Annotated in this window: 105 protein-coding genes, 1 tRNA gene and 4 pseudogenes (2 of these 110 running past the window's edge); 80 read left to right on the top strand and 30 right to left on the bottom strand. The window is 64.8% G+C overall.

Going from position 1 to position 114,517, the window contains the following annotated elements; all coding sequences use genetic code 11:
- Positions 1-419, bottom strand: the start of a protein-coding gene (locus D1610_RS07030) for a glycoside hydrolase family 32 protein (protein ID WP_245942055.1). Its footprint begins 1,327 nt before the window's first position; the window shows 419 of its 1,746 coding nt (coding positions 1-419); the start codon lies at positions 417-419; its stop codon lies beyond the left edge, outside the window.
- A gap of 389 nt (positions 420-808) precedes the next feature.
- Entirely contained in the window at positions 809-2,113 is a 1,305-nt protein-coding gene (locus tag D1610_RS07025) for a putative porin (RefSeq protein ID WP_118863416.1), read from the bottom strand.
- A gap of 262 nt (positions 2,114-2,375) precedes the next feature.
- Between D1610_RS07025 and D1610_RS07020 the strand changes: the two genes are divergently transcribed.
- The 19 genes from D1610_RS07020 (at position 2,376) to D1610_RS06930 (ending at position 23,946) form a co-directional block, all read left to right on the top strand.
- A complete protein-coding gene (locus D1610_RS07020) occupies positions 2,376-2,663 on the top strand; it encodes a PepSY domain-containing protein (protein WP_118863415.1) in 288 nt (95 codons plus the stop codon).
- A gap of 37 nt (positions 2,664-2,700) precedes the next feature.
- Complete coding sequence (locus D1610_RS07015; RefSeq protein WP_182466731.1) at positions 2,701-3,039, top strand: PepSY domain-containing protein; 339 nt, start codon at positions 2,701-2,703, stop codon at positions 3,037-3,039.
- Positions 3,040-3,705 carry a response regulator transcription factor gene (locus D1610_RS07010; protein WP_118863413.1) on the top strand — a complete coding sequence of 222 codons (666 nt, stop codon included), beginning with the start codon at positions 3,040-3,042 and terminating at the stop codon, positions 3,703-3,705. It abuts the gene before it with no gap.
- Entirely contained in the window at positions 3,702-5,057 is a 1,356-nt protein-coding gene (locus tag D1610_RS07005) for a sensor histidine kinase (protein ID WP_118863412.1), read from the top strand. Before D1610_RS07010 ends, D1610_RS07005 begins: the two co-directional genes overlap by 4 nt.
- Before the next feature lie 152 nt (positions 5,058-5,209).
- On the top strand, positions 5,210-5,869 hold the full coding sequence (locus D1610_RS07000) for a response regulator transcription factor (protein ID WP_245942022.1): 660 nt from the start codon (positions 5,210-5,212) through the stop codon (positions 5,867-5,869).
- Positions 5,866-7,248 carry a sensor histidine kinase gene (locus tag D1610_RS06995; RefSeq protein ID WP_222926953.1) on the top strand — a complete coding sequence of 461 codons (1,383 nt, stop codon included), beginning with the start codon at positions 5,866-5,868 and terminating at the stop codon, positions 7,246-7,248. Before D1610_RS07000 ends, D1610_RS06995 begins: the two co-directional genes overlap by 4 nt.
- A complete protein-coding gene (locus D1610_RS06990; RefSeq protein WP_118863409.1) occupies positions 7,245-8,321 on the top strand; it encodes an ABC transporter substrate-binding protein in 1,077 nt (358 codons plus the stop codon). The genes D1610_RS06995 and D1610_RS06990 overlap by 4 nt, the downstream gene beginning before the upstream one ends.
- A gap of 157 nt (positions 8,322-8,478) precedes the next feature.
- Positions 8,479-9,885, top strand: a complete 1,407-nt coding sequence (locus tag D1610_RS06985; protein WP_182466730.1) for a CitMHS family transporter — start codon at positions 8,479-8,481, stop codon at positions 9,883-9,885.
- 25 nt (positions 9,886-9,910) lie between these two features.
- Entirely contained in the window at positions 9,911-12,136 is a 2,226-nt protein-coding gene (locus D1610_RS06980) for a TonB-dependent siderophore receptor (RefSeq protein WP_118863408.1), read from the top strand.
- Between the two features lie 102 nt (positions 12,137-12,238).
- Positions 12,239-13,249 carry a PstS family phosphate ABC transporter substrate-binding protein gene (locus D1610_RS06975; RefSeq protein WP_222926952.1) on the top strand — a complete coding sequence of 337 codons (1,011 nt, stop codon included), beginning with the start codon at positions 12,239-12,241 and terminating at the stop codon, positions 13,247-13,249.
- Positions 13,250-13,293: 44 nt separating this feature from the next.
- Entirely contained in the window at positions 13,294-15,033 is a 1,740-nt protein-coding gene (locus tag D1610_RS06970) for a PstS family phosphate ABC transporter substrate-binding protein (protein ID WP_118863406.1), read from the top strand.
- Between the two features lie 2 nt (positions 15,034-15,035).
- On the top strand, positions 15,036-16,025 hold the full coding sequence (locus D1610_RS06965; protein ID WP_118863405.1) for a PstS family phosphate ABC transporter substrate-binding protein: 990 nt from the start codon (positions 15,036-15,038) through the stop codon (positions 16,023-16,025).
- Entirely contained in the window at positions 16,022-17,071 is a 1,050-nt protein-coding gene (locus tag D1610_RS06960; protein ID WP_118863404.1) for a PstS family phosphate ABC transporter substrate-binding protein, read from the top strand. Before D1610_RS06965 ends, D1610_RS06960 begins: the two co-directional genes overlap by 4 nt.
- Positions 17,072-17,132: 61 nt before the next feature.
- Positions 17,133-18,251, top strand: coding sequence for a PstS family phosphate ABC transporter substrate-binding protein (locus D1610_RS06955; RefSeq protein WP_222926951.1), 1,119 nt, complete (start codon positions 17,133-17,135; stop codon positions 18,249-18,251).
- Positions 18,252-18,274: 23 nt separating this feature from the next.
- Positions 18,275-19,498, top strand: a complete 1,224-nt coding sequence (locus D1610_RS06950) for a PstS family phosphate ABC transporter substrate-binding protein (RefSeq protein ID WP_147414284.1) — start codon at positions 18,275-18,277, stop codon at positions 19,496-19,498.
- Positions 19,495-20,694: a PstS family phosphate ABC transporter substrate-binding protein gene (locus tag D1610_RS06945; RefSeq protein ID WP_118863401.1), complete on the top strand. Its 1,200-nt coding sequence runs from the start codon at positions 19,495-19,497 to the stop codon at positions 20,692-20,694. The genes D1610_RS06950 and D1610_RS06945 overlap by 4 nt, the downstream gene beginning before the upstream one ends.
- Positions 20,691-21,878 (top strand): PstS family phosphate ABC transporter substrate-binding protein, encoded by a 1,188-nt coding sequence (locus tag D1610_RS06940; RefSeq protein ID WP_118863400.1) that lies wholly within the window; start codon positions 20,691-20,693, stop codon positions 21,876-21,878. Before D1610_RS06945 ends, D1610_RS06940 begins: the two co-directional genes overlap by 4 nt.
- A 197-nt stretch (positions 21,879-22,075) precedes the next feature.
- Positions 22,076-22,957, top strand: coding sequence for a PstS family phosphate ABC transporter substrate-binding protein (locus D1610_RS06935; protein ID WP_182466727.1), 882 nt, complete (start codon positions 22,076-22,078; stop codon positions 22,955-22,957).
- Positions 22,954-23,946 carry a substrate-binding domain-containing protein gene (locus D1610_RS06930; RefSeq protein ID WP_118863398.1) on the top strand — a complete coding sequence of 331 codons (993 nt, stop codon included), beginning with the start codon at positions 22,954-22,956 and terminating at the stop codon, positions 23,944-23,946. Before D1610_RS06935 ends, D1610_RS06930 begins: the two co-directional genes overlap by 4 nt.
- A 29-nt stretch (positions 23,947-23,975) precedes the next feature.
- Here the strand turns inward: D1610_RS06930 and D1610_RS06925 are convergent, their stop codons facing one another.
- Positions 23,976-25,034 carry a YncE family protein gene (locus D1610_RS06925; protein WP_118863397.1) on the bottom strand — a complete coding sequence of 353 codons (1,059 nt, stop codon included), beginning with the start codon at positions 25,032-25,034 and terminating at the stop codon, positions 23,976-23,978.
- Between the two features lie 183 nt (positions 25,035-25,217).
- On the opposite strand from D1610_RS06925, the gene D1610_RS06920 reads away from it, so the two are divergent.
- The 5 genes from D1610_RS06920 (at position 25,218) to D1610_RS06900 (ending at position 29,640) form a co-directional block, all read left to right on the top strand.
- A complete protein-coding gene (locus D1610_RS06920; protein ID WP_245942054.1) occupies positions 25,218-26,639 on the top strand; it encodes a dicarboxylate/amino acid:cation symporter in 1,422 nt (473 codons plus the stop codon).
- Between the two features lie 53 nt (positions 26,640-26,692).
- Positions 26,693-27,292: a hypothetical protein gene (locus tag D1610_RS06915; RefSeq protein WP_147414283.1), complete on the top strand. Its 600-nt coding sequence runs from the start codon at positions 26,693-26,695 to the stop codon at positions 27,290-27,292.
- Positions 27,293-27,521: 229 nt separating this feature from the next.
- Complete coding sequence (locus D1610_RS06910; RefSeq protein WP_147414282.1) at positions 27,522-28,217, top strand: hypothetical protein; 696 nt, start codon at positions 27,522-27,524, stop codon at positions 28,215-28,217.
- Positions 28,218-28,237: 20 nt separating this feature from the next.
- Positions 28,238-28,996 (top strand): hypothetical protein, encoded by a 759-nt coding sequence (locus tag D1610_RS06905; protein WP_118863393.1) that lies wholly within the window; start codon positions 28,238-28,240, stop codon positions 28,994-28,996.
- Positions 28,993-29,640: a hypothetical protein gene (locus tag D1610_RS06900; protein ID WP_118863392.1), complete on the top strand. Its 648-nt coding sequence runs from the start codon at positions 28,993-28,995 to the stop codon at positions 29,638-29,640. The genes D1610_RS06905 and D1610_RS06900 overlap by 4 nt, the downstream gene beginning before the upstream one ends.
- Positions 29,641-29,741: 101 nt before the next feature.
- Here the strand turns inward: D1610_RS06900 and D1610_RS06895 are convergent, their stop codons facing one another.
- Both D1610_RS06895 and D1610_RS06890 read right to left on the bottom strand, forming a co-directional pair.
- Positions 29,742-30,071 (bottom strand): helix-turn-helix domain-containing transcriptional regulator, encoded by a 330-nt coding sequence (locus D1610_RS06895; RefSeq protein ID WP_118863391.1) that lies wholly within the window; start codon positions 30,069-30,071, stop codon positions 29,742-29,744.
- A 4-nt stretch (positions 30,072-30,075) separates the two neighbouring features.
- Positions 30,076-30,414: a type II toxin-antitoxin system RelE/ParE family toxin gene (locus D1610_RS06890; protein WP_118863390.1), complete on the bottom strand. Its 339-nt coding sequence runs from the start codon at positions 30,412-30,414 to the stop codon at positions 30,076-30,078.
- A gap of 424 nt (positions 30,415-30,838) precedes the next feature.
- On the opposite strand from D1610_RS06890, the gene D1610_RS06885 reads away from it, so the two are divergent.
- The 4 genes from D1610_RS06885 to D1610_RS06870 are packed head-to-tail and all read left to right on the top strand — an operon-like array spanning position 30,839 to position 33,931.
- Positions 30,839-31,606, top strand: a complete 768-nt coding sequence (locus tag D1610_RS06885) for a helix-turn-helix transcriptional regulator (protein ID WP_118863389.1) — start codon at positions 30,839-30,841, stop codon at positions 31,604-31,606.
- Positions 31,607-31,662: 56 nt separating this feature from the next.
- Positions 31,663-32,280, top strand: coding sequence for an acyl-homoserine-lactone synthase (locus D1610_RS06880; protein ID WP_118863388.1), 618 nt, complete (start codon positions 31,663-31,665; stop codon positions 32,278-32,280).
- On the top strand, positions 32,231-33,157 hold the full coding sequence (locus D1610_RS06875; RefSeq protein WP_118863387.1) for a phytanoyl-CoA dioxygenase family protein: 927 nt from the start codon (positions 32,231-32,233) through the stop codon (positions 33,155-33,157). The genes D1610_RS06880 and D1610_RS06875 overlap by 50 nt, the downstream gene beginning before the upstream one ends.
- 24 nt (positions 33,158-33,181) lie before the next feature.
- Positions 33,182-33,931, top strand: a complete 750-nt coding sequence (locus tag D1610_RS06870) for a transcriptional regulator domain-containing protein (protein ID WP_118863386.1) — start codon at positions 33,182-33,184, stop codon at positions 33,929-33,931.
- On the opposite strand, the gene D1610_RS06865 is transcribed toward D1610_RS06870, so the two are convergent.
- Entirely contained in the window at positions 33,928-34,215 is a 288-nt protein-coding gene (locus D1610_RS06865) for a helix-turn-helix domain-containing protein (RefSeq protein ID WP_118863741.1), read from the bottom strand. The genes D1610_RS06870 and D1610_RS06865 overlap by 4 nt on opposite strands.
- 544 nt (positions 34,216-34,759) lie before the next feature.
- On the opposite strand from D1610_RS06865, the gene D1610_RS06860 reads away from it, so the two are divergent.
- The 35 genes and pseudogenes from D1610_RS06860 to D1610_RS06685 all read left to right on the top strand — a co-directional run bounded on the left by D1610_RS06860 (position 34,760) and on the right by D1610_RS06685 (position 74,575).
- Positions 34,760-35,908 carry an ArdC family protein gene (locus D1610_RS06860; RefSeq protein ID WP_281268961.1) on the top strand — a complete coding sequence of 383 codons (1,149 nt, stop codon included), beginning with the start codon at positions 34,760-34,762 and terminating at the stop codon, positions 35,906-35,908.
- Positions 35,820-36,980 (top strand): sensor histidine kinase, encoded by a 1,161-nt coding sequence (locus D1610_RS06855; protein WP_118863385.1) that lies wholly within the window; start codon positions 35,820-35,822, stop codon positions 36,978-36,980. Before D1610_RS06860 ends, D1610_RS06855 begins: the two co-directional genes overlap by 89 nt.
- Positions 36,977-37,354, top strand: a complete 378-nt coding sequence (locus tag D1610_RS06850) for a response regulator (protein ID WP_118863384.1) — start codon at positions 36,977-36,979, stop codon at positions 37,352-37,354. Before D1610_RS06855 ends, D1610_RS06850 begins: the two co-directional genes overlap by 4 nt.
- A gap of 270 nt (positions 37,355-37,624) precedes the next feature.
- On the top strand, positions 37,625-38,845 hold the full coding sequence (locus D1610_RS06845) for a site-specific integrase (protein ID WP_118863383.1): 1,221 nt from the start codon (positions 37,625-37,627) through the stop codon (positions 38,843-38,845).
- Positions 38,842-39,786, top strand: a complete 945-nt coding sequence (locus D1610_RS06840; protein ID WP_118863382.1) for a tyrosine-type recombinase/integrase — start codon at positions 38,842-38,844, stop codon at positions 39,784-39,786. The genes D1610_RS06845 and D1610_RS06840 overlap by 4 nt, the downstream gene beginning before the upstream one ends.
- Positions 39,783-40,775, top strand: coding sequence for a tyrosine-type recombinase/integrase (locus D1610_RS06835; RefSeq protein ID WP_118863381.1), 993 nt, complete (start codon positions 39,783-39,785; stop codon positions 40,773-40,775). Before D1610_RS06840 ends, D1610_RS06835 begins: the two co-directional genes overlap by 4 nt.
- Positions 40,776-40,883: 108 nt before the next feature.
- Positions 40,884-41,258 (top strand): annotated as a pseudogene (locus tag D1610_RS06830) (zincin-like metallopeptidase domain-containing protein); the annotation flags it as partial.
- Positions 41,255-41,692 carry a DUF2958 domain-containing protein gene (locus tag D1610_RS06825; protein WP_118863380.1) on the top strand — a complete coding sequence of 146 codons (438 nt, stop codon included), beginning with the start codon at positions 41,255-41,257 and terminating at the stop codon, positions 41,690-41,692. The pseudogene D1610_RS06830 and the gene D1610_RS06825, both read left to right, overlap by 4 nt.
- 84 nt (positions 41,693-41,776) lie before the next feature.
- Complete coding sequence (locus D1610_RS06820) at positions 41,777-43,570, top strand: ParB/RepB/Spo0J family partition protein (RefSeq protein WP_118863379.1); 1,794 nt, start codon at positions 41,777-41,779, stop codon at positions 43,568-43,570.
- Between the two features lie 851 nt (positions 43,571-44,421).
- A complete protein-coding gene (locus D1610_RS06810) occupies positions 44,422-44,745 on the top strand; it encodes a DUF736 domain-containing protein (protein WP_118863378.1) in 324 nt (107 codons plus the stop codon).
- 165 nt (positions 44,746-44,910) lie between these two features.
- Positions 44,911-45,132 (top strand): helix-turn-helix domain-containing protein, encoded by a 222-nt coding sequence (locus D1610_RS06805; RefSeq protein WP_118863377.1) that lies wholly within the window; start codon positions 44,911-44,913, stop codon positions 45,130-45,132.
- Positions 45,129-45,734: a S26 family signal peptidase gene (locus D1610_RS06800; protein WP_118863376.1), complete on the top strand. Its 606-nt coding sequence runs from the start codon at positions 45,129-45,131 to the stop codon at positions 45,732-45,734. The genes D1610_RS06805 and D1610_RS06800 overlap by 4 nt, the downstream gene beginning before the upstream one ends.
- Complete coding sequence (locus D1610_RS06795) at positions 45,727-46,359, top strand: lytic transglycosylase domain-containing protein (protein WP_118863375.1); 633 nt, start codon at positions 45,727-45,729, stop codon at positions 46,357-46,359. Before D1610_RS06800 ends, D1610_RS06795 begins: the two co-directional genes overlap by 8 nt.
- Before the next feature lie 222 nt (positions 46,360-46,581).
- On the top strand, positions 46,582-46,761 hold the full coding sequence (locus tag D1610_RS17360) for a hypothetical protein (protein ID WP_245942020.1): 180 nt from the start codon (positions 46,582-46,584) through the stop codon (positions 46,759-46,761).
- 451 nt (positions 46,762-47,212) lie between these two features.
- On the top strand, positions 47,213-49,186 hold the full coding sequence (gene rlxS, locus D1610_RS06785; RefSeq protein WP_118863374.1) for a relaxase/mobilization nuclease RlxS: 1,974 nt from the start codon (positions 47,213-47,215) through the stop codon (positions 49,184-49,186).
- A gap of 227 nt (positions 49,187-49,413) precedes the next feature.
- Entirely contained in the window at positions 49,414-49,953 is a 540-nt protein-coding gene (locus D1610_RS06780) for an RNA polymerase sigma factor (RefSeq protein WP_222926950.1), read from the top strand.
- Positions 49,946-50,896 (top strand): FecR family protein, encoded by a 951-nt coding sequence (locus D1610_RS06775; RefSeq protein WP_222926949.1) that lies wholly within the window; start codon positions 49,946-49,948, stop codon positions 50,894-50,896. The genes D1610_RS06780 and D1610_RS06775 overlap by 8 nt, the downstream gene beginning before the upstream one ends.
- Positions 50,897-50,990: 94 nt before the next feature.
- Complete coding sequence (locus D1610_RS06770) at positions 50,991-54,365, top strand: TonB-dependent receptor (RefSeq protein WP_222926948.1); 3,375 nt, start codon at positions 50,991-50,993, stop codon at positions 54,363-54,365.
- A gap of 312 nt (positions 54,366-54,677) precedes the next feature.
- Positions 54,678-55,652 carry a trypsin-like serine protease gene (locus tag D1610_RS06765; RefSeq protein ID WP_182466725.1) on the top strand — a complete coding sequence of 325 codons (975 nt, stop codon included), beginning with the start codon at positions 54,678-54,680 and terminating at the stop codon, positions 55,650-55,652.
- Positions 55,649-57,688 carry a S8 family peptidase gene (locus D1610_RS06760; RefSeq protein ID WP_222926947.1) on the top strand — a complete coding sequence of 680 codons (2,040 nt, stop codon included), beginning with the start codon at positions 55,649-55,651 and terminating at the stop codon, positions 57,686-57,688. The genes D1610_RS06765 and D1610_RS06760 overlap by 4 nt, the downstream gene beginning before the upstream one ends.
- A gap of 21 nt (positions 57,689-57,709) precedes the next feature.
- The gene (locus D1610_RS06755; protein ID WP_147414281.1) at positions 57,710-59,296 is read left to right on the top strand and encodes a hypothetical protein; all 1,587 of its coding nucleotides are present in this window, start codon (positions 57,710-57,712) and stop codon (positions 59,294-59,296) included.
- On the top strand, positions 59,293-60,651 hold the full coding sequence (locus tag D1610_RS06750) for a tyrosinase family protein (protein WP_118863367.1): 1,359 nt from the start codon (positions 59,293-59,295) through the stop codon (positions 60,649-60,651). Before D1610_RS06755 ends, D1610_RS06750 begins: the two co-directional genes overlap by 4 nt.
- Positions 60,652-60,914: 263 nt before the next feature.
- A complete protein-coding gene (locus D1610_RS06745; protein ID WP_118863366.1) occupies positions 60,915-62,945 on the top strand; it encodes a conjugal transfer protein TraG in 2,031 nt (676 codons plus the stop codon).
- Positions 62,946-62,948: 3 nt separating this feature from the next.
- Positions 62,949-63,362 (top strand): ribbon-helix-helix protein, CopG family, encoded by a 414-nt coding sequence (locus D1610_RS06740; RefSeq protein ID WP_118863365.1) that lies wholly within the window; start codon positions 62,949-62,951, stop codon positions 63,360-63,362.
- On the top strand, positions 63,359-64,348 hold the full coding sequence (trbB, locus tag D1610_RS06735) for a P-type conjugative transfer ATPase TrbB (RefSeq protein WP_118863364.1): 990 nt from the start codon (positions 63,359-63,361) through the stop codon (positions 64,346-64,348). Before D1610_RS06740 ends, trbB begins: the two co-directional genes overlap by 4 nt.
- A 2-nt stretch (positions 64,349-64,350) precedes the next feature.
- Positions 64,351-64,686, top strand: a complete 336-nt coding sequence (locus D1610_RS06730; RefSeq protein WP_118863363.1) for a TrbC/VirB2 family type IV secretion system protein — start codon at positions 64,351-64,353, stop codon at positions 64,684-64,686.
- Complete coding sequence (locus D1610_RS06725) at positions 64,683-64,967, top strand: VirB3 family type IV secretion system protein (protein ID WP_118863362.1); 285 nt, start codon at positions 64,683-64,685, stop codon at positions 64,965-64,967. Before D1610_RS06730 ends, D1610_RS06725 begins: the two co-directional genes overlap by 4 nt.
- Positions 64,968-64,974: 7 nt before the next feature.
- On the top strand, positions 64,975-67,440 hold the full coding sequence (gene trbE / locus D1610_RS06720; RefSeq protein ID WP_118863361.1) for a conjugal transfer protein TrbE: 2,466 nt from the start codon (positions 64,975-64,977) through the stop codon (positions 67,438-67,440).
- A complete protein-coding gene (trbJ, locus tag D1610_RS06715; protein ID WP_281268954.1) occupies positions 67,437-68,210 on the top strand; it encodes a P-type conjugative transfer protein TrbJ in 774 nt (257 codons plus the stop codon). Before trbE ends, trbJ begins: the two co-directional genes overlap by 4 nt.
- 118 nt (positions 68,211-68,328) lie before the next feature.
- Positions 68,329-69,633 (top strand): P-type conjugative transfer protein TrbL, encoded by a 1,305-nt coding sequence (gene trbL, locus D1610_RS06710; RefSeq protein WP_118863360.1) that lies wholly within the window; start codon positions 68,329-68,331, stop codon positions 69,631-69,633.
- Between the two features lie 3 nt (positions 69,634-69,636).
- Positions 69,637-70,458, top strand: a complete 822-nt coding sequence (trbF, locus tag D1610_RS06705; RefSeq protein ID WP_118863359.1) for a conjugal transfer protein TrbF — start codon at positions 69,637-69,639, stop codon at positions 70,456-70,458.
- Positions 70,455-71,339, top strand: coding sequence for a P-type conjugative transfer protein TrbG (gene trbG, locus D1610_RS06700; RefSeq protein ID WP_118863358.1), 885 nt, complete (start codon positions 70,455-70,457; stop codon positions 71,337-71,339). Before trbF ends, trbG begins: the two co-directional genes overlap by 4 nt.
- Positions 71,336-72,553: a TraB/TrbI/VirB10 family type IV secretion system protein gene (locus D1610_RS06695; RefSeq protein ID WP_118863357.1), complete on the top strand. Its 1,218-nt coding sequence runs from the start codon at positions 71,336-71,338 to the stop codon at positions 72,551-72,553. Before trbG ends, D1610_RS06695 begins: the two co-directional genes overlap by 4 nt.
- Positions 72,554-72,563: 10 nt before the next feature.
- Positions 72,564-72,791, top strand: a complete 228-nt coding sequence (locus D1610_RS06690) for a DUF2274 domain-containing protein (protein WP_118863356.1) — start codon at positions 72,564-72,566, stop codon at positions 72,789-72,791.
- 155 nt (positions 72,792-72,946) lie between these two features.
- A complete protein-coding gene (locus D1610_RS06685) occupies positions 72,947-74,575 on the top strand; it encodes a recombinase family protein (RefSeq protein WP_118863355.1) in 1,629 nt (542 codons plus the stop codon).
- Here D1610_RS06685 and D1610_RS06680 read toward each other — a convergent pair.
- From D1610_RS06680 to D1610_RS06670, 3 genes are all read right to left on the bottom strand, one after another.
- Positions 74,541-74,614, bottom strand: a tRNA-Gly gene (locus D1610_RS06680). The genes D1610_RS06685 and D1610_RS06680 overlap by 35 nt on opposite strands.
- A gap of 49 nt (positions 74,615-74,663) precedes the next feature.
- The gene (locus D1610_RS06675; RefSeq protein ID WP_118863354.1) at positions 74,664-75,266 is read right to left on the bottom strand and encodes a cytochrome b; all 603 of its coding nucleotides are present in this window, start codon (positions 75,264-75,266) and stop codon (positions 74,664-74,666) included.
- 72 nt (positions 75,267-75,338) lie between these two features.
- Complete coding sequence (locus D1610_RS06670; protein ID WP_182466724.1) at positions 75,339-75,977, bottom strand: TetR/AcrR family transcriptional regulator; 639 nt, start codon at positions 75,975-75,977, stop codon at positions 75,339-75,341.
- A 139-nt stretch (positions 75,978-76,116) separates the two neighbouring features.
- Between D1610_RS06670 and D1610_RS06665 the strand changes: the two genes are divergently transcribed.
- From D1610_RS06665 to D1610_RS06650, 4 genes are all read left to right on the top strand, one after another.
- Positions 76,117-77,292, top strand: coding sequence for an efflux RND transporter periplasmic adaptor subunit (locus D1610_RS06665; protein WP_118863352.1), 1,176 nt, complete (start codon positions 76,117-76,119; stop codon positions 77,290-77,292).
- Positions 77,293-77,302: 10 nt separating this feature from the next.
- Positions 77,303-80,479: a multidrug efflux RND transporter permease subunit gene (locus tag D1610_RS06660; protein WP_118863351.1), complete on the top strand. Its 3,177-nt coding sequence runs from the start codon at positions 77,303-77,305 to the stop codon at positions 80,477-80,479.
- On the top strand, positions 80,472-81,896 hold the full coding sequence (locus tag D1610_RS06655; protein WP_118863350.1) for an efflux transporter outer membrane subunit: 1,425 nt from the start codon (positions 80,472-80,474) through the stop codon (positions 81,894-81,896). Before D1610_RS06660 ends, D1610_RS06655 begins: the two co-directional genes overlap by 8 nt.
- Positions 81,897-82,114: 218 nt before the next feature.
- Positions 82,115-83,389 (top strand): methyltransferase family protein, encoded by a 1,275-nt coding sequence (locus D1610_RS06650; RefSeq protein WP_118863349.1) that lies wholly within the window; start codon positions 82,115-82,117, stop codon positions 83,387-83,389.
- Positions 83,390-83,488: 99 nt separating this feature from the next.
- Here the strand turns inward: D1610_RS06650 and D1610_RS06645 are convergent, their stop codons facing one another.
- Positions 83,489-84,862, bottom strand: coding sequence for a glutamate--cysteine ligase (locus tag D1610_RS06645; RefSeq protein ID WP_118863348.1), 1,374 nt, complete (start codon positions 84,860-84,862; stop codon positions 83,489-83,491).
- A 96-nt stretch (positions 84,863-84,958) separates the two neighbouring features.
- Between D1610_RS06645 and D1610_RS06640 the strand changes: the two genes are divergently transcribed.
- Together D1610_RS06640 and D1610_RS17245 are read left to right on the top strand one after the other, a co-directional pair.
- On the top strand, positions 84,959-86,149 hold the full coding sequence (locus D1610_RS06640; protein ID WP_118863347.1) for a DUF11 domain-containing protein: 1,191 nt from the start codon (positions 84,959-84,961) through the stop codon (positions 86,147-86,149).
- A 44-nt stretch (positions 86,150-86,193) separates the two neighbouring features.
- A complete protein-coding gene (locus D1610_RS17245; protein WP_118863346.1) occupies positions 86,194-86,520 on the top strand; it encodes a hypothetical protein in 327 nt (108 codons plus the stop codon).
- 27 nt (positions 86,521-86,547) lie between these two features.
- Here D1610_RS17245 and D1610_RS06630 read toward each other — a convergent pair whose 3' ends face one another.
- Together D1610_RS06630 and D1610_RS06625 are read right to left on the bottom strand one after the other, a co-directional pair.
- The gene (locus D1610_RS06630) at positions 86,548-87,309 is read right to left on the bottom strand and encodes a 16S rRNA (uracil(1498)-N(3))-methyltransferase (protein WP_118863345.1); all 762 of its coding nucleotides are present in this window, start codon (positions 87,307-87,309) and stop codon (positions 86,548-86,550) included.
- 46 nt (positions 87,310-87,355) lie between these two features.
- Positions 87,356-87,598, bottom strand: a complete 243-nt coding sequence (locus tag D1610_RS06625) for a hypothetical protein (protein WP_118863344.1) — start codon at positions 87,596-87,598, stop codon at positions 87,356-87,358.
- A 236-nt stretch (positions 87,599-87,834) separates the two neighbouring features.
- Between D1610_RS06625 and ubiA the strand changes: the two genes are divergently transcribed.
- From ubiA to D1610_RS06610, 3 genes are read left to right on the top strand one after another with little or no spacing between them, the layout of a single operon-like run.
- Positions 87,835-88,752 (top strand): 4-hydroxybenzoate octaprenyltransferase, encoded by a 918-nt coding sequence (ubiA, locus tag D1610_RS06620; protein WP_118863343.1) that lies wholly within the window; start codon positions 87,835-87,837, stop codon positions 88,750-88,752.
- A gap of 32 nt (positions 88,753-88,784) precedes the next feature.
- Positions 88,785-90,131, top strand: coding sequence for a TldD/PmbA family protein (locus D1610_RS06615; RefSeq protein ID WP_118863342.1), 1,347 nt, complete (start codon positions 88,785-88,787; stop codon positions 90,129-90,131).
- Positions 90,124-90,900, top strand: coding sequence for a 3'(2'),5'-bisphosphate nucleotidase CysQ (locus tag D1610_RS06610; RefSeq protein WP_118863341.1), 777 nt, complete (start codon positions 90,124-90,126; stop codon positions 90,898-90,900). Before D1610_RS06615 ends, D1610_RS06610 begins: the two co-directional genes overlap by 8 nt.
- 118 nt (positions 90,901-91,018) lie before the next feature.
- Here the strand turns inward: D1610_RS06610 and D1610_RS06605 are convergent, their stop codons facing one another.
- Positions 91,019-91,717: a hypothetical protein gene (locus tag D1610_RS06605; RefSeq protein WP_118863340.1), complete on the bottom strand. Its 699-nt coding sequence runs from the start codon at positions 91,715-91,717 to the stop codon at positions 91,019-91,021.
- A 1-nt stretch (position 91,718) separates the two neighbouring features.
- Complete coding sequence (locus tag D1610_RS06600; protein ID WP_118863339.1) at positions 91,719-92,912, bottom strand: toxic anion resistance protein; 1,194 nt, start codon at positions 92,910-92,912, stop codon at positions 91,719-91,721.
- 455 nt (positions 92,913-93,367) lie between these two features.
- Here D1610_RS06600 and typA point away from each other — a divergent pair, with 455 nt between their 5' ends.
- A complete protein-coding gene (gene typA / locus D1610_RS06595; protein WP_118863338.1) occupies positions 93,368-95,188 on the top strand; it encodes a translational GTPase TypA in 1,821 nt (606 codons plus the stop codon).
- A gap of 15 nt (positions 95,189-95,203) precedes the next feature.
- On the opposite strand, the gene D1610_RS06590 is transcribed toward typA, so the two are convergent.
- The 7 genes from D1610_RS06590 to D1610_RS06555 all read right to left on the bottom strand — a co-directional run bounded on the left by D1610_RS06590 (position 95,204) and on the right by D1610_RS06555 (position 99,266).
- Positions 95,204-95,395 carry a hypothetical protein gene (locus tag D1610_RS06590; RefSeq protein ID WP_118863337.1) on the bottom strand — a complete coding sequence of 64 codons (192 nt, stop codon included), beginning with the start codon at positions 95,393-95,395 and terminating at the stop codon, positions 95,204-95,206.
- A gap of 62 nt (positions 95,396-95,457) precedes the next feature.
- Positions 95,458-95,667, bottom strand: a complete 210-nt coding sequence (locus tag D1610_RS06585) for a cold-shock protein (RefSeq protein WP_118863336.1) — start codon at positions 95,665-95,667, stop codon at positions 95,458-95,460.
- A gap of 154 nt (positions 95,668-95,821) precedes the next feature.
- A complete protein-coding gene (locus tag D1610_RS06580; protein ID WP_118863335.1) occupies positions 95,822-96,268 on the bottom strand; it encodes a CHRD domain-containing protein in 447 nt (148 codons plus the stop codon).
- The gene (locus tag D1610_RS17020) at positions 96,265-96,873 is read right to left on the bottom strand and encodes a hypothetical protein (RefSeq protein WP_182466723.1); all 609 of its coding nucleotides are present in this window, start codon (positions 96,871-96,873) and stop codon (positions 96,265-96,267) included. The genes D1610_RS06580 and D1610_RS17020 overlap by 4 nt, the downstream gene beginning before the upstream one ends.
- A gap of 71 nt (positions 96,874-96,944) precedes the next feature.
- A complete protein-coding gene (locus D1610_RS06565) occupies positions 96,945-97,331 on the bottom strand; it encodes a hypothetical protein (RefSeq protein ID WP_118863333.1) in 387 nt (128 codons plus the stop codon).
- Positions 97,332-97,669: 338 nt separating this feature from the next.
- Positions 97,670-98,791, bottom strand: coding sequence for a helix-turn-helix domain-containing protein (locus D1610_RS06560; protein WP_118863332.1), 1,122 nt, complete (start codon positions 98,789-98,791; stop codon positions 97,670-97,672).
- Between the two features lie 208 nt (positions 98,792-98,999).
- On the bottom strand, positions 99,000-99,266 hold the full coding sequence (locus tag D1610_RS06555) for a hypothetical protein (protein WP_118863331.1): 267 nt from the start codon (positions 99,264-99,266) through the stop codon (positions 99,000-99,002).
- Positions 99,267-99,418: 152 nt separating this feature from the next.
- Here D1610_RS06555 and D1610_RS06550 point away from each other — a divergent pair, with 152 nt between their 5' ends.
- Entirely contained in the window at positions 99,419-99,694 is a 276-nt protein-coding gene (locus D1610_RS06550; protein ID WP_147414280.1) for a hypothetical protein, read from the top strand.
- 214 nt (positions 99,695-99,908) lie between these two features.
- Positions 99,909-100,133 carry a hypothetical protein gene (locus tag D1610_RS06545; RefSeq protein ID WP_118863329.1) on the top strand — a complete coding sequence of 75 codons (225 nt, stop codon included), beginning with the start codon at positions 99,909-99,911 and terminating at the stop codon, positions 100,131-100,133.
- A 54-nt stretch (positions 100,134-100,187) separates the two neighbouring features.
- Here D1610_RS06545 and D1610_RS16830 read toward each other — a convergent pair whose 3' ends face one another.
- From D1610_RS16830 to uvrA, 4 genes and pseudogenes are all read right to left on the bottom strand, one after another.
- Positions 100,188-100,640, bottom strand: a complete 453-nt coding sequence (locus D1610_RS16830; RefSeq protein WP_222926945.1) for a hypothetical protein — start codon at positions 100,638-100,640, stop codon at positions 100,188-100,190.
- A 58-nt stretch (positions 100,641-100,698) separates the two neighbouring features.
- The gene (locus D1610_RS16825) at positions 100,699-101,550 is read right to left on the bottom strand and encodes a hypothetical protein (protein WP_147414278.1); all 852 of its coding nucleotides are present in this window, start codon (positions 101,548-101,550) and stop codon (positions 100,699-100,701) included.
- Between the two features lie 24 nt (positions 101,551-101,574).
- A pseudogene (locus D1610_RS06540) lies at positions 101,575-101,757 on the bottom strand (hypothetical protein); the annotation flags it as partial.
- Positions 101,758-101,828: 71 nt separating this feature from the next.
- Positions 101,829-104,837: an excinuclease ABC subunit UvrA gene (gene uvrA / locus D1610_RS06535; RefSeq protein WP_118863327.1), complete on the bottom strand. Its 3,009-nt coding sequence runs from the start codon at positions 104,835-104,837 to the stop codon at positions 101,829-101,831.
- 154 nt (positions 104,838-104,991) lie between these two features.
- Here uvrA and D1610_RS06530 point away from each other — a divergent pair, with 154 nt between their 5' ends.
- Entirely contained in the window at positions 104,992-105,588 is a 597-nt protein-coding gene (locus tag D1610_RS06530; protein WP_118863326.1) for a septal ring lytic transglycosylase RlpA family protein, read from the top strand.
- A 19-nt stretch (positions 105,589-105,607) separates the two neighbouring features.
- On the opposite strand, the gene D1610_RS06525 is transcribed toward D1610_RS06530, so the two are convergent.
- The 3 genes and pseudogenes from D1610_RS06525 to D1610_RS17595 all read right to left on the bottom strand — a co-directional run.
- Positions 105,608-106,900: a surface lipoprotein assembly modifier gene (locus tag D1610_RS06525; RefSeq protein ID WP_118863325.1), complete on the bottom strand. Its 1,293-nt coding sequence runs from the start codon at positions 106,898-106,900 to the stop codon at positions 105,608-105,610.
- A 6-nt stretch (positions 106,901-106,906) separates the two neighbouring features.
- Positions 106,907-107,320, bottom strand: a pseudogene (locus D1610_RS17600) (transferrin-binding protein-like solute binding protein); the annotation flags it as partial.
- A 504-nt stretch (positions 107,321-107,824) separates the two neighbouring features.
- Positions 107,825-108,136, bottom strand: a pseudogene (locus D1610_RS17595) (transferrin-binding protein-like solute binding protein); the annotation flags it as partial.
- 740 nt (positions 108,137-108,876) lie between these two features.
- Between D1610_RS17595 and D1610_RS06515 the strand changes: the two are divergent.
- From D1610_RS06515 to D1610_RS06505, 3 genes are read left to right on the top strand one after another with little or no spacing between them, the layout of a single operon-like run.
- Positions 108,877-109,404 carry an RNA polymerase sigma factor gene (locus D1610_RS06515; RefSeq protein WP_118863323.1) on the top strand — a complete coding sequence of 176 codons (528 nt, stop codon included), beginning with the start codon at positions 108,877-108,879 and terminating at the stop codon, positions 109,402-109,404.
- Positions 109,405-109,440: 36 nt separating this feature from the next.
- Complete coding sequence (locus D1610_RS06510; protein WP_245942019.1) at positions 109,441-110,397, top strand: FecR family protein; 957 nt, start codon at positions 109,441-109,443, stop codon at positions 110,395-110,397.
- Positions 110,384-112,735 carry a TonB-dependent receptor gene (locus D1610_RS06505; RefSeq protein ID WP_425453204.1) on the top strand — a complete coding sequence of 784 codons (2,352 nt, stop codon included), beginning with the start codon at positions 110,384-110,386 and terminating at the stop codon, positions 112,733-112,735. Before D1610_RS06510 ends, D1610_RS06505 begins: the two co-directional genes overlap by 14 nt.
- On the opposite strand, the gene D1610_RS06500 is transcribed toward D1610_RS06505, so the two are convergent.
- Positions 112,732-113,238: an RHS repeat domain-containing protein gene (locus D1610_RS06500; protein WP_245942018.1), complete on the bottom strand. Its 507-nt coding sequence runs from the start codon at positions 113,236-113,238 to the stop codon at positions 112,732-112,734. The genes D1610_RS06505 and D1610_RS06500 overlap by 4 nt on opposite strands.
- A gap of 281 nt (positions 113,239-113,519) precedes the next feature.
- A complete protein-coding gene (locus D1610_RS06495; protein ID WP_118863739.1) occupies positions 113,520-114,425 on the bottom strand; it encodes an RHS repeat domain-containing protein in 906 nt (301 codons plus the stop codon).
- 10 nt (positions 114,426-114,435) lie between these two features.
- Between D1610_RS06495 and D1610_RS17240 the strand changes: the two genes are divergently transcribed.
- Positions 114,436-114,517, top strand: partial view of a hypothetical protein gene (locus tag D1610_RS17240; RefSeq protein ID WP_222926976.1) — the 5' end (the start) only. The gene runs 182 nt beyond the window's last position; 82 of the gene's 264 nt are visible here — the first part of the coding sequence; its start codon is at positions 114,436-114,438; the stop codon falls past the right edge of the window.

Genomic DNA, 114,517 nt, shown 5'->3' with positions numbered 1-114,517 from the left:
CAGCTCATATGGCCCCAGCGATCACCATGAGGATTATACTGATAAAACAGGTGATACTCACCGTCATAATAGACCAACCCATTGGGATCATTCATCCAATTGCGCTGGGGCGCGTAGTGAAAAACGGGACGCGGGTCGGCCATCGGCCACTGCGTGACGCCAGGCACGGCAGCGATCAAAGCCAAGGCGATAGCTACCAAGACGCGCATCGCTCGTTCCTTCTCCAAGCAGATTGGGTCGTAAACGCTCGCATCGCCGCTGGGCGAAAGCAACAGAAAGTCATTGCGATACAATGCTGTCGATTCTTGCTTCGGTAAGTGCGGCAATGAACAGCTGGGCCACGACACGACGGCCTTGCGTCCAATCGCGGTCATTTGCGCGGGTTGGCCAAGATCGCAAAAGCCGCCGTCGCAGTTCACCGTCAACTTGGCTTTATAGGATGTGAAGATCGTACGCGAAACCGCGCGCTCTTGCGTCTGGAGGCGAATCGCGACGTTCGTCAGTCAGCTCTGCCGCGCGGTGTCGGTCAATCGCGAAGATTGTCACCTACTGCGAATGCCCGCAAGTGGCGGCGTGAGCGGAATGATCGAATCGAGGCGGCCGTCATATCTGCTTTTCAGCCTCAGCCGGTCAAAGCTGACCGGCTGCAGTTGAAGATTGGGTATATCGATGACGGTAACTGATATTCGGACACGGGCGGCAGCCCCCGTCGAAGCGACGGGACAGCGGTTTGGCTTAGTGCTCGATCATGCCGAGCGACATGGAGCCGCTTACGCGCACAGGGAATTCTAGGCCAGCACAGCACGCATCAAAAATTTACGAGCAAATTGAGACGAACCCTATCCAGCCAATCCAAGGGATCATTGCTCAGCGAATATAGGGCATCCTTCGGACGGTAGCGATAATAGGTCGCATTGAGGATGAGATTGTCCGTCGGTACAAAGTCAATCGCCAGCGTGTGCTGGAGATAGTTTGTCGGAATATTGGTATTGTCGTGACTGAAGGCCGCCAGCACGGCGTCGACTTCGGTCTCTGCATATCCATAGCCGAAGCGCCAGTCGTTCGGCTTGCTCGCACGGCCAGCGAACAGGTCAACGCCAAACCCGGTGTCGGCATCCGTCGCCGCGCCCAAATTCTTCACATAGTTACCGACCAGGCGAACGGGCCAACGCTCTCCAAGACCTTGATAGGTGATGGCGGCGATACCATCGAGCAGGTCGAAGTCTGACAGATATCTGCCATCGGGGCCGATCAGATTGCTGCGGAAATCACCGCTGTCGGCCCCGGCGACGCTGCGCAGAGAATAATCATAATATCCGACGGCCAACTCCACGCGGAGCGGAGCGGCGGGGTCGCTCTCGAATCCGATCTGAACGCCCGCCATGTCGCTATTGGAGCCGGCCACGGATTCGTCGATGAGGAAATAGAGGCCTGTCGCCTTGATCGCGTGGCCACTCCCCAAGGGAAGCTTGTAGGCCGCGCTTGTGCCTTGGGGGCTGACGTCGCCGTCCCAGACTAGGTCGGTGCGGGCGAAAGGCAACGGGATCTTGCCGCCATACGCAACAAGGTTTCCCGACGCGATACGGACATAGGCCTGGTCGAGACTGAACTGCAGGTCGTCGTCGAAGTTCGACAGCGTGACATCGGTTGTGTTCGGATCGTCCGGATCGCCGGTTGCGATCTGACCGCCAACCGTGAGCCAGTCGTTGACTTCATAATTTGCTCTCAGCCGGGCGCGCAAAACCCCGCGGTCTCGGTTGCGCGCGTCCCGATCGCCAAAATTTGCCTCGTAGCGAAGCCGCACATCGCCCGAGACGTCCAACCTGTCCAGCAGACCGTCCGAACCACCGTTCGGTGTCGCCGCGGCCGATTGCGTCGCCACCGGCGGCGCGGGCTTGGCGGCTTGCCGCGCAAGCGCCGCCTCCAACTCGCTGATCCGCCGCACGGCGCTTGCCTGTTCTGCACGAAGCTGATCGAGCTGTTGGCGAAGGACTTGGATGTCCGATGGCGAACTCGATTGTGCGGCGACGGGACTCCATGCCGTCATCAGGGCAGCGACCGCGCCAGCCGCGAAAGTCCCGCGCCCCGCCATCAAAAAGCTGTCATGCCTCATCGCATCCTCCGCCTTGCCTGGTTCATTCGCCGGCGCCGTAGCGCTCGCTGCTTCACAGGCTTCAATTCAGCCTAGGCGGGAAACCTGTCATCAAACTGGCGGAACACGTCATCGAGGCGTCAGAATGAGGTCGATATCAGTGCAATCTGGTTCCGGCTCCAATTCATCGTTGAAGCTGACAATGGGCTGACATCACGCGTGACCTTCTTATCAGCGGCAAGCGTCTAGCGAGGACTGGTCATGAATTTGCAGGAGAACGCCCATGTCTCGCTTGATCACGCTTGTCGCCATCTTCGCGGCTTTGCCGGCCACCGCCGCGCTTGCCGGAACGCTGACCGACGCGCAGAAGGCGGAGGTGCGGGAAATTGCCGTGTCGATCGCGCAACCAATGGGCGTGACCGTTTCGGAGGTTCGCGCGGATGGCGCCGAACTGCACATCATTGGACGAGATCGCCACGGCGTTGCTACGGAGATCACGGCCAACCGAATCAGTCACATCGTGAGCGCCGTTGCGACATCTGGCGGTGAACAAGAACATGCCAGCCGCTGATATTGTCCGCCTGCGCGGTGAACACCGGGGACGAGAGATGATCAAGGCCATGTGCGCCGCTCTCATGATCGCGATCATGGCGACCAGCGCCGTGCCTCAGCCGGCGTTTGCGCAGGGGAAGCGCGACAAGAAGGCGCAGAAAGCCCGCGACCACGATCTTGCGCGGCAGGCGGTGCTGCGCGGCGAGGTGCTGCCGCTTGCTCGTATCCTGTCGATAGCGCAGCGCGCTGCACCGGGGGACGTTATCGAGGTCGAGCTGGAAAGCAAGAATGGGCAGCTCTTCTATGAGGTGGAGTTGCTCACACGTTCGGGCGTGATCCGGAAGCTCTCGCTGGATGCCCGAACGGGCGCGCTGCTACGGAGGAGGCCAAAATAGATGAGGGCGCTGGTGATCGAGGACGACCCTGATGTCGGTCCGGATGTCGTTCGGGCGCTCGAAGCCAGCGGCTTTCTCACCGATCTGGTGGTCAATGGCGAAGACGCCTGGTATCGCGGCGATGTCGAGGAGATCGACGTCGCGGTCCTCGATCTCGGCTTGCCAAGGCTGGACGGGATTTCCGTGCTGAAGCGATGGCGCGAGGCCGGGCGATCCTTTCCCGTGCTGATCCTGTCGGCCCGCAGCGACTGGATCGAGAAGGTCGAAGGAATCGAGGCTGGTGCCGACGACTATCTGGGCAAGCCATTCGAAATGGGCGAGCTCGTCACGCGCGTCCGCGCATTGGTGAGGCGAGCTTCCGGCCACGCAGCGCCGAGCATCGATCTTGGCGATCTGCGGATCGATACGCGGCGCAGAGCAGTGACCGTAGGCGGCGCACCGGCGGAGCTTTCGCAACTCGAGTTTCGCCTGCTCAACTATCTGGCGCACCAGGCCGACCGCACCGTCTCGGCAGGAGAGCTGGCCGACCATCTCTATGGTGCCGAGGAAAGTGGCGACAGCAACGCTATCGAAGCACTCATCCTCAGGCTTCGTCGCAAGATCGGGGCGGCGCGGATCGTCACCCGACGCGGCTTCGGCTATCAGGTCGTGCCGATTTCCCGATGAAGGCTTATTCGCTTCGCTGGCGACTGTTGATCGGCGGCGGTCTGGCGATCCTGGCGGCCATGGCGATCGCCTGGCTAACGATGATCCTGCTGTTCGACAGGCACCTCGAGCGTCGCGTCGAGTTCGAGCTTCGGCGGCACGCCAATCAGCTTGTCGCCGCCGTCGATGCGGATCCTCAGGGCGGTATCGCGCTCTCGAGAATGCCGACCGATCCCCAGTTCGAAACGCCCGCAAGCGGTCTCTACTGGCAGGTCTCGACAGCCGATCGAATCCTGCGATCGCGATCGCTCTGGGACCAGGCGCTTGCCCGTCCGACACGCTCGTCCCGAAGCGATTGGTACACGCGCCATGTCCAGGATGGGCCGTTCGCCCAGGACATTTTCCTCGTCGAACGCCTCGTTTCGCGGTCCGGCGATAATGACGCGGTGCTCATTCAGGTCGCGCAGGACAGGACAGGACTCCGGGCAGCGCGCCGTGAATTCGGGCTCGAACTTGGCGCCTTTCTGACGGTTCTTGGAATCGTGCTGGCCTTGGCCGCCTGGCTGCAGGTGTCGCTGGGGCTGCAGCCGCTCACACGGGTCCGTCGAGAGGTCATGACCTTGAAGCGCAATCCCGCCGAGCGCTTGAGCGAAGTCTATCCGGAGGAGGTCGAGCCACTGATTGATGCGATCAACGACCTTGCAGGCGCACGCGAAGCGGACCTCAGACGCGCGCGCCAGCGCGCCGCCGATCTCGCGCATGGCATGAAGACACCGCTCGCCGCGCTGTCGGCGCAAGCCAGACAGATCAAGGCCGCTGGCGGCGATACGAGCGGACTGGACAAGGCGGTTGCCGCGGCGGCGGCGGCTGTCGAGGCCGAACTCGCGCGCGCGCGCGCCGCAGCTACGCGGTACGCCGCCCAAGACCGACGAACCGCGGTGCTCCTGCTTTGCCAGCGACTGGTGGCGGTGCTCGAGCGGACCGAGGCCGGCGCTCGAATTGACTTCCAGTTCGATATTCCTACGGAGCTGGAATTGCCCCTTGCCGAGGACGACCTCAGCACGTTGCTTGGCGTCTTGCTCGAAAATGCCGTCCGGTTCGCCCGGCGCCTCGTGACCATCCGGGGCGGAGCGAGCGCAACCGGTGTTTCGATCATCATTGATGACGACGGCCCGGGCATGACGCCAGATCAGGTCCGTCAGGCGGTCGAGCGCGGAATCAGACTGGACCAACGCGGTGGTGGGCATGGCCTGGGCCTGTCGATCGCCACCGATCTGATCGACGCGACCGGAGGACGCATCACGCTCGAGCGCTCGCCGATGGGCGGATTACGGGCCGTCTTGGGCTGGACAGGGATCGAACGGCTCACCTGAGTTACCCGGTGCGGCCGGCAATGTAACCGTGCAAACGCGGTCGAGCGCGGCGCTTGCATAGACCCGATCTCGGCGTCATCGCTTGGCACCACGACAAGGCGAGGACTCCAATAGAGGGTCCGACATGGATGGAGGGGCGGACATTGAGGATAATGGTCGTCGAGGACGATCCAGATCTGGGCGATGCCATTTTGAGGCGGCTGCGCCGTGATGGCTACGCCGTTGATTGGCAAAGCGACGGCGAGGAAGCGGACGACGTCCTGCGTTATCAGGCATATGATCTCGTGGTGCTCGATATCGAGCTGCCGCACATGGATGGCTTCGCCATCCTGCGCGAACTGCGCAGGCGTGGGGCGCGAACCCCGGTGCTCATGCTGACCGCGAGGTCCAATATTGAAGATCGCGTGGGCGCGCTCGATGTCGGCGCAGACGACTATCTCTCCAAGCCCTTTGATTTTCGTGAGTTCGATGCGCGCTGCCGTGCATTGTTGCGGCGTTCGCAGGGGCTGGCCGCCGGCGTCATGCAGATTGGCGCGTTGACCTTCGACCGGGGCGCCAAGGTCGCGCTTCTGAACGGCGAGCCGCTGACGCTGCCCAACCGGGAATATCGTTTGCTGGAGATTTTCGTGGGCAACCTTGGCAGGGTGTTGAGCAAGGAGCAGATCGCCTCGCAACTCTTCGATTTCGACGACGAGGCAAGTGAGAATGCGATCGAGCTCTATGTCGGCCGGCTGCGTCGCAAGCTTGGTGATGCGCTTGTGATTCGCACGATGCGCGGGTTGGGTTATGTCGCCGAGGCAGGCTCCGGGTGACTCGCACCATCTCGCTGCGCCTGCGATTGGCCGGAACGATTGGCGCCTTGTTTCTCGGCGGGATGATCATCCTGTACCTTGCAGCCCGCGCCAACAGCCAGGTCGCAGCGGATCGATCCTATGATCGACTGCTGGCCGGCGCGGCGCTTTCCATTGCCGAAACGCTTTCCATCGATGCGGGAGAGGTTCGGGTCGACATCCCCTATGCGGCGCTCGACATGCTGTCCGCTGCGCCTGACGACCGTGTCTTCTACCGTGTCATCGGACCCGCGGGGAACACCGTGACCGGCTATTCGGACCTGCCGCGTGCGCGAACTCCAAGGCGCGGCGACAGAGGTGTGAATCCCAGCCAGTTCTTTGACGCCCGGTATCGCGGCGAGCTCGTCCGGTTCGTCGTGTTGCAACGTGAGATCGCACAATCCGGCGCGACCGGATGGCTGGCTGTACAGGTTGGCCAGACCAGACGCGCGAGGGATGCACTGGCGCGCGATCTGACGCTCGACGCGGTGGCGCCGATCGTGCTCCTCACCCTGCTTGCGCTCGCTTCGGTGTGGTTCGGCATCGGTCACGCGCTACGCCCTTTGACGTCGATCGGTGAGGATCTCGCTAGGCGCGAGCCTTCCGACCTACAGCCTGTCGCTGCCGCCGTACCACGTGAGGTGGCGCCTCTTGTGGATTCGATCAACGGGTTCATGGGGCGGCTTGGTGCGAACATCGATTCGCTTCGGGCATTCATCGCGCAAGCCGCCCATCAGATGCGCACGCCTTTGGCGGCACTGAGGGCGCAGGCGCAGGTCGCCAGCGAAGATGATCCCGACGAACTGCGCCACGCGCTTCGTGCGGTCGAGCGCAACGCTTCCAAACTCTCGCGGCTCCTCAATCAGCTGCTGAGCGACGCGACCGTCAATCATCGCTCCGACATGCGGGATTTCGCACCGTGCGACCTGAACCAGGTCATCAGAAACGCCATCCGGGAGTCGATCTCGCTCTCCGAGCACAGCGACGCGCATTTTTGCACGCCGCTCGACGTCGCCCCGTTCGTCGGCGATGCGCTGCTGATCGGGGAGGCGCTCAAGAACCTGATCGATAACGCTTTGCTTCATGGCGGCGCCAATGGGAGACGCGTCGATATCGAACTTGCCGCGACCGACGCGATTTATGTCCTGACGGTCAGTGATCGCGGACCGGGTATTGCCATCGATGACAGAGAACGACTGTTCGAAAGGTTCGCCAGGGGCACCGGACTGGTCCCCGGCGCCGGGCTCGGACTGGCGATCGTTCGCCAGGCCATCGCGAGCCATGATGGCAGCGTAAGCCTGCTCGATCGGCCCGGCGGCGGCCTGATCGTGATGCTGGAACTCCCCCGGAGGGGTAAATGAAGATAGGCGCGCTCCTCGTTGCCGCACTGACGATCCTCGGTCTCGGCGCCCTGGTCTGGCATCTGCGGCAAGGGGGCGACGACATCGCCGTATCGCGCGGTACGACGCTCACGATCTACAGCACCACGGACACCGGCGTCTTCCGGCCGGTCATCGCGGATTTTCGGCGCCTGCATCCGACCATCGCCGTCCGCTACGAGGAACTCGACGCCGCGCCGCTCTATCGACGCTATCTCGACGAAGCCAAGCGAGGCCAGCCGCGTGCCGACCTCCTGCTGAGCTCGGCGATGGATCTTCAGGCCAAACTGGTGAACGACGGCTATGCGGCACGCCATTCTTCCGCAAATGTTCGGGCGTTGCCCAGCTGGGCGCGCTGGCGCGATGAAGCGTTCGGCTTCACCTTCGAGCCTGCCGTCATGGTGTTCAACCGCGACGTGATGGCGGGGCGCGAGCTTCCGCTTTCGCGCGCGGAGCTGCTCGAAACGCTTCGCCGCGACAAGACGTTTTGGCGGAATCGCGTTGGCACCTACGACATCGAGCGTAGCAGCGTCGGCTATCTGCTCGCGTCGCAGGATGCCCGTCAGTCCAGCGATTACGGTGTCCTCGTCGAAGCGATGGCAGATACCGGCGTCCAGTTGGAAGACAATACGGCAACCCTGCTCGACCAGCTTGAAGCAAGGGAGCTGGCGATGGCCTATAACCTGCTCGGATCCTATGCTCAGGCGCGGGCGGACGCCAACAACAAGCTGGTGATCATCTATCCGCGCGATTACACATTGGCTGTATCACGCACTGCAGTGCTGCCGAAGGATGGACCCAACCCGGCTGCAGCGCATCTCTTCCTCGAGTATCTCCTGTCGATCCGCGGCCAACGGCTGCTGGCGAACGAAAGCCGCCTCAGCGCCGTGCGCGAGGAGGTGCCTGGCCGGCTGCACCAGGCCGGCATGGCCGAATCCCAGATAGGCCCGTTGCGCCCGATACCGCTGGGTCCCGGCCTGCTGGTCTATCTGGATGATCAAAAGCGCAGGCGCCTGCTCGCTAGCTGGCATGGCATGATCCATTCCGCCCGCTGATTTTGCTGCGCTGCAATGACAGTGTGGTGACAGCAAGCGCTGCCATTCCTCCCCTCACAGCAATCCCCTGAAGAGGGATGCCGGCGGTTAGGCGCCGAAACGGAACGTCCAATGCGAATCACCACCTGGTGGCGTGGACGTCTGACGGAGGGTATGAATGCAGGGCGCTGACATAACGCTGACACTGCTTGGATTCGGCATGGTCGTCACCTTCATGGTGCTGATCATGACCAAGCGGCTGTCGCCAATGGTGGCGCTGACGCTCATCCCCATCCTTTTTGCGCTGATCGGCGGTTTCGCGGGACCCGAGTTGGGCACGATGATGCTCGACGGAATCAGAACCCTCGCGCCTACCGGCGTGATGCTGATGTTCGCCATCCTCTATTTTGGCATAATGATCGATGCCGGGCTGTTCGACCCAGTCGTGCGGAGGATCCTCCGCGCCGTAGGCGGCGACCCGCTCAAGGTGGTGGTGGGCACCGCGATACTCGCGGCGATCGTCTCGCTCGATGGCGATGGCTCCACCACCTATATGATCACGGTCGCATCGATGCTGCCGCTATACAAAAGGCTGCGCATGGATGCGCTCAACCTGACCTGCGTCACCATTCTCGCGGGCGGGGTGATGAACCTCACGCCTTGGGGCGGGCCGCTGGCCCGGGCCGCGAGCGCGCTCCAGGTCGACCCGTCGGACGTGTTCGTGCCGATGATCCCATCGATGATCGTGGGGGTCGCAGGAGTGATTGGACTTGCCTATGTGCTGGGCAAGCGTGAGCGGGCGCGACTGGGGGTGGTTTCTCTCCAGCCGGTGGGATGGATGCCTGGCGGGATGCCTGCGCTCTCCGCCGCCGCGACATCCCCGCAAGCGCTGGCGGACGCCGAGCCGACGATCGAGGACACTGCATTGCTGCCGGATGCGGACGAGGCCGAGGCGCTGCGTCGGCCGAGGCTTCTGTGGGTCAATGCCACGCTGACCGCCGCACTCATGGTTGGACTGGTGCTCGGCGTCCTGCCGCTCCCCGTCCTGTTCATGATTGGCTTCGCGATCGCCCTGATCGTCAATTATCCGCAGGTCGAACTCCAGCGCCAGCGCGTTGCCGAGCACGCCAAGAATGTCATCGCCGTCGTCTCGGTGATATTCGCAGCCGGCATCTTTACCGGGATATTGAGCGGGACGGGCATGGTCGACGCCATGTCCAAGAGCTTGCTCGCGGTCATACCGCAGGCATGGGGACCATATCTCGCACCGATCACCGCCGTCGCCAGCTTGCCCTTCACATTCTTCATTTCGAACGACGCCTTCTATTTCGGCGTACTGCCGATCGTTACCGACGCCGCCGGCGCGTACGGCATCGCGCCGGTTGAGATGGCTCGAGCGTCGCTGATCGGCCAACCCGTCCACCTGCTGAGCCCGCTGGTGCCGTCCACCTACTTGCTGGTCGGCCTCGCCGGCGTCGAATTCGGCGACCACCAGCGGTTCACCATCAAATGGGCAGTGCTCATCTGCCTCCTGATGATGGTCACCGCTTTGATTTGCGCCAGCTTTCCACTGGTTGCGGGATAAAAATGAAGAACCGGAGGGGATTGTCATGAACACCAGGACCAGATTGCTCCTAGCCACCGCGCTGATTGTCTTTCCCGTGGCGCATGCCCACGCGCAAACGGCCGAGACCGCGCCCGAGGCCGCGGAGGTTCAGCAGGAAGAGGCCGCGCCCGATATTGTCGTCACCGGCCAGTTCTACGATAGCGGCGCCAAAAGCGCGATGAAGATGGACGTGCCGGTGCTCGACACGCCGTTTTCGGTGGCGAGCTACAGCGATGACTTCATCAAGTCGCTCGAGACCACCACGATCGATCAGCTGTACAACTACATGACCGGGGTGAAAAAGGCCGGCAATACCGGTTATGATATCACGCTGCGCGGTTTCAAGGCGGGCGGCGACGACCGCAACACGATCCTTGTCGACGGCCTGCCTGGCCTGACCGGCCGCTACGGCTCGCCACCGACGATCGGCGTCGAGCGGATCGAGGTCGTCAAGGGGCCGATGTCGGTCCTCTACGGGCAGAACCAGCCCGGTGGCTTCATCAACATGATCACCAAGAAGCCCGAAGCCAATCAGGCGACGCGCGTGGAACTGCGCGGCTCGACCTATGCCGGACACGGGATCGACCCGCTCGACCTCAACGGTTTTTCTATCGCCGCGGATACGACCGGCGCTTTCGACGATGGCGGAACCGTGCTTTATCGCCTGGTCGGAGAATATAGCAATCGCGATCAGTTCCGCGACTTCACCTATGACAAGGGCGTCTATGTTGCGCCCAGCCTGACCTGGAATATCGGCGCGTCAACCTCGCTCACCGCGCAGCTGGAATATCGCAAGCTTGAGATGAGCTTCGACAACGGACTGGTTGCGCCTGATCGCGATCTTTCGCGCGTCGCACCGATCACCACGCGCTATCAGGAGCCGGGCGATTCGCGCACCGAGGAGGGGTGGTCCGGCAGCTTCCACTTCTCGCACGAGTTCGCCAATGACTGGGAGTTGAACGCCTCCTATCGCTCGATCGACTATGAAAGCGGCCAGAAGGAGTTCAGCAGCCGCCCGCTGCGCGCCGACGACCGCACGCTGACGCGGCGCGCGCGCCAACTCGAAACCGCGCGCGGCTACGACTATCTCGATGCCAATCTGACGATGAAATTCGACACGGGGCCGATCAAGCATCAGCTGCTCGTCGGCTTCAATATCGGCAAGGACACGATCGACGAGGACCGGGTGAAGTTCGTCAACCCTGGCGCCTGCCCGGGGCCGTTCTGTTTCGATATCGATATCTACAATCCCGTCTACGGCCAGGTTCCCGATTTCGACAGCCTGCCGGCGACCAATCCCGGTCGCCCTGCCGACGCACAACAGCTCACCCATCAGCTGTTCACGTCAGAGACGATCGGCGCCTATTTTTCGGATCTGATGTCGATCGGCGACCATTGGAAGGTGTCTGTGGGCGCGCGCGCCTTCCGGGACAAGACAACCATCGAGGAGCTCCGTCAGGACACCCCAACGCAGACCAAGACCGCATCGCGTACTTTCCTGCCGAGCGTCGGCGTGATGTTCCAACCGACCGACAAGTTCACGCTCTATGGCAGCTATTCAGAATCCTACATCCCGGCGAGCCCGAGCGCCAACGACATCAACGGTCTCAATCCGTTCGATCCGGTCGAGGGCAAGCAATATGAGGTCGGCGCCAAGACGGAGAACCTGCTTGACGGCGCGCTGACCGCGACCCTGTCGCTATTCAGGATCGACCAGGTCAATTCGCTCAACCGCTTCGATTGTCCGATCGGTGTCTGCTACCAGCAGATCGGCCAAGCCCGTTCCGAAGGTATCGAGTTCGAGGCCAATGTTTCGCCGGTGCGCAACTGGCAGATCCTCCTCGGCTATGCCTATCTCGATGCCCGGATCACCGCGTCGCTCGATCCCGTCGAGGTCGGCCAGAGACTGGCCAATACCGCAGAGCATTCGGCCAATATGTGGACCCGGTACGACTTCGACAACGGCTTCGGCCTCGGTCTGGGGGTTTCCTACACGGGCGATCGCGCGGGGTTCATTCCCAACAGCGAGAACAGCCTTCCGCTCGAGCTGCCGGCCTACACGGTCGTCGATCTCGGCCTTTACTACAAGCAGGAGAATTACAGTCTGAACCTGAAGGTCGGCAATCTGCTCGACGAGACCTATTACGAAAGCGCCGGTTTCACCGCCGATCTGCAGATCGCTCCCGGCGCTCCGCGCTACATCGCGGTCTCGGCGAGCTTCGACTTCTAAAGGGAGGCTGGGATAATGCTTCGCTTCTCGATCGCTGCCTTGTGTCTGAGCTTGGCATGGCCGTTCGCCGCATCGGCGGAAACGGACGCGCCGGCTGACCCGGTGGCCCAGCTCCCGACCTACGTCGCGCAGCAACAGGTATCCGGATCGATCCGCAGTTACGGGTTCGGGCTGGGGGGCGTGCTTGAGCGCTGGCAGGCCGCATTCAAGAAGCTGCATCCCGGGGTCACGTTCGACAACACTTTGCCCACCAGCGATGCGGCCTTTCCGGCGCTGGTCACCAATGTGACCGATCTCGCCCCGAATGGCGGGGAACCGGCGATCACCGAATGGCTCAGCTTCTACGAGACGCACGGATATCACGCCTCGAGCGTCGTCGTGGCGACCGGCGCCTTCGATGTGAAGAGCCGGTCGAACGGCCCGGTCATATTCGTGCACAAGGACAATCCGATCGAGCGCCTGACCATCGATCAGCTGGACGGGATCTTCGGCGCCCAGCGTACCGGTGGAATGGAGGGTTTCGTCTGGACGCCGCGCGGCGCGCGCGGCCCGGAAAAGAATATTCGCACTTGGGGGCAGCTGGGTCTCACCGGCGAATGGGCGGACAAGCCCATCCAGACCTATGGACATGCCTCGTCGGGCACCACGCGCTTCTTCCAACTCCACGTGCTGGAGAACACCGACAAGTGGAATCCCAACTATCGCGGCTATGTCGAAACCGGGAGCAAGATGATCGCCGCCGAGGACACCGGGCAGACGCTCGGCATCCAGCACATGCTGCGCAATGAGCTGGCGAAGGACCGCTTCGGTATCGCCTGGACGATTATGTCGCAGGTCGAGGGGATTTCGGAGCTCAAGCCAGTGGCCATCGCCCCGCGCGGCAGCACCAACTACGTCGCGCCCAGCCGCGCCACTTTCCAGGACCGCAGCTATCCGCTTGCGCGCAAGATCTACATCTATTTCGACCGGCCACCCGGCAAGGCGCTCGAGCCCAAGCTAAAGGAGTTTCTGCGCTTCGTTCTGAGCCGCGAAGGGCAGCGCCTCGTCGGGGAGGGCGGCTACCTGCCGTTGCCGGCGCAATTCGCCGGGGAACAGCGCGCCTCGCTCGACTAGCTCACGCCTCAATTCAACGTCGCATCATGGAGCGGGAATTTCGTATGAACGCCATATCGGTAAGCACCTTCAGAAAGCTCTGGGCGATCATCGCCCTGCTGTTCTCCATCAGCGTGGCCACGCCGGCACTTGCTGAGCCCGCCTATGTGGTGGTCAAGCTTCCGGCAGGCGCCACGCCGCCGGCTGGCCTCGCCCAGTCGCTCGCTTCATGGCGCCAGTCGGGCCAGGTGTCCGACGTGCTCTGGCTCGACCAGGACCAGCGGGCAGAGGCCGGATTCGAGACGTTCGTCGCGCTCGAATTCCCCTCCGAGGTTCATTACAACGAGTGGCTGCGCGACGGACGCGCCGCGCTGGCGGCACCGCTTCAGGTGGTCCCGGTCGACGTGCTGACGCACGGCGAGAAGACACCGCGCGATTCCAACCGTTCGGTGTTCAAGGTCAACAGCTATCTGCCCAAGACGCCGCCGGAGCGGATGGGTGAGTATGCGCAAGGCTATATCAAGCCGCTGATGGACGGCCAGATCAAGGCCGGCGTGATGATGCGCTACACGATGTATCTCGAGCGCATTCCCAACGGGCAGACCTGGCTGGTGATGGAATATCGCGATCCTGTCGCCTTTGAGCGGTCGGAAGCGGTCAAGGGCGAACTGCGTCCTCGCCTGTTGCAGCAGAACAAGAGCTATGCCGCTTTCGATCGCATCAAGGAGACGCTGCGCGATGACGGGACCGAAACCGTCGCGGCCTACGCGGAACTCCCGCCTCCCGCGCTTCCCAACCTGCCAGGGTACAAGCCTGATGGTCAGTTGACCGGCAGCCTCAGGATCGTCGGCAGCGAACTCAAGAATGCTGTCGATCAGCTCGCCGAGGGCTTCATGCAGTTCCATCCCGGCGTCAAGGTCAGCACCAGCCACATTCCCAGTAGCGAGGGCGGCATCGCGGGGCTGTACCTGGGCGTGTCCGACGTCGCGCCGATGGGGGACGACGCCAAGATCACCGACATGATGCCGTTCTTCAACACCTTCGGCTACATGCCGACCGAAATTTCGGTGGCAACCGGCGGTTACGAAAAGCGCGGCTCGCTGTTCGCCTGGGCAATTGTGGTGAACAAGGACAATCCGCTCGAGGAGATCACGCTCGACGAGCTCGACAGGGTCTTCGGGGCCGAGCGCACCGGCGGGTGGGAGCGGATCAACAACAACTATCTGTACTCGGCCAAATATGCGCGGGGGCCCGAAACCAATATCCGTCGTTGGAGCCAACTCGGCGTCAAGGGCGACCTCGCCAACAAGGAAATCCAGACTTTTGGTTATGTCGCTCCGGGTTTCGCGGTGGCGATCGAGCGTCACCTGATGCACTGGTCGCACAAATATAACCCGAACTTCCGGGAGTTCGTCGAGGCGAAACAGGCGGCGCCAGGCTCGGAAGGATCGGTCGCGAGCACCGTCGCGCTCGAGCAGATCGCCAAGGACAAGAGCGCGATCGGCATCGCCGCGCTGATGCACGTCAAAAATCAGCCGAACCTCAAGGTGCTGCGCGTCTCCCCCGGCAAGGGCAAGCCGGCCGTCGCGCTCACGCCGGACGATGTCGCCAATCGGCTCTATCCCCTGATCCGTGATGCCTATTTTTACGTCAATAAGGCGCCGGACCGGCCGCTTGATCCCAATGTGCGCGAGTTCATGCGGTTCGTCTTGAGCCGCGAGGGCCAGGAGATCATCGCGCGGGTTGGATATTACTATCCGCTCAGCGCACCCTATCTTGCCGAACAGCGTAAGAAGCTGGACTGAGCATGCGCGCGCGCTCGGTCCTTATCCTTGCCGCGCTCGTCACCGCAGATGCGGTGGCCGCGGCAGCCGCCGGCGAGGGGTCCCCTTACCCTGCGCCGGCGGCAGCAGCGACGTGCGCGCTCGTTGCCTCCGGCAACCCTGCCGATCATGACCTCATCACGGCTCTGGAGGCGGGTTTCAGGAACGCCAACCCGCGCTTCTGCATCGACAAATGGCTGCATGGTCCGGAATCGACGCTAGCGCCCGTCTATACGGGGACCGCTGACATCGCTTTCATGGCGCGCGAGGTGCGCGAGCCGATGGAGCGGATGGCGTTCGAATGGGTGGCGCTGAGCAAGCCGTTCGCGATCGACTATGCTTATGCCGGGCTGAAGGACGATCGGCCGGGCACCCAGCTTGCGATCTTCGTCCACCGCGACAACCCGGTCAAAGGCCTGACACTAGCGCAACTCGACGCCATTCTGGGAGCCGAGCACAAGCGTGGCGACGGCAATGCGCGGGACTGGGGAGCGATCGGTCTTGCCGGAAGCACCGCGCGGCCGATCGAGGTGCTTGGACCGCCGGTCGACAGCATTCCCGCCTTGTTTATCCGACGGTTGGTGATGAAGGACAGCCGCAAGTGGAATCCCGCCTATCAGGAGGTGGCGGAAGCCGGTGCCATCCTTCCGACGCTGGCGGGCAGGCCGAATGGCCTGGCGATCGCGCCGGCGCATGCCGCGCATCCAATGACGCGGATGGTTCCTCTGGCGGCCGGGCCGGGTGATCCCTTCGTGCTGCCCGAGCCCGCTGCCATCCGGACAGGGATTTACCCGCTCACCCGTATCATTCAGGTCGTGGTCAAGCGCGCGCAAGGCGCAGCGCTCGAACAGGAACTGCGTGCTTTCCTCGAATATCTGCTCAGCCCCGCGGGGCAGGCGATCATTGCGCGCGATGGGAGTTATCTGCCGCTCGACCAAGCCCGGCTCGCGCAACAGCGGGCGCGACTGAAATGAGGGTCCTCGGAGCCCTTCTTCTCGCGGCTCTTGCGCTGGGCGCGCCGCTTCGCGCCCAAGCGCCGGCCGACCTTCCACCCGCCTATGAGCCGCGTGCGCAGGTGAGCGGCACCATCACGATCTGGGGTCATGGATCCTACGGCAAGCAGACCGACTTCGTCGAGGGACTGACCCGCGTCTGGCAGGAAGGGTTTATAAAGCACCACCCCGATGTCCGGTTCGAGAACCGGCTCCATGGAACGGCGTCGGCGATCGGCGCACTTTATACGGGTAAGGGCGATCTCGCTTTGATGGGGCGGGAAATATGGGATCCCGAAATCGCCGCATTCGCCGAAGTCATGGGCTATCCGCCGACCGGCGTGGATGTGCTGACCGGTAGTTTCGACGTGCGCAACAAGGGCTACGCCCTCGTCGTCTTCGCTCATAAGGACAACCCGCTGACGGGCCTGTCGCTGGCCCAGCTCGATGCCGTGTTCGGCATGCGTCGCCTGCGCGGGCACCCACCTGTGAAAACCTGGGGCGATCTCGGTCTGTCGGACGAATGGGCCGACAAGCCCGTCAACCTCTACGGGCTGCCGATCGCCCGTGGCTTTGCCGACTATTTTCAGGAAGCGGTGTTTCTCGGTAGCCCGTTCTGGAACCCGTCGCTTCGCGAGTTCGCGGACAGCCCGGGTTCAAAGGGCGGGGCGACCGACGGCGGGCAGAAGATGCTCAACGCGCTGGCGCAGGATCGCTACGGCATCGGCTATGCCGGGCTGCTCTACAGCCATCCCGACGTCAAGCCGATCGCGCTCGCGCACGGTCCTGGCGAACCATTTGTGTCCCCGACCGAAGCTACCGTGCGCGACCGCAGTTATCCGCTGACGCGCGTGATCACGATGTTCTTCAACCGTAGGCCCGGCAAGCCGGTCGACCCCAAGATCGCGGAGTTTCTGCGCTACATCCTGAGCCGGGAGGGGCAGGAAGCCGTGGAGCGGCACGGCGGCGGCTATCTGCCGGTCATAGCGCCGCTCGCGAAGATCGAACTCAAGAAGCTGGAGGATTAGGGAAATGGCACGGAGAGCTCGGATATCGGCACGGCTTCGAGCGGTTGCCTGCGCGATAGTGATGCTCGGGTTGGGCGCCACCGGCGCCGCGGCTCTGGCGCAGGAAAGCGCGACCGAAGCCGCTGCGGACAAGCTGCGCGCGGCGCATCTCAAGTCGGTGGGATCGCGTGCACACAAATCCTTCTACCCGAACGACAAATGGGATCTCTCGTCGCTACCAGCCTATCGACCCAAGCCCGGCCTGTCGGGCGTCATACGGATCGGTGGGAAGTATCTGACGACAGGTACGGTATTGAGCCAGTGGCAAAAGGCCTTCACTGCGCTCTACCCCGATGTCAGGTTCGAAGTGACGGATCAGGATCTCGAATCCGGTCTGGCCGATATCATCCAGAAGCGCGGCTATACCTGGTCCGAGCTGCACGCGTTCCAGGCCAAGTTCGGCTACTACCCGCTCGAAATTGAGATGGCGACGGGATCGTACAATGTGCCCGGATGGACGCCGGCCTTTGCGATCTTCGTCAACAACGACAACCCCATCCGCGGCCTGACGATCGACCAGCTCGACGGCATGTTCGGCGGACCGCGGCGTGGCGGCTGGAAGGGGACCGTTTGGAATCCCGCCGCCGCGCGCGGACGCGACCAGAACATCCGGACCTGGGGCCAGGTCGGGCTGACGGGCGCGTGGAAAGACCGCGAGGTCGTCCCCAGCGGACGACCGCTCAAATATCACATCCAGCTCTATTTCGAGCGTAAGGTTTTCGAGGGAGGCAGCATCTGGAACGAGAACCTGCAGGAGTTCGCGCATGAGCTGCAACCCGACGGGACCCGCGCACTTTCCAGCGTGTCGATCGTCAAATCGGTCCAGGAAAATCTGGGCGGGATCGCCTTTGCCGATCTCGCATCGGATATGGAGGGAGTAAAATATATCCCGATCGCCAGAGAGGCGGGCCAGCCCTTCGTGCCGCTGACGCTCGATACCCTGCGAAGCCGCGAGTACCCGCTGTTCCTCGAGGTGTTCCTCTACGCAAATCGTGATCCGGCGAAGCCGATGAATCCGCTCGTCCAAGAGTTTCTCCGCTTCGCGCTGAGCCGTGAAGGCCAACAGGCAATCCAGAATGACGGCAAGTGGCTGCCGCTGACCGAGACCGTCGCGGCCGAACAGCGCCGCAAGCTCGATTGAACATGCGATTTGGGAGAGGGATGATGAAGGCTACGCTGAAACAAGTGTCGTTGGCGCTGCTGCTGATCATCGGCATCGCCCCCGCCCATGCCCAGCAGGGAGAGGGGACTAAGCCCGGCGAGTCGACCGACGGCATGGCGATGCAGGACGCGCGGGCGCGGATGATGTCCGCGCGGGGGCAGCGCGTCGCCTATACGGAGAAATTCGATCTAAGCGGCCTGCCCGCCTACGCGCCAAAATCGAAGGTCAAGGGCACGATCCGCCTGTGGGGCAGCAACTATATCGTCGACGGCATGATCGGCGGCTATTGGGAAAAGGCGTTCAAGGCGCATCACCCCGATGTGATGTTCGACTGGAACATGAAGACCACTTCGGCGGCGGTGCCCTCGCTCGTCTTTGGCGTGAGCGATATCGGCATGGGCCGCAAGGTCACCTTCAGCGAACTCCAGATGTTCCAGCGTTACAAGGATCGCGATCCCCTGGAGATCGAGATCGCCACCGGCTCTTTCGATGTCCCGGGCTGGCAGCCCGGCTACGGCGTGATCGTCCATAAGGACAATCCACTCGCGAGAATCTCCATCGAGCAACTCGACGGAATCTTCGGTTCTGAGCGCGCGGGCGGCTGGGATGGCACCAGTTGGCGGCCGGAATGGGCGCGCGGGCCGGAAAAGAACATCCGCACCTGGGGCGAGCTGGGGCTGACGGGCGAATGGGCCGACAAACCGATCAACGTCTACGGTCTCAACCAGCGCTACCATCAGGCGGTCGAGATTTCGGACATGATCCTCAAGTCGAGTGACAAGTGGAATGAGCGCCTGCGCATCTACGCCAACTATGTGTCGGCCGACGGCAAGCTCGCGCGCGGCATGAACCAGGATCTTGCCGCCGACCGCTACGGCATCGGCATCCTTGCCGCGCCGACCACCAACCTGGGCGGCGGCGCGGCTCAGCCGACGCAGAAGATTCTGCCGGTCGGCGTGACCGACGCCGGACCATTCGTCCCCTATACGCTGAAGACCGTCCAGGACCGGACCTATCCGCTGCACGACGAAATCTTCGCCTATGTCGACGTTGATCCCGCCGCGCCGATAAATGCTGCAGTGATGGAGTTTTTGCGGTTCGTCATCAGTCGCCAGGGCCAGGAACTGGTGATGCGCGACGGCAAATATCTTCCCTTGACCGCCGAGGTCGCCCGCGCGCAGCTGGCCAAACTTGAGGCGGCGGCGTCGAGGGCGAAAGCGCGATGAAATATCGTGCGCTACTGCTCGCCCTGACGGTCTGCTGGACGCCGGCAGCGGCGCAGGACGTGCCGGTCAACTCGATCGACCTGCAGGTGGCGCGCGCCGATGCGCTCAAGACCAAGGGCTATCGGCGTGCCTATACGACCACGTTCGATCTATCCGGCTTGCCCGAATACCGACCCGCTCCTCCGATGAAGGGCACGATCCGGCAATGGGGCTCGAACTACCTCGCCGACAGTCCGCTCCAAGGCTATTTCGAAGCGGCATTCAGGAAATATCATCCCGAGGTCCGTTTCAAAAACAATCTGTCCAGCACCTTTGTCGCGATGGCTGGTCTCTACACCAGGCAGGCCGACCTCGCGCCGATGGGCCGCCGACCGACCTGGGACGAGTTGCAGGCCTATCAGCGCACCTTCGGCACGGCACCGGTCGAGATCGTCATGGCGACCGGCAGCTACGACGTGTCGGGATGGACCTATGCGCTGGTGCCGTTCGTCCACAAGGACAATCCGATCGCGCGGCTCAGCATCGATGATCTCGACGGCATCTTCGGGGCCCAGCGCGACGGCGGCTGGCACGGCAACAACTGGGACCCCACCGCAGCCAGGGGCGCGGACCGGAATATCCGGACCTGGGGTCAACTGGGGCTGACCGGCGAATGGGCCGACAAGCCGATCAACGTCCACGCCTACAATCTCAACTTCCACTTTCCGCGCGATTTTGCCGAGAAGGTCTTCAAGGGCGGGTATAAATGGAACGAGCGCCTCAAGGAATATAGTAACCGCGTGCGCGAAAAAGGAGGCGATTTCGGCAAGCTCTGGGTGGCCGGCGACCAGATGATGGATGCGCTTGCCGGCGATCGTTACGGCATAACCTATACATCGATGCTCTATCGCGACAAGCCAGACGTCAAGACCGTCCCGCTCGCCAAATCCGCCGAGGGACCTTATGTTTTTCCCACGCTGGAGAGCGTCCAAGACCGGACCTATCCGCTGTCCCGCGAGGTCTATTTCTACACCAACCGGCCGGTCGGCGGTAAGGTCGATCCGCTGATTGCCGAATATTTGCGCTTTGTCGTCAGCCGTGAGGGGCAGGCGCTGGTAATGAAGGACGGAAAATACCTTCCGATGACGGCGGCGCTGGCTCGCGAGCAGCTGCGAAAGCTCGACCAGATCGGCACAGCGACAGGAGAGCCTGAATGAGGATTTTTGCCGGACTGGCCGTGCTTGCGCTGCTGGTGGTCGCAGCCCCGGCCGACGCCCAGACGACCGATGCCGATGCACTCTCCAAGGCGCGGGCGATCGGCAACAAGGCGCGCTCGGAGCGCCGATTCTACGATCGCAAGTTCGATCTCAGCGGCTTGCCCGCCTATACGCCCGAACGGCAGGTCGCCGGTACGATCCGGCAATGGGGGAACAATTATCTCGAGGATAGCGGGCTCATGGCGGTGTGGGAGGCGGCGTTCCGCCGCTACCACCCTGGCATTCGCTTCGAGAACAATCTCTACAGCTCCTCGGTCGCATTTCCCGGCCTGATCGCCGGCGTCGCCGACATTGCGCCGATGGGCCGCCAGGCCCTGTGGGACGAACTCAAGGGACTGGAACGCGAAGGCGCCAAGGGCGGCGAGGAGGGCGTCGGCGAGACCGAGGTCGTCGAAATCGTCATGGCGACCGGCTCGTACAATGTTCGCGGGTGGACCTTCGCGCTCGGCGTCTTCGTGCACAAGGACAATCCCATTGCGCAACTGACGATCGAGCAGCTCGACGGAATCCTCGGCGCGCGCCGCGACGGTGGCTGGAACGGATTGACGTGGGACACGTCGGTCGCGCGCGGGCCGGAAAAGGACATCCGGACATGGGGGCAGCTGGGGCTGACCGGCGAATGGGCCGACAAGCCGATCATGGTCTATGGCTATAATGCCAAATATCATTTCAACGACGAGATCGACAAGAAGGTGTTGAAGGGCTCGGGCCGGTGGACCGAGCAGATGCGCGCATTCTCCAACGCCGCCGGTCTCAAAACGGACGGATCGCTGACCGCGGGCGGCGAACTACTGATGAACGGGCTGGCCAACGACCGCTATGGCATCGCCTATACGGGCATCCCGTTTCTCAATGATCGCACCAAGCCGATCGCACTGTCCGGTGATGATGGAAAGACGTTTGTACCGCTGACCCTCGAGACCGTGCAGGATCGCACCTATCCGCTGATCCGCGACGTCTACTATTACTTCAAGCGCGAGCACGGGAAGCCGGTCGACCCGAAGATCAAGGAGTTTCTCCGCTTCGTCCTCAGTCGGGAAGGGCAGCAGGCGATCCAGGCCGATGGAAAATATCTCCCGCTCACCCCTGCGGCGGCCAGGGCGCAGTTGAGCAAGCTGGAATGACTGGAAGGGTTCGGCTAACGCTTGCGCTCGCCGCGCTGGCGCTCGGCGCGGCAGGATTGGCGCATGCCTCGGAACGACCGATTGGGCGTGATCATCCGGCGGTTCGCTTCATCGAAGGCTTGCCGTCCTATGCGCCCGACGAACGCGTTTCCGGATCGATCAGCCTGTGGGGTCATGGCAGCTTCAAACGCGATTTCATGGGGGGGCTGGTCAAGGCGTGGATCGCCGAATTCAGGCGGCATCAGCCAGACGTGACGTTCGATTATCGGATGTACGGCACCGCCTCGGCGATCGGCGCGCTCTATACCGGCGCTGGCGATATCGCGATATTGGGGGAAGAAATCAGCCCAGCTGCCAAGCGCGCGTTCGAGCGGGCTCGCGGATATCCCCCCACTGGATTTGAGATCGCTACCGGCAGTGTCGACGCCAATTTCTACGACTATGCGCACATGATCTTTGTCCACAAGGACAATCCGCTTCGCGGGCTCTCGCTGGGCCAGCTCGAGGCGATTTTCGGTGTCGATGGGCGGCGCGGCCGCGAGCCTGTGCGCACATGGTCGCAGCTGGGCCTCACGGGCGACTGGGCGGATAAGGCCATCCAGCCCTATGGCTGGAAGACCGACGTGGATTTCGCGCTGTTCTTTCGCGAACGCGTTCTCGAAGGCAGCCATCGCTGGAATCCCGCCATCGTCGAGCTCGTTCATGGCAAGCATGCCGATGGACGCCAATATGATCACGGCCAGCGCATCATTGATGCTTTGGCGCGCAATCGCCACGGCATCGCCATTTCCAATGTCCGCTATGCGGTCCCCGACGTGCGTGCCCTGCCTTTGGCGTGGGATGATGACGGCCCGTATGTCCATGCGACGCCAGCGACTCTGATCGCCCAATCCTATCCGCTGACACGCGTCATTCCGGCCTATGTCGACCTGCCGCCTGGGGCGCCGCTCGAACCCGCCCAGCGCGAGTTTCTGCGATTTCTCCTGAGCAGGGAGGGTCAGCGCGCGCTGGTCGAGCATAGCGGCTACCTGCCGCTCGGCCCGGCGGTTCGCGCGCGCGAACTGGCGAGGCTGCGGTGACGGTGCGGTTCGCCTGCGTTGCCTGGCTGATCGTCGCGGCTACGCCCGCGATCGCGCAGATCGAACCACCGCCCTCCGCTTCGCCGCCCGGTATTTTGCGGATATGGGCCAACGCCCGGATGGCGACGGTCATCGAGAGTTGGGCGCGGGGGTTTCGCCAAGACCGCCCGGATGTGCGCATCGAGGTCATGCTCGCGGGAAGCGATGTCGCCATTGCCGGACTTTATACGGGCAAGGCGGATATCGCCTTGATGGGCCGGGAGGCTGCCGAAATGGAGGCCAAGGCGTTTGAATGGATCCATCGCTATCCGCCATCGCGCGTCGCGGTGATGACCGGCAGCGCCCGCGCCGCGGGAGAATCGCCGGCCCTGGCAATCCTGATCCATCGCGACAATCCACTGACCGAGATCAGTCTCGACCAGCTTCGCGATATATTCGGCCATGGCGAGCGCCGCCTCGCGACTTGGCGCGCGCTCGGTCTGAAAGGAGGCTGGTGCGACAGGCCCATCGCGCTTTACGGCCCGGAATCCGAAAGCGGCACCGGGCGATTTTTCCGCCACAAGGTGCTTGCCGACAGCAACAAGCTCGCATGGGACCGGCTGACCGAGTTTCCCGAACCGGTGAAGAAGGGCGTGCAGCCGGACACCGCGCCATCGGCCATCGCGCGCGCCCTGGCAGACGATCCGGCGGGCATGGCGATCGGCGTGCTGCCTGGCCCTGACGCACCGGTGAAAGCCATCGCGCTCGTGGGAGACACGGGGCCCGCGATTCCGCTTACCGTCGAAACCGTGCGCGACCACCGTTATCCCCTGACCCGCACGGTCTATGCCTATGTGAACAAGGTCCCGGGCAAAGCGCTCGACGAGGAGACCGCCGCATTCCTCGCCTTCGTGCATTCGCAGACTGGCCAGGCCATCGCCGAGCAGGAAGGCAACTATCTTCCTTTGCATCCCGCGATCGCCGCGGGGGAGGCGCGGGCGCCGCAATGACGCCCGCGCTATGCAGCCGCGATGACCAATCAGCTCGGCTTGTAGGTCAGGACGGTAAAGGAATCCGGGTGAAATGTCTGCGGGGTCGCAGAGCCGTCCGGATTGGGTGCGCCTAACGTCGCGCCCGCAGTGACCGTGAAAAGGCGGCCGGTTCGCGGATCGATCTGCATCACGCGAGCCTGCGGGCGCGTCTGGATATTGCCAAGCAGCTTGTAGCTGTCCGGCCCTTCCTGCGCGATGACCGAGATGGTCGCGTCACCGCCGTTGCTGGTGAGAATCCGGTGACGCGTCTCGTCAACCGCCATTCCGTCGATGCCCTTGCCGATCGGCAGCTTGGCGATCTGCCTCCCGGTGTTGGCGTCGAGCGCGAGGAACACCGGTTCGTCTCCGCGGCAACCGATCAACAGGCGATCGGTCTCGTGTTGATATTCGACCGCGACAACCTGCACGCAGTCGATATTCCACCGCGCCTCTTCCGCGAGCGTCTCGGCGTTCAGCTTCAGCAGAATATTGTCATAGCGCGCGGGCGCGAACAGATGGCCTTTCCCGTCGGGCGCGGGATCATCCATCTTGCGGAACGGAAATGTCTTTGTCCCGAGCAGCTTTCCCGTAGCGGCATCGAGCGTGTACCACGCCGATTGCTGTGGACGCGCGCCGACCACCGCATGGATCCGTCGTGTCGCGGGATCGAACACTACGCCGTTCAGGCCGCCATCGCTCGCCAGCTTGACGCGATCGATCACCTTTAGTGTCTTGAGGTCGAAGCTGAGCAAGCTGCCGTCGGTCATCGCGGTATAGCCGCGATTGAACTGCGGCAACAGCAAGGGACCGTTGGCGCCGGTCGAGTTGGCGACTTGGCCGACGACCTTTCCGCTGTCGACATCATACACCGTCAGGCCGTCCTTTCGCCTAGCGATGAACAGGCGGGATCCGCCCGGCTCCAGCTTGATATAATCCCAGTCGGAATCGGTGCTTGGCAGCGTGGCCGCCTTGTCCAGCACATAGAGTGGATCGCCCGCGATAGCGGGCGCGGCCAGCAGCGCCAGCGCGCCGATGGCTGCGCCGGTCAGCAACGTGTTCAGTGTCATTCCCTCTCCCCGGCGATCCTCGTCGCCCTTAGCCGGTAGCCCGACGGGCGAGCTTCCGAGAAGACAGCTGCCACGCCTAGCTGTCACGCCGCTGTCAGCCGGTGACAGCTTGGTGTCAGTCAACGCCGTTATTCCGGGTCCACAACTCGCAGCATGGCGAGACAGGCGAGGGGCACGGATGTGCTGATTGAACAGGAATACGCAGCGGCCGAGGCGCCGCGGCGCAGGCGGTTGCATCACCAACTCTATGTGCAGGTGTTGGTCGCGATCATAGCGGGCGTCCTCCTTGGCCATTTCTGGCCCGAGATCGGTGCCGCGATGAAGCCCCTGGGCGATGCTTTCATCAAGCTGGTCAAGATGATCATCGCGCCGGTCATCTTTCTGACGATTGTGACCGGCATTGCCGGCATGAAGGACATGGGAAAGGTCGGGCGCGTCGCCTTCAAGGCGCTCGCCTATTTTCTGTGCTTTTCCACGCTCGCGCTGATCGTCGGGCTCGTCGTCGCCAATGTCGTGCAGCCCGGCGCGGGGATGAACATCGACCCGGCCACGCTTGATGGCGAGGCAGTCTCAGAATACACCCAGAAGGCGCACGACCAGTCGCTCATCGCCTTCCTGACGAACATCATCCCAAGCACCTTTGCGGGGGCGCTGGCAGCGGGAGAGATACTCCAGGTCCTGTTCGTGGCGATCCTGTTCGGCACCGCGCTGACGCTGATCGGCGATCGCGGCGCACCGGCGCTCAGGGTTCTCGAATCGCTGTCGCAGGCGTTTTTCCGCCTGGTCGGGATTCTCATGCGCGCAGCGCCGATCGGTGCGTTCGGCGCGATGGCGTTCACCATCGGCCGCTACGGTATCGAGAGCCTCGCCAATCTCGCCTTCCTCGTCGCGACCTTCTACCTGACCTCGGCGCTGTTCATCTTCGTGGTGCTTGGCGCCGTCGCCCGTCTCAACGGATTCTCGATTTTCCGGCTGATCGCCTATCTCAAGGCCGAGCTGTTGCTTGTCCTGGGGACCTCCTCTTCGGAAGCGGCGATGCCGAGCCTGATGGAAAAGATGGAGGCGGCCGGCTGCCCCAAAGGTGTCGTCGGGCTGGTTGTTCCGACCGGCTATTCGTTCAATCTCGACGGCACCAACATCTACATGACGCTCGCCGCGCTGTTCATCGCCCAGGCGACCGGCATCGAGCTCAGCTTGGGCGACCAATTGCTGCTGCTCGCCGTGGCGATGCTGAGCTCGAAGGGTGCGGCCGGGATCACCGGCGCAGGCTTCATCACGCTCGCGGCAACGCTTTCCGTCCTGCCGTCGGTGCCGGTCGCCGGGATGGCGCTGATCCTAGGGATCGACCGCTTCATGAGCGAGTGCCGTTCGATCACCAACTTCATCGGCAATGCGGTGGCGACCGTGGTGGTGTCGCGCTGGGAGGGCGGCTTGGATCGCCAGCGGCTCGATACCGCCTTGCGGCGATCATCTCCGGGGGCAAACCGCGCAGCTGCGATGCCATCTGCGGCCGACGCGGACGACGCCGCATGGGAGCATCTTTCGCGCCCGACGCAGGCGGCCGGACGCACAGCCACAGCCACCTCCGAGCCAAGTCTTATCTAACCCGGCATATGTGTCGCGCCGTTCAAGCAACTCACTAGGAAGAGGAGATAATCATGTCGTTATTTGGGACCAAGCTGGCCATCGCCCTGGGGGCCGGACTCATGCTCGGGACCGCCGCATGTTCGCCGGGCGGACAGGCGGCGCCGGGCAACGCCGTCGAGGAAGTCGCGGTCGGCAATGACAGCATCCCGCGCGCGCCCTCGACGCCCGGCACGCCGAAGAACTGGGCAGGTCCGCAGCAGAAGATCCTTGCCCAGACCCTGGTCGATGAGCTCGCCGCGGCCCATCCCGAGGTGGTGAGCATCACAATTCACGCCGTTCCGCCCGGCCTGAGCGAATACAGCATGATTGCCGGCACCTTCCCGGATCGCATCGGCAATATGTCGTCCCCGGGCGACATCATCACCGCCAAGAAGGGGGCGACGCAGGTCGAATCCAAATGGGGCACCGAGAATTACGGCAAGAAGGTCTCGATCGTCCTGCCGCTCAAGAACAAGGTGGGCGACTACATTCCGGTGGCGATGGTCGTCGCCTTCAAGCAGTCGCCCGACAGCGGCAAGATCGATACCGACTTCATGCAGCCGGGCATCGTCATTCGCGACGGATTGAATAGCCGGATCGAGAACGCCGAGGCGCTGTTCTCACCCGTCTGAGCGAATTTCGGCGGTGGGAGCCACCAGGGCGCTTGGTCAGCTGGCGCCCTGGTGGTGATCTACGCGGCCACATGCGCATTGTGCGGCCGATGTGGGCGGCTGGTTGGGGCCGATCAGCGCTTCGTCGAACCAGCCCGGAAAGCTGATATTTTGCTGACGCGCGGCGACAGATGCCTGTCAGGCCCATGGTGTTAGCTCTGCTCTCCACAAGAAGACGGGAGAGAAGATCATGACACTCGCGAGACTGGTTATCGGTCTTGTTGGCGCGACTGCCGCGCCGCTTGCGGCGGAGCCGGTGACCGTCATCGTCACCCAGCAGGTCGGCGCCGAGGTCGAGGCCGACTATGTCGAGCGGCTCGAGCGGCTCGATGACGTCGAGGATGTCGATGTGCGGTTGCTGCGCAAGCATACCACCCAGCAGGATACGCCAGGCGTGGAATCGATAGCGATCGTCACCTTCGAGACCGATGCCGCCTATGCGAAATGGCGCACCAGCGGCGCTGGTGCCCTGGGCAAGGGCGTTCGCGTGCGCACCGCTTCGGTTATCCGGCAGGAGGGCGGCAAGGCCGAGGCAGGGCGCGGCGTGCCGGTCGTGTCATTCTACCAGCCCTTGGTGCGGCCCGCCCAGTATGCTGCCTACACTACCCGGTATATCGCGCCCAACATGAACGATCAGCGCGCCGCCGGGCTGATGGCTGGATACACGATGTATCTCGACCGCGAGGAAGGTGGATCCGATCCCGCCTTGTCGATGCTGCTCATGGAATATGTCAGCGATGCCGCCTATGCCGGCCGCGAGCCGATCAAGGAGCAGCAAAAGGCGAAGCGCCTGATCGAGAATGCCGAGTGGAAGCGGATTAACGATACCAAATCCACGATCAGGCGCGATATTGCCGAGACGGCGACACGCGAGGTCGATCTCTGAGTCGGGCGGCGAGGGCCGCCATGCTGTTCCCGAACCCCGGCCGCCCCGCCGCCATCCTGCTTGCCGGTCTGTGCGCGCAGGATGCGGTGGCGCAGGGCTACACCGTCGGCGGAGCAAGACCTTCGGCGGATACGAAACTCAAGCTGCACGCCGAGCTGACCGATACGCCGCATAAGGACAATCTGGTGTTGCCCAAGCTCGGCGCGGTGGTGCCGGTGTCGCCCGATCTGGAAATGGGCGTCGACGTCGCGCTTCGCCATATTCACACGGCCGAAGCACCGAGGTCATCGGGTGTCGGGGACGTCGAGCTCAAGGCGAAATTCGGGCTCGCGCGTGCCGCCGGCAGCGCACTCGGCATCGACGCGGCTGCGGAGCTCAAGATATCGCTACCGGTCGGCAGCGAACGTCGCGGTTTCGGCGAAGGGCGGATCGGGTTCAAGTTGCCGGTCACATTTGCCAGGCGCTTCGGCGCTATCGAAGTCGGCGCCCTGGTCGGGCTCCAGCACGTTCCCGCGCGCAACAAGGACATGGTGCTCGCCGGGCTTCTCATGACGCGGGAGTTTGGGGCGCGGTGGAAGGTCGGCGCCGAAGTCGCGACGGAAATGCGGATGCGTCGCCTCGGGGAGCAGGAGCTGATGGCGAACGCCGGGCTGCGCTTCGCTCCGAACGACAGGTCCGAGCTGTTCATTATCGGCGGACGTGCGCTGGCGTCCCGCGACGGCAAACCAATCATCAAGTTCAAGCTTGGCTTCGAAATCAAACTGAGGAGAGGGAAATGAACGGCAAAACGAAGGTCGGCATCGGCGCGGCGTTCGCGCTGGTTGCGATGACGGGCTTAACGGGGGTCGATGCAAAGAAGGGCGCAAGATCCGGCCAGGACTATTACGCCGCGCAGTTTCATGCCCCGTCATTGAATGGGAAGGTTCGGTATCTCCTCGTCAACCCGTTCGGCGAAACCGACGGCTTGCTTCTTCACTCAGGCCTGGTGGTCAAGTTCCCTGCGCATATGTCCGATCAGCTCGTCGACCATGTTCGCCGGGGAGAGTCTGTCACCGTTCAAGGGCGCGTCAGCCATAGCGGGCAGGAGGTCAAGGCGTGGTCGATTCACAATCTCGCGAGCGGCCGTCGACTGATCGCCGAAGCCAAGCCATGGGGCGACCTGAAGCCACCCAAACACATTCGCTATCTGGCGCTTACGCCCATGATCGTCCGCGGAACCGTGGCGCACGTGCTTGTCGGAAAACGCGGAGAGGTCAAGACGGTCATCCTGGATGAGGGGGTCACGGCGCGCCTGCCGAAACATCTGGCGCGGCCGTTCGCTGCGATCCAACCCGGAATGACATTATCCCTCTCGGGCCGTGGCAGCACCACTCGTGTCGGGAAGGGCATTGAGGTAGAAAGGGTGACATACATCGAACAATGATGCCTCCGTGCCTCATGGCCGCGAAGCGCGCCACCGCGCTGTTCGCCGACCTGGGGCCGCTCGGCCGACGCCGCCGGTCGTCGTCAGGCAACGAGAAGCGCCTATTTGCTATGCCGCCTCGACCGCATGCGCCTCGATGGCGAACCCAAGCGCTTACGCACCGCACCGAAGATGGCGGCGAGATTGTCCATGCTCGGATTGCCGTTCTCCGAAAGCATCCGGTGCAGGCTTTTGCTCGGGCGGGCGGTCTCACTCGCCAGCGCCTCGAATCCGACCGAGGCGTTGACGAGATCGCGCAAAATCAGGCGCGCGATCTGCGGCTCGCCATTGAGAAAGGCGGTCGCGGCCTCGTCGAGCATGGCCTTGGCGAAAGAGGGATCGCGCGCGGCGCGTTCCTTCACCGTCTCTTTGAAATCGCGCGTCAGCGCCATGTCGTCACCTCTTCGCCTTCCTCGCCGCAGCCTTGCGGGCCTTGTATTCCGCGAGCAGCTCGCCGGCCCGGTCGATGTCCGCCTGTTGCCGCTTCTTGGTCCCGCCCACGAACAGGATGATGAGTTCATCCCCATCGCGAGCAAGGTAGAGCCGGTAGCCCGGACCCCAGTCGATGCGATATTCGCCGAGGCTCCCGCCGATCCATTTGACATTCGACGTGTTGCCCAGCTCGAGCCGCACAATCGCCGTCGCCACTTTCGCCGCCGCATGCGCGTCGAGATCGTCGAACCAGGCTCGGAACGGGCACGATCCATCCTCGCGGACATATTCCTCAACGACCACCGAATCCGCTCCAAGTAGGTAACGTATATGTTACCATTTGTCGAGTCCTTTTAGAGGCGTCGATTCTCCATAGCCAATTCGCCAGCGCCGTCATGTTCAGCCCCTGCCGATGCGCGGGGATATCCGCTGCCGGTCCGGGAAGTCCGGCCTGCCGCTCCTTCAAACCATGATCCGCGCTTCGATAGTGGATACACATGCAACAGGACCCCAAGTGAATGTCCGTAATGGATTGGCGTTGTTCGCTATAATTCGTCGGAAATTCAGTTCTCGCGCATCTCTATATATGTGACACGGCATGATGACTCGATAAGTGACGCGCCAATATTCAAGAATCATTGTCGGAAATACCCGACAGACTGCGATCGTACTTTGTTTGTCTTTCGAACGTCCTGCGTCGGTCGCGGCGAGAAGCGGCAGCGGATAGATGCCCGAACCGCTGGTCTTTGAGAACGCCGCCGTCCGCGCGTTCCGTGAGCGCGCCGGCGAATGCGGCAGCGATCTCGCGCTGGCGACACTGCTCGACGATGCCGCCCGCGAGATCGGTTTCGAGCACTTCGCCCTGATTCACGCGCTCAGTCTCCAGCGCGCCGCACCGCAGCTGATCCGGCTCGACAATTATCCCGACGCCTGGACCGAACGCATCGTCGGTCGCCGTCTGTTCGTCGACGATCCGATCCTCCATGCCAGCCTGCGCACCAATTGCGGCTTTGCCTGGGACGAGCTGGCCGAGCACCTCGTTCTCCAGAAGCGCCACAGGGTGATCATGGCCGGCGCCGCGCGCGCCGGCCTGCGGCAAGGCTTCACCGTGCCCGCCAATGTCGCGTTCGAGCCGTCGGGATCCTGCTCGTTCGCCACCCGCGGCACCGGCGCCATCGCGGCGTGGCGGATCGAGTCCGCCGAGCTGATCGGCGGCCATGCCCTCAAGGCCGCGCGACGCCTCCACGGCTGGCCGCGCATGCCGCCCGTGGATCTTCATCTCAGCCCGCGCGAAACCGAGGTGCTCCACTGGGCCGCGCGCGGCAAATCCAACACCGATATCGCCGCGATCGTCGGTATCGGCGTCGAGACGGTCAAGACCTACATCGCCGCCACGCTGCGCAAGATCGGCGTCGGCGATCGCACCCAGGCCGCGATCCAGGCGGTGCGCTGGGGACTGATCGTGCCCGCGGAGTCCATTCCCCCACCCGAGTGAATACCGCTCTTCGGCCACGCCTGCTTGCTGTCCCGACCAGTAATCGGGAGGACGCGATGATTCACATCACCCACGGCTATGCGCTCGGCGACCGCGCCGCCGCGACCATGTTCGCAGACCGCAAGCGCCTGTTCGTCGACGAGATGGGCTGGGACGTGCCGGTTGTGGCGGACCGCTACGAGATCGACCAATATGACGGGCCGGACGCGACGTACATTATCGCGCGCGACGCGGACGGCGATCATATCGGCTCGCTGCGGCTGCTGCCGACGCTCGGGCCGCATATCCTCGGCGACCTGTTTCCCATGCTCACGGGCGGCGCGGTGCCGCGCGGCGCGGCGATCCGCGAAGCCACGCGGCTGTGCCTGCCGACGCGATTTGACGCTGCCGAGCGCACATTGCTGCGTAACCGCCTGATCAGCGCGATGGTCGACCACGCCCTCGACGCCGGCATCACCACGCTCACCGGCGTCGTCAGCCGGGCGTTCCGCGACAAGCTGATGAGGATGGGCTGGCGCGGGACCCCGCTCGGGCCGCCGGCGCCGATCGGCGAAATGGAGCTCGCCGCGTTCCGCATCGAGATCGACGCCGCGACCCCGGCATTGCTCGCCGCGACCGGCATCTATGTGCCCGCGACCATCACCGCCGCGGCGCCCGTCGCGGTGGCGGCATGAAGGAGGGCGTCATGACCGAGGCCCTCGATACCCTTGCCGGCCAGCTTCGTGCTCAGAGCCATGTCATCATCCGCCAGGCGATGCCGCCCGACCGGGTCGCCGCGCTCGACGCCGACCTCGATGCGCGCTTCGCCGCGACGCCGTTCTGCGACGGCGATTTCTACGGGCGCACCACCAAGCGCTTCGGCAGCCTGCTCAGGCGCTCCAAACATGCCGCCGCCTTCGTACAGCACGGCCTCATGCTCGGTCTTGCCGAACGGATGCTGCTGCCGTGGTGCGACCGCATCGCGCTCATCTCACCCAGGCGGTCGAGATCCATCCCGGCGCCCTCGCGCAGTATCCGCACCGCGACGAGGATATGTGGCAGGGGCCCAAGGGCGAGCTCGAATATCTCGTCAATGTGATGTGGCCGCTGACGCCGTTCACCGCCGATAATGGCGCGACGATGGTCTGGCCGGGCAGCCATTGCGGCGCGTCAGGCCCCGCCCGCGAAGAGGATGCCGTCGCCGCCGCGATGGACCCCGGCGATGTGCTCGTGTTTCTCGGCAGCACGCTCCATGCCGGCGGGGCCAACCGCACCGGCCGTCCGCGGCGCGGTCTGATCGTCAGCTACGGTCTCGGCTGGCTCAAACCGTTCGAGAACCAGTGGCTGGTCTATCCGCCCGAGATCGCGCGGACCTTCGATCCCGAACTGGCGGCGCTGGTCGGCTATGCCGAGCACCGGCCCAACCTCGGCAATGTCGAGGGACAATGCCCTTCGGCGCTGTTCGCCGGGCCGCTGCCCGACCATGTCGCGGCGACCGACGCGCTGCGCCCCGACCAGGCCGAGGCGCTGGCGGCGCATGTCGCCGAACAGCGCGCGGCCGGCGACCGCTGAGGCGCACGCGCCCGGCGACGGGGCATGTCGGTGGCCGACTGTCCTGCCGCCGACTGGCGCGATGCTGCGCTCTATGCGGCGTTGATCGGCTGTGATCGCGCCGGGTTCGCCTGGGAGTGGCTGCGCCGCGATCCGGCCTATCGCCGGGCATGGGCGGCGGGCAATGCTGTCGCTGCGCGCCGGTTCGGCTTGTGTCGGCTCGAACCCCCGGCGCGGGACATGATAACGGCGCGGCCGCTGTGGTGCGCCGAGATCGATAGCCATGCGCTTCGCGCCGACGCGGTGCCCGATGCCGCTGGCGATCCGTTCAATGTCGCGGCGCTGGCTGATCTGGCGGTCGTCCATATTGATGACGAAAGCGAGCATTGGCTGTTCTCCGATGGCTATCGTCACCTCCGGCTCGACATCACGTCGGGCACGCTGCGCGACGGGCCGGTCGGGCTGTGCTGGCGACTGTCGGGACTGCGCAATCTCCCGGTGCAGCTGGTTTCGCTGCGCCGGCTGGTCGCGCTGGCAAAGACCGGACGCTTTGCCGCATCGCTCCATCCGCCCGAGCGCCGCGCGGCGCGCTGGGTCGCGATGCTGCGTGTCCATGACGCGCTGACCGCCGGCGCCACCCATCGCGAGATCGCCGGTGTCCTGTTCGGGTCCGATAGCGCCGGACCCCGATGGCGGGTGCATGCGCCCGACGCGCGGCTGCGCGTCCAGCGGCTGGCGGTTCAAGTGCGGGGAATGGCGGCGACGGGGCCGGGTGGGTGGCTGTGCACAGCCTAGTGCGGTGGGGCGGGTTTGCCGCTGGTCGCCGCCGATGCGTCCGCATCCGCCTGTTTGCGTATCCGGTCGGCGGTCTGGGGATGGCACATTTCCCATGTGGCGACGCCGAGCGCGCCGGCCAGCGACTCGAGTCTGTCGATCGACGTGCCATATTTGGCGTTCTCGATATCGCTGATGAATGTGCGATCGATGCCCGCGATTGCCGACAGGTCTTCCTGTGACATTCCGCGCACGCCTCGCAGAATCCGAAGATTGTGCGACACGATCTTTCTGATCGTCGTCATCCGCACACAAGACGCGCGCCGACTGCATTGCGCCGTCGGAAATACCCGACAGGGCCGAGATTTTGCCAGTTCGCCGGCACCCTGAAGCAGTGAAAGATCTGAAGCGAAACCGGCAATTGACGGCTTGGTTATCCTGATCACCCGGTGCCAAGTTAGGGAAATTTCTTGAAGGGGGCGCCTCGCGCGCGCCTCCGGCGTCCGCGCGACCGCGCTCTATGGCTCCGCTGGCGCTCCGCCACCGAGCCCCGTGCCGGGCCTCGGCCTGACGGTGACGATCACTGGCGCGGGCCGGGCCGACGCCCGGCCTGATGGTCGCCGCTGACGCGGCGGCGCTGGTTGAGGCCACTCCCGGAAGCGGGATGGGCGGCGCTCCCTGCTAGACCCGCCGCGGCGGGCGACAAGCCTCACTGCGTTCGGCTGCTCCACTGCGTTGCGCCCTGCGGTGCCGCCCACCGCTCTTACGGGCCTCTCCGGTCGCATCTCGCCGCCCACCTCCGCTTCCGGGAGCGGCCATGCGTTTTTGGGGAGCGTCAGGAGCCGACCGATGGACGCAACCACCAGCCGCCGCGCAAGGGGAGGGGGCCGACCCGGAACCGGCCCGCGCCCGCATTCCGACGCTAGGCGGCCCGCTCAGGCGACCCGCGCCAATCTCTATGACGAGGTGACCGCCAGGATCATCGCCGAACTAGAGGCGGGCCGCTTTCCCTGGGTCCAGCCTTGGGGCCGCCCGCGCGCGGACGGCACCGGCGGCAGCAGCGGGGACGCGGAGAGCGGCGCCGTCGCCCCCGGTCTGCCGCGCAACGCGCTCACCGCGCGATCCTATTCGGGGGTCAACATCCTGATCCTGTGGGGCGCGATGATCGCCCACGGCTTCCCCTCGCAAAGCTGGCTGACCTTCAAGCAGGCGATCGCCGCCGGAGGCCGGGTCCGCAAGGGCGAGCACGGCACCACCGTCGTCTATGCCGACCGCTTCGTCCCCAAGGGCGAAGCCAAGCGCGCCACCCGCGACGGCGACGACGCCAAGGTGGTGCCCTTCCTCAAGCGCTTCACCGTGTTCAACGTCGCCCAATGCGAGGGACTGCGCCCCGGCCTCGCCGCCGATCCGGCCCCCTTGCCCGAACGCGAGATCGTCCCCGTCGCCGAAGACCTGATCCGGGCGAGCGGCGCGGACTTCCGCATCGGCGGCACCAAGGCTTTCTATGTGCCCTCGCACGATTTCGTGCAGGTGCCACCGCAGCCCGCATTCTTCGACCAAATCAATTATTACCGCACCGCGCTGCACGAGCTGACCCATTATGCCGTAAGCCGGATTATGCCGCATGGCCGCGCCCGACTGCTGTCACGGGTGCTTTCGACACTGCGGCAGTTCGGCATAATCGAGCTACCGGGAGCGGCGAAGTTTGGTGGGAGGGAGACGGTCCGTTTGTTCAAGATTTCTAGAAAGCTGACACAGGATGATCATCTTAAATGTCGCGATATTCCTTGCAGAGATGCCCGCGTACGTCCGAATTTTGCAACAAACCAAGCAATGTTGGACAAAATGGCAGGCTATGCCAATTTGGCCAAGCCCGGAACGGAACGTGGAGTAAGGGAAACGTACGGTTATGAGCAGCGAAGACGGTGGCAAACGGCAGGAAATGCTGCGCCAGCAGACGGTGCTGGCCAAGTTCGGCGAGCTCGCCCTCAAATCTGAAGATCTTGATGAAATCCTGACTGAGGCTTGCCGTCTGGTGGGTGAGGCGCTCGGTACCGATCTCGCCAAGGTGGTGGAGCTGCAACCGGACGGCCGAACCCTTATGGTGCGAGCGGGGGTCGGTTGGAAGCCCGGCGTGGTCGGTCACACCAAAATGCAAGTCGATAAAGGTTCCTCGGAGGGCCACGCCCTCGAAACCGGAGAACCAGTGATCTCGTCCGACATCGCGACGGAAACGCGCTTCCAATACGCGCCCTTTCTGATCGACAACGGCGTCAGGGCGATGGTTAACGTCATCATCATCGGCGCGAAAGAACGCCAGCCCTATGGCATTTTGCAGGTCGACAGCCGGACACCACGCGAGTTCGACGACCATGACATCAGTTTCCTGCGCACCTATGCCAATCTGCTCGCGGCCACAGTGGATCGGCTCAGTGCCCTGCTGGAGTTGCGTGAGAACGCGGCCCGGCAGAATGTGCTTCTGGCGGAGTTGCAGCATCGCAGTCGCAACATCTTGGCGGTCGTGAAGGCCATCGCCGCGCGCTCGCTCAGTGCCAGCCCCGCGCTTGAGGAGTTCAATGCTCGGCTATCCGCGATCAGCCGCGTGCAAGGCTTCCTTTCTCGCGGACAGAGCTGGTCGGTGGATCTCGGTGAACTCGTTCAAACCGAGCTGAAGGCGCACGGGGATGGGCAGGCTGACAAGGCTACGGTGGAAGGGCCACCTGTCAATCTGCCCGGCGACAAGGTGCAGACGCTGGCCTTGGTGCTGCACGAGCTTGCGACCAACGCGGTGAAATACGGCGCACTCTCGCAGCCTTCCGGCCGGTTGTCGGTGAAGTGGAGTGTGACCAGCGATGATAGTCCTCGTCTGATGTTCGACTGGCGCGAGAGCGGTGTGCGGATGCCGGCGGGGGACACGCCGCCGCGCCACGGCTACGGGCGTGAACTGATCGAACATGCGCTGCCCTATCAGCTCGAAGCCGAGACGCAGTTCGAGTTCACCGGAGACGGCGTGCATTGCGCAGTGGTTATACCACTCGCCATTTTGAAGCCGGAGGGCAAACAGCCATGACCGAAGCGGCGTCAGCCAGCCTCCAGGGCCTTCGCATCCTGGTGGTCGAGGATGAGTATCTCCTTGCAGAGGATCTGGCGCGCAATCTCAAGCGTGGGGGCGCCGAGGTGGTGGGGCCGGCCCCAAGCCTTGCCCGCGCCCGCCAGTTAGTCGAGACCGACAGCGCCATCGACGGCGCGGTGCTCGACGTCAATCTCAAGGGTGAGATGGTTTGGCCGATCGCAGATGCGCTGTTGGCCCGCTCGGTGCCGATCGTATTTGCGACCGGCTATGACGCAGCCATGATCCCCGAGCACTACGTCAATCTGCCGCGTTGCGAGAAGCCGGTTGCGGTGCACGACCTCGCTCGCGCGTTGGTGCAGGATCCTCTCTAATGCAACATTTTGTGGCCGTAAATCAGCGGAGATCGCGCTTTCGCAAATCTCCCTATTAAAACCCCGACTTTTGCGTCGTCGCAGAGTGATCAGTTCCGCGGATACCGGGAGGAAAACCTGCCGGAGATGAGCCTGACGTTCAACGTCCGCTTCGGAACGCGCCCGCAGCGGCTCTGAAGGGCTTGAAGAGGCCAGAAGCAGCCACAAGACTGGTCAAAAGGCGATCCCTAGTCGTGAAGATTGTCGCTCCAACAACCTGGAGCACAAGAAATGGAAATATCGGACCAGACTACCTGCCTCGACCCCTACTTTGCATCGTTCGAGGAAAGCCTTTCGTCGAAGAACTACAAGTTGGCTACGCTCGAGAATTATCGCTACCTGCTTCGACGCTTCGGCCGCTTGCTCGAAGCAGAGGGCATTGCGCCGTCGGCGTTGACGCCGGACCTCGCTGTCGGTCTGGGGCGTCGGTTGCCAACGACGCCAAAGAGCCAGATTAAAGTTCCCAACCTTGCCAGGCTGTTCGTCGCGCATCTCATTGAAATAGGAGTGGCGACAAGATCTCCTCTTACGCCTGCGCAGGCCGAACGTCACGAACTGCTGGGCGACTTCGAAACCTATCTACTGCGGCAACGAGGCCTCAGTCCACGCTCGGTCTATCATGTGCTGCGGTTCGCGGATCGTTTCCTCGATCATCGGTTCGGGGACAATATGCTCGATCTGCCTGCGCTGACCGCGCGGGATGTCGTAGCGTTCATGGAATATCTTCTGACGCGCAAGCGGCCGTTCCGCGACAAGACACCGGCAACGCATCTGCGCAGCTTCTTTCAGTATCTGTTCGCCCGGGGGCTCACCGCCACGAACCTGTCGCTCTGCGTACCCAGAGTACACAAACCTTGGGGCGCACGGCTCCCTCGTTATCTGTCGCCTGATGAGGTGGAGGCCGTCGTGGCCTCGGTGCGCACCAATCCACGGCGTGGCGCCCGTGACTACGCCATGCTGCTGTTAATGGCGCGCCTTGGCCTGCGAGCGCCAGAGGTGATGGCGATCCAACTCGACGATATAGACTGGCGCGTCGGCGAACTGCTGGTCCGCGGAAAAGGACAGCGTCATGATCGGTTGCCAATCCCGACAGACGTTGGCGAAGCGATCAGCCAATATCTGCGGGCTGAGCGGACCTCAACGATCACGCGCACGCTGTTCGTGACACATCGGGCGCCGAACCGCCCATTCAAGGACAGCCAGGTCATCAACTTCATATTGAAGGAGGCGTTCGCGAGAACGGGCGTCAAACCGCCGACACCCTATGTGGGATCGCATGTTCTGCGCCACAGCCTGGCAACGAACATGGTTCGTGCCGGCGCCTCGCTAGAAGAAATTGGCGATCTGCTGCGGCATCGGTCGCGCGCGACGACGATGATCTACGCGAAGCTCGACACAGAAGGTTTGCGGTCGATTGCCCAGCCCTGGCCTGTCGCGGAGGTGGCACGATGAGCTTCCTTTCCGAAATGGACCGATACCTGATTGTCAGAAGACAGCTCGGCGCCGATCTGAGCACCGACGAACGCATCCTACGCCGCTTCGCCACCTTCGCCGACCGCGATGACGCGGAGTACGTCGATACCAACCTGATTTTACGATGGCTCGAGAGCTTGCCATCTGCCAATTCCGGAACCCGGGCAACGCGCTTCAGGATAACCCGCCAATTTGCCGAGTGGCTGCATGGCCTGGATCCCAGGCACGAGGTTCCGCCCCGTGGATTGGTGCCGGGTCGCGTCCAACATGGGCGTCCGTACATCTATAGTGAGGCCGAAATCGCCGCAATTATCGAACATGCGCGAACGCTGCCATCGGTCTACGGCATGCGTGGCCTAACCTGCTCGACACTCTTTGGCCTGATCGCCGTGACCGGACTTCGGATCAGCGAAGCGCTCGGTCTCGATAATGCCGATCTCGATGTCGAGACCGGCTTGCTTTATATCCGGCAGGGCAAGCTCGGCAAGGAACGGTTGCTGCCGCTGGATCCAAGCGTCGTGCAGCGGCTGGAAAGCTACAGCAGCGAGCGGGATCGACTGCTCGGGCATAGGCCGGAAGCGTTCTTCGTGACGTGCGATGGGCGTCGCGTTGGGGATTGCGGCGCGCGTTACAACTTTGCGCATGTATGCCAGCAGATCGGGCTGCGAGAACCGCAGCCTTATCTTCGACACGGCCGTGGGCCGCGCATCCATGATCTCCGCCACACCTTCGCGGTGCGTACCATGCTGAGCTGGTATCGGTCGGGCAAAGATGTTGGCCGCGAGATGATCAAGCTCACAACATGGCTTGGTCATGCGAACCCCACCAATACTTACTGGTATTTGGAAGCGGTCCCGGAACTGCTGGAGCTGGCCTCGATCCGAATAACTGGCGTGGCGGCGGAGGCGGAAACCCGATGAAGACGACCAACTTCCCCGCGCTGATCCAGCGCTTCTTCACCGATCGGCTCTCTACGCAGATGGAGGCCAGCCGTCACACCGTCGCCTGTTACCGGGACACTTTCCGGCTCCTAATCCGGTACGCAAGTTCAAGGTGCGAAAAGCCGCCTACGAAACTGTCGATCGAAGATCTCGATGCCGATCTTGTTGCCGACTTCCTGACTCATATGGAAACGGCGCGCGGCAACACGGCACGCACCCGAAATACGCGTCTTGCCGCCATCCGCTCGTTCTTCCGTTACGTTGCATTGACCGACCCGAGCTGGCTGCTTCATTGCCAGCGCATTCTCTCCATGCCGAACAAGCGGTATGTGAAGCGGAGCGTGACGTTCCTTGACGCTGAGGAGATAGCGGCGCTGCTGGCAGCGCCGGATCGAACGACGTGGGCGGGGCGGCGTGATCATGTCCTCCTGTTGCTTGCACTTCAGACCGGTTTGCGGGCGTCCGAACTGATCAACGTCCGGTGCAAGGACGTGATCCTCGGTACCGGGGCCCATATCAGGTGCATCGGCAAGGGCCGGAAGGAGCGCAGCACGCCTCTTCGTCGCGATACGGCAAAACTGATTCAGGCCTGGATGGGCAACCGCCCTGACAGCGACGGGCCATTGTTCCCGTCGATCCGGGGCGAGCGGCTCAGCCGTGATGCTTTGGAGCACCTGGTCCGCAAGCATTGCCTGACGGCATCGCGAGTATGCCCGAGCCTCGCAGGCAAACGCGTCACGCCGCACACGCTGCGCCATAGCACGGCAATGGAACTGCTCCGTCACGGCGTCGACCAATCCGTGATCGCACTGTGGCTCGGGCACGAATCCGTGGAAACGACCCAGATCTACATCCACGCAGATATGCGGCTGAAGGAAAAGGCGCTCTCTCAGGTCGCCAGCCCCGAAACGCATCCTGGGCGATATCGCCCCAGCGATGAACTGCTTGCCTTCCTCGAGGCACTCTGACTATGCCGAATTGCCGCATGGCCGAAAGCAGGCGTGTCAAATGCCGAAATCCGGCCATGCGGCATAATCCGGCTTACGGCATAATGGCCGTTATGCCGATATCGGCATAACGGCCACTGGACCGGGCACAGCTCGCGGCTCGCCCGCGATCTCACCCACGGATTCGGCTCGTCCGGCTATGCCCGCGAGGAACTCGCCGCCGAGATGGGTTCGGCGTTCCTCTGCGCCGCGCTCGGCATCGTCCCGACCGTGCGCCATGCCGACTATCTTGGCAGTTGGCTCGACATGCTGCGCGAGGACAATCACGCGATCTTCCGCGCCGCCAGCGCGGCGAGCAAGGCCGCCGACTATCTGCTGGGGCTGCGCGACGGGACGCCCGCCGCGCCCGCGTCGCGCGCGCTACCGCCCGCGTCGCCCGCGCTACCGCCCGCGCCGCCAGCCGCGCAGTGCATTGTCGCGATGCACGGGGAGGCGGCGGCATGATCCTTCTGACACCCGAACTGCGCTTCGCGTTGCGCGTCAATGCCATGCAGGCGCGCGCCGCCGAGCGCGCCGATCCCGCGCACGACCATGACCCCATGCCGGCGGTCAAATTCTTCAATCCGTTGGGCGCTGGGACATGGCTCGCGACCGAACTCGACGCCGACTGCGACACGCTGTTCGGCCTCGCCGATCTCGGCTTCGGCAGCCCCGAACTCGGCAGCTTCTCGCTTGCCGAGCTGGCGGGCGTCCGCTTGCCCTTCGGCCTCGGCATCGAACGCGATCTGTCCTTCTTCACCCCCTATCGGTTGTCGACCTGGGCTTTGTGGGCGCGCCGCGCCGGTTCGATCGTCTGGGCCGAAACCCTGCTGCGCCGCGCCGCGTCGCAATCCGATCCCCACCCGCTTCCGCCAGATCCCGAGGGTGATGGCGGCTGACGCGCGGCGCGTTCCGCCGCCCACGAACCGGTCCGCCTTCTCAGTCACGAAAACGACGGACCGGCACTCACGAGGAGTAGAAAGATGAAACTCGACTTTATCGACCTTGGCAAGCTGACGGTCAGCAAGGCCAATATGCGTTACGGCAAGAAAGCCCCCGACGTTTCCGACCTGTTGCCGACCGTGCGCAAGCGCGGCGTCATCCAGCCGCTGATCGTGCGGCCCAATTGCGGACCCGACGCCTTCGAGATCGTCGCAGGCAGCCGACGCTTTCACGCCGCGAAGATCATCGCCGAGGAACGGCGCGACGAAGGCGAAGCCGCCGAACCGCTGCCCTGCGCCATTCTCGATCCCGGCGACGACGCCGACGCCATCGAGGCATCGCTGATCGAGAATCTCGCGCGATTGGACCCCGACGAGGTGACCCAGTGGGAGAATTTCGTCCGGCTGGTCAAGGAGGGCCGCAAGCCCGAGGAGATCGCCGCGACCTTCGGGCTGCCCGATCTGACCGTGCGCCGGGTGCTCGCGCTCGGCAATCTGTTGCCGCGTATCCGCGATCTCTACCGCGCCGAGAAGATCGACGGCGCGACCGTCCGCCACCTCACCCTGGCGAGCAAGAGCCAGCAAAGGGCGTGGCTGGCGCTCTACGACGATGCCGATTCCTATGTCCCGACCGGCCACCAGTTGAAGGCATGGTTGTTCGGCGGGCAGTCGATCAGCACCAAGCACGCGCTGTTCGACGTGGACGCCTATGCGGGCCAGACCATCGGCACCCTGTTCGAGGAGGACCGCTATTTCGCCGATGCCGATGCGTTCTGGACCGCGCAGAACGCGGCGATCGAGGCGAAGCGCACCGACTATCTCGATACGGGATGGAGCGATGTCGTGATCCTTCCGCCGTCCGAGCGCTTCCAGAGTTGGGAGCATGAACGCGCGGCGAAGCGCAAGGGCGGGCGCGTCTATATCGAGGTGCGCAACACCGGCGAGGTGACGTGCCACGAGGGCTATGTGACGCGACACGAAGCCCGCCGTATCGCCAGCGGCGCGCAATCGGCCAGTGAAAAGCCGAAGCGGCCCGAGGTGACCAGCACGATGCAGACCTATATCGATCTGCATCGCCACGCCGCCGTCCGCGCCGCGCTGACCGGCCACCCTGCGGTCGCGTTGCGCTTGATGGTCGCTCACGCCATTGCCGGCTCGCACCTGTGGAGCGTCAAGATCGAGCGGCAGGACACGCGCAACGAGGAGGTGCGTGAGAGCGTCGAGACGTGCGCGGCGGAAGCCGCGTTCGACGATCGCCGCCGCGCGGTGCTCGGCCTTCTCGGCTTCGATCCCGAAGCGCCGACCGTCACCAAAGGCAATGGCGATGCCTATGGGCTGGCCGGTCTGTTCCTGCGCCTGCTCGATCTCCCCGACGCTTGCGTCATGGAGGTGATCGCCATCGTCATCGGCGAAACCCTCGCCAGCGGGAGCGCCGCCGTCGAGGCGGTGGGGTTGCACATCGGCGTCCATATGGCGCGCTACTGGCAGGCCGACGACGCCTTCTTCGACCTCATCCGCGACAAGGAGGTGCTGACCCGCATCGTCGCCGAGGTGGCAGGCGAGGGCGTCGCCAGCGCCAATGCCGGCGAGAAGATCAAGACAATGAAGAAGATCGTCCGCGATCATCTCGGCGGCGAGAATGGCCGCGCCAAGGTCGAGGGCTGGGTGCCCAAGTGGATGGCCTTCCCGCCCTCGGCCTATACCGCACGCGGCGGTGTCGGCACGGTCGAGGCCAATGCCCTGGTCGAGGCGGCGCGGCTGCCCGACGACGCGCCGGACCCCGACGCGCCCGAGGGCGCAGGCGCGTCGGCCGAAACAGAGCGGCTTGCCGCATGACGACCGCGCGGGCGGCGAGCATCGGGTGATCAGCGCCCCGCGCTGATCAGGCCATACCGGAATATGGCCGACCCAATGCTTCGCCTCCCGCGCTTGCGCCATTCTGGAGATTCAGCCGCGCCCCTCCGCCCGCGTCAGGGCGACAATATTCCAGTGTGGACTGGCGACGCGGGGCGCTATTCACCCGCCGTTCGGCTTCGGCGCACGAATGGGATTCAGGCATCGTTGCGATCACCTTGCAGGCCGTCGCAACGATCCGTGTGCTATCGTGGGAACTGTGCCGAATGACCTTCTTGGTCGCCTCGCAGATCGCGCACCGCCCCACATTGCGCTCGAATCCGCCTGCGCCCGCTAGTTCACGCGTCTTGTGATTGGCGTGCTGCCGCACCGACAGATCGAGCCGCTCGGATGCAATCGTCGCAGATCGCCTCGGGCGACAGCCGCTCGATCAACCCGCTGACCTGGTCCAGTACCGTCATCTTGCCCCCCTATCATCTGACCATAGGCGGCCTCGCCGACGCGTGAAAGCCGACCTCTATACCCTGTTATCGTCGCCCGCGACGAGTGACGGATCGCTGCAAATTCGCCTTCGCAGACGGCCGCGACCCATTCCGGCTCCTTGGGCGCATGACCTGGAACGGCCACCGGTCCCGCAAAACCATCGCGGACGAACTGATTTCCCCGCCCGGCTGTGCCGGGCTCCTCGCGGCCGCTTCGCTCTCAAATCAGCCCGCCGCTCCGGTCCTCCGCTGATCGCTCCGGCCTTCGGTTCGCGAGCCCGTCCGAGGCCGTCCCCACGGTCCGCCCATCGCCCGGAAATGGTTCGGGCGAGTTCATCGAGGAGACGAAAAATGCCTGCAATCGGTTATGTCACCCGCGGCGAAGACGGCGGCTACAAGGGCGAGTTCGAATTGTTCTCGCAGCGCCGGCCCATCCAGCTCGTGCCCAACCGGCGCAAGACCACGCCCGAGCAGCCTGACTTCGTGGTGAACTCGGATCGGCTGGAGCTCGGCGGCGCCTGGGTTCGCACGAGCGAGATGTCGGGACGCGAATATGTCCGGCTCGCCATCGCCCGCCCCGAGTTCGGGCCGCATACGGTCTACGCCAATCTCGGACGCGCCGCCGGGCAGGACGATCCCGATGCGTTCGCGATCATCTGGAACGCAGTCAACTGAGCCGCTTCGCCCCGCGCCTTCACCGGCGCGGGGCATCTTCCCCGGCAGGTCCATGGGGGCTCGAAAATCCACCCCTCGATCTTCGAGCCTCTGCACGCGAAGGCTCGCGGGGCAGTCCCCGGCGAACCGCGCGGCCCCGCCGCGCTTCACACGCGGGAGACGCCGATGGAAGACGAGATCGCCGAGGCGCGCGCCGCCAAGCGCGGCAGCCCCTATCTGAGCGCCGATCAGGCCGCCGCCTATCTCGGCGTCTCGCGTCGCTATCTCCAGAAGCTCAGGACCGCTGGCGAGGGTCCGGTCTATCGCCGTCACAGCCGCCTGGTCCAATATCATATCGACGACCTCAAGGCCTGGTCGCGCGACCAAGCCAAGGGCGGCGGGCGATGAGCTGGCGTTCGCACCGGCCGGCCGATGTGCCGCTGTTCGATTGGGGCGACGCGCTACGCCGCGCGCGCATCGCGCGCCGCCAGCTGCGCCGCCGCGCTGCCGCGATCGCGCTCGGCACAGCGCTGCTGGGCGTCACCATCGTCGCGCCGCCCGCGCCGCGCTTCGTCTGGAACGCCAGTGCGAGCGCACCGATCGGGCTGTACCGCGTAATGCTTGGCGCGGCGGTGGAGCGCGGCGACATGGTGGTGGCGTGGGTGCCCAAGCCGTTCCGCCGGCTCGCCGCCGCGCGCCGTTATCTCCCCGAGAATGTCCCCTTGGTGAAGCGCGTCGCGGCGGTCGCGGGCGACGAGGTCTGCGCGCGCGGAAAGTTCATCTCCGTCGGCGGGCGGATGGTCGCGGTGCGCCGGACGAGCGACGGCAGGGGCCGGATCATGCCGCAATGGACCGGGTGCCGCATCCTCCGCGCGGAAGAGCTATTGCTGTTGATCGACGGCAGCCCGGACTCGTTCGACGGCCGCTATTTCGGGGTGACCGGGCGTGACGACATCATCGGCAAGGCGCGGCTGATCTGGACCAGGCCGAAGGACGCCAGCGATGCGTAAGCATTGCCGGAGCGCAGGCGGCGGCTCAGTGAAAGCGGGCGCGCTGTTGATCGCGTTGCTCATCGCCTCGCCGGCGCGCGCCGATAATGTTGCGCGCTGGCGGCTCTTGATCGCCGAGGCCTCGCAGCGGTTCGGCATTCCCGCGCACTGGATCGAGCGGGTGATGCGCGCCGAGAGCGGCGGCCGAACCGAGCAAGGCGGGCGTCCGATCCGGTCGCGGATGGGCGCGATCGGGCTGATGCAGATCATGCCCGAAACCTGGGCGGCGATGCGCGACGCCCATCGTCTCGGCGACGATCCTGACGACCCGCGCGCCAACATCCTCGCCGGCACCGCCTATCTGCGGCTCATGTACGACCGCTTCGGCTATCCGGGCCTGTTCGCCGCCTATAATGCCGGACCGGCGCGCTATGCCGCGCATCTCGCCACCGGCGCGCGCTTGCCCGGCGAGACGGTCGCCTTTCTCGCGGCGGTATCGGGGCGATCCGGGTTGCCTAAGCCGTCGTCCCCGCCGCCACGCCAGCGCCTCTTCGCCGTGCGCCACGACACGCCCGGGCATCCGCCATCCAAGCCAGCAGCAGCTCCGCCGCACGCGCTGTTCGCGCTACGCGTGACCGCGCCGTGACCGGGGGGCGGGGAGGGGATCGTCTCGGCTCTGTCCAGTGTGACGGGCGGCGGGGCGGCTATCAAGGCCCGCGGGTGCCCCCCAATTTGCTGCGCAAATCGGTTCCCCCCACGTCCGCTGCGCGGCGCGGGGCGATGCCCCGCGGCCCTGACAGCCGCCCCGCCGCCCGTCTCCTCGAAGGCGTCCTCGGATCGGAGGACGCGAACACGAAAGGAGATCGTCATGACCATAGCGTGCAGCATCGAAGCAGCGTCGGATCGCGTGATGGCGGCGTTGGTGGCCGGGTTGGAAATCGAGTTCGGAAGCGGCGCGGGTCGCGTGCTGGCGAAGCGGTTTCTGGAAGCGGAAGAGGCGGATTTTAACTGGGACGCACGCGTCGGAGCGCTGGCTCGGCAGCTATGAGGGCGGCGATGAAAACGAAATCGAGCTCGAACGGATAGCGATCCTGGGTCGGCTCGACGGCGAATGGTTCGTCGCAACGTGCATCGTCGATGGCGATGGCCAGGTGCACGGCATCATCGGACGGCGCAGCTTCGAGCGCGGGATCGACGCGCAACAGGCCTTCGCGGATGCCCGCTGAGAGGCCGGAATGCGCATCGGGGAAGCGGCGTCGTCACGGCGCCGCTTCCCCAGATTTTTGCAACGTACAGGGTCGGGAGGGACGAGAGAAGGGATTGCAAGATAAAGGCAATCCCTCGCCGGGCTTGCTAAGCTGTTGTCTGCACATCCCATTCTCGCGAGATAGCGTCTCGCGCGAGAGAGATAGGTGCGGCAGGTACGGCGGATATCGGTCGGTTGTCGGCCTTCGCGGCGAGACAGGACGGGCGTGCCTCCCTGCTCCGGCGGCGACGCCATGAGCGACGACGACTTTGAGCCGCGCCTTGGCCGGATGCGCGCTAGGGGCGGTAAGCGCGGCCGCAGCTATCTCGGCCAGGTGGTCGCCGCGGCGGCACGCGTGGGGATGGGCAGGGGGTGGCGCAATCGCCGCTTCGACGGCAGCCGGATCGGCCGCGGCGCGAGCATCGGCCGGCTGCTCGGCAGCCGCGATCGCCATGCCGGGCTGCGCGCGCGCCGCGCGGTGGTCAAGACCCGGCTGGTCAGGCTGGGTCAGAAGGGATTGTCGGGCGCGCGTGCTCATTTGCGCTATATCCAGCGCGATGGCGTCACCCGCGAGGGCACGCCCGGTGCGCTCTATTCGGCCGAGCGCGACCAAGCCGATGGCAAGGCGTTCCTCGAGCGCCAGGCAGGCGACCGCCACCAGTTCCGTTTCATCGTCTCGGCCGAGGAAGGCGATGAATATCCCGACCTCAAGCCGCTCACCCGCCGGCTGATGGCGCAGATGGAGCAGGATCTGGGCACCTCGCTCGACTGGGTGGCGGTCGATCATTTCAATACCGGTCATCCGCACACCCACATCATGCTGCGCGGCAAGGACGACCGTGGCGAGAATCTCGTCATCGCCCGCGAATATATCGCGCATGGTCTGCGGACGCGGGCGTGCGAGCTCGTCACGCTCGATCTCGGTCCGCGCAGCGACATCGAGATCGAGCGTCGGTTGCGCCACGACATCGGCGCCGAGCGGCTGACGAATATCGACCGGCAGCTGGTGCGCGAGAGCGACGAACACCGCACCGTTGCCGCCGCCCACCGCGACCCCTTCCAGCAGTCGCTCCGCGCCGGCCGGTTGCAAACGCTCGGCACGATGGGCCTGGCCGAGCATGTCGGCGCCGATCGCTGGCGCCTCGCCGATAGGCTTGAGGAGACGTTGCGGCGGGTCGGCGAGCGCGGCGACATCATCCGCATGATGCAGCGCGAGATCACCGCGCGGAAGCTCGATCGCCCCGGCGTCGATCATGTCATATTCGATCCCGCCGACGGAGACACCGCGCCGGTGATCGGGCGCGCCATTCTGCGCGGTCTGTCAGACGAACTGCACGACCGCCATTATCTGCTGGTCGATGGCGTCGATGGACGTCTCCACCATGTCGAGCTCGGCCGCGGCGACGCGACCGAGCCGACCACCGAGGGAGCGATCGTCCGCGTTGTGGCGCGCGTCCCTGTGGCGCGCGAGGTCGACCGGACCGTGGCCGCGGTCGCCGCGGCCAATGATGGGCGCTATTCGATCGACCTGCATCTGCGCCACGACCCCCGCGCCACCGAGGCCTTCGCCCAGACCCATGTCCGGCGGCTCGAAGCGATGCGCCGGCTGATGCGGAGCGTCGATCGCGCAGCCGATGGCAGCTGGACCGTCGCGGACGATCATCTGGCGCGCGCCTCGGCGTTCGAGGCACGGCAGGCGCGCGACCGCCCGGTGACGGTCGAGCTACTGTCGGCAATCCCGGTCGAGCGGCTCGGCCGTGCCGATGGTGCGACCTGGCTCGACCGCACGCTGGTCGGTACGGAGGCACCGCCATTGCGCGATGCCGGGTTCGGCCGCGAGGTGCGTGCCGTGCAGGCGGTTCGCCGGCAATGGCTGATCGAACAGGGATTGGCCGAGATCGAGCAGGGCTCCACGCGGTACCGCGCCAACCTCCTCGCCATCCTCCAGCGGCGCGAATTGTTGCGTGTCGCCGGACAGCTCTCCGACGAACTTGGCTTGACGTTCGTCGAGACCAAATCCGGCGCGCGGATCGAAGGCAAGGTGGATCGCCGTATCGACCTTGTCAGCGGACGGTTTGCGCTGATCGAGAAGAGCCGCGAATTCACTCTGGTGCCCTGTACGAAAGCGCTCGAACGCCAGCTCGGCAAACAGGTCGGTGGGATCATGCGTGGCGACGTGATCAGCTGGACGATCGGGCGAGGGCGCGGCGGACCGTCGATCTCCTGAACTCTCTGTTGTACGAATGCGGCGGGCAGCAGGGGGCATCCCGCAGGTTTTCGTCAGGCGTCTGGGACATGCGCAGCATATCCGGAATAGGCTCAGGATTTTTTTGGACAGGATCATAGGAAATCGGGCCGCCATGCATCTTGATATATGGCAGCATGCCGTAGCGAAAAATGGAACCAGGGTTGGTGCAGACTCGAGCCGAGATCGTTGCCTGGGTGGCCGGACATGTGATCCCGCATGAAGCCGCCTTGCGTGCGCGGCTGCTGCGAATGACCGCGTCGGCCCAGGAAATCGATGATATCGTGCAGGATGCCTATCTCAGCATCGCACGGCTGAAGAGCGTCGCCCATATTCGCGATGGCCGGTCCTATCTGTTCGCCACGGCTCGCATGGTCGTGCTGCAGCGGGTCCGCCGCGACCGGATCGTCCGGATAGACAGTCTGACAGATATGCAGGCGTTGACCCTCGAGGACGACGATCCCGGTCCCGAACGCCATGCCGGCGCCCGGCGCGAACTGGAACGGGTCCGTCGCCTGATCGACGCGCTTCCCGGGCGATGCCGTGAGATATTCGAACTCAGGCGCGTGCAGGGCGTGCCGCAGCGCGAGATCGCAGCGCGGTTGGGCATTCCCGAACACGCGGTCGAACAGCAGGCCACCCGAGGCCTGAAATTAATCTTGCAAGCGCTCGCCGGCGATGGCGACGACGCCCAACGCAACTCGAGAAAAGCAGATGCACGGACCAATGACAGTCACAACAATGGATGACGACGGCGCCGCGCGCTGGGCCATCCTGCTCGATTCCGGCTCACTCACGCCGGAACAGCAGGCCGAGTTCGACGCCTGGCTGGCGGCCGACGAACGCCGCGAAGGTTCGCTGCTTCGCGCCGAGGCGGCCCTGGTCTATCTCGACCGCGGCCGCGCTCTGGCTGGCGCTTCCCAAGCCGCGCCACCGCACCCGTCCGATACGCGATCGATATTCAGCCGCCGCGGATTTCTGGTCGGAAGTGCGTTGGCTGGGACTGTCGCGGTCGGCGTCACTGGTCTGTCATTCATCCAGCCGAGCGAGGAGATCGCTACCGCCGTGGGGGAGGTGCGCCGGTTGCCACTGGCCGACGGCTCGGTCGCGACCGTCAACACCGCCAGTCGCCTGGCGATCGCGATGCAACCCGAACGCCGTCAAATTACGCTCGAAGACGGCGAGGCATGGTTTGAGGTGGCGCACGATGCGGAGCGCCCCTTCGTCGTCGATGCCGGCGACGTCCGCGTCCAGGCGATCGGCACCGCCTTCTCGGTGCGCCGGCATGCCGACGGAGTTGATGTGCTCGTCACCAAAGGGATGGTCGAAACATGGCGGGTGGGTCGTGAATCCGAGCGGACCCGTGTCGGCGCAGGCGAGCGGACCTTCGTGGCGCGCGGTCCATCGCCCGTTTCCGTGCAAGCCGCCGGTCCCGAGATCGAACGCGCGCTGGCCTGGCGCAGCGGTGGGCTGGCGCTCGACGGCGAGCCCCTGGCCTATGCGGTGGCCGAACTGAATCGCTATAATCGGCACCAGCTGGTCATAGTCGATGCGGCGCTCGGCCGACGGCCGATCGTTGGCTATTTCAGGACCAGCGAGCCAGAGAATTTCGCACGTTCGGTCGCCGTATTGCTAGACGCGCAGATCGAGACTCGCGGCGAACAGACCAGATTGATTTCCAAAGCGCCGTAATTTTTTCTCGGCATCGGCATCGGAAGTCCACCGCCCAATCATCTTTACCTTTAACGGGGACGCACAAGCGTTCTCATATGGGGGAGGACGACAGATGCGGGGAATTATTGGGTCGGAATATCGTACGCATGCCATGGTGAGCGTCGCGGCAATCGTCGCGATGAGCGTCGCCAGTCCGGCGATGGCGCAAACACGCAGTTTCAATGTGCCCGCGCAGGCCGCATCCCAGGGTATACCGGCATTCGCCCAGCAGGCGGGTCTTCAGATCGTCGCCGACGGTAGTGTCGTCCAAGGCAAGCGGACCAATGCGGTGGTGGGCGATCTGCCCGTTGACGAGGCGCTGCGCCGGCTTCTGTCGGGCACCGGGCTGATCGTAAGCGGTGACGTGAATGCAAACGGGATCATTATCATCGTCGCGGCACCGCAGGTACAATCGGAAGCATCACCAATCCAATCTGAGCCGCGGTCGGACGACATCATCGTCACGGCGCAGAAGCGCGTCGAATCGATTCAGGACGTGCCAATCGCCATTACGGCGCTGTCATCGGAAGACCTCAACGAACAGAAGATCGAGGGCGGCCCCGACATCATGCGCGCGGTGCCGAACCTGACCTTCTCCAAATCGAACTTCACCAGCTACAATGTCTCGATCCGCGGCATCGGCACCAAGGCGGTGTCAGCTTCGACCGATCCGGGCGTGGCGGTCAGTTTCAACAACACCGCACTCATCCACAACCGCTTCTTTGAGCAGGAATTCTTCGATCTCGAACGCGTCGAGGTGCTGCGCGGGCCGCAGGGCACGCTCTACGGCCGCAATGCAACCGGCGGCGTCATCAACCTGATCTCGGCCAAGCCCGATCTCGATGAGTTCGAGGGCAGCATCAAGGGCGAGGTCGGCAACTTCAACAGCCGCCGTATGGTCGCGATGCTCAATGTGCCGTTGTTCACCGACCAGCTCGGCCTGCGCGTCGCCGGGGCGATGACTCAGCGCGACGGCTATGATTACAATTCGGTGACAGGGAACCGCATCAACGGCCGCGACCTCTGGTCGCTGCGCACGACCTTGGGCTTCGAACCGACGTCGTGGTTTCGCGGCAACGTCATCTGGGAACGCTTCCGTGAGGACGACAACCGCTCGCGCACCGGCAAGCAACTCTGCCACCGTGATGGCAGCCCCGACATGATCGGATCGACGCCAACGCGGCAGACAAATCCCGGCCCATCGAGTGTACGCTTTCAGGAGGCGCGCGCCGCCCTGTTCAGCACGGGCTGCAAGGCGGGGAGCCTCTATGACGATGATGCGTTCGGCACGCCCAACGGGCTCGCGCTGGCCTATGTGTCCGGCGCAATCACTGCGAATAATAACACGTTCGCAGGATACGCCCCGGATTCTGCAGGGGTATTCCGGCCGGCGAATATCGTCGACCCCATGACCGATCCATATGGCGGCATGATGCAATCACGCAATCTGCGCGAGGTGGCGTCCATTCGTGATCCCCGTTACCGCGCCAGTTCGGATATTCTGGAACTCAATCTCGACATCGATTTGTCGGATGGCCTGACTCTGTCATCCCAGACCGCCTACAACTGGGACGAGGTATACAGCTTTCAGGATTACAATCGCTTCAACACCGTCCCCATATTCAACGATACGTCGAACTGGGTGACATTTCCCGGGACATTGGGCAGGCCAAGCCAGTTTCGCGATATGGCTCCTAACGGAGTATTCTGCGATCCCCAAATCGGCTGTTCGGATCGGCTCGCAGTCTTCGATGTCTCGTCCGCCGTTTCCAAGCAGTTCGTGCAGGAGGTGCGGCTACAATCGGACTTCGACGGTCCTTTCAATTTCAGCATCGGCGGCAATTACACGCGGTTCAAAACGCAAAACGACTATTATGTCATGAGCAATCTGCTCACCGTGCTCGCTATGATGCCACCGTTTAACTACAGTGGAAATCAGACGACATGCAGTCAGGCTGCGTGGAATGACTTTTCAAACGGCGGCGCACAAAACCCAATTCGGGACTCGCTATGCCCTTATATCGACCCGAATCCGGTCGAGAGCATCGACGGCGATGGTCACAACTATTTTCGCAGTTCTAACCCCTATGAACTGAAAAGCTATGCTGCGTTCGGCGAGTTCTACTACAACATCAATCCCGACCTGAAGTTGACGGGCGGGCTGCGCTACACGCGCGACGAGAAGCAATTTACGCTGGTTCCCAGCCAGTTGCTGCTCGCGCCAACGATGCTCGCCGGCGGTCGTATCGGCACTGGCTATCCCGCTCTCGGCGACGTCAATCTGAAATGGGGCGAGTTCACCGGCCGCTTCGGGATCGACTGGAAACCCGATCTTGGCTTTACCGATCAGACGTTACTTTATGCCACTTACAGCCGTGGCTATAAGGCCGGCGGCGTCAATCCGCCCGTGCCGGATTTTCCTTCGGGTGAGGATTTGCTCGAATACGGGGCCATTTCGCAGGAGCTTTACGATCAATACAGCGCGCTCGGCTTCTTCCCGCTGCTCGAATTAACGGCTGTGAACTATGGTCAAACCTTCGAGCCGGAATTCGTCAACGCGTTCGAAATCGGTATGAAGAATTCGATGATGGGCGGGCGGCTGACGCTCAACGCCAGCGCCTTTTACTATGACTACAGCAACTATCAGGTTTCGCAGATCCGCGACCGCACCGCGGTCAACGAGAATTTCGACGCCAAGATTTGGGGCGCCGAACTGTCGGCGCTGTTCGAGCCGGTCGACCGGCTGCGCTTCAACGCTAACGTTGGTTATCTCAAGACGCGCATCGGAAATGGCGAACGGTCGATCGATCCGATGAACCGAAACTTAGGCGATGCCAATTACACGGTCTTCAAACCCTGGGTCCAGTTGCCGTCGAACTGCGTGGTGCCGACCGCAATCGCCGAAGCTTGGCTTCAACAGACTGCGCCGCCCCGAGCACCGTTCGGCAGCGTGGGCGAAGTTTGCGGTGGTCTTGGAGGCCTACAAGGCGTGCTCAATGCGCTGCTCATCGATCCCTCGACCGGTCAAGCATATGATCCTGCGAATTACCCGGAACTCAACGGCGGCGCGGGTCTCCATACCGACCTCTCGGGCAACGAGCTTCCCAACTCTCCGCGCTGGACCGTCAACCTCGGTGCCGAATATACCATCCCCTTCGATGGTGACTGGAGCGCGACGATCCGCGGCGACGGATACTGGCAGGCAAAAAGCTGGGCGCGCGTCTACAATCTGGATCCCTATGATCGGCTGCGCAACTGGTCCAACTTCAACCTGTCGCTGCGGGTCGAAGGTCCGGATGATCTGGCTATCGAAGCCTATGTAAAGAACCTCTTCGACTCGACGCCGATTACCGACGCCTTCCTCAACTCGGACGACAGCGGCCTCACCACCAATGTATTCGTGCTCGATCCGCGCATCATCGGCTTTAGCATTTCCAAAGCCTTCTGATCTTCCCCTCCCGGGGAAACTCAACCGCCTGCGTCTCTTCTCCCCACAAGAGGCGCGGGCGGCCTTTTCTCGAGCCTGCGATGTGAAGTTGGAGTCCGGTTCCGCGCTAACGGCACGTCCGATGTGCACCACGCCAGGTCTTCCTGCCGCATATGTTACGACGAAGTTCTCCACATGTTCAGCAAATACTGAACTGATCGACAGCCAGTGATGCGCAAGAGAATGGCCATAGCGGTTGTAGTAGAATTGCGCTTCGGCTTTTGATATCAAGTGGCTAACGTTTGCCGGCGGGGGGCTGCCATGAACGTGAGAATGCTTCATATTCATTGCTTTTTGGGCGCGTTATTCACGCTTGCCCTGACGCACGAATCCGTCGCTCAGTCGGTCGATGCCGACCAGCAAAGTGGCGTCGTGTTCAAGCCGACCTCCTCTTTCGGTGCGGGGAGCGTGAAGCTAATCAATGGGCAGGCCGTGGATGAGCAAGATTGGCGCGCGCTGTTTGTCGCGGTGATTGGCGAATATGTCGATAAGGACGGCAGGAAGATTCCAAAAACTTGCTCGGCCACGCTGGTCGGGCGCGGCGTCGCGCTAACGGCGGCACATTGCATCGACGCTAAAGGCAACAAGAGCACTCAGCGTAAGGCAGCGCTGCAGTTGCCGGGTTTGCCGACAATCGTGTTCGACTGCGCGATACCGGCTCAGTATCTCGAGCAGGAATGGGATCCAAGAGGTCCCCGACATCCTGACGACTTCGCGCTCTGCACCTTCACCGTGCCAGACCCGGTACCGCCTCGGATTGATGTGAGGTTTGAAGCACTTTCGTTTGCGCCAGTGGGCAAGGCTGCCTCGGTACTCATGACTGGTTTTGGCTGCAAGGTGTTGGCAATCGACGCCAACGGTCTTGTCGGTGTCGGACAAGACAATGTCCTAACAATCGGAGATAGTGTCGTCGAATCGGCATCGGATGGGCAGCGGTTCCTTACAACCCGCTCGAATTGGAAGACCCAACCAGCGCTTTGCCCCGGTGATTCCGGGGGGCCGCTTATGGTCGGTGCGACCACTGCAACGCCCACCGGGACCAGGCAAAGCCCACGACGCATAATTGGGGTCAACTCGAACGTCGTTCCTGTTGCGCGGACCTCCGATGGCTACGATCTGATCTCGCGTATGGCGCCGATGACATCGTCGGCGTTCGTCAAATTCATGGCCGATTGGCAGCAGGGCCGTTCTGGCTTCACCATCTGTGGTGCCCCTAACGCAAAGGCAGGCTATCCGTGTCGCGATTGACGATTGTCGCGGTAGGCGCGCTGGCGCTGGTCTCGCCGGCTGCTGCCCAGCAGGAGCCGCAAATGCTGCGCGCTGTTCGCGACCTGCCCGGTGATCTCGTGCGCGATATCGCGGCGGGAGCCGAAGTGAGTCAATTCGATCCCCAGCGCTTTCCAGACCTTCGCGAATTTAACGCGCGACGTGTGATTCAAGTGAAATGCGGCAGTGTAAGGGAAGAGTATTGGAGTGAGCTGCAACGTATCAACAACATATCGCTGACACTTGATGAATCACTTGGCGATAGAGCCTATACCATTCGTTGGCCTGCTTGTCTTTATTTGGAGCAGGATGTCGAAGCTGTAGTCCAGCCGAATGAAAGTGCTTTCAAGATCTACGAGCGTCTCTTGGGCGATAAACCGTCGAAGGCCATGGTTATTGACTTTTTTGGTGCCGATTCCCTCGACCAGATTAAGTCAGTCCAACCCGGAGATAAACTTCCAGTTAAGCGTAGGAGTCGAATCAGCACTATCCTGCCGGTGAACCCGTTCCTAGGTCGGAAGTTGACGATGATGACCGAGAGGGCCGGCCACTTTTCGGATCCGCAACTGCGTGCGGTGCAGGCGGCTGTCGCGTCCGTCCGGCAGCCCGAAATGGTAATTGCCGCAGGCTATACTGCCTCGACCGGAACAATCGAGGAGCCGTTAGAATGCGCGGATGCGATGGCGCCGACCGATCTGACCCGTCAACGTGTTGCATCAGCGTATCGTTACGCTCGAGAACGTCTTGCCGACCTTCAAAGCAGCCGCGTGCCGGTCGAAGTGATGATTGTCGACAACGGCTTTTTGGGAGGAGCGAAGACCTTTGCTGGCTTTATGGCTAACCCGGGATTCCCTGGAAAGCATTACGCTCGCTATACAGGTGGTGAGATTGGCCCAACGCTGTTCAATGGCACTGTGCCGCCGTGGATCGCAGCGCCCGAACCGTTCCACGCAGTGGCCGGCCATGGAACCCATGTCGCAATGCTAGCTCTAGGGGGCCCCGACTTTCTGCCGAAAGTCAGCGAACTTACCGCAGATGACACAAACACCTTTCTGCGCCTCTCGTTCATAAATGTGGGAAATGGCAAAGACGTGTTGCTTCCGAACTCATCCGGCGAGCTTCGCGATCAGCTTGCTTATTCGAACTTCCGCGTTGTCAATATGAGCATCGAATATCAGGACGATGCCGACGCCACCGTACGGGAGGATTTTCGTTACATCTTCACCAATCGCGCGAATGCCAACAAGCTTTTCATTGTTGCAGCTGGAAACGATGCGAAGGTTGCCAATGATCGCTTCCCGGCAGCCTTTGGCGGGGAGGGCAAGAGCAATGTCATCGCTGTCGGCGCAGTACGTCAAGACGGCGTCGTCGCGCAATTCAGCAACTGGGGACCGACCGTCGACTTTGCCGCGCCAGGCTGTGGCGTCGAGTCGATCATCAACCATCGTTACGAGCGGTTGAAGCTTAGCGGCACTTCGCAGGCGGCGCCGCAGGTCTCCTTTGTCGCGGCGATGCTTCACACACTGGGGGGTATGACGCCGAGCGAAATTAAGACCCGGCTGTTGGTTAGCGGCTCATTGCTCGCCAATCCCAAGGCTGCCGACCCAACGGGCGGGCGAAAGCCGACGGCAGTGCGCTCGCGGTCGCAGCTCGATGCGGAGCGGGCATTCTATCTCTTCGACGATGTCTTGGAGCTCGCCGACGGGCGCCGATATCTGGGAACTATCAAGGAAGTGAATAAGCTGACCTGCAAAATCGACGAGGCGCCCGTCCCGCAGGCAAAGGAGGCGCTATGGGCATTTAAGCGCGACGCGTCGCAGGCTTGGGTGTTTCCTGGCCGATCCTCTGCTTCTTTTCAGACGCCGTGTGCCTGGGAAGAATCGCCAGACGCCAGCGTGATCTTCGAAGCAACCAGACAAATCACCGAGAATGGGCCGAAACCGCTAGGCCCAGACGAAGAGGCTTTAATCCATAAGCCGCTCGGGGAGGTGTTTTATGTCGTCGCGCGACATCGGTGATTGCAAACTGAGGGGGCCGGAATGAGATATCTACTATTTTTGCCGCTCTTGGCGGCGTTGCCCGCGTGTACGACCAACCTTGAATCACGGATTGTCAGTACGAGCGCTGGGTCAGGGGCCGCGCCTACAAGCGGCTGGTCTTATCACCTTCCAAGACTCGATTATACGATCGAAATCGGGCGCACCCTGACGACATGCCCCAGCCCGGAAAATCCCGAGGTCGGAATTGAGATCGAGGCACTGGCTGCCTCGACCTACGGTGCGGGCGAAGAGGTCGTTCTCGACTATTCTCGTCTCACCAACGGTAATAAGACGACGAGCGTAACTTTCGAGAATCATCCAAGCGGCCTCCTGAAATCCATAAACGCGCAAGTCGCCGATCAGAGTGCCGCATCGGTGAAGGCGGGCGTGGGTCTCGCAGTGGGCGTCGCCAAGCTACTGATCGGGGTCCCGACTTTACCGGGGATGGGAACTACTCAGGCGGCCGACGTGCCACCTTGGAAAGCCACGCTGACATGCACGCAAATCGCCATCGACCGAACCAAATCGCTCAAGGCGCTCCAAGACGACCGTGACAGTAAAAGCAAGGCACGGGACGGAGCCGTCGCGGATCTTGCAGGCTACAATGCCGATTATCTTGGCGATACCGACCAGCCTGATTCGGTGAAGCAAGGCCGGAAGACAAAGGCCGAGGATGTGCGCAAGAAGACAAAGGCAGCCGCCGAGGCCGTGACGGCCTATGGTAAGGCCAAGGATCTACTCACGTTTCGCTCTCGATCCAATTTCCCTGCCGATGCCGCCTCGTTCGCACTTTTGGAAGCCACTCCTGCCGATGTCGGCGGGAAGCTTGCGGACATGTTGAAGATCGAGCTTTCGAACGGCGCAGCGGGCGTCGCGACCGAAATCTGGGTGATCTGCCCGAATCTACAGGTGCGCCCGACCGCCGCGGATTGCGGCAAGGATGCGAGTGGATTCCCGCTGGGCAAAATGACCACCGCGCAGGAGGAGATCGACAAGCTGCTTACAAAGGCAGCGGTCGCACGAGATTTTCGGCCAATCCGCAGGCGCACGACGATCTCGGGATTGACCTCGGCCAGCCAATGCAACGCGGACACGAAAAGCCCTTGTGGAGTGCTCTACCGCGTGCCGACCCCGGCGCGTCTCCAGCTCTGCAAGCTGACAGAGGCAAGCGATTGTGGCGGGTTGCTGCCGGGCAACGCCAACATAGTGCTACGCGAGGAACGCAACGCGCCCCAGCTCGGCGGCGTACGATCGTTGCCGCTACGCAACGACATGTTTGAGGGTAATAGCTTGGTTGCCGCTTTCGCACCGGACGGTATGCCGGTTTCGATGACCTACGCGAAGACCGGTGCGGAGTTGCCTGGCTTACTGGGGGCTGCAGGCGAGGTTGTGACAGGTGCGAGTGAGATTGACGCTTACAACCGGGCGCGAGGTCTCAGGGAGACTCAGAATGCGACTACGATCGCCAACGCGCAGACGGCGCTGGACCTGGCGCGGCGTAAGGAGATGGACGCGGAACGCGAGCGAATAGAAGCGCAGGCCAAGCTCGACGCATTGGTCGATGCGACGACGGGAAACATGCCATGATGCAAATGGTGGAGGTCGATCGGCGAGCGGTGCTGGCGGGCTTCGGCGTTGGAGCAGTGGCCGTTGCCGCGAACGCTCGAATTGGAGCGCCGTCGGCGCCGCACCCTCGTGTGCGGCGTGAGATTCGCGACCTAGAACGCTGGTTCCCCGACGATCTCAATCGGTTGAAGAATGCCGTCGCTGAAATGCGCAAAAGTCGGGCGGGGGCGATGGCATGGGACAAAAACGCGGAGATCCACTCGCGTAGATGTGGAGTGCCGTCCGGGGAAATCCATCGCACATTACATTTTCTGCCCTGGCACCGCGCCTTCCTGTGGGCGACGGAGCGTAATCTTCAGCATGCGATTGGCGATGAGACTGTGAGCCTGGCTTATTGGCACTGGCCTGTGCTTGGCGCGGTCCCGGCGTCGTTTCGCGCGACGCCACTGGCGCACGATCGGACTCGGCTTGATCTCTTTGCCCACGAATATGCTTTTCAATCGGCGATGGACTCCGCTGAGCATTATGTCGGCAAGATCGAAGAACGCGAGGGCTGGCCCGTAGTCACGCAACTGGGCTTTGGTGGCTATGATGTCGTCCCCGGGCCGTTGTCGGTGCTTGAAGGGACACCACACGGATCGGTCCATAATGCCCTCGGCAAAGACATGGGAAACATCAAGTGGTCGCCACGCGATCCGCTTTTCTTCGGCCATCATGCCAATCTCGATCGCATGTGGGAAACGTGGCGTGGCGCATCCCATTCGGCGCGTCGTAGAACTGAACCTTGGCAAGACCGCCTTTTTGCCGAAACGGTGTTTGAGTTTTTCGACTTGGCCACGGGCAAAACTCGGAATTTGCGTGTTGCCGAAGTAAGCGAAACCGCTGCGCTCGGGTATCGCTACGCACTTCCGGGCGAAGGGGTCGATGGCGGCCAGCCGGTCGGGACCAGCACATCCGGTCAGAACCAGAATGAAGTGCCAGATCCTGCGTTGCTGGGCGTGCCGCTCGCGAGCGGTGATGCACGTATCGGGCTGCCCACGGTCGCGGTGTCGATCGCCGAAGAGGGAAAGGCGAAGGCGATTCTGACCGTCCAAGGCATCCAAATACCGGCGAATCAGGGTGGTACGGTAGCCATCTATCTGTTTGATCGAAAGCACGGCGCCTTTTCGCCTAGGCGTGCGGCATTTGTTGGAACGATCGGACTGGTGCAGCAGGATACCGCGACCGAGATTGCGATCGCTCTAGATGTGACCACGGCGTTACGTCAGTTCCCCATCGAGAGTGGCAGGATCGGCGTGGCGATCGTTCCGGTCGGTCAGGATGACGCTCTTTCGCTCGCAGTATCCGGCTACGCGATCGAAATCGTCCCTCAATGAGAATGATTCTTCGTCACCTCCGCTGAGACAAACGGTCTGGCTGGAATGGTGAGACCCGTGTCAGCGGTTCTCGTATCCGGCGATGAGGCCGACCTGCCGAGCAAAGAACCAACTTATACCTTTTAGGCGGCGACGCCCGGCCTTCGTTGTGCACCTTGCGCCAGGAAACCTTTGGGTGCGCTGAGAAGGCCCTCCCGATTGGTCGGGTTTCCTCGGATGTTGGATCAGTGCCCCCGCTAATTCGGCGGCGGGCGGAGTCCCGCATGTCCCCAACCAAACTGCTCATCGGCCAGATCATCATTGTCTTTGCGATCGTCATCGCGGGCGTGTGGTTTGCTACCCAATGGGCCGCTGCCGAACTGGCTTATCAGTCCGAACTCGGCCAACCGTGGTTGGTCGTCGGCTCATTGCAGATCTATCGCCCCTGGGCCTTGTTCGGCTGGTGGTATCACTTCGATGCCTATGCGCCCGATATCTTCGACCGAGCGGGCGCAATCGCCGGTGCGAGCGGCTTCCTCGGCTGCGGCGCGGCGGTCTTCGGTTCGCTGTGGCGGGCGAGGCAAGCGCGCCACGTCACCACTTATGGGTCGGCGCGTTGGGCGGATGCGCGGGAAATTCGGCAAGCAGGATTGTTCGGCGATACCGGCGTCTTCCTTGGCCGGATCGGTTCGGCCTATCTCCGCCACAACGGTCCCGAGCACGTCATGGCATTTGCGCCGACGCGCAGCGGCAAAGGGGTCGGGCTCGTCGTTCCGACCCTGCTCGACTGGGGCGGCTCGGCGGTCATCCACGACATCAAGGGCGAGAATTGGGAGCTGACCGCGGGCTGGCGCGCGCGCTTTTCACATTGCCTGCTGTTCAACCCGACCGACGGCCGATCCGCCCGCTATAATCCCTTGCTGGAAGTCCGCCGCGGTGCCGAGGAAGTCCGTGACGTGCAGAATATCGCCGACATATTGGTCGATCCCGAGGGCGCACTCGAACGACGCAGCCACTGGGAAAAGACGGCGCATTCGCTGCTCGTCGGCGCGATCCTCCATGTGCTCTACGCCGAGGAGGAAAAGACCCTCGCACGGGTCGCAACCTTCCTGAGCGATCCGCAGCGCAGCTTCATTGCGACGCTCCGGCGCATGATGGCGACCAATCATATCGGCACCGACACGACGCCGATGGTTCATCCCGTCGTGGCCTCCGCCGCCCGCGAGTTGCTCAATAAGTCCGAGAACGAGCGCTCGGGCGTGCTGTCGACCGCCATGTCCTTCCTCGGGCTCTATCGCGATCCGACTATCGCCGAAGTCACCTCGCGGTGCGACTGGCGCATTGCCGATATTGTCTCAGCGGATGCGCCGGTATCGCTCTATCTCGTCGTGCCGCCGTCCGACATCTCCCGGACCAAGCCGCTGGTGCGGCTGATCCTCAATCAGATCGGCCGCCGCCTGACCGAGCACCTGCATGGCGCGACTGATGTGCGTCGCCACACGCTGCTGATGATGCTCGACGAGTTTCCCGCGCTCGGCCGCCTGGAATTCTTCGAGACGTCGCTGGCGTTTATGGCTGGCTACGGCGTGCGCGCCGTCCTGATCGCCCAGAGCTTGAACCAGATCGTCAAGGCGTACGGCGAGAACAATTCGATCCTCGACAATTGTCATGTCCGGATCGCTTTTGCCACCAACGACGAGCGCACCGCCAAGCGCGTGTCCGATGCACTCGGCACCGCGACTGAACAGCGCGCGATGCGCAACTATGCTGGGCACCGTCTCGCGCCATGGCTCGCGCATGTCATGGTCAGTCGCCAGGAGACCGCTCGCGCGCTCCTCACGCCTGGTGAGGTCATGCAGCTGCCGCCGGTGGACGAGCTTGTGCTCGTCTCCGGCCTCCCGCCCATTCGGGCGCACAAGATCCGCTATTTCAAAGACCGGAATTTTCGCGACCGCGTTCTGCCCGCGCCGGCGTTGGGTTCGACCCCCTATGCCGATCGTCCCGCACCACGAGGCGATGATTGGCAAGGCCGTCTGCGATTGCTCGATCACCGGCTTGCGCCGAATGCCGACATGGGCGGCGATGATGCGGCCGGCGGGCTTCAGCAGGAGCGCCATCCCAGCTTACCCGACGATCGTGCGCCGCTTCCGGTGGAACCGACGACAACCGATCCCCTCGGTCTGATCGAGGACGAAGGCGATCCCGCCGCCGACAAGCGCGCGATGGACCGGACACGGTCGCTGAGCGCCGTGACCGCCGCGCATGCCGTCAACGAATCCGCCGATCGCGGCGACGATCTTCTTCCGAGCTTCTGAGTCATGCGCACGCCCCGCATCCGCCACCAGCTGTTCTTGTCCGAGCCGCTCAGCGCCCGGCTCGACGCGCTCGCGGCTAAGCCCGGCGCGTCCAAATCGGCGATCCTCGCCGACGCGCTGGAGGCCTGGCTCAACCGGCGTGGCACAAGCGAACTCGAGGACCGGTTTGGGCTCCGGCTCGACCGCATGACGATCGCCCTCGGGCGGATCGAACGCGACAGCCTGATCCTGCTCGAATCACTGGCGCTGTTCGTCCGCTACGAACTGGCGATCCATGCCCCGCTCGCGGAGAACGACCAGGCTGGCCGCGCGATAGCACGCGAGCGCTTCAACGCCTTCGTTTCGCAGGTCGGTCGGCAGGTCGCCGGAGGCAGGCGCAGCCTTGGTTCCGGCATCCCGGACGGGGGCGGCCAATGACCGCTGCGCTCTCCGCAGATCGGCGCCGGGTGATGCTGCGCACCGCGATGGGCGGCGACATCGCCGCAGCGCTCGCCGACCGCCGCGTCGTCGAGATCATGGTCAACCCCGATGGTGCGCTCCGGCTCGACCGGTTGGGCGAGGGGCGGACCGACACGGGGGTGCGCTACGATCCCGCCCAGGTCGAACGGATCATCCGTCTCGTCGCGAGCCACGCGCGAACCGAAGTTCATGGCGGTTCCCCTATCGTCTCGGCCGAGCTGCCGCCGCACGGTGAAGGGGCGGGCGAGCGGTTCGAAGGCGTGCTGCCGCCCGTCTCGCTCGCCCCGTGTTTCTCGATCCGCAAGCCTGCGACGCGCATCTACACGCTGCTCGACTATGTGAACGACGGGATCATGTCGGCCGATGCCGCACGGCTGCTGTCGCTCGCGGTCGTTGACCGACGCAATATTCTCGTCGCCGGTGGCACCAGTTCGGGCAAGACGACGCTCGCCAACGCACTGCTGGCCGAGATGGCGCATCTCGACGAGCGGGTGATCCTCATCGAGGACACGCGCGAACTGCAGTCGTCGGCGGCCGACACGGTAGCGCTGCGCACCCGCGCTGGAGCGGTGACGATGGCCGATCTGGTCCGCTCGACGCTCCGCCTCAGACCCGACCGCATCATCGTCGGCGAGGTTCGCGGGCCGGAAGCGCTCGACATGCTCAAGGCTTGGAACACCGGCCACCCGGGCGGCATCGCCACCGTCCACGCCAACAGCGCCGCGTCCGCGCTCTACCGGATCGAGCAACTCGTCCAGGAAGCGGTGGTGACGGTCCCGCGCCGGCTGATCGCCGACGCCATCGACATGATCGTGTTCATCGCCGGCCGCGGCACCGCGCGCCGGGTGGGCACGATTACCCGCCTCGTCGGCCTCGATCCCGACGGTGACTACGCCGTCATCGACCTTTCCCCCGATTACTGTCCAGCATCCCAAGGAGACTGAGCATGCGCTTGCTTCGCATCCCCTATCGCCGTCACGCCCATCTCGTCGCGCTCGCTATCGCCGTGTCGGCGACGCTCTCTGTCCGGAGCTGGGCAGCTGGATCGGGCATGCCGTGGGAGGAACCTCTGCAGCAGGTACTCGAATCGGTGCAGGGGCCGGTCGCCAAGATCGTCGCGGTGATCATCATCATCACCACTGGCCTGACGCTCGCGTTCGGCGAGACCTCGGGAGGGTTTCGCAAGCTCATCCAGATCGTCTTCGGCCTGTCGATCGCGTTCGCCGCTTCGTCCTTCTTCCTCTCCTTCTTCAGTTTCGGCGGCGGGGCGCTGATCGCATGAGCGCCGTCCACTCCGGTTCCGGCCAGCCGATCCAAGGCTTCGAGGCGCCGATCCATGGCAGCCTCGGATCGCCCCTTCTGCTCGGCGGCGCGCCGCGTGGCATCGCGATCGTCAACGGCACGATCGCCGCCGCGGTCGGCTTGGGTCTCCAGCAATGGTTGATCGGCCTCGCGCTCTGGGTCGTCGGCCACAGCGTTGCAGTCTTCGCCGCCCGCCGCGATCCCGATTTCGCGCCCGTGTTGCTACGCCATCTCCGCCAGAAGGGGTATTTCGCATGCTGAGGCTGTCATGTTGAATCTGGCCGAATACCGCCAGCGCGCTGACCGGCTTGCCGACCATCTGCCCTGGGCGGCGCTGGTCGCGCCGGGCATCGTCCTCAACAAGGACGGCAGCTTCCAGCGCACCCTCGCGTTTCGCGGACCCGACCTCGAAAGCGCTACCGAAGCCGAGCTGGTCTCGTGCTGCGCGCGTGCGAACAATGTGCTCAAGCGCTTGGGTTCAGGCTGGGCGTTGTTCTTCGAGGCCGAACGGCGCGAGGCGATCGGCTATCCACACAGTGTTTTCCCCGACGCCGCGTCCTGGCTGGTCGACGAGGAGCGGCGCGCCGGTTTCGCGGCGGCGGGCCAGCATTTCGAGAGCCGGTTCCATCTGACTCTCACTTGGCTGCCACCGGCCGACAGCAGCGACGCCGCAGGACGCTCGCTGGTCGCACGTCCCGACGACGGCAAGGGCCGCGATTGGCGCGCAGCACTTGCCGGTTTCCTCGCCGAGACCAACCGGGTGCTCGACCTGTTCGCGGGTTTCATGCCCAAGGTTCGCGCATTGAGCGACGCCGAGACGCTGACCTATCTGCACGGCGTGATATCGGACTGCCGCCACGATGTGGCCGTGCCGGAAACGCCGATGTATCTCGATGGCGTGCTCGCCGACACGCCGTTGATTGGCGGACTCGAGCCGATGCTCGGCGACCTTCATCTCCGCCCGCTGACGGTGCTCGGCTTTCCCAACATGAGCCGTCCCGGCATCCTCGATGCGCTCAATCATCAGGATTTCGGCTATCGCTGGGTCACGCGCTTCATTTCGCTCGACAAGACCGACGCGACCAAGGTGCTGACCAAACTCCGGCGGCAGTGGTTCAACAAGCGCAAGTCGGTCACCGCGCTGCTGCGGGAGGTTCTCTACAACCAGCCCACCCAGCTGCTCGACAGCGATGCCGACAACAAGGTCGTCGATGCCGATCTCGCGCTCCAGGCGCTTGGCGGTGATCATGTCGCCTTCGGCTATCTCACCACCACCATCACCGTCGCCGATACCGACCGAGCGCATGCCGAGGAAAAAGTCCGCGCCGTCGAGCGGATTGTCAACGGGCTCGGCTTCACCGTGAAGCGCGAGGGCATCAATGCCGTGGAGGCGTGGCTGTCGAGCCTGCCGGGCCAAGCCTATGCCAATGTCCGACAGCCGCTGGTTCATACGCTCAACCTCGCTCACCTCATGCCGCTGTCGTCGGTATGGGCGGGGCCGACCGACAACCGACACCTCGCAGCACCTCCCTTGCTCCACGCCCAGACGGCGGGATCGACGCCGTTCCGGCTCTCCACGCATGTCGGCGATGTCGGACACATGCTCATTGTCGGTCCGACCGGGGCTGGAAAATCGGTGCTGCTGGCGCTGATCGCCCTGCAGTTTCGTCGCTACCACCAGGCTCAAGTGATCATATTCGATATGGGATTTTCCGCCCGGGCCGCCGTGCTCGCGATGGGCGGAAGTCACCACTCACTCGGGCCGCAACCCGAACATGGCGATGACGGCGGACTGAGCTTCCAGCCGCTGCGCTTCATTGAGGACGAGAGCGAGCGCGGATGGGCGGCGGACTGGATTGCCGCGCTCCTGTCGCACGAGAAGGTGGTCGTTACGCCCGAGATCAAGGAGGCGATCTGGTCCGCTCTGTGCAGTCTGGCAACCGCACCGGCGGAGGAGCGGACGCTGACCGGCCTCGGCATGGTGCTTCAGTCAAACATGCTCCGGACCGCGCTCAACGCCTACATGATCGACGGCGCCTATGGCGGTCTGCTCGACGCCGCCAAGGAGCGGCTGGCGCACGCCAGCGTGCAGTGCTTTGAAACCGAGGCTTTGATGCTGCGCAAGGGCGTCGTCGCGCCGGTGCTCACCTATCTGTTCCACCGCATCGAGAAGCGCTTCGACGGTCGACCGACCCTGCTCGTGCTCGATGAAGCATGGAGTCTGCTCGACGATCCCCTGTTCGCCGCACGCATCCGCGAATGGCTGAAGACGCTCCGCAAGAAGAACGTATCGGTCGTGTTCGCGACGCAATCGCTCGCCGACATCACCGAAAGCAGCATCGCACCGGCGATCATCGAAAGCTGCCCGCAACGCATCCTGCTGCCCAACGATCGGGCGATCGAGCCGCAGTCGCGCGCCGCCTATGAGCGCTTTGGGCTCAACGACCGACAGATCGAACTGGTCAGCCGGGCCACGCCCAAACGGCATTATTACCTGCAATCCGCACGCGGCAACCGGCTGTTCGAGCTCGGCCTGGGGCCGATCGCGCTGGCGCTATGTGGCGCCTCCGATCCCGCCAGTCAGGCGCGGATCGATGCGTTGCTCGCCGAACATGGCGCCACCGATTTCGCCGCGCACTTCCTGACTGACGCCGGTCTCGGCTGGGCCGCCGACCTGCTTGCCGAATTTGCCGATCCTCAAAGTGCAACCCGAGAGAAGGAGCTACCGCTGTGACCAGGCTGTCCCGCTTCGCGCGATCCACGACCGGCAAATATCTCATCGCATCCGCGCTCGCGCTGGCGGCAGCCGGATCACTCGGCATGGCGCTCACCGCGCAGCCCGTCCGAGCGCAGATCACCGTGTTCGACCCGACCAACTATTCGCAGAACATGCTGACCGCCGCGCGCACGCTCCAGCAGATCAACAACCAGATCCAGGCGCTGCAGAACCAGGCGGCGATGCTCACCAACATGGCGAAGAACCTCGAGCGGATCGACTTCCCTGAACTGCAGCGGCTCAATGCGACGATGCAGCAGATCGACCGGCTGATGGGCGAGGCGCAGGGCATCGATTTCCGGATCGACGGGATAGACGCGCAGTTCCGGCGGCTGTTTCCGCGGAGCTTCAACCGTGCGCTCACCGGAGACCAGCGCGTGATCGAATCCCGCGCCCGGCTGGACACCGCGATGGCGGCGTTCCATCGGACGATGCGCGTCCAGGCGCAGGTGGTCGGCAACGTCCAGGCCGATGCCGAGGCGCTGTCGGCGATCGTCGCCAGGAGTCAGGGCGCCGAAGGCGCGCTGCAGGTCGGGCAGGCGACCAACCAACTGCTCGCGCTCACCGCCAAGCAGCAGTTCCAGATCCAGCATCTGATGGCGGCGCAATACCGCGCCGAGGCGATCGAGCAGGCGAGGCGTGTCCAATCGCAGGCCGATGCGCGCGCCTCGACCACCAGGTTCCTCGGTTCCGGCTCGGCCTACACGCCATTGCCCCCTGGCCGATAGGCCTGGGCCGGACACGGGCGGCGCGGACTTCACCTCTCCGCTGCCGCCGCCGCGGGGTTGGTTTGCTCCCCTGGGCCAGCCCCGCGGCCACTTTCATCGCGTCAGGATCGTCATCGACATGAACGACCTCAATGTCATCGACCGCTTCATGGAGGCCTTCATCCGCTACATCGATAGCGGGTTCGGGTTGCTCGGTCCCGATGTCGCCTTCCTGACCGCGACGCTGATCGCGATCGACATCACGCTCGCCGGACTGTTCTGGGCGATGGGCGGCGAGCAGGACGTCATCGGCCGCTTTCTCAAGAAGATCCTCTATGTCGGCGCGTTCGCATTCATCCTGAACAGCTTTGCGACGCTCGCCGACATCATCTTTCGATCGTTTGCCGCGGCGGGACTGACCGCCGGCGGCGGCACCTTGTCGGCCGACGATCTGCTCAAGCCCGGTCGGCTGGCCGGAACCGGCTTCGAAGCGGCTTGGCCGCTGCTCGATCAGGTATCGAAGTTGTCGGGCTTCACCACCTTCTTCGATAATTTCCTGACGATCGCCGTGCTGCTGTTCGCCTGGGCGCTCGTCATCCTCGCCTTCTTCATCCTTGCGGTGCAGATGTTCGTCACGATTATCGAGTTCAAGCTGACCACGCTCGCCGGGTTCATCCTCGTCCCGTTCGCGCTGTGGAACCGAACCAGCTTCCTCGCCGAGCGGGTGCTCGGCAATGTCGTCTCGTCGGGGATCAAGGTGATGGTGCTCGCCGTCATCGTCGGCATCGGCGCCAACTTTTTCTCCGAGTTCGCCACAGCTCTGCAGGGACAGGAGCCGGATATCGGCCAAGCGCTGAGCCTGGTGCTGGCCTCGCTGACGCTGTTCGGGCTCGGCATCTTCGGCCCCGGTATCGCGTCGGGGCTGGTTGCCGGCGCGCCCCAGCTCGGCGCTGGCGCCGCGCTTGGTACCGCCGTCGGCGCGGCCGGCGTGACCGCGCTCGCCGGCGGCGCGGCGGTAGGTGCTGCGAGCGTCGCTGGTGGCGCGGCGCTCGGCGCGATCCGCGCCGGGACGGCGATGGGGTCCGCCGCATTGGCATCGTACCAGCTCGGTCAATCCGCCGCCGGGTCGTCCAGCGTCGGCGCCGGGATCGGCAGTATGGCGCGGGCCGCCGGGAACGCCGTCCGCCAGAAGGCAGGGAGCGCGCTTGGCATCTCCGCCGCCGTGCAATCCGGGCGCGATGCCGCTTGGTCGGCACTGAATGGCGAAGCATCCACACGCGGCGAGTCGCCGCAGGTTGGCGGCGACGCCGCCCCGTCGTGGGCGCGCTCGCTGCGGCGTCAACAGGATGCCCGTCACCACCGCCAAGTCGCCCTCCAAGCGCTTCGTGAAGGCGATCGCGGTGGTGCCTCTGCCGCCCCCGACATCAAGGAAAGAGAGGATTGATCCATGATCTTCAAGCGCAGCGTCCAGCGCTATGGACGCACTCCCGAACCCGAAACGCCTCACCAGCGCGCCGGCCAGCTGTGGGACGAGCGGCTCGGCTCCGCCCGCGTCCAGGCGCGCAACTGGCGCATGATGGCGTTCGGGACGCTGGCGCTCTCGACCGCGATGGCGAGTGCGCTGACCTGGCAATCGCTGCAGAGCCGCGTGACGCCCTATGTCATCGAGGTCGATCGGCTGGGCGAAGCGCGAGCGGTCACCGAAGCCGAGGCTGGCTACCGTCCGACCGATCCGCAGATCGCCTGGCATCTGGCGAAGTTCATCGAGAATGTCCGTTCGGTCTCGCTCGATCCGGTGCTGATGCGACGCAACTGGCTCGCCGCCTATGATTTCGTGACAGGGCGCGGCGCGCAATTTCTTGGCGATTATGCGCGTAGCGCGAAGCCATTCGCCGATATCGGTGAACGGACGGTGTCGGTGCAGGTGACCAGCGTCGTGAGGGCGTCCGACCGCTCGTTCCAAGTCAAATGGACCGAAACCGCTTACGAGCGTGGCAGCCAGGCCGGCGTGTCGCGCTGGACGGGCATCCTGACGGTGGTGACCAAACCGCCGGCATCGGCCGAGACGCTCAGAAAGAATCCGCTCGGCATCTATATCGAGGCGATCGACTGGAGCCGCGAGCTCGAACCGGCCGCCTTGTCGTCGCCTGCGGCGACGCCAGCGCCATCGCCACCGCCACCGCCGGCGAACCTGCCTCTTGGTTCGCCGCTCGATCCAAATCTCGCAATTCAGCCCAGCACTACCCCTGTCCTGGAGGCCCAACCATGACCCGCATCTTTGCCATCGCCGCGCTATCGACAACCGCATTCGCGTCGATCGTCGCTACTGAGCCATCGCTGGCGACGCCGGGACAAAGCGGCGGCGCGTCGCACGCTCACCCCACCGCGTCGGTCGCGAAGGTCGCCGCAGCAAACAAGGCGGCCACCGTTGAACCGGCACAGCAAAGTTTCATCAACGCCGTGCAGGTGTATCCCTATCACGAGGGCACGATCTACCGGGTCTACACCGCGCCTGAACGGGTAACCGACATCGCGCTCCAGCCCGGTGAAGTGCTCGGCGCGGTCGCCAGCGGCGATACGGTGCGCTGGGTGATCGGCGATACGACCAGCGGATCGGGCGACACCAAACGCACACACGTTCTGGTGAAGCCTTTCGCCGCCGGTCTGTCCACCAATCTGGTCATCACTACCGACCGGCGCAGCTATCATCTCCAGCTCACCAGTACTGGCAAGACCGCGATGGCGGGCCTGTCCTGGTCCTATCCGCAAGATGCGCTCATCGCCCTCGAGCGCGCCCAAGCCAGAGCGGAAGCTGCCGCACCTGTCGCAGCCGGCCTCCAGCTCGAGCAGCTCGACTTCAACTATGCTGTATCGGGCGATCGTCCCACGTGGCGGCCGCTCCGCGCATTCGATGATGGACGTCAGACCTTCATCGAGTTTCCGGCAACGCTCGCGGTCGGCGAAGCGCCGCCGCTGTTCCTCGTGGACGGCAACGGCGAGGCGCAACTGGTCAACTACCGCGTCAAAGGCCGCTTCTACATCGTCGATCGGCTGTTCGACGTAGCCGAGCTTCGCCTCGGAACCAAGGAGCAGACGGTCGTACGTGTCACGCGGATTGCGGCCGAGAAGCGCGCCCGGAGGGGCTCATGACCGGAGCCGCTAAGCCAGCGACGGATGAGCAGGCACCGCGCGCTCCCAAGCTCGACCCCGAGAGTTTCGCCCTGCGGGCCCCGCCGGCGCGCGCGATCCGGTTCAGGCGGGGCGCGGTGGTTGCCATCGCTGCAATCGCCTCGGTCAGCATCATCGCCACTACGTGGTTCGCGCTGACGCCAGCCGCGCGACAGATCGCGGGCCAGGCCGCCGACTCCAGTGTCACGGTGAAGGCACCGGCGGATACGCTGAGCGCGCTTCCGGCCAGCTATGGCGATGTTCCCAAGCTTGGTCCGCCGCTACCCGGCGATCTCGGACGGCCTATTCTCGAACATCAGCGCGCAATGGCGACCGAAACGGCGAGCGGATATGCCGGGCGCGCCGAACAGGCCGCCATCGCAGAGCGCGAGCAGCTCGTCGCCGAACTGAAGGTCGCGAGGGAATCCGGTCTGCTGGTTCAATCGGGAAGCGGCGCGCCTCCATGGGTCGAGCCCGCGGATGCTGTCGCGGCTGGAGCGACTGTCGCTTCCGCGCCCGCACCATTGGCCATCGATCCCAACCGTGATGCGAACGCCCGGCAACGGAAAGCCGATTTCGTCGGCGCCCAGGCAAATGGTGGCGACGTCAATCCGCAGGTCCTTCGACCGGCGTCGTCGCCTTACATGCTGTCTGCGGGCAGCGTGATCGCTGCTAGTCTGATCACAGGACTTCGCTCCGACATTCCTGGTCTGGTGACTGCGCAGGTCACCGAACGCGTGTTCGACAGCGCCACCGGGCGTATCGAACTCATCCCGCAAGGCGCCCGCCTGATCGGCAGCTATGACAGCGTCGTCGCCTTCGGTCAGCGCCGGGCGCTTGTCGTGTGGCAACGGATCATCATGCCCGATGGCAGTTCGCTGACGCTCGACAATGTCCCGGCGACCGATCCTTCGGGCTATGCCGGACTTGCCGACAAGGTCGATTTCCACACCTGGACCCTGCTCAAGGGTGTGGCGCTATCGACGCTGTTGGGTGTGGGCTCCAACCTGACTTTCAGCGGCGAGAGCGATCTTGTCCAGGCAATCCGTGAATCCACGCAGCAGAACGCATCGCAGGCGGGCGATCAACTGACATCGCGCAACCTGCAGATCCAGCCGACGATCACTATCCGACCTGGTGCCCCGGTACGGCTGGTGATCCACCGCGATCTGATCCTCGCACCATGGAAAGGATAGGAAAATCATCATGTCGGAATTGAAACTTCCGCGTTTGCCCGACCGAAAGCCTGTCAAACTGACCATCGCCGTGCTGCCCGAATTGCATCAGGCCCTGCTGGATTATGCCGGCGTGTATGCCGAGGTCTATGGTGAGGAGGAATCGGTGAGCGAACTGATTCCGGCAATGCTGGCAGGCTTCCTCGCGAGCGACCGTGTGTTCGCCAAGGCCAGAAAGACGGACCGAGCGAGCTCGTGAGCTTGCTTGTATGGGTGGCCTCGATCCCGAACTGGCTGAACTCATAAAAGCCCTTGCACGCGCCGCGGTATCGCGCGACCGTGCCGCTAGGAAAACGGCGCGGCGACCGCAAACGGAGCAATGTTCTCCTCCGTCACCGCGCGAAGGTGATCGGGATGCGCACGCTAATATACGCACGCTACAGCAGCCAGCTGCAAAACAGTCGTTCGATTGAAGATCAGGTCCGCGTCTGCATGGAGCGAGCGGCCAGCGAAGGCTGGCAGGTTGTCGACACTTTCAGCGATGCTGCAATCGGAGGCGCCGCAGGCACCTCCAAGCGCCAGCGGCCAGGGATGAGCGCGCTTCTGGCGCGCGTCGAGGTCGGCGATATCGAGCAGGTGCTCGCCGATACAACGAGCAGGATCGCGCGCAATCAGGGTGATGCCCATCACATCCGCGACCGGCTCAATTTCTGCGGCGCCCGGCTCTTCACGCTGGGCGATGGCGAGATTGATGCGTTCAAGGGCGCGATCAAGGGCCTCCTTGACGAGCAGCAGCGCAAGGAACTCGCCCACAACATCAAGCGGGCACAGCGCGGTCGAGTGGCCGAAGGCCGCGCGCCGGCCGGGCTCGCCTATGGCTATCGAACTGCCAATCGCATCGACGATCGCGGGCGCTTCATTCGTGGCTTAAGGGAGATCGATCCCGATGAAGCGGAGGTCATTCGGCGCATTTTTCGCGAGTATGCCGCTGGCCAGTCCGTGCGCGCGATCGCCGAACGTTTGAATTCCGATCGCATCCCCGGACCACGGGGCGGGCTTTGGAAAGGGTCGACGATCATCGGCGGCAAGAAGCGCGGTGATGGCACTCTGCGCAATCGGCTTTACGTCGGCGAACTCGTTCACAACCGGACGAGCAAGGTCGTCGAGCCGATGAGCAGGACGGTTCGCATCAGACCCAACGAGAACGACACCTGGTTGGTACAGGCAGTCCCGGAGCTTCGAATCGTCGAGCAGAACCTTTGGGATCGCGTTCAGGAACAACTTGAAGCTCGAACGATAATCCAGCCTGAGCAGCAGCGCCGACCGAAACATCTGTTGTCGGGAATGGGCAAATGCGGCGTTTGCGGCAGTGGGTGGATCAGAATCAGGTCCGGCTTCTGGGGATGTGCGGGTGTCCGCGACGGTGCCGGCTGCTCGAACACCCGAATTATCAGCGACGATCGTTATGAAACGCGCGTGCTCACAGGGTTGCAGGAGCGACTACTGGATCCGGATGCGGTGGATCTTTTTGTGCGTGAGTACCAGGAGGAGAGCATTCGGCGCGATCGCGAGGAGGGACGCAATCGCTTGAGGCTCGAGCGAAAGCTCGCGACGGCGCACCGACAGATGAACCGTCTTGTCGATGCTATCGCTGACGGCGGAAAGACTTTTCCGCAAGTGAAGGAGAAGATGTACGCCGCGCGCGAAGAAATCGCTGCCTGCACCGAGGGGCTGGCGGCGATCGAAGGTGAGCGCGTCATTGCCTTGCACCCAAAGATTGCCGCTGACTATCGGCGCGAAGTCGCGGCACTGAATCGCGCCTTGAAAAGCGACCAGACAGAGGAAACGCGCGAAGAAGTAATCCCCCGATTGCGCGCGCTAATCGACTCGATCGTCCTGACGCCGGCAGCGAAAGGCAGAGGAGTCGATATTGAGATTGGCGGCCGTCTCGCGAGAATGATCGAATTGGCCACGGGGCGACCTCTCGATGACCAAGGTATGTTAGCCATGGAGCGGGTGAGGGGAATCGAACCCCCGTCGTAAGCTTGGGAAGCTTCTGCTCTGCCATTGAGCTACACCCGCGCGCCGGATCAGCGCCATGCCCAATCCGGCGGTGCAGGTCAACGCCGTGCTAGCGGGGCGTTCGTTCCTCGTGCCGCGGCGATACGAAGGGAGGCATGCGGCCGGCGACGCGCGACCGGTCGACGAACTGGTGCTTCAGCGCAGCGCCGACATGCAGCACGACCAGCGCGAGAGTGATCTTCACCAGCAGCTCGTGCACCTCGCCCGACGCATCGCCGGCATCCTCGGACAGTCCCGGGATCAGCGGCAGACGCAGGCCGAGCGCCAGCCCCGTCGTCGCCGAATCCGCTCCGCCCGAAACGGCGGCGAGACCGGTCAGCGGCAGCGCGATGAGAAGGAAATAGAAAGCGCGGTGGTTCCACACCGCGGCGATCCGTTCCCAGCGCGGCAGCCCGGGCGGGAAGGGCGGGGGCTTGTGCATCAGCCGCCAGACGAGCCGCAGGATCGCGAGCAGCAGGATCAGCGCGCCGATCGTCTTGTGCCATTCGAACCATTGCCCGCGCTCCGGCCCGCGCTCCATGCCGTGGAAGGTGAAGCCGATATAGACCTGCGCGATCACCACCAGCGCGGTGATCCAATGGAGCGCGATCGCGACGTTGTTGTAGCGCAGCAATACATCCGGCTGCGGTTCTGCCTCGGGTACGGTCGCCATGCCTGCCTCCTCTGCCGGCGGATCAACGCCGCGCGCGCGCCTTTTTTCCCGGGCGGATGATTATCACGGCCGTCAGGCGATGCGGAAGTGGCTGAGGAAGGGGGCGAGCCGCCACTCCATCGGCCCGCAGCTGGTCTGCGCCGGCATCACGCCGAGCATCGACTTGATCGAAGCGTCGCACATGACGGTCGCGAAGAACAGCTGGACCGCCGATTCGGGATCGTCGATCGCCGCCTGGCCTTGCGCGGTCCATTCGCGGAAGCAGGCCGCGAGCTGCTCGGCCGCGCCCGAATTCATGTCCTCGTGAAACGCGCGGCCGAACTCGGGATGGGCCAGGCTTTCGCCGATGACGATGCGCAGCAGCGCCACCGAACGCGGATCGGTGACGAAGGCGTAGCATTGACGGGCGTAGCGCAGCAGCGTCTCCGCCGGCGTCTCGCCCTTGGGTATGTCGAGCAGCCCGCCCATCCCCTCGTCGCGCCAGCGATAGACCACGGCGCGCAGCAGACCCTGCTTGTTGCCGAACAGTTCGTAGACCGTCGCCAGCGACCCGCCCGACCGGCGCACGATCGCGCCAAGGCTGACCCGGTCGAACCCTTGTTCGAGGAACATCTCCTCGGCAGCGTCCAGTATCGCGCGGCGGCGTTCCTCGCGCCGTGTGTCGCTGGTCCGCGTCGTCTCGTCGCGTGGCGTGTCGATCTCGGCCTCCAAGCTTTCCCTCCCCCAACTTTCTATTTGACCTGTAATGTACGTTACATTACCGGCGCGCTGCAACTGCGAAATGAGTTGGTCGAACGTCTCCGTCATGCCTGACGTGACTCGAACGCACGCGAACAGGGAAGCCATCTTTATGCACCGGCCGACGACCTTCAGGACCCTTGGCCTCGCCACGGCCGGAGCGCTGCTGCTCGCCGGGTGCGGCGGGGCGGAAGCGCCGCCGGCGCCGCCCCCGCCCGAGGTCACGGTCCACACCGTCACCCCCGAGGACGTGACCAACGTCGTCGAGCTGCCAGGCCGCGTGCAGGCAATCCGCACCGCGGAGGTGCGCGCGCGCGTCAACGGCATCGTCCAGCGCCGGCTGTATAACGAGGGCAGCGACGTGCGCGCCGGGCAGGCGCTGTTCGCGATCGATCCGCGCGAGCTGCGCGCCAGCCTCAATGCGGTGCAGGCGACGCTGGCGCGCGCGCGGGCCAACGCGGCGAACGCGCAGCAGGTGGTCAATCGCTACAAGGGGCTCGTCGCCGATCAGGCGATCAGCCGCCAGGAATATGACGCGGCGATCGCCCAGCTGCGCACCGCCGAGGCCGATGTGGCGAATGCGCGCGCGCAGGTGCAGAGCGCGCAGCTGAACCTCAACTATGCGACCGTGACCTCGCCGATCGCGGGCCGTTCGGGCCGCGCGCAGGTGACCGAGGGCGCGCTGGTCAGCGCCGCAGAGGGCACGCTGATGACCACGGTCGAGCAGATCGACCGGGTATACGTCAATTTCGGCCAGTCGAGCGCCGATCTGCTCAACATCCGCCAGGACATCCAGTCGGGCAAGCTCAAGCTGCCCGACATCAACCGCGTGGCGGTGAACCTGGTCCTTGAGGACGGCAGCACCTACGCCATGACCGGCTATCTCGATTTCCTCGGGCTTTCGATCGATCAGCAGACCGGCACCGCCGCGCTGCGCGCCGAATTCCCCAATCCGCAGCGGTTGCTGGTCCCCGGCCAGTTCGTCCGCGCGCGGATCCAGGCCGGCACCCGGCCGGACGGGATGCTGGTGCCGCAGCGCGCCGTGCGCATCGCGCAGGACGGCGCGACGGTGATGGTGCTCGGCCAGGGCAACAAGGCCGAGGCGCGCAAGATCAAGGTCGGCGAGATGCAGGGCGGCGATTGGGTGGTGACCGATGGGCTGAAGGCCGGCGACAAGGTGATCGTCGACGGGCTGCAGAAGGTGCAGCCCGGCCAGCCGGTGAGCGTGGCCAAGCCCGGCGGGCCGCCCCCGTCCGCGCAGCGCCAGCAACCCGCACCGGCGCGCTGAGGTCCGGATCATGGCACCCCGCTTCTTCATCGATCGGCCCATCTTTGCCTGGGTGATCGCGCTCGCCATCCTGCTGTCGGGCTTCATCGCGCTGCGCTCGCTGCCGATCGAGCAATATCCCAGCGTCGCGCCGCCTTCGCTGACGATCGCCGTGACCTATCCCGGCGCCGACGCATCGGTGCTGGAGCAGAACGTCACCCAGGTGATCGAGCAGCAGCTGAACGGCGTCGAGGGCTTCCTTTACATGGCGTCGTCCAGCCAGTCGAACGGCACCGCGTCGATCACCGTCACCTTCGAGGCGGGAACCGACATCGATACCGCGCAGATGAACGTGCAGAACAAGATCAGCGCGATCGAGCAGCGGCTGCCCGAAGAGGTGCGCAGGCAGGGCATCCTCGTCACCAAGGCCAATGCTGGCTTCCTGATGATCATGGCGATCACCTCGAAGAGCGGGAACACGCCGACGCTGGAACTGGGCAATTTCGCCTCGACCCGCATCGTCGATGAGCTGCGCCGGGTGGAAGGCGTGGGCGACGTCCAGTCGTTCAGCTCCGAATACGCCATGCGCATCTGGCTCGATCCGGACAAGCTGGCGAGCTACGGCCTGTCGCCGGCCGACGCGCTCGCCGCGGTGCAGGAGCAGAACAGCCAGTCGCCGGGCGGCCAGCTCGGCGACCAGCCGCTCGCCGAAGGGTCGGAACTCAACGCGACGATCCGCACGCAGGACCGCTTCACCACCGCCGAGCAATTCTCCCAGATCATCCTGCGCGCCAATCCCGACGGGTCGTCGGTGCGGCTGGCCGATGTCGCGCGGGTCGAGCTGGGCGCCCAATCCTATCTGTTCAACACCGAGCTGAACGGAAAGCCGATGGCCGGCCTTGCCGTCCAGCTCACCCCCGGCGCCAATGCGCTGGCGGCGGCGGCGGGAATCCGCGAACGGATGGCCCAGCTCGAGCCGACCTTCCCGCCCGACATGACCTGGTCGATCCCCTATGACACCACGCCCTTCATCTCGGTGTCGGTCGAGGAGGTGGTCATCACCCTTATCGAGGCGATGGCGCTGGTCTTCCTCGTCATGCTCTTGTTCCTGCAGAATCTCCGTGCGACGCTGATCCCGACCATCGTCGTGCCGATCGCGCTCGCCGGCGCGTGCCTGGGGCTGTGGCTGTTCGGCTTCTCGATCAACGTGCTGACCCTGTTCGGCATGGTCCTCGCCATCGGCATCCTCGTCGACGACGCGATCGTCGTGATCGAGAATGTCGAGCGGATCATGCGCGACGAAGGCCTGCCGCCCTATGAGGCGACGGTGAAGGCGATGACGCAGATCACCTCTGCGATCATCGGCATCACGCTGGTGCTGATCGCGGTGTTCATCCCGATGGCCTTCTTTCCGGGATCGACCGGCGGCATCTATCGGCAATTCTCGGTGACGCTGGCGATTTCGATCGCGGTCTCGGCGCTGCTCGCGCTGACGCTGACGCCGGCCCTGTGCGCCACCTTCCTCAAGCCGCACGATCCCGCGCACGGCCAGGACCGCAACGTGGTGACGCGCACCGCCAACCGCTTCTTCGTCCGATTCAACACCTGGTTCGGCCGCACGACCGATCGCTACCAGTCTACCGTCGGGCGCATCCTGGCGCGGCCGCTCAGGTTCCTCGCGGTGTTCGCGCTGCTGTTCGGATTGACCGTGGTGCTGTTCAACCGGCTGCCGGGCGGCTTCCTGCCGCAGGAGGACCAAGGCTACCTGGTCACCGTCGTCCAGGCCCCGCCGGGCGCCACGACCGAGCGCACGAATGTCGCCATCGAGCAGATGAAGGACTTCTACGAAGCGCAGCCCCAGGTCGACAACATGGTCGTCGTGCGCGGCTTCAGCTTCTTCGGCCAGGGGCAGTCGAGCGCGATCTCGTTCATCTCGCTCCATCCCTGGGAAGAGCGCAAGGGCGAGGAGAACAGCGCGCAGACCATCGCCGGCAAGGCGATGGGCGTGCTGATGGGCATCAAGGAGGCGATGGTCTTCTCGCTCGCCCCGCCCTCGATCCCGGAGCTGGGCACCGCGAGCGGCTTCACCATGAAGCTGGAGGATCGCACCGGCCGCGGGCAGGAGGCGCTGCTCGCCGCACGCAACCAGCTGCTCGGCCTCGCCGCGCAGAGCAAGGTGGTGGTCGGCGTGCGGCCCGAGACGCAGGAGGATGCGCCGCAGCTGCGCGTCGATATCGATCGGGTCAAGGCGCGCGCGCTGGGTCTGTCGATCGCCGATGTGAACGCCACGCTCGCGATCACCTTCGGCTCGGCCTATGCCAACGACTTCACCCGCGATGGCCGCATCCTGCGCGTGCTGCTGCAGGCGGACGCGCCGGCGCGGATGACGCCCGAGGACATCCTCGACCTGCGCGTGCGCAGCGCGGACGGGCAGATGGTGCCGTTCGGATCGTTCACCACGGTCGGCTGGACCGCAGGCCCGCCGCAGCTGCAGCGCTATAACGGCTATCCGGCGGAGACCATCTCGGGTGAGGCGGCGCCGGGCTATTCGACCGGCCAGGCGATGGCCGAGATGGCGCGGCTCGCCGAGCAGCTGCCCGAAGGTTTCGGATTCGAATGGACCGGCATCAGCTATGAGGAGCAGCAGAGCGCCGGCCAGATCGGCCTGTTGCTCGGCCTGTCGCTGGTGGTCGTCTTCCTGCTGCTCGCCGCGCTCTACGAAAGCTGGGCGATTCCGCTGGCGGTGCTGCTGGTGGTGCCGCTGGGCGTGCTCGGCGCGGTGCTGTTCTCGATGATCCGGGGGCTTTCGGCCGACGTCTATTTCAATGTCGGCCTGATCACCATCATCGGCCTGTCGGCGAAGAACGCGATCCTGATCACCGAATTCGCCATCGAGGCCGAGGCGGAGGGCAAGTCGCCGCTGGAGGCGACGATGGAGGCGGTCAAGCTGCGGCTCAGGCCGATCATCATGACGTCGATGGCGTTCATCCTCGGCATGGTGCCGCTGGTGATCGCGAGCGGCGCGGGCGCCGCCAGCCGCATCGCGGTGGGATCGGGCGTGATGGGCGGGATGATCACCGGCACCCTGCTCGGCATCTTCTTCATCCCGCTCTTCTATCTGTCGGTGCGCACCTTCGTGTCGCGCAAGCGCCCGCCCGCGCCGAGCGAAAATCCCCATGAAGCGAGAGAGGCGGAAAGTCATGCGTAGGGCGATCCTCCTCGCCGCCACGGCGATGCTCGGCGGGTGCCAGCTCGCCCCGCCGCACGAGCGGCCCGCACTGCCGACGGCCGGCGGCTATCCGGCCGCCTATGCCGGCGACGTGACGCTGGGCGTGCGCGCGACCGAGATCGGCTGGCGCGATTTCTTCGCCGATCCCCGGCTCGACCAGCTCGTCGATGCCGCGCTCGAACGTAACCGCGACCTCGCGGTGTCGGTCGCCCAGATCGAGGAGGCGCGGGGCCAGTACCGCATCCAGGATTCGGCCCGGCTGCCCCAGCTAGGCGCGACCGCGGACGCGACGCGCAGCCGCGTGCCCGGCGCCGATCTCGGCGTGCCGGGGGCGGGGGCGATCACCGCCAACCGCTATTCGATCGGCGTAGGCGTGACCGGCTTCGAGCTCGATTTCTGGGGTCGGGTGCGCAACCTCTCCGAAGCCGCCCGTTCCGAATATCTCGCGACGATCCAGGCCGAACGCGCCTTCCGCCTCGCGCTGATCCGCGACGTCGCCTCGACCTATTTCGCCGCTCGCGAGGCGGAAGAGCGCATCGCGCTCGCCGAGGCGACGGTGAAGAGCCGGCAGGAAGGGCTGCGCATCGCCAGAAGGCGGCTCGATGCCGGCGTCACTTCCGCGCTCGACTTCCGCCAGGCCGAATCGCTCCTCACCCAGGCCGAGACCGAGCTGGCCGCCGTCCGCCTGTCCAAGGCGCAGAGCGACAATTTCCTGACCGTGCTGACCGGCGGCCCGATCGCCGAGCCGCTGCCCGCGGCGCTGCCGCTGGCGCAGCAGAAGAGCGGCCCGACGATCGCGGCGGGTCTGCCGTCGGACCTGATGGTGACGCGCCCCGACGTGCTCGCGGCGGAGGAGCGGCTGCGCGCCGCGCGAGCCAATATCGGCGCCGCGCGCGCGGCCTTCTTCCCGTCGATCTCGCTCACCGGCAGCGCGGGTTTCGCCTCCAGCGAACTCGACGGCCTGTTCGGCGGCGACAGTTTCACCTGGAGCTTCGGCCCCTCGATCAGCCTGCCGATCTTCGATTGGGGCGAGCGCCAGGGCAATTTGACCGTCGCCCGGGCGCGCGAGAACATCGCCGTCGCGACCTATGAGCGCACCGTTCAGGGCGCCTTCCAGGAGGTCGCCGACGCGCTCGCCGGCCGCCGCTTCCTCGCCGATCAGGTGGCGGCGCAGCAGCGCGCGGTCGAGGCGCAGCGCGCGATCGCGAACCTCGCGCGCATCCGCTACCGCGAGGGCGTCGCCAACTATCTCGAAGTGCTCGACGCCGAACGCAACCTGTTCGCCGCCGAACAGGCGCTGATCAGCGTGCGCCGCAGCGAGCTCGACAATCTCGTCTCGCTCTACGTCGCGCTCGGCGGCGGGCTGAACGAGACCGCGGCAGTACCCCTACAATAGAGCTACTCCCCTCCCTGCTGGCAGGGACGGGTTAGGGGTGGGTGCGCGCGTCTGCGCGCCCAAAAGACTCCCGCTCCCGCGACGCAGCGCCGATCGGGGCATCGAGCCCCGACCGGCGCTAGACCCACCCCTTAATCCCCTTCCTTGCAGGGAGGGGAAAGGTTGGTCCGCCAATAAGCTTCACGGCTTCTTGACCATTGCCGCGCTAGGCAGCGCGGATGTTTCAGGATTTGTCGATCGGACGCCGGGCCAGGGCCAAGGCCGATCCGCGCCCGGCTTCGGCCGTGTCGACCGGTGTCGGCGTCGCGGGGCTGATCGGATTTGCCGTCTGGCTGCTGATCGCCCGCCATTACGGCATGGACGGCCCCTTCGCCGGCCTTGCCAACCTGGTCGCGATCGGGCTGCCGATGGTCGCCTGGTCGCTGATCGTCGACAAGGTGCACCGCAATCCCTCGACCGGCATCGATTGGTCGCGACGCACGCCGCTCGCCGAAACGCTCGACATCTCGTTGACCAAGCTCGCCGGGCTGTGGGTGACCTGGGGCGCGATCGCCGTCTTCTACGCGGTCGGCCGCTGGTATTGGCAGGGCCAGTATGAATTCGCCATGTGGTGCTTCCAATGGGCGGCGCCGGCGGTCTTCGCCGTCTCGATCCCCTATGTCATCTGGCTCGACCGCAAGCTCGTCGAGCCGCGCGACGGCGCCTGGGCGCTGGGCGCGTGGCTGATCGGGCAGGGGCGCGCGGAGGAGCGCGAGGCGATCTTCAACCACCTGCGCAGCTGGGCGGTGAAGGGCTTCTTCCTCGCCTTCATGCTTTCGATCGTGCCCGGCGGCTTCGGCGACATCGTCCGCTGGAATCCGTCGGCGGCGCTCGCCGATCCCGGCCAGATGGCGATGTTCCTGATCACCACAATGTTCGTCATCGACGTCGCCTTCGCGACCGTCGGCTATATGCTGACGATGCGCCCGCTCGACGCGCATATCCGCACCGCCAATCCCTATGCCGCGGCATGGATGGCGGCGCTGATCTGCTATCCGCCCTTCATCCTGATGGGGCCGGGCGGGCCGCTCGACTATCATGTGGCGAGCGCCGAGTGGATCACATGGTTCGCCGGCAGCCCGCGCTGGCTGGCGCTATGGGGCGCGGTGCTGGTCGCGCTCACCGCGATCTACGCCTGGGCGACCGTCGCCTTCGGCCTGCGCTTCTCGAACCTCACCCATCGCGGCATCCTGACCCACGGCCCCTATGCCTGGACGCGGCACCCCGCCTATTGGAGCAAGAACGCCTTCTGGTGGATCGCCGGGTTGCCGCTCATCACCACCAACGGCAGCCTGGTCGACGCCGCGCGCAACACGATCATCCTCGCAGTGGTCAGCGGCGTCTATTACTGGCGCGCCAGGACCGAGGAGCGCCACCTGAACGCCGATCCCGCCTACCGCGAATATAGCGAGTGGATAGACCGCAACGGGCTGTGGGCTAGGCTGACCAAATGACCGTCGCCCCTGCGCAGGCAGGGGCCTCGGGCGGCATATGCGAGGGCGGATGTGCCACAAACCTATCGGCCCCTGCCTGCGCAGGGGCGACGATGGGGATCAGAACTTCGTCTCTTCGTAGATACAGCAGACATTGCCGTCCCACGGGCCGGCATAATGGTCGAGCAGCACCTGCGCGGGCACCTTGCCGCTGCGCACCACCTCGCGCAGCGGGTCGAGGAAGCCCGTCTCGCTGTCGCCCGATGCGTTCATCCGCCCGCGCGCGTTGAGGCCGCTGGCGGCGATGTCGAGCACCTCGCCGGCAATGTCCCTGAGCTTGCCGCCACCCGGCAGCGGCGCATCGAGCGCCAGCTTCGGCACCGCGTTCCTGAGCGCCTCGCGGTCCGCCATCGACCAGCCCTTGACCAGGTCCCACGCCGCGTCGAGCGCCGCGTCTTCGTAGAGCAGCCCGACCCACAAGGCCGGCAGCGCGCAGATGCGCCCCCACGGCCCGCCATCGGCGCCGCGCATTTCGAGGAAGGTCTTCAGCCGCACCTCGGGAAAAGCGGTGGAGAGGTGATCGGCCCAGTCGTCGAGTGTCGGTTTCTCGCCCGGCAGCACGCCCAGCCGCTCGTCGAGGAAATCGCGGAAGCTGAGGCCCGCCGCATCGATATAACGGCCGTCGCGATAGACGAAGTACATCGGCACATCGAGCGCATAGTCGGCATAACGCTCGTAACCGAAACCCTCCTCGAACACGAAGGGCAGCATGCCGGTGCGCGCCGGATCGGTGTCCGACCAGATATGGCTGCGATAGGAAAGGTAGCCGTTGGGCTGCTTTTCGGTGAACGGCGAATTGGCGAACAGCGCGGTGGCGAGCGGCTGCAACGCCAGGCCAACGCGGAACTTCTTCGCCATGTCGGCCTCGGACGCATAGTCCAGATTGACCTGGATCGTGCAGGTCCGAAGCATCATGTCGAGCCCAAGCGAGCCCACCCGCGGCATATGATTGAGCATGATGCCGTAGCGCCCCTTGGGCATCACCGGCAGATCCGCGCGCGCCTTGTCCGGCCACATGCCTAGGCCGAGAAAGCCGAGGCCCAGCCGCTCGCCCACCGCCTTGACCTGCTCCAGATGGCGCCCGGTCTCGGCGCAGGTTTCGTGCAGGTTCTCGAGCGGCGCGCCGGACAGCTCGAGCTGGCCCGCCGGCTCCAGGCTGACATTGCCGTCCGGTCCGGCGAGCGCGATGACGTTGCCGTTCTCCTCGATTCCCGTCCAGCCGAACTCGGTCAGCCCCAGCAGCAGATCGCGGATACCGCCGGGCTCGTCATAGGAAGGGGCGCGCCAGTCGCTGGTGCGATAGACGAACTTCTCGTGCTCGGTGCCGATGCGCCAGCGCTCGCGCGGCTTCTCCCCGCGCGCGAAGCTCTCGATCAGCTGGGCGCGGCTCTCGATGAGCGGAGCGTTCTGCTTCGCAACGGTCTTCGTGCTCATGCCGCCCCCTAGCTTCGTCGTTCGCCAAGCGCCAGCGGCGATGGTTTACGCGATATTTACCCTGTCAGGCGCATCAGATTGGGGGTGGGGACGGGTTTGGCAAGCAGGGCCGCGCTGGGCGCGGGCGCGATCGGGCTGGCGCTGCTGGGCGCGGGCACGGCGCATGCCGATTGCGCGGCGAACCAGCGCTACAATTTCAGCTTCGCCAGCCGTCCGGCGGCGACTCTCAACTACGGCTCCAGCTACAACTACACCGCGACCAACGGTCTTGGCGCAAGCCAGAATCTCACGATGGCGCTGGCGCAGAACGGTCTGAGCTCGACCGAGGTCAACAACCAGGACCTGCCCAATATCTCCACCCTGATCAACGACGGCAGCGGCCGCTCGCTGGTGCTGGGCGGCATCTTTGGTGGGCGCACCTCGGATATTTTCTCGAATACGCGCACCATTCGCGCGACCTTCACCTTCGCGACGCCCATCCGCGATTTCACCATGACGGTGCACGATATCGACTATGCCCATGACCAGTATCGCGACTGGTTCGCCGTGGTCGGCCGCAACGGCAGCGGAAACTATGTCGCGAGCATGACGACGCCCTTCGGCACCGCCAACGGATCGGGGGACCACAGCGACAATGATTCCGCGCTCAGGTTCGGGCCCGAAACAACCCCCTACGATATCGATGCGCGCGCGGCGGTCGGCACCGGGGCCAGCGACAACAACGGCAATGACGGCAACATCACGCTGAGCTTCGTCGAGCCGGTGACCAGCGTCGAGATCCGCTACGGCAACTATCCTTATTCGGGCTGGGGCGACAATTCGACCGGCCAACAGGGGGTGGGCATCGACGGTCTGAGCTTCTGCCCGATGCCCCAGCTGACCGTGGTCAAGAGCTCGACTCCCTATGTGACGGCGGGCGGCGACCCCAACCGCTTCAACATCCCCGGCGCGGACGTGATCTACGCCATCACGCTCGCCAACACCGGCGGCAGCGCCGCCGAGTTGAACGGCGTGGTGCTGACCGACATCCTGCCCGCCAACATGACCTATTATAACGGCGATTTCGACGGCGCCGGGCCGGTGGTGGGACCGTTCGACATCGCCTTTGGCGGCGGCACGACCGCCAGCACCGGCAGCGTCGAATTCTCCAACAACGGCGGGTCGAGCTATGGCTACATCCCAGGCGCGGGCTATGACGCCGCGGTGGATGCGATCCGCATGTCGGCCGTCGGCACCGTCCCTCCCGGCGGGAGCGCGACGGTGCGCTTTCGGGCGCGGATTGATTAGCAGCGAAAGTTGCGCACGTTGGTCTTTCAAGGCAATCTGCCCTCGTGAAGTTGTTGGAAAAAGAAAGAAGGCGGCTCAGGCGCAAATACCTGAAGAAGGTCGCTCATCGTGGATTCAACTATCATGCCTACGACAAATGGCTGGATTGGGAGTTTGCGAGGACGGGCATCCCGCTCCTGCCTGGGGCCATAGTCAGCTACGCGGATGGACTAACAACGGCGGCGACTATTCTCTTGGCTGCGGGCGCGCCTTTCAGCCTTTTCTGGTTCGGGTTCGTCATGTGGACGTGGCTGTCGGTCGCTGCACGCTTGAGCGATAAGCAATATATGCTCGTCACCCGGAAGCTATTATCCAAGGAGTACAGTCGGTAAGTGAGCTTCCGCTCTCGGAATTTCGGCTCAACCTTTACCGATCTTTGTCCAATCCCCCGCCGCGGCCATCCATAGCGTCACCGCTGCCGCCGCCGCGGTTTCGGCGCGGAGGATGCGGGGGCCGAGCGTGATGCCGACCGCATCGGTCAGCGCGCGGATTGCCTCGCGTTCCTCGGGATCGAAGCCGCCTTCGGGGCCGATCAGGATCGCGGCCGGGCCGCTCCGCGCGCGCATCGCTTCGAATGCCGGCTCGCCGCCGGTCTCGTCGGCGAAAAAGAGCGTCCGCCCCGCCGGCCAGGCTGCGAGCAGCGCGGAGAGCTTGACCGGCTCGGCCAGTTCGGGGATCGCGGTGCGGCCGCATTGCTCGGCCGCCTCGATCATGTGCGTGCGCAGCCGATCGGTATTGACGCGGTCGATCACCGTGCGGCGGGTCACGACCGGCGCCAGCCGCGCGACGCCCAGCTCGCAGGCCTTCTCAGCCACCCAGTCGATCCGCCCCTTCTTGATCGGCGCGGCGACCAGCCACAGGTCCGGCGCGCGTTCGACGTCGCGCAGCTTCGCCTCGACGCGCAGGACAAGGTCGCGCTTGCCGATCGTCTCGGTCACCGCCAGCCATTCGCCCGAACGGCCGTCGAACAGCTTGACCGGCTCGCCCGCCTTGGTCCTCAGCACCGACAGCAGATAGTGCGCCTGTCCGCCCGCCACCTGCATCATCGCGCCTTCGGCGAGCGGCTGCTCGACGAACAGGCGCGGGGTGGATTGCGGCGGCCAGGCGGGAACGGCGGTCATGCGCCCGGCTGTAGCGCGGAACGCGGCGAAAGCCGAATACGGACGGTCAGCCGTCCAGGATCGATCGGATCTCGCTCGCATTGGCCCGGTCCTCTGCGCGCTCGCTCCCTTCCAGCCGGGTGGCCTTGTTCACGATCTCGGCGCGGACCTCGCTGATGAAGTCGGGGCCATGCCGTCGCGCGAGGACGCGAAGCATCGCATAGGACAGTTCTAGCGCCGGATCGGCGCTGACCACATGCGGCTCCCCGAACACCTTGTCGAGCAGCGTCGCCAGCTCTTTCGTATTCATGGCCCAGTTCCCCACCAAGCCGCCAGAGCCTTGAATTTACAGCGGCGGCGCTGGCCAGGCAACTTGAGAATGACCGGCAAAAAGCGCTGTCCTACATGATCCGCCCTGTGCCATGGTCCTCGCATGGGCAGGCGCGGCGCATCGGCAATCTCATCGAGCATGGTTGCGATCCTGGCCCCCGGCGCGGCATGTGAAGAATCGTGCCAGACACTGAAGACACTGAAGTTCGTACGCAGATGACCGCCGCCGAGATCACGCCCGACAGCGAGCATCGCGGGCTGGTTGGCCATCTGCCGCCGCATATCCGCGCGTTCGCCCTGCTGGCCCGGTTCGATCGGCCGATCGGCTGGTGGCTGTTGTTCTGGCCCTGCGCCTGGGGAGTCGCGCTGGCCGGCGGCGCGGTCGCGCGCTGGGACCTGATCCTGTGGCTGCTGCTCGGCGCGGTCGCGATGCGCGGGGCGGGGTGCGTCTATAACGATATCGTCGACCGCGATCTCGACCGACAGGTTGCGCGCACCCGCAGCCGCCCGCTGGCGAGCGGCGCGGTGTCGGTCAAGGCGGCATGGGTCTGGCTCGGCCTGCTCTGCCTGATCGGCCTTGTCGTGCTGCTGCAGCTGACCCCCGCCGCCGCGGTCGTCGCGCTGGCGAGCCTGCTGCCCGTCGCCGCCTATCCCTTCATGAAGCGGATTACCTGGTGGCCGCAGGCGTGGCTTGGCATCGTCTTCTCCTGGGGCGCGCTGGTCGGCTGGATCAGCATCGCGCCGGATCGCATCGCGCCGATGCTGCTGCTCTACGCGGGCAGCATCGCCTGGGTGATCGGTTACGACACGATCTACGCGCTGCAGGATGTCGAGGACGATGCGCTGGTCGGCGTGCGTTCCTCGGCGCGGCGGATGGGCCGGCATGTGCGCGGCGGGGTCGCGGCCTTCTACGCCGTCGCGCTGGTCCTGTGGGGGTTGGCCTTCTGGCGGCTCCATCCGACCCCGCTCGCGCTCGTGCTGCTGCTGCCGGTGGGAGGGCACCTCGCCTGGCAGGTGCTGACGCTCGTCCCTGTCGAAGACGCGAGCGCGCTGGCCCGCTTCCGCTCGAACCGCTTCGCGGGGCTGCTCATGTTTCTCGCCTGTCTGGTGCTGGGATCGACGAGCGGGCTTTGACAGCGGCCCCACGCACCCTAGATGCGCTAGCCATGCAGACAGTCGATCAAGCCACCGGCCGCGCCGCCGATCTCGTCGCCGCGGCGCGCAACGCCGGCGCGGACGCCGCCGATGCGCTCTATTCGGGTTCGGCCTCGACCGAGGTGCAGGTCCGCCTCGGCGCGCTCGAGGACGTCCAGCGCAGCGAGGGCGAGGAGCTGTCCTTGCGCGTCTTCTGCGGCGCGCGATCGGCCAGCGTGTCGACCTCGGACTTCGCCCCCGCTTCGCTCGACGCGCTGGTCGAGCGCGCCGTCGCGATGGCTCGGCTCGCCCCCGAGGATTCGTGGGCCGGTCTCGCGCCCCAAGACCGGCTGATGCGCGGCGACGTGCCGCTGCTCGACCTCGACGATGGGGGCGAGGTCGATCCGCAGGCGCTGCGCGACCGCGCGCTCGCCGCCGAGGATGCCGCGCGCGCGGTGGAGGGCGTCACCAACAGCGAAGGCGGCTCGGCGTCGGCGGGGCGCAGCGTCGTCGCGCTCGCCACCAGCCACGGTTTCTCGGGCGGCTATGCGGTGTCCAGCCACGGCGTCTCCGCGAGCGTGCTGGCGGGCGCCGGCGCGGCGATGCAGCGCGACTACGCCTATCATTCGGCGCGTCATCTCGCCGATCTCGACGATGCCGCCGCGATCGGCGCCAAGGCCGGCATGCGCGCGGTCGAGCGGCTCAATCCGGCGAAGCTCGCCAGCGGCGCGATGCCGATCATCTTCGATCGGCGCGTCTCCTCCGGTCTGCTCTCCCATCTGATCGGGGCGATCACCGGCAGCGTCATCGCGCGCAAGACCAGCTTCCTGCTCGACGCGCTGGGAACACAGATCTTCGCCGGCGGCGTGCGCGTCCTCGACGATCCGCATCGTCCACGCGGAATGCGCTCGCGTCCGTTCGACGGCGAGGGGCTGCCGGTCTCGCCCGCCGCGATCGTCGAGAACGGCGTGCTCGAAACCTGGCTGCTCGATTCGGCCTCCGCCCGCCAGCTCGGGCTGGAGCCGACCGGCCACGCCACGCGCGGCAGCGGCGGCTCGCCGGGCGCGGGCAGCAGCAACCTCCACATGGCGGCGGGGACCACGACCCGCGCCGACATGATCCGCGGCGTGGCGAGGGGCGTGCTGGTCACCGAACTGATCGGCATGGGCGTCAACACGGTCACCGGCGACTACAGCCGCGGCGCCAGCGGCTTCCTGATCGAGGGCGGAGAGATCGCCGGGCCGGTCGCGGAGTTCACCATCGCCGGCAATCTGAAGGACATGTTCCGTGCGCTCACCCCGGCGGACGATCTCGAATTCCGCTACGCGACCAACGCGCCGACCTGCCTGGTCGAGGGCATGACGGTGGCGGGTGGCTGATCTGCTCGAACAGGTCGCGGCGGTCGCGGCGGAGGCCGGCAGGCTGGGCACGCGCCGCGCGGCCGAGGGGTTCCGCAGCTGGGAGAAGACCCCCGGAAGCCCGGTGTGCGAGGTCGATCTGGAGATCGACGCGCTCATCAAGGCGCGGCTCTCGGCGATCGACCCCACCGCCGGCTGGCTGTCCGAGGAGACCGCCGACGATCCCGTCCGGCTCGCCCAGTCGCGGCTGTGGGTGGTCGATCCGATCGACGGCACGCGCGACTATGTCCGCGGCCGCGCCGGCTGGGCGGTATCGATCGCATTGGTCGAGCACGGCCAGCCGATCATCGGCGTGCTCGACGCGCCCGTTCGCCGCGAGGTCTGGCTGGCCGAGGCGGGCAGGGGCGCGACGCGCAACGGCGAGCCGATCCACGCCAGCCGCCGCGAGACCTTTCCCGGCTCGCGCGTGCCGACCGACAGCCTGCCCAAGGTCGACCGCGATCTGGTCGCGGTGGAGAAACCCAACTCGATCGCGCTGCGCATCGCGATGGTCGCCGCGAACCGCGCCGATCTCCTCGCCACGCTGCGCTGGGGCTATGAATGGGACGTCGCCGCCGCGGTGCTGATCGCCCGCGAGGCCGGCGCGGCGGTGACGGACGCGCTGGGCGGCGAGCTCGCCTTCAACACGCCCAAGGCGCAGGCGTTCGGCGTGCTGGTCTCCGCCCCCGCGATCCACGCCGCCGCGGTCGAACGGCTGGCCGAGCGGGCGCGGGCGGCGTTGCGTACCTAAATTCTTCCCTCGCGAAGCGGGGGAGGGGGGACCAGCCGCAGACGATCCGCCGGCGGCAATCCCCCTCCACCACCGCCTTCGGCGGCGGTCCCCCTCCCCCAGACAAGCTGGGGGAGGATCAGACGCCCCGCTCATCCTTATAAGCGATCTCCAGATAGCGGCTGCGCGTGGCGAGCAGGTTCATGTCGCCTTCGGCCAGCTTGGCGGTCATCTCGGCGATCTCCTCGTCGATCAGCTTGAGGCCGTCGACCAGCTGGGCGTCGGGCGACTTGCCGTTGCGGGTGCTGGCGCGCAGCGACTGGGGAACGCGGGTGTAGCCCTTGATCAGCTCGGGCAGCTGCTCTCCGACCAGCCGCCGCACCTCCGCGGCCGCCGGTTCCTTTTCGTCGAGGCTGGCGAGCTGCGGCGCCAGCAGATCGAGCTTCACGCCGATATCGTCGGCCAGCCGCACCGCCGGCGCCGGCAGCAGCGGCCGCTGCGCGTCGAGCCAGCGCTCGGTCTGCCGCGGCAGCGCCTTCAGCTCGACCTGCGCGAGCTTCTCGGGGGCCGGCGCGCCCTCGGCGGGCAGCAACGCGAAGACGAGGGTGGCGATCACCAGCGCCAGCAGCACCAGCATCGCCCCGCCCATGCCGATCGGCGTGATGAAGCCCCAGACGATCGCCGCCAGGATGATCGCCGCATCGGCGACGACGACGCGCTTGATCCGCGTCGCCGCCTCGTTGATCCGCCGCTTCTTGCCGCGGCCCCGGCGATAGTCGTCGGACACCCGGTTCAGCAGCTCGGACGAGCGCGCGACCTGGCTGTCGACGTCGGTCATGTCATTCGGCCTCGATCTTGAACTGTTCGCCGCCGCCCTGCTGGGCGCCTTCGGCGCGGGCGATGTAGCCCTTCGACTTCTCGACCTCGCTCGACAGCGTGTCGACCGTCGTCTTCATGCTGTCGAGCGCCTTCAGCTTGAAGCTGTCGATCGCGTCCATCGTGTCGTAGACGTTCTGGAAGGCGCGCTTGAGCGTCTCCACCGGGATGGTCGAGCTCGCCGCCTGCTCATGGATGCGCGCGGTGTTGGTCTTGAGCATCTCGCCGGTCGAATCGATCAGCCCGGCGGTGGTCGTGTTGAGCGCGGTGATCTGTTCGAGCACCAGCTTCTGGTTGTTGAGCGCCTGCGCGACGGTGACTGCGGTGCGGAGCGCCGAGACGGTGGTGGTCGAGGCGCGGTCGACCCCCTTCACCAGCTCGACATTGTTCTTCTTGACCAGATCGAGCGCGAGATAGCCCTGCACGCTGACCGCCATCTGGGTCAGCAGGTCCTGGGTGCGCTGGCGGACGTAGAACAGGGCGGTCTCGCGGATCGCCTTGGCCTTGGCCGGATCGGTCGCGTCGAGCTCGATCGCCTTGGCTTCGAGCTTCGCATCCATCGTCTTGGAGACGTGGATCATCTGCTCCAGCCGGCCCATCGCCGCCCACAGATTCTGCCGCTCGACATCGATCGCGGCATTGTCCATCAACAGCTCGTGCTTGCCGTTGTCGAGCGCGCGGAGGATGCCGGAGATGTGCGTCTGCGCGGACTTGTACTTGTCGAAATAGTTGGTCAGCGCCGATCCGAACAGCTTGTCGAAGAAGCCGCGCTTGTTGAACATCTTGCCGTTGGCCGAGGGATCGAGCTTCTCGATCGTCCGGCGCAGCTCGATCAGGTCGGCGCCGACGCCCTCGTCCGCGCCCATCGCCTTGACCGGCCGGTCGAGGAAGCGGTTGGACTGGCCCGCCGCCTCGCGGATCTCCTTCTGCCCCATCGCGGTGATCGCATCGACGCGCTTGCCGAATTCGGGCGAGTTGACGTTCTGCGCGATCAGATCGGCGATGAACCCTTCGACCCGCTCGTCCAGCTTCGACTTCTTCTCGTCATCGACCGGCACCAGCCCGATCGCGCGCTCGGCCGAAACGACCGGCACCGGATCGGGCGCGTTGAGCACGAGATCCTTCTCGGCCGTCATCGTCTCGCTGGTCGTCGCCATCTACAACCTCCCACGGTTTCCTCGACTAGATGACCGGGAAACCTGCGGCGTTCAAGTGTATCGTCAAAATAATACACCTGATCGCATTTGCAAATCCGACGGGATCGGCTCCGTCTCCCCGGCGGCACAAATGATCGAGAATTTCCGGTCGCGAGACGAGGATTGGACCGGCGTCGCGCCGATTCGGCCACGCAGTTCAACGAACCGGACATTCCAAAGGTGAGGAAAGTGAGGACACGCCCACCATGCTTCTCCCCTCCCCGATGCTCGAATCGCCAGATCGACAAGGAGGAAAGGGAGATGGACATCGACCAGTGTAAAGCAGGCAAAATCCTACATTACCAGCATTTTCGAAGCGCTCGGCTTTTCCACCCCCCTCATCAGCACGCCCCCTTTCGCGTGCGCAGCAATTCGGCTATGCGCGCGCCATATTCCTCCAAAGCCAGAGCATTCGCATGAGCCTCCGCAACGTGGCGATCATCGCCCACGTCGATCACGGCAAGACCACCCTTGTCGACCAGCTGTTCCGCCAATCGGGCACCTTCCGCGACAACCAGCGCGTGGAAGAGCGCGCGATGGATTCGAACGATCTCGAAAAGGAACGCGGGATCACCATCCTCGCCAAGCCCACCTCGATCGAGTGGCAGGGCACGCGGATCAACATCGTCGACACCCCCGGCCACGCCGATTTCGGCGGCGAGGTCGAGCGCATCCTGAGCATGGTCGACGGCGTCGTGCTGCTGGTCGACGCCGCCGAGGGGGCGATGCCGCAGACCAAGTTCGTCACGGGCAAGGCGCTGGCGCTGGGGCTCAGGCCGATCGTCGTGGTCAACAAGATCGATCGGTCGGACGCGCGGGCCGAGGAGGTGCTGGACGAGGTGTTCGACCTGTTCGTCTCGCTGGAGGCGACCGACGAGCAGCTCGACTTCCCGGTGATCTTCGCATCGGGCCGCAACGGCTATGCCGGCGACAACCCCGATGTGCGCGAGGGGACGCTGACGCCCCTGTTCGAGAAGATCGTCAGCCATGTGCCGCCGCCCGCGCTCGACGCAGACGCGCCGTTCACCTTTCTGGTGACGCTGCTCGACCGCGACAGCTTCCTCGGCCGCATCCTGACGGGCCGCGTCCAGTCCGGCGTGGTCAAGGTCAACCAGCCGATCCATGCGCTGGACGACGCAGGCAACGTCATCGAGACGGGCCGCGCATCGAAGCTGATGTCGTTCCGCGGGCTGGAGCGCGTGCCGGTGGAAGAAGCGCGCGCCGGCGACATCATCAGCCTGGCCGGGCTGGCCGTGGCGACGGTCGCCAACACCATCGCCGATCCGGCGGTCTCCCAGCCGATCCACGCCCAGCCGATCGACCCGCCGACGCTTTCCATGCGCTTCGCGGTGAACGACAGCCCGATGGCGGGACGCGAGGGCACCAAGGTGACCAGCCGCATGATCCGCGACCGGCTGTTCCGCGAGGCGGAATCGAACGTCGCGATCCGGGTGACCGAGGCAGCCGACCGCGACAGCTTCGAGGTCGCCGGGCGCGGCGAGCTGCAGCTGGGCGTGCTGATCGAGACGATGCGCCGCGAAGGATTCGAGCTGGGCATCAGCCGCCCGCGCGTGCTGTTCCGCGACGGCGAGAGCGGCGGCCGCGAGGAGCCCTACGAGACCGTCGTCATCGACGTCGACGACGAGCATTCGGGCACCGTCGTCGAGAAGATGGCGATCAGGAAAGCCGAGATGACCGACATGCGTCCCTCGGGCGGCGGCAAGACGCGGATCACCTTCTCCGCCCCGTCGCGCGGGCTGATCGGCTATCACGGCGAGTTCCTGTCCGACACCCGCGGCACCGGCATCATGAACCGGCTGTTCGAGAAGTACGGGCCGTACAAGGGCAATATCGAGGGCCGCAAGAACGGCGTGCTGATCTCCAACGGCGGCGGCGAGGCCAACGCCTATGCGCTGGGATCGCTGGAGGAGCGCGGCATCCTGATGGTCGGCCCGGGCGAGCCGCTGTACGAGGGCATGATCATCGGCGAGAACGCCAAGCCGGATGACCTGGAGGTCAATCCGATGAAGTCGAAGCAGCTGACCAACTTCCGCGCCTCAGGCGGCAAGGACGACGCGATCCGGCTGACCCCGCCCAAGAAGATGACGCTGGAGCAGGCGATCGCCTATATCGACGACGACGAGATGGTCGAGGTGACGCCCAAATCGATCCGGCTGCGCAAGCGCCATCTCGATCCGCACGAGCGCAAGCGGGCGAGCCGGGCCAAGGCGGCCTGAGCGCGCCGCCGCCGGTCAGCCGCGGCTGATGACCGCGGCTTCGCGCTTGTCGCGGAGTTGCTGGGTGCGTTCGGCGCGATCGGCCATCGCGGTCCAGGCGGCCTCCGCGCGCAGGCAGCGCTCGCGGACATTGTCGAGGCTCGCCGTTTCGGCCTCGGCCTGGGCGAGCTGGGCGCGTTCGCGGTAGAAGATTGCCGGACTGGTCATGGCGGCCCTTTTCGTTCGAGGAGGTGGGGGCAGGCGGCCGCCCGCCCCCGGGATGGTCAAGATCAGTCGGCGGCCTGCAGGTTGCAGGCGGCCATCTTGCCGCGGCGATCGGGCTCGAGCTCGTACGACACGCGCTGGTTTTCGCGCAGCGTGCCCATGCCGGCCTGCTCGACGGCGGTGATGTGGACGAACGCGTCGTCGCCCGCGCCATCGGGCTTGATGAAGCCGAAGCCCTTGTCCGTGTTGAAGAATTTGACGGTTCCGGTGATCATTGCATTTTCCTTCTCTGGTTCGGCGGCCCGCGTGCCGGACCTCCGGCGCTGGTCGAGGGCAGGGAAAGAAGGAAAAAGGTGCCGCAAAGCGCCAGTAACCGTCGATTTGCGATCGTAGCGGGCCCTATATAGGCGCAACCCCCCTTTTTGGCAATCAGCGCCCCGCCGCCAGCTGGCCGCGGATAGCGCCCGCCGGATAATCGGCGGTGTGGATGTTGACGTAATAGCCCGCCGGATCGGCGATGATCGCCGCGGCGAGCGCCTTTTCGACGCGGAGGCACTGCTTGGCGGCGCCGTTCACCGGCGCGGGGAGGGTGAGCACCGGCGGCCCGGCTTCTCCGCGGCGGCCGCGATGAATGTGCGCGGCGGTGGGCCGGCTGATCGCGCGGACGCCGATATCGACGCAGACGGTGTCGGTGGTGGCGTCCGCCGTGACCTTGGCGGTGCCGGTGCCGTCCGGATCGCCGGGGCCGGGGACCTCCTGGTTGCCGACCAGCGCGGTCGACCAGCTTTTCCCGACCGCGCCCGCGACGGTGGCGCAGGCCGACAGCCCGGCGAGCACGGCGGCGGTGGCGAGCGCGGCGAGGGGGAGGCGCGTCATGCCGGCTTGCCGCGCCCGGGCGCCGGCTTGGTCGCGGGCTTCATCGCCTCGCGTTCGGCAGCGGTCGGCATGGCGGTGGGATCGGGCCGGAAATCGGCGGTGGCGCGATCGTCCGGGCCGGGGTGCGAGGCGCGCTTGAGATCGGTCGGATCATGGCCTTCCTTGCGCTTGCCGCGCGCCTTGTCGATCAGCTTGCGCGCGGACTTCCTTGCGCTGGCGGCGAGATCGGCCGCGCCCTTGCGCCCGCGCTTGGCGAGATCGGCGATGCCGTCCTTGCCCAGCCGGTTGGCCGCGACCGCGGCGCCGCCCGCGACGACCGCCACCGCCGCGCCGGCGGCGATCGCGCCGACGGGCAGATCGGACCTGGCGGACTTCTTCGCCGGGGCGCGCCTGGCGGCGGGCTTGGCCGCGGCGGGCTTGCTTCCCGCGGGTTTCTTCGCGGCGGGCTTGCTCGCGGCGGGCTTCTTCGCGGCGGGTTTCGACGCAGCCGGTTTCGTCGCGGCGGTCTTGGCGGACGCCTTCGCCGGGGCGGGCTTCTTCCCCGAAGGCTTCGCCCGTTCGTCCGAGGGGCCGCCGGAGCCGGATGTCTTGGGTGTCGTGGCCATGATCTTCCCCGTTATTGCGAGTGATGTGGTTGCATCAACGTAACGGATGCCGGGGTGTTCCCAAAGCCCGGTCAGGCGGGCGCGGCGCGGGCCGGCGAGGTCTTGCCGGTCTGCCGGTCCAGCCCGCGCGCGGTGACGACATCGAGGATGGTCGCGCCGACGACGAAGGCGATCGCGCCCCACACCGCGCGGTTGCGCGGCGCCCTGCGCGCGGCGAGCGCGAGCGCGCCCAGATCCATCGCGTCGCCGGCCACGCGGTTCCACACATTGGTGGCGTGCGCGGGCGCGGCGATGAGGTTGGCGCCCGCCAGCAGCTCTCGCGCGCCGAAGCCCTTGACCAGCCGTTCATGCCCCTCGGCGTCGAGCGCGCCCGCGACGCGCCGCGCGGCGATCAGCTCGGCAAGGCCGAGCGCGATCGAGAAGACGCCGAGGCCGAGGCCCAGTTTCTTGTAATCCATGGCCGATGTTCCGTGTGCTGGAGGGAGGGGACCAACGGATGGTGCGGGCGGGTGTTCCGCCGCGCCGGCGAACGAGCCGGCGCAGCCGGGACGAGCCTCAAGGCGCGCCCGGGGACCCGCCGCAACGTCCTGCCTTGCGGCGGGTCCAGGCCGGCGGCGCTGCGGACGCCGTCCGACGACGCGGCTTCGCCGCGGCGGTTCCTTGTCGGGTTGCGGCGCGACGGCTCGCTCCGCGAGCCGGCTTCGCGGCTGCATCCGCCCCCGGCAGATCGCTGGCCGCCGCTACGCCCCTCGCACGCGTTGCGGGGGAGGATCGGGCGAGCCGCATTCCCGTTCCGTCAGGCTTCCGGTGGAGCGTCGTCCTCTTCCTCCCCGCCATTCCCGCGATCCGCGACGGTTTCGTCGGTTTCGCCGCATTCCTCCGCCTCGGGCTCGGCAGGGAAGGGGATGCCGAACACCATCGGATAGACCGCGATCAGCTCGGCGCGCTTTTCCTCGCGTTCCTCGGCCTCGTAGGCCTCGATGATGGCCGCTTCGGTCTCGCTCAGCTCGCGGCTGTATTCACGGTCGCCGAATTCGCCCCATTCCAGGCCGTCGAAGCCCGGCGGGGGCGGCATGTCGGTGCGCCATTCGCGGCGTTCGCCATGCTGCCACAGCAGCATCCTGTCCCGGGGAAGTTCAGTGTCTTCAGTGTCCGGCGCGGTTTCGCCCTCGCCTTCCCCGGGCGCCGGCGCGGCGAGGGTGAGCAGGCCGGCGGCGTCGGCGCGGCGCCACTGTTCGGCGGTCCAGCCGGCGCGATCGGCGGGATCGAGATCGTCGGTCGCCACCTCCTCGGCCAGGCCCGCGCCCGCGCGATCGAAACGCTCGGCGCGGTCGAGCTGGTCGACCATGTCGTCGGCGGCGCGGCGGGCGAGGAACTGGCCGGCCCTGGCGGGGCCGGCGTCCCGCTCGACCAGATCGAGGAAGGCGTCGAACTCGCCGGCGATGCGCTGCGCGGCGCGCAAGGTCCCCTTCGCCTCGGCCTGATCGGCCATGCGATCGAGCCGGGTGAGCATGGCGTGGGCGAGGCGGTTGTCGTAGCGGCGGCGGACGACGATGCTGCCATCGGCGCGGGTGACGCTTTCGGTATACCCCTCCAGCGCGCGATCGAGCAGGATCTCCGCATGGCGATCGCGCGCGATGAGGTTCGCCGCCTGCCAGGCGAGCGCGAAGGGCTGCCCCGCGGCGCGGCGGCGCAGCTGATAGACGCCCGATTCGGAGAGGCCGAGCCGGCGGCACGCCTCCGCGACGGGAATGCCGTCCGCGATCATCTCCAGGAAGATGCGGCGGCGATCGGGCGTCCAGCCGTCATGCCGCTGGGGATAGGGATCGGCGAAATCGAGCGGGACATATTCGAACTCGCCGGCCTCCGCCCCGGTCGGCGTCCCATCGGCGGCGGCGATGCTGGTGTAGGCGTTCATGGCAATCCCTCCTTGCGAATCGATGAGAACAAAAGAGGGGTATTCAGATATACAGGTTGGTGGATGTAGGAAAGAGAAAAGTGCCGATTTGGTTATAAGGCGAGGAGGGTTTGCGGAGCAAATTTCGAGCGCACCAAGCCAGCTCGGCCAATGGCGGTGCGAGCGCCGACCGACAGAGGCGGGCTTTTCTCCCGCTTCGGCCCTCGGCTTACTGGTTGTCGAGCGGCCAGCGGCCGTGCCGGGACTTTTCGCCGAGGCCGATCAGATCATCGTTAGGCGCGTGGCGGCGGCCGCCATCGGCGCCGAGCCCTTCCTCCCAATGCTGCTCGCGCCGCTCGGGCTTGCTCTGCCGATAGGCCTGCGCGCGCACGCGCTTCATGCGCCGCCAAAGCAGCGGCATCGCGATGAACGGAAAGAGCATCGCGAGCAGGATCAGGAAATTGCCCAAGCCGCTTCCCCCGAAGTAGACGAGCATTTCTCGATGATATTGCAGGAGAATGCAAGCTGCGGTGCGGGATTTGGCAGGTCGGGTGGAGCGGGCGCTGTGATATTGCAGGTCGAAAAACTGGCCGTTTCAGCTAAAAGAGCGAAAGTGGCTAATTCGTCAGACCCATGAGATATTTCGCCATGCCAGAATCCCTGATCGAAGTCGCCGCCAAGGACGTCGCCAACCGCTTGGCTTTTACACTGACGAGGCAGCGGCCGGTGGGCATCCCGCGGCACGGGGTCACGCGGGTCGTGATGCTCTCACTCAAGGAATATGAGCGGCTGAAGCGGCGCGGCCGCGAGGCGATCAGGACGGAGGACCTGGATGACGAAACGCTCGACGCCATCCGGAAAGCCCAGCCCGGCAAGCGGTCTCGCGAAGCCGGGCGGCGGCTGGCCGATCCCTCAGCCGGGTGACGTCCTCTCCTATGCCTATCTCTGGCACAGCGAAGGGACCCCATCGAAGCAGTACTTCGATGGGAACCCGAGGCGGCGGCGGGAAAGGAAGAGGGGCTGAAGGACCGCCCGGTGGTGGTCGTCCTCGCCACCGTCAAGACGGGCGACACGGTGCAGCTGTTCGTCGCGCCGATCACCCATAGCGCCCCCTGATCGGGCAACGGACGCAAGCGCGATGCCCGCCAACTTCAAGCGCGACCTGGGGCTGGACCGCGATCGCAGCTGGATCGTCACCGCCGAGGTCAACCGCTTCGTATGGCCGGGGCCGGACATGCGGCCATTGGACGGCGGCGATCCGTTCTATGGCGCGATCCCGGATTGGTTGTTCGTGCAGGTGCGCGAGGCGATCGGCGGCAGGGCGGAGCGTGGGGTGATGAAGGTGACGCCGAGGACGGAGTAGCGAGTTAGGTATTGTGTCCCCGGAATTCCCTTGTCCCAGGAATTCCCCTGGAATTTATTCTTTTTCACGCTTTGTACGAAGATACTCAAGTAAACTAAGCATATTTGTGAAGTTAACTACTCCCCAGCACTCTCGAAGAGAAAGGCTAAGTAATGTGTAAAGTATGACGCCGGAAATTCTATTATCAGTATCCCGTCCAAGAACAGTGATTTCTACACCACCACCAGCCATCACTGAGACATAGGCAAGCATTATAATTATAACTAGAATTGAAAGCTGAAACGCATACACATAATCTTCTGGAGGCCGATCATCGTTGAATAGTGCCGCTCTCAAATCGCCTGTCTGTAAAATCGTAGCCGCCCGCGTACTCCAAGCAAGTGAGACGCCAATTAAAATGGATGCTGCAGGAAACAGCGCTTTAGCCGCGAAATCGAATGGATCAGACCGGATGAAGGTTGCGGTGATTACACCTACCGTAACATGGATAAGCAGATACCAGTTCAATACGTTGAAAATGCCCGGTGGTCCGCTTTGCGCACCCCGAAAAAGCCAACGCCAAAAACTAACCATTGATCTGCCGAAACGAATTTCTCACTCTATCATATGCCTCGCGAGTGTGGCCGAGAATTGCGCCTAGCAGCGAATTGCTTGTTTCGACATCAACCGGCTCAACAACCGGATTGCCTGAGAGATGGACCCGCTTGGTTCTTCCGCCACCCTCTGGGCGCACATTAGCTGCCGCGGTTTCACCGACGGCTGCAACGGCCTTGGCAACCTCCTCTATTATTTCTCGATCTAGGTCGTCGCCCTCGACCTCGACGCGAGTGCGCTCGCCACCAACCGCTTGCGTAAATTCCTCGGCAGGCCGTTGGATGAGTCTATTTACATCGGGGGGGTTGGGACGGCTGGCTGTGAAGCTGAAACGCGTTACGGCCTGTGCGTGGCGGATCGCTTCAAGAAAGGTCATCGGGTCTCGGATCGGATCGACCACGATCGTTGAATTACTCTCGCGTGCATAAGGGGCTGCATTTAGAAGAGTCTGCAGCTTAGCCGCGATTTCTGTTGAGCTCTGCGATACACCAGTCTTTCGGATTACGCCGCATGTTTGGTGCCTTTGGTCAAATACACCAATCGTAAACGGGGCTCTCATTGCCTCCTCTTCAAGAAAGTTGTGGCTCACACTGTCGAACTGAGGTGATTTCACCGCCATTGTTCGCCCCATTGCGAACGCAAGTCCGTCTGGTGTTACGGTCTCAATGTTACCGATGTGCCATTCGGACCCTCGCCCAACATTCGCAGTAGGCTTCGCTTCAATTGATTTGGTAATAATTTCTATAGGTTCTCGAGTGGGTCGTAAAAAATCTCCCTGAGGCAGCAGTTCACATTTGATGCGCAGAACATGGATATAAAACATCGACGCCCTCCCCCCTTGGGAAAGCTACTCAGCAGCGATGGCCTTGTCATTACGTTGTTTACCCAGCAAGGGCGCCAGATAGCGCCCGGTGAACGAGCCCTTCGCCTTCGCCACTTGCTCAGGGGTGCCTTCGGCGACCACCTCGCCGCCCTTGACGCCGCCTTCGGGGCCAAGGTCCAGCACCCAGTCGGCGGTCTTGATGACGTCCCGCTTCGCGTGTGTTCGATCGAACAGTCCCCCGGACTGTTCGGCCTGCGGCCACCACCACAGCGTCGTTGTCATTCGGCAGCCGCTGCAACGGGACGGCTCAAGAGCGGCGCGAGGTATCTGCCGGTAAATGAGCCCTTTGCCTTGGCAACCTGTTCGGGTGTCCCCTCGGCTACCACTTCGCCGCCCTTGACCCCCCCCTCCGGGCCGAGATCGAGCACCCAGTCTGCCGTTTTGATCACGTCGAGATTATGTTCAATGACAACGACGGTGTTGCCCTGTTCGACCAGCGCGTGGAGGACTTCGAGGAGTTTGCGGACGTCTTCGAAGTGGAGGCCGGTGGTGGGTTCGTCGAGGATGTAGAGGGTGTTGCCGGTGGCGCGGCGGCTGAGTTCCTTGGCGAGCTTGACGCGCTGGGCCTCGCCGCCGGAGAGCGTCGTCGCCTGCTGTCCGACCTTGATATAGCCGAGGCCGACCTCCGCCAGCATCGCCATCTTGTCGCGGATCGGGGGGACGGCCTTGAAGAACTCGACCGCGTCCTCGACCGTCATGTCGAGCACGTCGGCGATCGATTTGCCCTTGAACTTCACCTCCAGCGTCTCGCGGTTGTAGCGCGCGCCGTGGCAGACGTCGCAGGTGACGTAGACGTCGGGGAGGAAGTGCATCTCGATCTTCAAGACGCCGTCGCCCTGGCACGCCTCGCAGCGGCCGCCCTTGACGTTGAAGCTGAAGCGGCCGGGCTTGTAGCCGCGCGCCTGCGCCTCCGGCAGGCCGGCGAACCAGTCGCGGATCTGGGTGAAGGCGCCGGTATAGGTGGCGGGGTTGCTGCGCGGCGTGCGGCCGATCGGCGACTGATCGATGTCGATCACCTTGTCGAGATGCTGGAGGCCGGTGACCTTGTCGTGCTTCCCCGCGAGGATGCGCGCGCCGTTCAGCGCGCGCGCGGCGGCGGCGTAGAGCGTGTCGATGGTGAAGCTCGACTTGCCCGAGCCCGAAACGCCGGTGACGCAGGTGAAGGTGCCGAGCGGGATCGAGGCGGTGACGCCGCGCAGGTTGTTGGCGGTGGCGTTGTGGACGGTCAGCTCGCAGCCGTTTCCCTTGCGCCGGCGGGCGGGGAGGGGGACCTCTCGCGTGCCGTTCAGATAATCCGCGGTGATGCTGGCGGGGCTGGCGGCGACCTGATCGAAGCTGCCATGCGCGACGATCTCGCCGCCATGGACGCCCGCGCCGGGACCCATGTCGATGACGTAATCGGCGGTGCGGATGGCGTCCTCGTCATGCTCGACGACCAGCACGGTGTTGCCGAGATCGCGCAGGCGCCGGAGCGTCTTCAACAGCATGTCGTTGTCGCGCTGGTGGAGGCCGATCGAGGGCTCGTCGAGGACGTAGAGCACGCCCGACAGGCCGCTGCCGATCTGGCTGGCGAGGCGGATGCGCTGCGATTCGCCGCCCGACAGCGTGCCCGAGGTGCGATCGAGGTTGAGATAGTCGAGGCCGACATTGTTGAGGAAGCCCAGCCGCTCGTCGATCTCCTTGAGGATCGCGCGGGCGATCTCGCGCTGCTGGTCGGTCAGCTGACCGGGCAGCGCGGCGAACCAGGCGAGCGCGTCGACCACCGAGAGGCGGGTGACGCTGGAGATGTCGCGCATGGCGATCTTGACCGCCAGCGCCTCCGGCTTGAGGCGTGCGCCATGGCAGGTCTCGCAAGGGTGCGAGGCCTGGTATTTGGCGAGCTCCTCGCGCATCCAGGCGCTTTCGGTCTGGAGCATGCGGCGGTTGAGGTTGCCGATGACGCCTTCGAAGGGCTTCTTCACGTCGTAGGACTTGCGGCCGTCGACGAAGGTCAGCGTGACGGGCTTGCCCCGCGTGCCGTGGAGGATCGTGTCGCGGACATCCTCGGGCAGGTCGCGCCAGGGGGTGTCGAGCGAGAAGCCGAACTCGCGCGCCAGGCTGCCGAGCACCTGCATGTAATAGGGGCTGGGCGGGTTCGACCTGGCCCAGGGGACGACGGCGCCCTTCTTCAGGCTGAGATCGTGGTTGGGGACGACGAGGTCCTCGTCGAACAGCAGCTTCTCGCCCAGGCCGTCGCACGCCGGGCAGGCGCCCTGGGGCGCGTTGAACGAGAAGAGGCGCGGCTCGATCTCGGCGATGGCGAAGCCCGAGACGGGGCAGGCGAATTTTTCGGAGAAGACGATGCGGTTGGCGGGGAGGGTGGCGCCTTTCATGGCGCCGCCAATTCCGTTCGTGTCGAGCGCAGTCGAGACACCTTCGCCTGAGGCACGTTTCTCGACTTCGCTCGAAACGAACGGGGTTCTGGCTTCGGCTACTCCCTTTGGTCGCGCAGTGGCTTCCGCCACCGTCACATCCACGAGATCCACATAGGCCAGCCCATCGGCGAGCTTCAGCGCGGCCTCGAAGCTCTCCGCCAGGCGGGTGGCGATGCCTTCGCCCACGACGAGCCGGTCGACCACCACCTCGATGTCGTGCTTGTACTTCTTGTCGAGCGCGGGGGCCTCTTCGATGTCGTACAGCTCGCCGTCGATGCGGACGCGGGTGAAGCCGGCCTTTTGCCATTCGGCGAGCTCCTTCCGGTACTCGCCCTTCCTCCCGCGGACGACGGGGGCGAGCAGGTAGAGGCGCGTGCCCTCCGGCAGCGCCAGCACGCGATCGACCATCTGGCTGACCGTCTGCGCGGCGATCGGCTCTCCGGTCGCGGGCGAATAGGGGATGCCGACGCGCGCCCATAGCAGGCGCATGTAATCGTAGATCTCGGTGACCGTCGCGACGGTCGAGCGCGGGTTGCGGCTGGTCGTCTTCTGCTCGATCGAGATGGCGGGGGAGAGGCCCTCGATATGATCGACGTCGGGCTTCTGCATCATCTCCAGGAACTGGCGCGCATAGGCGCTGAGCGATTCGACGTAGCGGCGCTGGCCCTCGGCATAGATGGTGTCGAAGGCGAGGCTGGACTTGCCCGAGCCCGACAGCCCGGTGATGACCGTCAGGGTATCGCGCGGAATGTCGATCGAGACATCCTTGAGATTATGCTCGCGCGCGCCGCGGACGGAGATGTGAGTCAGCATATGGCACACCTATGCTGCGTGATACGGGTGAGACTCATAGGGGTGTGGTTCTAGCTTTGTTCTGGAGATGAGGCTAGAGGGGAGATAGGGAGACGCCGCCCGGGTTGCGAGGGGCGGGTGGCGCATCGCGCGCCGAGGCGTTAGCGACGCGCGGATGGATGCGGGGATCGGACGGGCGGGGCGCTGGGCGGCGTTGCTCGCGGCGGGGCTGGCGATGGCGGGCTGCGGCGGCGGCGCGCGCTATCGCCCGGTGAGCGACGCGCCGGTCAGGATCGGCCAGCCCTACACCGTCCGGGGGCAGACCTACGCGCCGCGCGCCGAGCCGTTCTACGACGCGCTGGGCTATGCCAGCTGGTACGGCGGCGAAAGCGGCGACCGGACCGCCAATGGCGAGCGCTTCCGGCCCGACTGGATGACGGCGGCGCACAGGACGCTGCCGCTGCCGACCTATGTCGAGGTCACCGCGCTCGACACGGGGCGGACCATCCTGGTCAGGATCAACGATCGCGGGCCCTTCGCGCGCGGACGCATCATCGACCTGTCGAAAGGCGCGGCGGAGGCGCTGGGCATCCGCGCGCAAGGCCACGCCGCGGTGCGCGTGCACCGCGTGGAGCCCGACGAACGCGAGCGCGAGCGGCTGCGCAAAGGGAAGGGCCCGGTGGTGCGGCCGCGCGTGCCGGAAGCGGTGCTGGCCAGCCTGCGCGCGGAACTGGCGAGCGGGGCGAAGGCGGGGGAGATGGGGGGACGGTAGGGGCGAGGATGTCGCCCCGTCAGAACGCCCGGGTAACGCCTGCCTCCATCGCCACGCGCGAATAATCGTAGAGCCCGACGGTCGAGCTGTTGCGCTCGACGCTCGCGCGCAGGACGGGGGCGAAACCCCATAAGGTGGCCTGACGGAAGGTGGCGCCGGCCGTGGCGCGGAGCAGCCAATCCTTGCGCCGTTCGGGAAACAGGAACAGCCGCGCGTCCCCCTCCAGCCGGCGGACATCGGCGGTGACAAAGCCGGTGGTGCGGCCGAAATCGCGCCAATAGACCGCGCCCACCCCGCCCGATGCGGTGGCGTAGCCGGGATCGCGCGCGGTCTGGCGCAGGCCGCTCAGCGTCAGGCTGCCGCCCGAGCGCGCATCGAAGGCGCGTTCGATCGAGGCGCTCAGCGAATAGAGCCAGCCGTCCTGCAGATCGTTGAGCTTGTAATCGGCCCTGGCGACGCTGCCGTCGAGCACCAGTTGCGCCCGCTTGCTGACCGGATGCTGCCAGTTGACTGAGGCCGAGTGGGTGCGCGCGTAGAAATCGCCACCATACCATCGCCAGGTGGTGCCGATCGACGGGCGGATGCGGTCGCGCCCCGCCGCCCATTCGAGGCCGAGCTGGGCGGAGCTGGAGATGTCGTTGAACGCGCCCTTGCCGTAGAGCTCGGCCTGTCCCGACAGACGGGGCAGCAGCGACAGGCTGGGCGTAAGCGCGACGCGGGCATAGCCCTGGCCGGCGAGCTTCACGCCCAGGCCCGAGGTCTCGCGCGCGTCCTCCGACAGCTCGAGCGGGGCGATGATCGTGTCGAGCGTGGTGTCGTCGGTGGCGCGGTTGATATTGCTGTCGGGTGCGAGCGCGATCTCGAAGCTGCCGCCGAGCGTCTTGCGCGAACGCAGCGCGGTGGCGAACTGATCGACCACCAGCGACACCTCCGGCGGCAGCCCGCCCGCCTGGACCTGGCGCAACTCGCGCCTGGCGGCGCGCTCGTCGCCCATCAGCGCGAGGATGCGGGCGAGTTCGAGCCGGACGCGCGCGGCGTCGGGCTTTTCATCGAGCAGCGCGCGGAAGAGGACGGCGGCGTCGGTGTAACGCTTCTGATCCGCCAGCATCATGCCGAGTCGGAAACGCGCCTCTGCGCGAATCTCGGGATCGGGATCGGCGGTGAGCGCGCGGTAGATGGCTTCGGCATTGGCCAGTTGCCCCGCCGCGCGAGCCTGATCGGCGAGTTCGAAGAGCTGGGTGGCCGAATAGTCTAAACCCTGCTGGGCTCCGGCCGTAGCAGCAAGGACGATAATCGCGGCTCCTGGCATCATGCGCGATCAAGGCGTTCGCTTGGCGACTGCAATTCCGCTGAAATAGTGTAGCTGATAAGGAGCAGTAACCTCATTGTTGAGAGGCGTTTGAAAAGAGAAAGCGCCGGCAATTTCGGATGCATCCGGTCCATAGAGATTGCCGTGAAAGCCTCCTAGTACTTGGTCATTTCTCATGATCGCGGCGCTCATCGCTCCACTGCTAATTCTGCCATCATCGATAACATATGTCCCGAAATCCCGCGGATTGCCTGTATTTCGAGCCGTTCCGGCAAGGTTGAGCGAACCTGTGAAGCCTTGAGATTGGAAGGAAACGTCGAACCGACTAGTGCCGGTGATGTCCCACAAAGTGCCCCCCGCTTCCGGTTGGTTGGCAATGCCGTATGCGACCCCCTCGAAATGCGCATTGCCGGTTCGAGGCATTTGATCGACCGCTGTTCTAACTCCATAGACGAATGCAGCTTCTCTCGTGAATTCAGCAGTCGGCAGTCCGTTCTCCGGTTCTATCTGTTCCCACCGCCCAAAGCTGGCATAGCTGAGGGCCAGCTCATCGTTTCCGCCGCCGGGATTGTACATCGTAAGTCTGTTTGTGCGATCACCTTGCACTGTTTCATATACAGTAAAAAGGTTGTTCGATTTAGACTCAACACGAGAAGATGGATGGAACTGATCAATATTATCGAATGACCCAGTCAATGTATATCCGTCAGTCTGAACGTCGTAGCCCAGCTCAAGACGCGACGTGCCGAATCTGTCCGCCCTGACAATAACACCATCTGAATCAAGTACATAATGGAATGATGCAAACTGGGTAGAGAAGTTTTCGCTAAAGACAAGGTCAACAAGTGTCTGATTGCGTCCAGGCAGCGTATTGTCCTGTCGGCCGGTAATCGTACCAACAATAACGCTTCCGTAGTCACCGCTGCCAACAAAGGTCGCGCCTACTTCCTCGGCGGCAGGCCCATAAAATCGTCCATTGAGCTGTCCTGAAAATTGCTCAAAAACATTTGTACGAAATGTTCCCTCAAACCGATTGGCTCCCCCAATCTGGGCGCTTGCTGAAAAATCATACAAAAATGGATTTACGACACCTCCATCGAGAATCTCTTGAAAATCGACGTCCATCGAGAGCCGACTGCTTGCGAAATCCGCGGAAAGCGAACCAGCGCCCGAGTAGGTCGTCAGTCCCGATGATCCGATAAGGTCAATCGAGTATACGGCGCCCCCCGACCGGGGCATGGCGGCATCGGGCGTTTCCACCCCATAGGTAAACGCATCGACGCCAAGCGTATAAGATGATGAATTTTCTGAAACCCGTTGCCAGAAGCCCGAGCCGACATAGTTGTACGTAAGCGGCCCACTGCTGCCAGGCCGCGTCAATGACAACGCATCCTGTGTCGATCCATTAGTTCTGTAATAAACGTCGAAGAATGCGCTGCTGTCGCTGGCGCTGCGATCCGCTGGAGCAAATGTCTGCGAACGGCTGCCGCTGGTGATCGTGTAGCTGCGCGCGGCGGCGTCGTATCGTACGGTTACGGTGGAGCGTGCCGCCGTCGCCGAGCCGCCGCCATCCGATTTGCGGATTGTGCCGCTGCCCGATGCCGCATCGTTGGTGAAGTTTTCGCTGTACTGCAAATCCGCAAGCGACGTGTTGGTCGGCGTCGGTCCGGGCGTTGGCCCCGGAGTAGGCGTCGGCGTGCTGCCGATGCCGCCGCCGCCGCTGGTGCTGCCGCCGCCACAGGCTGCGAGCAGGGTGCAGGCCGCGATCGCGGGCCAAAGCCGAGCCGTCTTCATGTTGAAATAATCCCCCCCGGAACAATCCGTTATCGCTATGCGAGCGGTAGCATCGGGTCAATCCGGTTTGGCGCTGTTGATCCATTTCGGATGGATTCCGTGGTTGCGCCGCGCGTTCGGCACTGCTTGCCTCCGCCACGCCGCGCCCCTAACCACGCGCTCCATGCTTTCCGGGTCGTGCCACCATGTCCGCTGACGGGCTCGAGGCGGTGTTCCTCGCGCAGCGCGACGTGCTGCTGCGCTTTCTGCGCGCGCGGGGCGGGGGGGAGGCGGCGGAGGATCTGCTGCAGGAGCTGTGGGTGCGCATCCATGAGGCCGGGGCGCGGGGGCTGGGCGGGCCGGTCGCGCAGCCGCTGTCCTATCTCTACCGCATGGCCGACAATCTGATGCGCGACCGCTATCGGTCGGAACGGCAGGCGACGCTGAGGGACAAGAGCTGGACCGAGGATCATTCGGGAGCGATGCCGGGCGTGTCCGACGCGCCGTCTGGCGAGCGCGTGCTGATCGCGCGCGAGCGGCTGGCGCGCGCGGTCGCGGCGATCGACGCGCTGGGGCCGCGGGCTGCTGCGATCTTTCGCCGCCACCGCATCGACGGGGTGACCCAGCGCGCGATCGCGGGCGAGATGGGGGTGAGCGTCAGCACCGTCGAGAGCGACCTGCGCACCGCCTATCGCGCGCTCGCCGATCTTCAGGAGCGCGAAGATGAGGCATGAGGAAAATGGCTACGTCTATACGCTGAAGGGGCGATGATGGACGAACGGCGGGTGAGAATGCGCGATGAGGCGGTGGCATGGGCGGTCAGGGTCGACGACCCCGGCTTCGCCGACTGGGACGGCTTCACCGCCTGGCTGGAGGCGGACGCGCGCCACGCCGAAGCCTATGACCACGCCGTGCTCGCCGCCGAGGCCGCGGACGCCGGGCTGATCGTTCCCGCCTCGACGCCCGTGATCCGCCCCGCGCCCGCGCTTCGCCAGCCGCTGCCGCGCCGCCGCGCGCTCGGCTGGCTGGGCGGGGCGGTCGCCGCCTCGTTGGTGGCGGTGGCGGGCGTGCAGGTGTTCCAGGACCGCGCGCAGCCCTATGCGGTCGAGACGGCGGCGGGCGAGACGCGGGTGATCGCGCTCGCCGACGGATCGCGCGTCGCGCTGAACGGCGGCACGCGGCTGACGCTCGACCGCGCCGATGCGCGCGAGGTGACGCTGGAGCGCGGCGAGGCGCTGTTCACCGTCGCGCATGACGACAGAGACCCGTTCACGGTGCACGCCGGCAATGCGGAGATCGTCGACCTGGGCACGGTGTTCAACGTGGTGCGTGAAGGCGGCGAGACGCGGGTCGGCGTCGCCGAGGGGCTGGTCGCCTACAATCCCGATGCCGAGAATGTCCGGCTGGAGCCGGGCGAGACGCTGGTCGACGCCCAGGGCGTGATCCGCCTGGGCCGCGCGGCGACGGGCGATATCGGCGGCTGGAAGGCCGGGCGGCTGGTCTATGAGGGCGCGCCGCTGACGCAGGTGGCGGGCGATCTCGCGCGCGCGACGGGCACGCGCGTCGCGGTCGCTCCGGCGATCGCAGCGCGGCAGTTCACCGGCGTGATCGCGCTGCCGGAGAAGCGCGCCGGCTTCGTCGCGGAACTGGGGCCGCTGCTTGACGTGGAGGTCCAACCGGGCGAGCAGGGCGTCACCCTGAGTCCCCGAAACCGTGTCGCGCCATAGCCTGATCCCACTCTTGATGCTGCTTGCCTGCGCCGCGCCCGCGCAGGCGGGCGACGTGCGGCCGATCAACCTGCCGGCGGGCAAGCTGGGCGACGCGGTCGCCGCGCTGGGGCGGCAGGCGGGCGTGAGCGTCAGCGTGCCCGACCGGGCGATCTGGCGCGCGCGCGTGCCCGCCGTGCGCGGGGAGATGACCGTGCGCCAGGCGCTCGACCGGCTGCTCGCGGGGACAAATGCGCGCGCGGTGGCGCTCGACGCGCGCAGCTGGCGGATCGCCAGGGCGCCGCCGCGGGCATCGCGCCCCGCCCCGCCGCCGCCCGCGCCGCCGCCGCCGGCCGAGGAGCCGCCCGAGGCCGACATCATCGTCGTCGCCAGCAAGCGCGAGACAACCTTCGGCGGCTATGCCGGACAGGTCAGCCGCGTCGAGGGCGAGGACCTGGCGCTGGGCGCGCCCGCCGGCACCGAGGCGGTGGCGACGCAGGTGGCGAGCGTCACCTCCACCCATTTCGGAGCGGGCCGCAACAAGCTGTTCGTCCGCGGCATCGCCGATTCGAGCTTCACCGGGCCGACCCAGGCGACGGTGGGGCAGTATTTCGGCGATGTCCGCCTGACCTACAACGCGCCCGATCCGGGGCTGAAGCTGCTCGACGTGGCCGCGGTGGAGGTGCTGGAGGGGCCGCAGGGCACGCTCTACGGCGCAGGATCGCTGGGCGGCATCATCCGCGTGACGCGCAACGCGCCGCAGCTGCAGATCACCGGCGCGGAGATCGGCGGCGGCGTATCCTTCACCGAGCATGGCGAGGCGGGCGGCGATCTGAGCGGGGTGATCAACCTGCCGCTGGTCGAGGATGCGGTGGCGCTGCGCGCGGTCGGCTATCTCACGCGCGAGGGCGGCTATATCGACGACGCCGGGCGCGGGATCGCCGACGTCAACCGGACCGACATCCATGGCGGGCGGGTGATGCTGCGGCTCGCGCCCGGCGACGACTGGACGATCGACATCGGCGCGACGCTGCAGGACATCGACGCGCGCGACAGCCAGTACGCCGATCGCGACGCGCCCGAGCTCGCCCGCCGCAGCAGCATCGCCCAGCCCTATTCGGACCAGTATCGTCTGGCCGAGCTGGTGATCGCCAAGCAGTGGGACGATCTGCGCTTCGTCTCCTCGACCGGCTATGTCCGCCAGACGGTGACCGAGCGGTTCGACGCGACCACCGATCCGCAAGAGCCCCGCGCGTTCGACCAGATCAACGAGATCGAGCTGATCTCCACCGAGAACCGCCTCGCCCGGCCGATGGACGAGGGCTATGGCTGGATCCTGGGGATGAGCCTGCTGCGCAACGAATCCGAGCTGCGCCGCGCGATCGGCCCGATCGGCGAGCCGCGGCCGGCGACCGGCGTGCGCAACCGCATCGACGAGGCGACGCTCTATGCCGAGGCGAGCGTCGAGCCGGTCCGCGGCCTGACGCTGAGCGCGGGCGGGCGCGTCACCCATTCGCGTCTCTCGGGCGAGGGGCTCGACGTCGGGCGGATGCTCAACTTCGCCGATCGCCAGATGCAGGCCGACCGCGACGAGACGACGGTGCTGCCCTCGGTCTCGATCGTCGCCGAGCCGATCGCCGATGTCAGCCTGTTCGCGCGCTATCAGGAGGGGTTCCGCCCCGGCGGCCTCGCCGTCAGCGACGATTTCATCCGCCAGTTCGCCAATGACGAGGTCAGATCGATCGAGACCGGCGTTCGCTACGGCGTGCCGGGGGTGGATGGGCTGACGCTGGCGGCGACCTTCGCCTATACCCGCTGGAACAACATCCAGGCCGATTTCGTCGACGGCGCGGGCCTGCCGACCACCGCCAATATCGGCAACGGCCGCATCTATTCGTGGGATTTCCGCCTCGGCTGGCGGCCGCTGCCGGGGCTGTCGCTCGATGCGGGCTTCGTCGTCAACGACGGCGAGATCACCGATCCGCAGCCCGCCTTCCGCCTGGCGACGCTGGCAGAGCTCCCCAATGTCGCCGAGACGGGCGGGCGCTTCGGCTTCGACTGGCGCACCTTCCTGTCCGACACGGTCGACCTGCGCGTGGCGGGATGGGCGCGCTATATCGGCAAGTCGCGCCTTGGCGTGGGGCCGATCCTGGGCGGGCCGCAGGGCGACTATGTCGATACCGGCCTCACCGCGCGCATCGGCTTCGGGCGCTACGGCGTGACGCTGGGCGCGACCAACCTGACCGACAGCGTCGGCAACCGCTTCTCGCTCGGCTCCCCCTTCGACCTGTTCCGCGCCGACGCGATCACCCCGCTCAGGCCGCGGACCTTCCGCATCGGGCTGGATACGCGGTTTTAGGGGGGGGCTGGCGTCGCAGCGCCTGATGTCTGGTAGAGCCGGAGCAGCGGGTCGTAGGCGAGGGTGGTCCCCGGCCCCGATGTGAGCAGGTTCTCGCTCGAGTAGCCGTAGCTCGCCGCGCCCATGCCGCTGATGTTGCCGCGCGCGTCGTGGGTGAGGCTGGTGCTCCCCGCCGCGGTCAGCTGGTTCAAGCCGTTGGCGGTGTAACCCCGCGTGACGTTGCCGTGCCCGGTCCAGGCATAGAGGTCGTTGCCGCGCGTGCTGGTGACGATCTGCGAGGCCGGATTGTAGCTGAACGCGAGCGTCAGGTCATGTACCGTGCCCGACAGGTCCTGGGTCAGGCTGGAGAGCCGCGAGGTCGGATCGTAGGCGTAGCTCGTCACCGCGCCGTTGCCGCGCGTCAGGCTGGTGCGACGTCCCAGATCGTCATAGGCGAACGTCGCCAGAACCCCGGCGCCCGACGTTGCGCCGTTCTCGCGGATGTGCGTCACCTCGCCCGTCACCAGATGGTCGTAGGTGACATGGAACGCATCGGGCCAGGTCAGCCGCGTCCGCCGGGATCGTATTCGTAGGAAAGAACGGGAACTAGCGCTTTCACGCTAATTCCCGCAGTCGATATACACCCGGGGATTTCGTGGACTATTTCAAATAGACAATTCTAAATACAATTCCAACTATAAGAGTTATGGCTGCCAATATACTAAATATGGATTGATCTGTCAAGTAATATAATACCAGCATTACAATAGAAAAAAGTGCAATCAAAAAATAAAAAAGTCTATTTTTATTCACAGCTTATTTCCTTAATTATATCGTTTCGTATGGTAAAAAATTCCAAAGCTATGCCGATAGCTCCTAAAAGCTTTCCACCTTTTATCATGGAAAGCAAGGCTAAGCCGTGAGTTGGCCACGTTATCGCATCTGAAGCTCCACTAGAAACTCTACACCACTCTTGCGTGGACAAAGTCCTACAACTCGGCGGAGCGCTACCGGGGTTAATGGGTGCATCGCATATCGTCATCAATCCGCGGTCCGGATTGCTGGCGCTGTTCTTTTCTTCGCCAAGCGAAGCGCAAATTGGGCTTCCATCGCTTTCGGAACCAGTAAAAAATGTTCCTTTTGGACATTCTGATAGTATCGTTTTCGAGCTAGCTGCGCCCCCGGCGCTACCACACCATACGGGCGCTAAGGTGGCTTTCGGTGTCTTCCTGCAAACCTCCTGTACTGCGCTTGGAGCGACACCATTCTGTCGATGTCCGATAACCACGATGCCTGGTTCAACGGGCGGCGGATTGCTTGGAAGTGCCTGCAGCCCGAGCGGATCGGTGAAGTTGACCGGATCGCCTTTGACATAGGCGTAGAGGTTCATGCCCGCCGCGTAGCCGATCGGGTCGGTCTGCATGAACCGGCCGAGGGTGGGGGCGTACATGCGGGCCTTATAGTGGTACATGCCAATCTCGGGAAGCCAGGCCTGGCCGGTATATTGGAACCGGCCCATGTTGGTCATGGCGGGGACGCCATATTCGTCGTAAGCGTTGATCGCGGTCACCGCGCCTCGGGCATCGTAGGCGTACTGGATCTTGTTGCCTTCCGGCGCGGTCGCTTCGGTCAGCCGCCCGAGGCCGTCATAGGTGTAGCTGGTCGTCTCGCCCAACGGATCGGTGATCGCGATGGGGCGGTATTTCGTCATATCCGAGACTATGGTCGTCTGGTTCGACAAGGCGTCGGTCACCACCATCGTGGCGGTGCTGCTGTCAGGATCGGGGCCGCTTTCCCGAATCG

The sequence above is a fragment of the Sphingomonas gilva genome (genome assembly GCF_003515075.1).
Classification (GTDB): Bacteria; Pseudomonadota; Alphaproteobacteria; order Sphingomonadales; family Sphingomonadaceae; genus Sphingomonas; species Sphingomonas gilva.
Note: the sequence above shows the minus strand (reverse complement) of the source record. Positions and strands in the feature narration are given on the sequence as shown.

Bases quoted from the DNA above. Each gene is read 5' to 3' on its own strand.
- D1610_RS07000 (WP_245942022.1), top strand. From the start codon at position 5,210: ATGGTCGTCGAGGACGATCCAGATCTGGGCGATGCCATTTTGAGGCGG.
- D1610_RS06665 (WP_118863352.1), top strand. From the start codon at position 76,117: ATGCACCGGCCGACGACCTTCAGGACCCTTGGCCTCGCCACGGCCGGA.
- uvrA (WP_118863327.1), bottom strand. From the start codon at position 104,837: ATGCTGACTCACATCTCCGTCCGCGGCGCGCGCGAGCATAATCTCAAG.
- rlxS (WP_118863374.1), top strand. From the start codon at position 47,213: ATGAGCGACGACGACTTTGAGCCGCGCCTTGGCCGGATGCGCGCTAGG.
- D1610_RS06860 (WP_281268961.1), top strand. From the start codon at position 34,760: ATGGACGCAACCACCAGCCGCCGCGCAAGGGGAGGGGGCCGACCCGGA.
- D1610_RS06740 (WP_118863365.1), top strand. From the start codon at position 62,949: ATGCGCACGCCCCGCATCCGCCACCAGCTGTTCTTGTCCGAGCCGCTC.
- D1610_RS16825 (WP_147414278.1), bottom strand. From the start codon at position 101,550: ATGTTTTATATCCATGTTCTGCGCATCAAATGTGAACTGCTGCCTCAG.
- D1610_RS06770 (WP_222926948.1), top strand. From the start codon at position 50,991: ATGCGGGGAATTATTGGGTCGGAATATCGTACGCATGCCATGGTGAGC.
- D1610_RS06765 (WP_182466725.1), top strand. From the start codon at position 54,678: ATGCTTCATATTCATTGCTTTTTGGGCGCGTTATTCACGCTTGCCCTG.
- D1610_RS06820 (WP_118863379.1), top strand. From the start codon at position 41,777: ATGAAACTCGACTTTATCGACCTTGGCAAGCTGACGGTCAGCAAGGCC.
- D1610_RS06560 (WP_118863332.1), bottom strand. From the start codon at position 98,791: ATGAACGCCTACACCAGCATCGCCGCCGCCGATGGGACGCCGACCGGG.
- D1610_RS07010 (WP_118863413.1), top strand. From the start codon at position 3,040: ATGAGGGCGCTGGTGATCGAGGACGACCCTGATGTCGGTCCGGATGTC.
- D1610_RS07025 (WP_118863416.1), bottom strand. From the start codon at position 2,113: ATGAGGCATGACAGCTTTTTGATGGCGGGGCGCGGGACTTTCGCGGCT.
- D1610_RS06810 (WP_118863378.1), top strand. From the start codon at position 44,422: ATGCCTGCAATCGGTTATGTCACCCGCGGCGAAGACGGCGGCTACAAG.
- trbB (WP_118863364.1), top strand. From the start codon at position 63,359: ATGACCGCTGCGCTCTCCGCAGATCGGCGCCGGGTGATGCTGCGCACC.
- D1610_RS06645 (WP_118863348.1), bottom strand. From the start codon at position 84,862: ATGAGCACGAAGACCGTTGCGAAGCAGAACGCTCCGCTCATCGAGAGC.
- D1610_RS06545 (WP_118863329.1), top strand. From the start codon at position 99,909: ATGCCCGCCAACTTCAAGCGCGACCTGGGGCTGGACCGCGATCGCAGC.
- D1610_RS17020 (WP_182466723.1), bottom strand. From the start codon at position 96,873: ATGGCCACGACACCCAAGACATCCGGCTCCGGCGGCCCCTCGGACGAA.
- D1610_RS06630 (WP_118863345.1), bottom strand. From the start codon at position 87,309: ATGACCGCCGTTCCCGCCTGGCCGCCGCAATCCACCCCGCGCCTGTTC.
- D1610_RS06925 (WP_118863397.1), bottom strand. From the start codon at position 25,034: ATGACACTGAACACGTTGCTGACCGGCGCAGCCATCGGCGCGCTGGCG.
- D1610_RS06940 (WP_118863400.1), top strand. From the start codon at position 20,691: ATGAGGATTTTTGCCGGACTGGCCGTGCTTGCGCTGCTGGTGGTCGCA.
- D1610_RS06915 (WP_147414283.1), top strand. From the start codon at position 26,693: ATGTCGTTATTTGGGACCAAGCTGGCCATCGCCCTGGGGGCCGGACTC.
- D1610_RS06650 (WP_118863349.1), top strand. From the start codon at position 82,115: ATGTTTCAGGATTTGTCGATCGGACGCCGGGCCAGGGCCAAGGCCGAT.
- D1610_RS06530 (WP_118863326.1), top strand. From the start codon at position 104,992: ATGGATGCGGGGATCGGACGGGCGGGGCGCTGGGCGGCGTTGCTCGCG.
- D1610_RS07020 (WP_118863415.1), top strand. From the start codon at position 2,376: ATGTCTCGCTTGATCACGCTTGTCGCCATCTTCGCGGCTTTGCCGGCC.
- D1610_RS06800 (WP_118863376.1), top strand. From the start codon at position 45,129: ATGAGCTGGCGTTCGCACCGGCCGGCCGATGTGCCGCTGTTCGATTGG.
- D1610_RS06600 (WP_118863339.1), bottom strand. From the start codon at position 92,912: ATGGCGACGACCAGCGAGACGATGACGGCCGAGAAGGATCTCGTGCTC.
- D1610_RS06685 (WP_118863355.1), top strand. From the start codon at position 72,947: ATGCGCACGCTAATATACGCACGCTACAGCAGCCAGCTGCAAAACAGT.
- D1610_RS06730 (WP_118863363.1), top strand. From the start codon at position 64,351: ATGCGCTTGCTTCGCATCCCCTATCGCCGTCACGCCCATCTCGTCGCG.
- D1610_RS06980 (WP_118863408.1), top strand. From the start codon at position 9,911: ATGAACACCAGGACCAGATTGCTCCTAGCCACCGCGCTGATTGTCTTT.
- D1610_RS06905 (WP_118863393.1), top strand. From the start codon at position 28,238: ATGCTGTTCCCGAACCCCGGCCGCCCCGCCGCCATCCTGCTTGCCGGT.
- D1610_RS06725 (WP_118863362.1), top strand. From the start codon at position 64,683: ATGAGCGCCGTCCACTCCGGTTCCGGCCAGCCGATCCAAGGCTTCGAG.
- D1610_RS06655 (WP_118863350.1), top strand. From the start codon at position 80,472: ATGCGTAGGGCGATCCTCCTCGCCGCCACGGCGATGCTCGGCGGGTGC.
- trbE (WP_118863361.1), top strand. From the start codon at position 64,975: ATGTTGAATCTGGCCGAATACCGCCAGCGCGCTGACCGGCTTGCCGAC.
- D1610_RS06750 (WP_118863367.1), top strand. From the start codon at position 59,293: ATGATGCAAATGGTGGAGGTCGATCGGCGAGCGGTGCTGGCGGGCTTC.
- D1610_RS06690 (WP_118863356.1), top strand. From the start codon at position 72,564: ATGTCGGAATTGAAACTTCCGCGTTTGCCCGACCGAAAGCCTGTCAAA.
- D1610_RS06935 (WP_182466727.1), top strand. From the start codon at position 22,076: ATGGGGGGGCTGGTCAAGGCGTGGATCGCCGAATTCAGGCGGCATCAG.
- D1610_RS06985 (WP_182466730.1), top strand. From the start codon at position 8,479: ATGCAGGGCGCTGACATAACGCTGACACTGCTTGGATTCGGCATGGTC.
- D1610_RS06805 (WP_118863377.1), top strand. From the start codon at position 44,911: ATGGAAGACGAGATCGCCGAGGCGCGCGCCGCCAAGCGCGGCAGCCCC.
- trbF (WP_118863359.1), top strand. From the start codon at position 69,637: ATGATCTTCAAGCGCAGCGTCCAGCGCTATGGACGCACTCCCGAACCC.
- D1610_RS06550 (WP_147414280.1), top strand. From the start codon at position 99,419: ATGCCAGAATCCCTGATCGAAGTCGCCGCCAAGGACGTCGCCAACCGC.
- D1610_RS06525 (WP_118863325.1), bottom strand. From the start codon at position 106,900: ATGATGCCAGGAGCCGCGATTATCGTCCTTGCTGCTACGGCCGGAGCC.
- D1610_RS06625 (WP_118863344.1), bottom strand. From the start codon at position 87,598: ATGAATACGAAAGAGCTGGCGACGCTGCTCGACAAGGTGTTCGGGGAG.
- D1610_RS06675 (WP_118863354.1), bottom strand. From the start codon at position 75,266: ATGGCGACCGTACCCGAGGCAGAACCGCAGCCGGATGTATTGCTGCGC.
- D1610_RS06955 (WP_222926951.1), top strand. From the start codon at position 17,133: ATGCTCGGGTTGGGCGCCACCGGCGCCGCGGCTCTGGCGCAGGAAAGC.
- D1610_RS06755 (WP_147414281.1), top strand. From the start codon at position 57,710: ATGAGATATCTACTATTTTTGCCGCTCTTGGCGGCGTTGCCCGCGTGT.
- D1610_RS06745 (WP_118863366.1), top strand. From the start codon at position 60,915: ATGTCCCCAACCAAACTGCTCATCGGCCAGATCATCATTGTCTTTGCG.
- D1610_RS06590 (WP_118863337.1), bottom strand. From the start codon at position 95,395: ATGACCAGTCCGGCAATCTTCTACCGCGAACGCGCCCAGCTCGCCCAG.
- D1610_RS06840 (WP_118863382.1), top strand. From the start codon at position 38,842: ATGAGCTTCCTTTCCGAAATGGACCGATACCTGATTGTCAGAAGACAG.
- D1610_RS06855 (WP_118863385.1), top strand. From the start codon at position 35,820: ATGAGCAGCGAAGACGGTGGCAAACGGCAGGAAATGCTGCGCCAGCAG.
- trbG (WP_118863358.1), top strand. From the start codon at position 70,455: ATGACCCGCATCTTTGCCATCGCCGCGCTATCGACAACCGCATTCGCG.
- D1610_RS06900 (WP_118863392.1), top strand. From the start codon at position 28,993: ATGAACGGCAAAACGAAGGTCGGCATCGGCGCGGCGTTCGCGCTGGTT.
- D1610_RS06875 (WP_118863387.1), top strand. From the start codon at position 32,231: ATGTGCCCGCGACCATCACCGCCGCGGCGCCCGTCGCGGTGGCGGCAT.
- D1610_RS06495 (WP_118863739.1), bottom strand. From the start codon at position 114,425: ATGACGAAATACCGCCCCATCGCGATCACCGATCCGTTGGGCGAGACG.
- D1610_RS06825 (WP_118863380.1), top strand. From the start codon at position 41,255: ATGATCCTTCTGACACCCGAACTGCGCTTCGCGTTGCGCGTCAATGCC.
- D1610_RS06615 (WP_118863342.1), top strand. From the start codon at position 88,785: ATGCAGACAGTCGATCAAGCCACCGGCCGCGCCGCCGATCTCGTCGCC.
- D1610_RS06795 (WP_118863375.1), top strand. From the start codon at position 45,727: ATGCGTAAGCATTGCCGGAGCGCAGGCGGCGGCTCAGTGAAAGCGGGC.
- ubiA (WP_118863343.1), top strand. From the start codon at position 87,835: ATGACCGCCGCCGAGATCACGCCCGACAGCGAGCATCGCGGGCTGGTT.
- D1610_RS06555 (WP_118863331.1), bottom strand. From the start codon at position 99,266: ATGCTCGTCTACTTCGGGGGAAGCGGCTTGGGCAATTTCCTGATCCTG.
- D1610_RS06895 (WP_118863391.1), bottom strand. From the start codon at position 30,071: ATGGCGCTGACGCGCGATTTCAAAGAGACGGTGAAGGAACGCGCCGCG.
- D1610_RS06960 (WP_118863404.1), top strand. From the start codon at position 16,022: ATGAGGGTCCTCGGAGCCCTTCTTCTCGCGGCTCTTGCGCTGGGCGCG.
- D1610_RS06910 (WP_147414282.1), top strand. From the start codon at position 27,522: ATGACACTCGCGAGACTGGTTATCGGTCTTGTTGGCGCGACTGCCGCG.
- D1610_RS06695 (WP_118863357.1), top strand. From the start codon at position 71,336: ATGACCGGAGCCGCTAAGCCAGCGACGGATGAGCAGGCACCGCGCGCT.
- D1610_RS06970 (WP_118863406.1), top strand. From the start codon at position 13,294: ATGAACGCCATATCGGTAAGCACCTTCAGAAAGCTCTGGGCGATCATC.
- D1610_RS07005 (WP_118863412.1), top strand. From the start codon at position 3,702: ATGAAGGCTTATTCGCTTCGCTGGCGACTGTTGATCGGCGGCGGTCTG.
- D1610_RS06870 (WP_118863386.1), top strand. From the start codon at position 33,182: ATGTCGGTGGCCGACTGTCCTGCCGCCGACTGGCGCGATGCTGCGCTC.
- D1610_RS06990 (WP_118863409.1), top strand. From the start codon at position 7,245: ATGAAGATAGGCGCGCTCCTCGTTGCCGCACTGACGATCCTCGGTCTC.
- D1610_RS06605 (WP_118863340.1), bottom strand. From the start codon at position 91,717: ATGACCGACGTCGACAGCCAGGTCGCGCGCTCGTCCGAGCTGCTGAAC.
- D1610_RS06845 (WP_118863383.1), top strand. From the start codon at position 37,625: ATGGAAATATCGGACCAGACTACCTGCCTCGACCCCTACTTTGCATCG.
- D1610_RS06775 (WP_222926949.1), top strand. From the start codon at position 49,946: ATGGATGACGACGGCGCCGCGCGCTGGGCCATCCTGCTCGATTCCGGC.
- D1610_RS07015 (WP_182466731.1), top strand. From the start codon at position 2,701: ATGATCAAGGCCATGTGCGCCGCTCTCATGATCGCGATCATGGCGACC.
- D1610_RS06965 (WP_118863405.1), top strand. From the start codon at position 15,036: ATGCGCGCGCGCTCGGTCCTTATCCTTGCCGCGCTCGTCACCGCAGAT.
- D1610_RS06585 (WP_118863336.1), bottom strand. From the start codon at position 95,667: ATGATCACCGGAACCGTCAAATTCTTCAACACGGACAAGGGCTTCGGC.
- D1610_RS17360 (WP_245942020.1), top strand. From the start codon at position 46,582: ATGACCATAGCGTGCAGCATCGAAGCAGCGTCGGATCGCGTGATGGCG.
- D1610_RS06565 (WP_118863333.1), bottom strand. From the start codon at position 97,331: ATGGATTACAAGAAACTGGGCCTCGGCCTCGGCGTCTTCTCGATCGCG.
- D1610_RS06950 (WP_147414284.1), top strand. From the start codon at position 18,275: ATGAAGGCTACGCTGAAACAAGTGTCGTTGGCGCTGCTGCTGATCATC.
- D1610_RS06580 (WP_118863335.1), bottom strand. From the start codon at position 96,268: ATGACGCGCCTCCCCCTCGCCGCGCTCGCCACCGCCGCCGTGCTCGCC.
- typA (WP_118863338.1), top strand. From the start codon at position 93,368: ATGAGCCTCCGCAACGTGGCGATCATCGCCCACGTCGATCACGGCAAG.
- trbL (WP_118863360.1), top strand. From the start codon at position 68,329: ATGAACGACCTCAATGTCATCGACCGCTTCATGGAGGCCTTCATCCGC.
- D1610_RS06880 (WP_118863388.1), top strand. From the start codon at position 31,663: ATGATTCACATCACCCACGGCTATGCGCTCGGCGACCGCGCCGCCGCG.
- D1610_RS06850 (WP_118863384.1), top strand. From the start codon at position 36,977: ATGACCGAAGCGGCGTCAGCCAGCCTCCAGGGCCTTCGCATCCTGGTG.
- D1610_RS06660 (WP_118863351.1), top strand. From the start codon at position 77,303: ATGGCACCCCGCTTCTTCATCGATCGGCCCATCTTTGCCTGGGTGATC.
- D1610_RS06865 (WP_118863741.1), bottom strand. From the start codon at position 34,215: ATGACGACGATCAGAAAGATCGTGTCGCACAATCTTCGGATTCTGCGA.
- D1610_RS06885 (WP_118863389.1), top strand. From the start codon at position 30,839: ATGCCCGAACCGCTGGTCTTTGAGAACGCCGCCGTCCGCGCGTTCCGT.
- D1610_RS06515 (WP_118863323.1), top strand. From the start codon at position 108,877: ATGTCCGCTGACGGGCTCGAGGCGGTGTTCCTCGCGCAGCGCGACGTG.
- D1610_RS06945 (WP_118863401.1), top strand. From the start codon at position 19,495: ATGAAATATCGTGCGCTACTGCTCGCCCTGACGGTCTGCTGGACGCCG.
- D1610_RS06510 (WP_245942019.1), top strand. From the start codon at position 109,441: ATGGACGAACGGCGGGTGAGAATGCGCGATGAGGCGGTGGCATGGGCG.
- D1610_RS06835 (WP_118863381.1), top strand. From the start codon at position 39,783: ATGAAGACGACCAACTTCCCCGCGCTGATCCAGCGCTTCTTCACCGAT.